The following is a 115,343-nucleotide window of genomic DNA, read 5'->3' as shown; positions in this document are numbered from 1 at the left end:
CTTTTATCCTTTAAGTAATCTTCTGCTAATTGATCATAATTACTCTCACTAATTATGACTGGCACAAAATATTCCCAAACTAATTTGTTTGCGTTTTCATCTTCAAATAGCTTGACCTCGTACTTAATACCTTTATTGTCTTCTATCAAAACAGGATAAGCATAACTTGCAGAGTTTTCCCAAATTGCTAAAATCATCTTATCTTCCATTAAAGCCAATCTTTTAGCAAATTTAAAAGAGGTTAACCATTCTTGCGACCAAGAAAAACTAGTTACAAAAACACATAATAATAAAGCAAATACACTTTTTTTCATAGAATTAAATTTAGACCATTAATGCACAAAAACCAAACCAAATGTTATAGATTAATACGTTTTTTCATAGCTTCAACTATATTATAAGCAGCAGGACAAATGGCTACATTTTTCATTGTTAAATTTGATATTTGCTGAAACTTTTTTCTATCCGTATGCGGAAACTCGGCACAAGCTTTGGGTCTAACATCATAAATAGAACAATAATTATCGGCACCTAAAAATGTACATGGTACGCTTTGCAATACATAATCATTATCTTCATCAATACGCAAATACGTATCGATAAATTGTTGTGGTTTCATTTTAAAATACTTAGCAATACGCTCTACATCCTTATTGGTAAATAATGGACCTGTTGTTTTACAACAATTAGCACATTCTAAACAATCTGTACGTTCAAATTCTTCTTCATGCAACTCTTGCATGATATAATCTAATTGTTTTGGCGGCTTCTTTTTTAACTTTGTAAAAAAGGTTTTGTTTTCCTTATGCTTATCTTTGGCAAGCTTTGGAAGGTTATTTATAAACTCTTGCATGCTGCAAAAATACTATTTTACCACTATGTTTTCGCTTTCGCGGAAATGAAAATTAAAACTAAATGAAAGACCTTTTTGGAAAAGCTTTATTAGATTATTATAACGGTAACTACACCGAAGACATTATAACCTCAACAAACATTTCTGATGAGGATGAGTTACCGCTTCCTTATTTATTCAGAGGTTTTAAAGACATGCCTAAACTAGAGCAAAAAGCACTAAAATTAGCAAAAGGTAAAACGCTTGATGTTGGTTGTGGCGCAGGTAGCCACAGTTTGTATTTACAGCAAAAAGATATTGAAGTTAAAGCAATAGATATCTCTAAAGGTGCTGTGGAAGTTGCAAAACAAAGAGGCGTTTTAAATATTGAACACAAATCTATTTTAGATGAAACCGAAACTTTTGATACTATTCTTTTACTTATGAATGGCACTGGTATTTTTCAAACCTTAAATCAAGTGTCAAAATACCTATTACACTTAAAATCTATTTTAAATAAAAACGGACAAATTTTAATTGATTCTAGTGATATAAAATATATGTACTTAGATGAAGATGGCGGATTTTGGCACGATATGAATGCTAATTATTATGGCGAATTAGATTATTACATTTCTTATAAAGGTGAAAAAGAAACACCAATGAAGTGGCTTTACCTAGACTTTAATTTATTAGATACCGCATGCAAAGCTGTTGGTTTAAAATGCGAAATGCTCGCTGAAGGCGAGCATTATGAGTATTTGGCTAAAATTTTTATTTAGTCTTCCATACTAAAACTCTTAATTTAAAATTATCATCAACTAAAGACTTCACATTACTTCTTAATTTTAAATTAAACCTATTTTTAAAATAACTCATTATTTTTTCATCAAATTTATCGCCTAGTCCTTTTTTTACTGTTATCTTGTTTACACATGAAAGATTATTGTCAAAAACAACTTCATATAGACCATAATCATTATCAAACTCATAATATTTTGATCGACTAAAATCTGACTGAAAAAAAGACAGATTACTTTCATAAAAACTTAAAGACTCTAAATTTTCCTTTCGTAGATTGTTTAAGATTTTCAATTTACTTAAATCATCTTTAGCTCTCCTGTTTTTTAAATTAACTGAAGGATTACATTCACTGATAATTAATTTATTTTCTTCAGATATATTAATATAAAAAAGCCATTCTGAATCTTTTTTTGGGTTTGGTATTGGACAAATCCCACTTGGTTCTGAGAAATAAATTATATTTGAATTGTACTTAAAATTTATTTTTTCTAAAAATTCAACCTCTATCTTTTTTGCTTGTTTAGAATTACTATGATACTCTAACACCTTAACTACTTTAGCTGTAAAAATATTATCAAAACTATTAAGTTTAGTACTTAATGTTCCGTAACTACAACTACAAGCATAGCTAACCACTGAAAAAAGGAATAGCCCTATTGTTAAAGTATAAACTTTCATAAAATCACTTAAAGATTATAACCTTTTTCTGATAATTTAGAAATTACACCTTGGTATAAATCTTTACTCCACATCTCAGATATATTACTCATGGACGCATTCATAGAATCTTGTGAGTTTACAATTTTCTGTCCTGTTTCGCTTGCATAAAATTCTTTTAAAACTACTTTATCTCCTTCAGACAACTCTTCTGGTTTAAACATGTTTTGTCCAGCTTTGGTTGCGTATAATGCATTCATTTTTTTTACGTCTTCATGGGTAAAGTGTGCGCGATAAGCAGACACTATCATTTGAGCTAACTCATCCATTGCATCTGTTTTTTCTGCTTTTACTTCTGTCCAAACTTTTGCTGGAACGTTTTGAGATTCAAATTGTTCTTCTAACATTGTAAACATTTGGTCTACTACATTTTCATAATAAGCTATCGTACCATTACTTTTTATACATTTTTTTACGTCTTCGCTATAGGCATCAACTTGTGCAAAACCTGTATTTGCTACTACTAAAAAGCAAATAAGAGTGATTATATTTTTCATTTTAAAGGTTTATTGTTATTTCAAATTTAACAATTATTATGCCAATACTAATTAAAATCAAACTTATAAGTCGCACCAGCTAAGATCTGAATACCTTGTACTGGCGTGTTTTGCCACTTATTGTAGTTTTGAGAAGCAATATTATTTGCCTTTAAAAATGCAGACCATCTATCGGTAATGTGATAACCCACATGTGCATTAGCATCAAAATAACTATCTAAAGTTACTACTTGATTTGTTGGTGGAGCTAATAGACTTGGCACAAATAATAAATCTTTACGTTCTCCAACATAAAATAAGTTAGCGCCTGCAAACCAATGTTCGTCTATTTGATAATCTAAAAATAAAGACGCTTCAATATCTGGCAGATTCCATGCTTCTTCTTCATTTTTAACATCATAAGTAAAATATTCGGCTTTTAAACCTAAGGTAAAGTTTCTGTTTACGTCTACATTTACTTCACCTGCAACGCTAAACGTATTTACATTATCATAGGTTACACCAAAAGAATTACCATAAGTATATGGTTGTTCTGTTGCCAACACATCATTATTTATAAATAAAGTTTTGTTTTTTTCGGCTTGATATCTTCCGCTAATCGTATAACTTGTATTGCTAGATAATTTTCCTCTTAATCCTCCAAATGCATTGTATTGCTGATCTGTAGGGACGACATATAAATTTGGTGACACAAACGGATTCTCTTGTGCAAAATCATGATAGTTATTTTGTATTAATCCACCTTTTACTCCTGCAAAAACGATTAAAATTTCGTCTACTAATTTATAACTTGCTGCAATATCTGGATAGACAAAAAACTTACTATCACTAGCTTCTGTATTATTAAAATAAACCGCTTTTAAACCTAAATCTACTGTTAAATCGTCTTGTTTAAGTTGTAATTTTGGATTGACACCAACTTGAAAATTACCATAGTTTAATTCGGTTGGCGAGTAGTAATCACGGTCAAAACTTCCGCTTAAATAATCTACAAAAACGCCTGTATTTATATCTAAATCTTGAATGGTCACTGTTCCGTTTACATCGGCTTTAAATCTATTTTCTACAGAACTGTAATCGTCTCCAAATCGTCTAAACAACACACTTCCATCATTAACAATTGCATCTTCAAAATTAATATCACCACCAACATGAGCTGTGTAATAAGAATGACCAACGTCCAATCCATCTGCTGTTGTCTGATCATATAATGGTTGCTGTAAACCATACCAATTGTAAGTTTGATATTGAAATCCGCCTAAAGCAGACCAGGTAAAATCTCTATTTCTATTAGTATAGCTTAAATTTAATTTAGAATCTGAAAAACCACTATCTGTCAACACATCTTCTACATCGCCTTGAGACGATTGATGTGCAACGTGAGCACTTACAGACTGATTACGACCAATTGCGTGATTTAAAAATACTTCTCCAACAATAGTTGTGTAAGTCCCAACACCTAAACTAGCATAGTTATCGTATAATTTCACTTTTTTTGCTTTGTCAACAACTGCTGCTTTACCTTTTGCTGGTGTAAATGTAGATGCTACAGGAAACGAAAAAATATTGTATTGCACTTCTTTTTTTGCACCAGTTTCGGTATCATCTAACGTTGGTGTTTCTTTTACTTTAAATGCATCCGAAACGGTTGGTGTATATGGCTTTATAACATCTATAACATCTGTATTTATAGTGTCTTGATCTCTTTCTTGAGAAAATAACATTACGGTTGTTATCAAAGATAAAAACAGTAATATGATTTGCTTTTTGTTATTAAACATAATTTAGTTTTATTGAATTATGATTGTATCTTAATCTTCGGTAATTACAGAAGAATTTGTTTTAGCTTCTTCTGCTTTTATAGTTGCTAATTCGGTTTCGGCTTCTGTCTTTACATCTTCAAAATTGCTGAAGTTTTTAATCACACTTTCTAAAATGTAAGTCGCTTGAAACGCATCGCCTAAAGCATAAAAATTCTTTGCCATAACGATTAACCCTTTTGCTCCGTAATATTTATAACCCGAATAATCTTTAGCTAATCGCTGTGCTACTGCGTTAGACGCTTCATAGTTGCCTTCTTTGTTTTTAAAATAAGCGCTGTAGTACAAAGCTTCTGCAGCAGTTTCTCCTGTTGCAGTTACTTCAACGTTTTGATATGCTGTTTTAGCTTTAGCTTCATCATTTGTTTTAATTGCAGAACGTGCAATAATGACGTAAGCATCGCTTTTAATTTTGTTATCTAAATTGGTGTTAGCAAGTACTTTTTCCGCGTAAGCGACAGCTTGACTATACTGCTCTAATTGATAATTAGCTTGCATTAAATTAGACTGCGCAAACAGAGAGTTTTGCGGAAAATTAGATTCGGCTTCCAAACGCTTTAACGTTGGTATTGCTGCATTCCAATCTTTTTGATCTAACTGAATTTGAGATAAACGTAGCAATGCTTCTTCTGTAAATTCGCTTTGCGATTGGTTTACAACATATTCAAAATGTGGTTTTGCATTATCTGGCAAGTCCTTTTTAAAATACATTTGTGCCAAATAGAAATGTGCAGAGTTAGCATGTAATCCATTAGGAAATTGGTTTAAATAGTTGTTAAACTGTTTAATCGCTGCATTGGTATTGTTGTCTAAAAACTGTTTTTCGGCAGCTTCGTAAGTGTCATTATCTAAATCGGCATCGGTAACTTCTACATAATCCAAAGTATTAACCCAAGCAGCATAAGCGTCTACTTGACCTAAATCTATGTAGATTAATCTTGCAGTAGAGACCGCTTGATTGGCTTCTGGTGAGTTTGGATAATTCTCTGCCACAGCTTTTAACTTAGTCAATGCGTGTTGGTTATCATTTTTATTGTAAAATACTAATCCTTGACGCAACTGTGCTTTGCTGTTAAACGGACTTGTTTTGTACTCTGAAATTAAGCGATCAAAGGTCTGAATTGCTTTAGCATCGTCACCAGATTTTACATAAGAATCTCCTAACGCGTACATCGCATCATCACGTAGTTTTGAGTTATTATACGTTGAAATAAACTGTTCTAACTCATTTCTTTTTTTAGCATCTTGGCTTATGTAACCATAACTCATCGCCTTTTGAAAGAACGCATAATCGTTTTCTAATTGTCCAACAGCAATTGCTTTTTCGTAAGCCGAAATAGCATCTGTATAACGACTTGACACAAAATAACCATCGGCTAAACGCAAGTAAGCATCATTCAATCTTACTTTATCTTCTTTGTGTTTTGAGATAAAACTGTTGAAATACTGCGTCGCTTCACTATACTTTTTTTGTTTAAAATAGGTGTAAGCAATATTGTAATCTAAGTTAGTATATTCTTTAGTTGAAGGCGCTTCAGTTTGCTGTTCAAACTGTTTAAAACCAATTAAAGCTTCGTTGTAATCACTTAAATTATAATCCGTTTCGGCGTTCCAAAATGTTGCACGCGCTGTAAAGGTTTGGTCTTGTTGCTCGCTTAAAGATTTTTCAAAAAGGTCTTTTGCGTCTTGGTAATTTCCTTCATTATATAATTCTAAACCACGATAAAACGCTACTTTTTGGTATGCTACTTTACTTTCAAAACTCTTTTTATTTTTTAGTAATTCTAACGCTTCTTTATAGTTTTTAGATGTAATGTAAGAGTCTATTAAAAGTGTTTCTACTTCATCTTTATATTGCGTATCAGGATATTTTTCTAAATAACTTGTCAATACTTGTGGTACCGATTGGTAAGCGTTACCAATCTCGTAACTAATTTTAGCATAATTTAACCAAGCATCTTCTTGAATTTTTAAATCGTAATCCATCTGAGATGCATTTCTAAAAGCGTTTAATGCTTCTTGTTTTTTACCGACATGTACGTAACTTTCGCCTAAATGATAGTAAGCATTTTGGGCAACGCTATTATTTGCGCTTACAATTTTATTAAATTCTGAAATAGCACTGTCATAATCTTTCTGTTTGTAATAGGCGTAACCTAATTGGTAATAATCGGTATTGCTCCACTTGCCTTTTCTACCTCGGTATTCTTTTAAATACGGAATGGCATCGCTGTATTTTTCTAAGTTGAAATAGCTTTCGCCTATAATTTTATTAAGTTCAGAAATTTCATTTCTATCACTAGTTGGTAGTTTTTCTTTAGCTAATTCTATCGCTTTTTCAAACTTACCTAGTTTAAAGTTTAAATCGGCTTGGTAATAGCTTAGCTTTTCTTTGTACTTTTCGTCATCACTAACTTGATCAAAATACTTGTTGGCGCTATCATAATCATCACCTTGATAAGACATAAATCCTAAATAATATTTTGCTTGAGAGCCATATTTTTGTGAAGTCTCTACACGCGTTAAATACTTTTTAGCATCGTTATAATTTTTGGTTACAAATGAAGCGTAACCATTATTAAAATTGAATTTTTCTCGGTCTGCTCGACTCATAGACGCTTCGTCTACTTTTTCGTACCATTTTTGTGCGTAGGCGTATTTTCCGTTTTCAAAATAATAATCGGCTACATCTAAAAAGGCTGTATTCTTTTTGGTACTTGTTGGATAATTTTCAACAAAATTTTCCATCATCGTATCTGCGCCTTGCTGGTTTAATCTAATTGCCGAATTGGCAATATAGAAAGCACAATCGCTTTCGATATTTGGATTATCGGTTTGCTTTTTAACCTGACTAAACAAGGTTTGCGCCGCTAAATATTGTTGATTATTAAATAGTTGAAGTGCTTTTTGATAATCGGTTAAAGGACTTGTATAAATGGCGGTTTGTTGCGCCATCATCACTACCGAAAATAGAAAAACCACTAAAAAGGTGAGCTGTTTTTTTACTAACATTGACACGTTTTTTAAATTGTAAATCAAAGATAAATTAATCTAATAGCTTAACGTTAGATTTAACTAATAATTATAAACGGAGTTATTAAATGTAGACTTTAACTAATCCTTTTTATCTACTAAACCAAGTATACTAAAGAAAAAGCTAAACAAAATTAGTTGTACACCAAGCGCTGTAAAAATTGCTGAAGGAATTAAGAGTTTTAACACTTCAAAAGAAGAAATTTCTGCTAAAAAGCAATAGAGTAAACTTGCGCTTCCGCCAAGAATCATTAAAAATCCAACTAACAAACCTTTTTCTAAAGTAAAATATTTAAATAGGTTATTATAGTTTTTTCCTCTTGGAATTAGGTTTTGATTTGTTGCATAAATCTTTGTTAGCGCATAAAATAATATAAACTGAAACCCAATTAATATTAATGAAGACGAAACCGGCAACCATTTTATTAAATTATCTTCTGGCTTAACAACCAAATAAATTGTTGCAAGTAAAGCTATTAACAACAATAACAACCCAGGAAAAAGGAACAACCATTTTGGACTGTACAGCAATAAAAAACGAAGGTGACGCCAACCATCGGGAAATGTTCTTAAATGCGCTTTACGTGTTCTTCCCGCTGGAAAAACTGTAGTTGGTACTTCGGTTATTTTAAGATTTAACATGGAGGCTTTTACTACAATTTCTGAAGCAAACTCCATTCCTGTAGATTTTAAATCTAGTGTTTGGTATGCTTTTTTATTAATACCTCGTAAACCACAATGAAAGTCGTTTATTTTAGTTTTAAAAAATAAATTTCCAATAAAACTCAGTACTGGATTACCTAAATACCGATGTAAAAAAGGCATTGAGTTTTCAATTTTTTCGCCTTTAAAACGATTACCCATTACCAAGTCATAACCTTCGCGTAGTTTTGTTACAAAAGGCATTAGGTTTTCTAAATCATGACTATCGTCTGTATCTGCAGTAATTACATATTTGCCTTTCGCTGCTTCAATCGCGCCTCTTGACGCACTACCATAACCTTTTTCTTTTACATCTACTACTCTAGCACCTAAAGCCAATGCTAAATTTTGAGAACCATCTGTGCTTCCGTTATCACCAATAACAACTTCTCCAGAAATATTGTTTTCTTTTAAAAAATTTAGTGCTTTTGCTATACAGCTTTCTATGGTTTCAGCTTCATTTAAACATGGCATTACTATGGATAACTCTACAGACATCTTATGCTTTTTTAATTTTAGAATCTAATATTAAAATAAATGCTGATAATAAAACCCAATCAAAATAAAAAGTATACCTATAAATTGAATGTACGACCATTGCGATGATAATTCCGTTTAAAACCTTTAAAGTTATTGCTATTCCTAAAAATAACATTGTATTATCTTTAAAAAACATAATGCAATATAAGAGTAATAATCCTAAAGCAAGACACATTTGTATTCCGCCAAATCCTTTAATAAAGCTTTTTACAACCATTCTTACCCATGTTTTAAAGTTTGCCTTTAATAAAGGCAAAAACATACTAGATGTCATTTGGTCTACCTTGTATTGCTGTTCTAAATAATTATACCCTTGCGTGCCATAATAATCCATGTTAGCCTGATGAATTGAAGCGTTACAAATTTTTGAAAAGTTGTTCTCAAAAAAAAGATAATCATCTACATATTTGGTTTGTATAGCTTGGTTTCTTGTTATTTTTTTATCTAACATTAGATTGTATGTTCTATTAAAAAAAGCTTTTTCTTCAGGATTAGAAAACAGCTTTTCATCTTCCGTATTAGCGATATAAAAAGGGTTTGTTATAAAATGTACATAGGTCATAGCGTAACCTTTAAATTCACCAATAACCACTTTGTTATACGTCTTTTCTAAAAGACTACTTAAAAAAGGTGTTGCTAATGTTAAGCATAAAACAATGATTCCTTTTTTATAATTTTTAGATTGATAAATAACATAAAGAAGCGCTAAAATTAATAATGGTAAAAAAGCTAAAAACTGACCTCTTGTAAATAGTAGAACAAAAAAAACAACAATTAGTTTATAAGAGCTCTTAAGTGTTTTATTGGATAATAGTTTAAAAACTTCAGCAATAAAAATTAAAATTAAAGGAAACACTATAGCTTCAGAAAGCACTCTATTTACCGATAAATAAAAGTACAACCCATTTATTAAAATTGAAAACTGGATTAATAAAATTCCTACTGCTGATAAATTGATTTTTGATTTGATTGACTTTAATAAATAATTAATAGCTAATACAAAAAACAAATACTGTAAAACCAAAACTGGCACCTCATAATAATCACCAAAAACAGTCGTTGTCAGTTTTAAGAACAGACTGTAAACCGGTGACCTGTTAATTTGCATATCTAAAAACGCATAACTATCTGGATAAAAAATAGCACCAGTTTTTAAGACCTTTAAAAGTCCTAAAACAAAAATTATAAGATAAATTATACGGTATTTGGTTGGTAGTAATTTTATCATTTTTTGTAAAAATGACTAAGGTAATGCTTTAAGATTAATATAAAAACCTTTTAATAGGCTGTGACATAAAATTTTGTTTACTTTGTTATAAATAATTAAAATCGAATATGAGTCAAACCGTTTTAGAATTAAAAGACGCTAGTATTTTTCAAGGAGAAAGTTTAGTATTATCTAATGTTAATTTACAAGTCAACAAAGGTGATTTTGTTTATTTAATAGGAAAAACTGGATCTGGAAAAAGTAGTTTTATGAAAACGCTTTATGGTGATTTAAAACTAACACAAGGTGAAGGTCATATTGTAGATTTTAATTTACGCACACTTAAAGAAAAAGAAATCCCTTTTTTAAGACGAAAGCTTGGTATTGTTTTTCAAGATTTTAAATTACTAACCGACAGAACCATAAATGACAATTTAACCTTTGTTTTAAAAGCAACAGGCTGGAAAGACAAAGATAAAATGAAAGAACGCATTGAAACCGTTTTGGATAAAGTAGGTATGAAAACTAAAGGCTTTAAATTTCCGCATGAATTATCTGGAGGAGAACAACAGCGTATTGCAATAGCAAGAGCATTATTAAACGAGCCAGAATTAATACTAGCAGATGAACCAACTGGTAATTTAGATCCACAAACAAGTATTGAGGTAATGGAAGTGCTACAAGACATTAACAAAAACGGAAACACCATTTTAATGGCGACCCATGACTATGCTTTACTTTTAAAATACCCAAGCAAAACATTAAAATGTGATGACAACAAAGTGTTTGAAGTTGTACAACGTAAAAGTTAATTATCTTTTTTATAAATATGCGGGTTTTTTCTAATCCCATTTTTGAAAATTTTTCTAATTAACATTCTTAATTTACTATCTGATTTAAGAATTAGATTAGTAATAAACTCATTAGGTCGACCTCTAAAGGTAGTGACATGAAACTTATCGTTATCCTTTAAAGGATAATCACTAAAATAATAATTTGATATGCATTTTCTACTTTTATTAACAACAACTTTACTTACCGAATGCCAAGAATGATCATGTGTAGCCATTACTGCTAATCTATTAAATTTACTTTCAATAGTTATTTGCTTACCACCTGTTCCATTTGGCCAAATCTCTAAATTTCCTCCGTTTTCTAGTTTCCAATCTGGAGAGACGTAATATAGTAAATTTAAAACTCGCCACCTTGCTCTATTAGCATCATGTGAATTATCTAAATGCGGTTTTAAAAAATTATCTTTTCTCATCATCGATAATCCTCCTGCGTATAAACAAGGATCTGCATATAAGTTCTTAATATCTGTAATTTTTGATATCTCAGAAATTATTCTTTCATCCTGAAACGCGTATAAAACTTTCTCTAAAAGACTGTTATGTTTATTCATTTGAGCTGAAATAAATTTATATTCTCTCAAACTTTTTAAACATCTCATATCTTCTTCTTTTGGAAAAATATCATTTAATTTTAACGCCAAATCTTCAGGTAAAAGATCATCAATAAAAAAAAAGCCTATCTCATCTTTTGATCCATCATAAAGTCGTTTTAATTCTTCTTTAGAGGAATGAATTTTATTAAAAATTAAATTGGCTATTTCTGAAGTTTCTATATCAGTCATACATTGATATTTTGTAAAATGCAATATAAATATTTTAAGCTAAAACTAATTTAAAATAATTACTTTTACAGTCTAATCCTTCATTTAATGATTTCAATATTAATTCCTGTTTATAACTACGATATAACAAGTTTAGTTTCTGAAATTTATGAGCAACTAGTATTATGTAAAGTTGATTTTGAAATCATTTGTGTAGATGACTGTAGTACAGTTTACTCTTCTAAAAATGCCTCAATTACCAAGCTAGAGCATACACATTACTACAAATCTAAAAAAAACCATGGAAGAAGTGCCACAAGACAACATCTTGCCAAGAAAGCAAAATACGACTGGCTTCTATTTTTAGATGCTGATGTTATGCCAAAATCTAAAAATTTTATTTCTAGATATATTAACAAAAACAACTTTATTTTTGATGCTATTTATGGCGGTTTTGCTTATCATAAATCTCCGCCAGGACCAAAGCAAACATTACGTTGGAAATATGGGGTAAATAATGAAGAGATACCAGCTTTAAAGAGAAACAAAAAACCTTTTAAGGTTATAATTTCTGCTAATTTTATGATAAAAAAAAGAGTTTTCTTAATGATTAACTCAATGATAAAAGATTCTTCTTATGGTCAGGATAACTACTTTGGTGCTTTACTGAAAAAACATAAAATTAATGTACATCATATAGACAATGAAGTTTATCACTTAGGAATAGAAAAAAATGCAGACTACTTACAAAAAAAAGAAATTGCCGCAAAAAGCTTATTATGCATTTACCAGTCAAATAAAATTAAAGCTCATGAAAATACTTTACTTGCATTTTTTGAAACTTTAAAAAAAACACATTTGCTATTTTTGTTTTCGTTAATCTACAAGCATTTTGGTGTTATAATCAAATCTAATTTATTAGGTAAAAATCCTAATATTAAAATCTTACAACTATACAGAATAAGTTTTATGAGTTATCAATATTTCAATACTTCTAAATAAAGTTTTTAAAAGACAAAAAATCATTGTAATCTCTAATATAATCTTCTTCATCAAACACATCTGAAGCTAGTACCAAACACACAGATCCAGATGAAAAATCTTGCAACTCTCTCCAAACTCCTTTAGGTATTAATAAGCCTTTATTTGGTTTATTTAATATTATTGAGCGTTTACTTTTACCATCATCAAGAGTTACCTCAAAGCTTCCGCTTAATGCTATAAGTAACTCTAACTGTTCTTTATGTGCATGCCCACCACGATAGGCGTCACTTGGCACATCATATAAGTAATATACGCGTTTTATATCAAAAGGAATGGTATCTTTTTCTACGACTCCTAAATTACCTCTTAAATCCTTTACTACGGGTATGTTTATTATTTTTAACTCTTTAAACATATTATGTAATGTTTTTTACTATTTGTTCCCATTGTTTTGCAATAGCACTCATTCTTAGGTGCTTTACACTACTTTTTGCATTTTTTTTACAAGCTAAATATTTGTTTTGCTCTAGAATAAACATGTTTAATGCTTGTTTATATAACTCTGTATCATTATTTACAATTAACCCATTATAGGCGTGTTTTATAATCTCTCTTGAGCCAGAACAATTTACAGACACTACTGGAGTACCTAAAGCCAAAGACTCTATTACAACTCTTGGAAAACCCTCATACCTACTTGTTAAACAGGTAAAAAGTGCATTTTTCACATAAGGGAATGGGTTTTTTGTAAAGGGTTTAAACACTATTAAATTTGTATTGGCTTTTTGCTTTAATTTTTGCAAATCATCACCATCTCCTAAAATCAAAAGACGTATTTTTTTAGACGGTAAAACAGACTTTTTATAGGCATCTATAAGCATTGATATATTCTTAGTTTTGTCTTTTAAACTACCATAAAATAGGATATACTTTCCTGAAAATTTAATTGACGTATTAGCAAGACTTTCTAATTCTTTAAAATCTAAAGGATTATATATAGAAAATACATTTTCAAACCCATATATCTGCTTTACTTTGTCTTCAATTTCTTTAGAAACACCTACATAGAAATGATCATTATTATAAACTAGAGAAGTAAATATTGTTTTTTTTGATAAGTACACACTTAATTTCCTACTTCGTATTACGTAAAGTAATTTTTGATTTTTATAAAATAAATTACTTAAAAGTAATTCTTTAAAAAAAATAGGTCTTGTTCGATTATCTATTATCAAATCAAATTTTTCTTTTGCAAGTGTTTCTTTTAATAATCGATACCGTTTAATTAACCCTAAAAAACTAGGGTTACTATCTTTTATCAATCCTAAATTTAATAGTTTACCATGATATTTATAATCTATTCTATTTAACATAGTAATGAGATAAACCTCATAACCTAAATAGTCTAACATTTTAGATAACAAAGCAGACGATCGTTCTGCTCCTCCAGCACCTAGAGAAGACACAATAATGCATATTTTCTTTTTATTACTCTTAGTTACCTGCAATATTTTTTATAATTATCTTTGAATGGTAAAAGTACAAAATATGAAGATATTATTAGTTGGAGAGTATAGCAGACTTCACAACTCTTTAAAAGAAGGATTGACTGAATTAGGGCATGATGTTACAATAATGGCTTCTGGTGATGGTTTTAAAAATTATCCTGTAGATATTAAAATAAACCATTCTTTTAATAATTTCTTTTTAAAAAAGCTTAAAGTTTTAATTTACAAACTCACTAAAATAGATTTGGGGGCTTTTCAAATGTATATTAAAGCTAAATCTAACCTAAAAACCCTAGGCAACTTTGATGTTGTACAACTTATAAATGAATCGCCATTAAAAATAACACCTAAATACGAAATTAAGTTTATTAACTCTCTTTCTAAACAAACTAAAAAAATTTATTTATTATCCTGTGGTATTGATTACACATGTATGAAGTATATGATTAATGGTGGTTTCAAGTACAGTATTATGACACCATATCTAAACGATAAATCATTAAAAAATCGTTATCGTTTTCAATTAATGTACTTAAGCAAACCTTACAAGCGCTTACACGATTTTATACTCACAAAATGTAACGGCATTATATCTAGTGACATAGACTATCATATTCCCTTTCTAAAAAAAGAAAAATATCTAAGATTAATTCCTAATGCTGTTAATTCTGATAAAATACATTACATTCCAATTAGTATTGAAAAAAAAATAAAAATTTTTCATGGTGTTAATAAATTTGCTTATCACAAAAAAGGTAACTTATTTTTTGACGATGCTATATCTATTTTAAAAGATAAATATCCAGATAAAGTTGAAGTCTTTAGAACTGAAAATATCCCTTATAAAGATTACATAAAATTATATGACTCTTGTCATATTTTACTGGATCAAGTTTACGGCTACGACCAAGGTTACAATGCTTTAGAAGCTATGGCAAAAGGTAAAGTAGTTTTTACAGGCGCTGAACAAGAATGGCTAGATCATTATAATTTAGAAGAAGATACTGTTGCTATAAACGCTTTACCTGATGTAAATTATTTAGTTAAAAAATTAGAATGGTTAATAGAAAACCCTGATCAAATTAATAAGATTTCTAAAAATGCTAGACAGTTTATTGAAACACATCATGATTATAAAGAAGTTGCAAAACAATACTTAGCAACTTGGCAGAATAATTAATCTTCTTCCTGTTTCTCTGGGATTATACCAAATAAAGAAGAATAAAAAATCATCAAGATAATCCCGTAATACAATACATAAGTTACAAAGTGAGCCATATTTGCACCAACAACTCCAAACTCATCAATCAAATACTGACTTGTAAAGTATAAGGTTGTTACAGAAAAAGCTTCTGTAATTATATAATGCCAAAACATTCGTTTTGCCAAAAATTGATAGGCAATAACTATTGATAGTACTTTGATAAAATCTCCTAAAAGCTGCCAAAAAAATAGGTCTTCTACAGGTTGAAACTCTTCAGTTAAAACAATTAAAACAATAAAATGTCTTAAGAAGTAAATGATAATGAGACCTAATCCAAAAATCGGAATTATAGTCTTATAAAAGCTAAACACTTCTTTTCTAAAGTCTTTAATAGTATCAATTTCAGAAAAACGAGGTAAAATATATAGAGACAAAAGTGTGCTAACAAACATTAAATAGTAGTTAGATATTCTGTTCATTGCTTCCCAATGTCCAGCACTTTCTACTCCTACATTATCTATAATATAATTTCTTATAAATAATGCTACTAAAGGTAAAATAATGGCAGAAAACAAAGCCATTCCGGAATATGAACTTAGCTTTTTAGTTAACTTAAAACTAAACTTACTAGCTTTAATTAATGGTGCCAAGTTTTGTCTATTAATAATCCCTACAAGCGTAATTAAAAAGATTATAGACTCTGCAATAGCAACAGCTGTTAAGGCTCCATCTATTCGGTTTTTCCAAATTAAAAGAATAGTAATAATGGCTCCTAAAATCTGACCAAAAATGTTGAATATGATTAAATATTTATATTTAGAAAAACCATTCATTATAGCAAAAGCCAACGTGTTTAATGCATAAAAAGGTAGTGCTAATGCTAAAATTTTTATTATGTATGTGTAGTTATTATAGGCTTTAAAAATGAAGTCGTTTATGTACTCTGCATTATAATAAATTAAAAAACTTAGTAAAAGAGTAGAGATAAACCCTAAATAAAAAACTGTAGATAGTATCTTAGAAAGTTTTGTCCTGTCATGCTTATGTTGTGCTATATATTTAACAACACCTTTGTATAGACCTAAAATAGATACAGACTGTACAGAACCTACAAAATTACGAAGGTTACCCACTAGTGCCATACCTTCGGCACCAATAAAAATAGCCATAAACTTTGACGTTAAAAATCCAGCTATAATTTTAACAATCACAGATACTGAATTAAGTGAAGCTACTTTTAATAAAACATTATTATTAATATAGTTTAATACTTTTTTCAATTAGTAATCATTAAGGGTTCTAATAACTTGATCTACTTCTTTTTGAGTCATCACAGGACTAATAGGTAGACTAACACAAGTTTCGTGAATTTTTTCTGTTATCGGAAATTTTAAACTATTTAATCGATAAAGCGCTTTTTGTTGGTGAGGAGCTGTAGGATAATGTATAGACGACTCTATTTTGTTAGCTTTTAAATAATTAACAAAATCTTGACGATTATTTACTAAAACAACAAATAAATGAAACACGTGGTTTGAGGAGTAATCATAAAACGGTAATTTGATTTTAGGATTATTGATTTCGGATAAGTAACACTTTGCTATCTCTTGACGTCTTAAATTATCTGCATCTAATTGTTTTAATTTAGTTGAAAGAAACAATGCCTGTATTTCATCCAAACGACTGTTACTTCCTACAAATTCGTTAACATATTTAGCTGAAGATCCGTAATTTCTTAACTTGAAAATCACCTTCGCTAATTCTTCATTATTTGTAGTAACAGCACCAGCATCTCCTAATGCGCCAAGATTTTTTGAAGGGTAAAAACTAAATGCTGCAGCATCTGCTAAATTGCCTGCTTTTTTTGAATCTGCTGTTGCACCATGTGCTTGTGCTGCATCTTCAATAACTAATAAATTTTTATCATTAGCCAGTTTATTTATAGAATTCATATCGCACAACTGCCCATATAAATGAACGACTAAAATTGCTTTTGTTTTAGTTGAAATATGCTTATCTATTTCTAATACATCAATATTAAAAGTTTTTGCGTCTGGCTCTACTAAAACTGGAGTTAAACCGGCGTTTATTATAGATATAATGCTTGCTATATAAGTATTTGCAGGGACAATTACCTCATCTTTTGGTTGTAGAAGCCCTAATTTTAAATAGCCTTTAAAAATCAATTCTAAAGCATCTAAACCGTTTCCTGTTCCTATACAATACTGTGTACCGCAATAGGTAGCAAATTCGGTTTCAAACAGCTTTACTCCTTCACCAAGAATGTACCAACCGCTTTTTAAAAAAGCCTCAAACTTTGTTTTAAATTCGGTTTCAAAACGTGCATTGATTTTATGTAAGTCTAGAAAACTAATCATCAAACTCTAAATTAATTATTGACTGTTCAAATATCGTACAACCTAATTCCTCCTTCTGCTTCTTTAAGCCAGGATTATATCCTAAAGATGTTTTTGCAAACGCTGTTCCCATAGAAAAACTTTGCTTACCTTCTTTTTGATACAAATTGATTAAGTGTATGAAAAGATAATCCAATGCTCGATATTTTTCTCCTAGAGTTGTAGTTGCTCCATATTGTGATTTTACAACATGGTCTTTTTCAAAAATAGTTATACCTGCTAATAAAATATTATCTAAATAAATATTAAATTGTTTTATGTTATCAGGAAATAGATTAGATAAATATTTAATTTCAGAAAGTGAATGAACTGGTTGTGCTTGGTGTTTTTCTCTTAATCTAGGAATTAAAACATCATTCCAAAACCGGTCAAATTGATTTGATTTATCTATTATAAAATGATGCTTATTATTCCTGTACTTTTTTAATTTATTTTTATGTATCGTTAACTTTTTAGTTAAATCTACTGCAAAAACCATTTTAGTCTCTTCTACCTGTTCGTTAAAACAAGTAATAATTTCATTATAGAGATATTTTTGTTTGTAATAAAATTCAGGAATTAATTTAATCTTTAAAGACTTAAAATTTTGGCTTTTTAAAAATACACCGACCTGACTTATAATATCTACTAAACTAGTGAAGTCTTTAATATTTTCACAAAACACAAATCCGCCATAAGTTAATCCCTGATGAGAAAACAGCTTATCTTCTACTCTATTTGCTGGCAAAACTGCGACTAACTTTTCATCTTTAAATACCATTAAAGAATAGTCTTCAAATCGGTCTTTATGATAATCCATAAAGTGACGATTAAAAAGAAATGTGCCATTTTTGGACTGACTTATAAAGTCATTCCAAAGCTTAAGATGTGATGCTGAATATTTAAGTACTGAATAAATAGAATAACTGTTTTTACAGCTTTGAAAGTACTAATTTTTCTTTAAAAACGCATAATAAAAGTTAACACAAAATATTGCTGCGTTTGCTATAATTATAGGCAAACCAACTCTAACGGTTGGCATCATAAAACCATAAATTATAAATAATGTACAACCAATCATGTTAACAATTCTTAGTCTTTTTACATTTTTCATTGTAAATGAAAGTAAGACAAAAAAAGAGGCTAAATAGCCAATATATTCCGTTAGAGTTATACCGAATAGTTCCATTTATTTTTCTTTTAAAGTTTTTACATCTCCATTAAGATGCCAATCAAAATAGGTTAAAATAGCATTGCTTAAATAAAACACATATTTGATAACATTAGCTAAATTACCTTGAATAAAATTCTTTACTATTTGCGCAAAATTATAAAATGTCCAGACTAAAAAGGACTGTTTGTATTTAAATACAATACCAACGTTTCCTATAATAGAAATTCCAAAAATAATTGCAATTGTATGTTTAAAAATTGGATTGGTTATTGTTGTACCAAACCAATAAAACCCTAAATATACAAGACTATACGAAATTATAAATGCAACAATAAATAATATCCAATACCTAAAATCTGCATTTTTAATACGTTCGCCTTCATACCATTTTTTTGTAGACAATAACGCTAATCCAAAGGTTAAAGGATAAGTTATTATAGCTGAATGATTGCCAAATAAATAATCTATAACTCCAGAATTTATAGTTGTAAAAATCCAAATTACGTTACCTATATTACTTTGTCTAACTAAAAAACGTGTAGCTAATAAAGAAAAAACAGCTCCTAAAATAGATAAAATACCTATTGGGAAAGCGCCTTTTTCTATATAGCTCCATAAACTAGAAAAAGGTATCCCAAAACGGATACCTCCTTCATAATATATAGTTTCATGAAAGTTTCTGTAAAGTGTAATTCCAACTACCAAAACTACTCCAAGTACATCTATATATTTAGAGTGTACAATGCGCCTAAGCAAAGGATTTGATATGGTAGTATCGGTCACTTTTTACAAAGCTTTATTACGCTTACGCTCTACTTCTTTTAGTAAAATTTTACGTAATCGTAAGTGGTTTGGTGTTACCTCTACATACTCATCTTTTTGTATGTATTCTAAAGCTTCTTCTAAAGAAAACTTAATTGCAGGTACAATTTTAGCTTTATCGTCTGCTCCAGCACTACGTACGTTACTTAACTTTTTAGTTTTTGTAACGTTTACAGTCATATCATCTTGACGAGAGTTTTCTCCAATTACTTGACCTTCGTAAATATCTTCTCCTGGATCGATAAAAAACTTTCCTCTTTCTTGTAATTTATCAATAGAATAAGGAATAGCTTGACCGTTTTCCATAGATACTAAAGATCCATTTTGTCTTTCTGGAATACCACCTTTTACTGGTTGATATTCTTTAAAACGGTGTGCCATAATTGCTTCTCCTGCAGTTGCTGTTAATAATTGGTTACGTAAACCGATGATACCTCTTGACGGAATGATAAACTCACAAACCATACGGTCTCCTTTAGCTTCCATACTCATCATTTCACCTTTACGCATTGTTACAAGCTCTACTGCTTTACCAGAAACTGTTTCTGGTAAATCGATAGTCATTTCTTCAACTGGCTCACATTTTACACCATCAATTTCTTTAATAATTACTTGTGGCTGACCTATTTGTAACTCATAACCTTCACGACGCATCGTTTCGATTAAAACCGATAAGTGTAATACACCACGACCAAAGACCATAAATTTATCGGCACTATCAGTTTCTTGTACACGTAAGGCTAAGTTTTTTTCTAACTCTTTTGTTAAACGGTCTTTAATATGTCTTGACGTTACAAACTTTCCGTCTTTTCCAAAGAAAGGCGAATCGTTAATGGTAAATAACATACTCATTGTTGGCTCGTCAATTGCAATAGTTTTTAATCCTTCTGGATTTTCAAAATCGGCAACAGTATCACCAATTTCAAAACCATCAAGACCAACAATTGCACAAATATCTCCAGTTTGTACTTGATCTACTTTTATACGACCTAAACCTTCAAAGACGTGTAATTCTTTAATTCTACTTTTCACCTTAGAACCATCACGTTTTACTAACGTAATTTGTTGGTTAACTTTTAAGTCGCCACGCGTTAAACGTCCAATAGCAATACGACCTGTAAAACTAGAGTAGTCTAAAGACGTGATTAACATTTGCGTTGTTCCTTCTTCAATTTTTGGTTCAGGAATATGCTCGATAACCATATCTAATAATGGCTCGATGTTTTCTGTTTGTTGCTTCCAATCTTCACTCATCCAGTTGTTCTTTGCAGAACCATAAACTGTCGGGAAGTCTAATTGCCACTCTTCTGCACCAAGTTCAAACATTAAGTCAAACACTTTTTCGTGTACCTCATCCGGTGTACAGTTTTCTTTGTCAACTTTGTTTACAACTACGCAAGGTTTTAACCCTAAATCAATAGCTTTTTGAAGTACAAAACGCGTTTGAGGCATTGGTCCTTCAAAAGCATCAACTAATAAAAGCACACCATCTGCCATGTTTAAAACACGCTCTACTTCTCCACCAAAATCGGCGTGACCTGGTGTATCAATAATATTAATTTTAGTGTCTTTATAAGTAACAGATACGTTTTTAGAGGTAATCGTAATACCACGTTCACGCTCTAAATCGTTATTATCCAAAATTAAATCACCAGTATTTTCGTTTTCTCTAAATAACTGACAGTGATACATAATTTTATCAACCAGCGTTGTTTTACCGTGGTCTACGTGCGCAATAATTGCAATGTTTTTAATCTTAGCCATAAATAGTGCCTTATTTTAAGCGTGCAAAGGTAGGTATAAATTATATATATTCAACACTTTATTTTTTAATTGGGCATTACCCTTTGTAACAACGCCAATTTTTAGACTAAAACAAAGATTATTAACAAGTTACAAAGGGTCGCGCTTTCAGAAGTCGCAATCAAAGATGTGCTCCAACAATTCTTCAATCGCTAATGCATGTGTTTGCCAAGATTATTTATTTCAACTAAAAATAAAAGCCTATTTATTTCAGTCATTAATAGTATCTTTGTGACATCTAAAACTATAATAATGACACTTCAAGATATACCTAAAATCAAACATACAGATAATAATAACTTCTTTTTACTTTGTGGTCCATGCGCTATTGAAGGCGAAGACATGGCTTACCGTATTGCCGAAAAAGTAGTTAGCATTACCGATAAGCTAAATATACCTTACGTATTTAAAGGTAGTTTTAAAAAAGCAAATCGTAGTCGTATTGATAGTTTTACAGGTATTGGCGATGAAAACGCATTAGAAATTCTTGCTAAAGTGTCTGAAAAATTTGATGTCCCTACCATTACAGATATACATGAAGTTAGCGATGCTGCAAAAGCAGCACAATACGTAGATGTATTACAAATCCCAGCGTTTTTAGTACGTCAAACCGATTTGGTTGTTGCTGCTGCAAAAACAGGAAAAGTAGTCAACCTTAAAAAAGGACAATTTATGAGTCCTGAAGCGATGAAACACGCTGTACAAAAAGTAAAGGATGCAGGAAGTGACAAAGCTTGGATTACCGATCGTGGTACTATGTTTGGTTACCAAGATATGATTGTAGATTTTAGAGGTATTCCTACAATGAAACACTATGCGCCTGTAGTTTTAGACGTTACACATTCTTTACAACAACCTAACCAAAGCGCTGGTGTTACAGGCGGACGACCAGATATGATCGAAACTATTGCGCGTGCTGGCGTTGTAAATAATGTAGATGGTTTATTTATCGAAACACATTTTGATCCAGCTAACGCAAAAAGCGATGGAGCAAACATGCTACACTTAGATAATTTAGAAGGTTTACTAACTAATTTGGTAGCGATTAGAAAGTTGGTGCAGAGTTTTTAATTAGTGACACCAATTACACGAATTATCACTAATTATATTTCTAATATAGTTGTTTATAAAACTACGTCAGTTCGAGTGTTTTTTATGCAATTTTAAATGGAATAAAAAATGTATCGAGAACTTTAAGTTTATACTTCTCGATACAATTTTACTTAGCTACTCTTCGTAAAATCACTCGAAGTGATGATAATGAATATTACCTTTGATGATAGAGCTATTTGTTTTTCAATACAATTCACTAGCTGCTTTCAACACATCTATAAAAATGTTATCATTTATAGCATCTAAAGACGTATATCTAAGTGACATCATTTTTTTACGATTTTCGGTAATTTGATATTCTTGATGTACTTTTATTTCTGGTCCTTTTACAAAACCAACATCTACAAATTGCTTTTTATGACTAGCATTGAAGTAACAAAAAGGCTTTCCTTTTAAGTAGTAAAATGGGATTTTATACTTGTATTTTAATTCTATTTCTGGTAAAGTGTGTTCTACTAAAATTTGTAAATGCAATAAAATAGCCCGAAAAGGTTCGGGCTGATTTAATATATATTGTTCTGCAGGATTCATTTTAGAATATGGCTAAAATACCAATCACTAATAAAACAATTCCGATAATCGCTTTAAAAGGCATTAACTTGTCTGATAATTTTCTTAATGAATTTTCAAACGCAGGCGCTTTACCAAATACGTGTGTAAGTAGCAAAACACCACCAAGAATACTCATAATACCATATAAACTAAAATGACCTCCAAATAGTCTTAACAATGGTATTACGACTAATGCGCCACCAATTATAGTTTGAAAAGGCGCTAAAACACCTGCGATTTTGTTAAAAAAGTTACTTTCTCCATCCCATTTATCTAATGTTGACAGACCAAGCAAAATTCCTCCAGTAATATTTGCTATAATTAATAATAACCCAAGCATAATTTTTTGTTTTTTAGTTAGATTTAAATTTAATAAAAAAGTAAATTAGACACTAATTTTTATTTTCAAATTTAAAAATCTGTAGCATCGTTTGGATCGGTTCCATTTGTTGCTTCATCACCATCATTAACACCATCTCCATCGGTATCTGGATTATCCGGATCTGTGATGTTTCCGTTAGGATTAGCTGTAGATTGACCGTTATCGATACCGGTTAGTTCTTCACAATCAAATAAGCCATCATTATCAGAATCTATAAATGTTGGAGGACCTAATAAATAAAACATTCCGTTTGTTGATACTTGATTTGATACTGTATTTTCAACTCTTACATATAAAACTGTTAGTCCGCTAGAATTTGAAAATGGAGTTGCAATAGGATTAACGTTAGCATCTGCATCTGCTTGAGTTTCATGAAAAGTTATGTTTGAGTTTATGTAATTGTCATTAAACTGTTCTAAATCATAAGTCAATCCATCGCAATCTTCTGAGAACCATTCTGCGCTATAAACAGCTACATCTTGAGGATCTAAATAATCAGGAACATTGTCTCCGTCGCTATCTTGTTCCACTGGGTTTGTATTACTTCCATAAACTTCATCTGCAGTATTTATTCCATCACCATCATCATCTTGGTCTTGATAATCTGGTATACCATCTTGGTCAGTATCATCATCTAATAAATTTCCGTTTCCATTAATATCTTCATCTATATCATAAACACCATCATTGTCAAAATCTCCTAAAGTGATACAGGTTGATGTTGTTCCTAAATCTGTATTTGTTGTGAAATTTCCAGTTAAAACATCAGTTTCTTGTCCTCCAGCCACATCTACTACATTTATTATATATGAGCTATCTGAAGCACAATAACTAATACTTTCGTTTACGGTTCCATCAGTAACAGGTATAATTTGCGCATTGTTACCATTAACTAATTGCATATACCCGTTGGTAATTGGATTTCCATCACAATCATTAAACATTCCTGTTAGTGTTGTAATTTGTTCTGTTGAATTTGTTACTGTAACAGTAACTGTATCATCTGCAGAAAATGGTCCTACTGTTGTTGTAAACATATCACAGCCATAATTAGGAACGGTTAAAGTTAATGCTTCGTTTGCAGCTACTAAACCACAAACTTCCCCGTTACTATTTGTATATCCTCCTGTAGTTGAATTCCATGTAGTTGTTTGTAGCGTTAGTTGTGTATATAAGCTAGACAATGGATTACCGTTATTATCTTGTAATATTATACAAGTTTGAACAACATCAAAAGGCGCATCACAATTCCAGAAACTAAAATGTGATACTTCACCTACATATTCACTACCAATTAAGATAGCTTCACCTTCTTCTACCCAATATCCATTTTGCTCATCAAAATACCATAATGGTATTGTTGTTGGCGGATTTGTAGCATTAGTTGGCATGGGAACAGTTATAGTTGCTGTACTACCAGATGCAATATTTAAATCTTCACCATTTTCTCCAATTAGTTCTACAGCAATCATACCATAAGTTTCTAAAGCTCTTAAATCTCCAGCCGCATCTTGAGCTATTAACATACCTGGCATTTGTAGATTCATATCTTCTTCATCTGGATTTAAATGTCTTAACACGACATCTACATTACCTTGATATGCAAATCCTGTTGAAGTTTCAAAATTACCATCAAAATCAACTTTGGTTCCGTTTGGCAAATCAATTGTTATAGCTTGACCAGAAACTATTGTTGCATTTGGTGTAGCATCTAACAACATTATTTTAACTTGATTAACACCTTGTGTTGGCACTAATGCTCTAGATCCAGAAATGTAACCTTGTTTTGATGCTCTTATGTACGCAAAGCTTTCGTAGACAGAAACATCGTTAACTGCAAAAACACCATTAACGTCTGTTATTGCAAATCCGCTACCTAAAGTAATGTTTGCACCTATAATTGGCTCATTATTTTCATCTACAACTCGACCTATAAAGTCTGCTGAAATTTGTGATCCAAAATTAGAAAAGAATGGATTATCAGATAACCCATCTTCTTGTTGTTGGTTGATAGGTATATTATTATCCTTTTCACAAGAAACTACTAAAAAAAGAAATACTAAGGTGTAAATTAGTTTTGAAAACTTCATACTTAAAACATTGAATACTAAACTAAAGGTAAATTAAAATAATTACAAAAGAGAATTAACCTTATTCTTTTCCTTCTACATAATCTTGTAGATACGCATAACGTTTGGTTAACTTTCCGTTTTCTGTCATTTTTGCTCGTTTTAAAACACCATTTTTATCACCATTAAAAAATGCAGGTATCACCGATTTTAAAAACATCTCACCAAAACCTTCACTTGCGTCTTTTGGTAATTCACAAGGTAAATTATCTACAGCCATAACGGTAATTGCTCCTTTTGCATTGTATGGTACTTCATTTTCTGTCTTAGGATCGTAACCATAAAATGGATCTGCAATTGTTGAAGGTCTTATTGTACTAGCAACTGGTCCGTCAATATCACAAGACACATCTGCTACTAAATTAATTTTAAAATCTGGATGTTTTGCATCTTCTCTTGTAAATATATAAGGTGCGCCATCACCATAAAAATGACCAGCGATAAAAAAATCGGTTACCTTAGCGTAAGGCATAAAATTGCTTTCGTAATCGCTTGGATCTTTATAAAACTCTGGTCTACTTCCTACTTTACCATCTTTGCGTTTGTTATATTCCATAACATCTATCATACAATAAACAGGCTCTGTAAAATCTGACGTTAAGTATAACGCATCACTTACTTCTTTAATTTTTAAATGGTCCAAAATTTCTTTAGCGCCTTTTGCTACTTTACCTGTTCCGGAAAGCACAATCTTTATGTTTGGTAATTTTATTTTATCAAGCTCTGCTTTTACCTCATCTAAATCTTTTAAGTGTTCTACTTTTGGTAGTTCAAACAAACCATCACGTAATCCTAAAGCCCTAAACCCATTGTAAGCACCAACTAATCCTGCGTAGCGACCAAAACCTATTAATCGTGCTCCGCTTTCTTTAACGATGGTTTCGTGATCGTATAGCTCGATATTTTTTTCTAAGATGGCTTTTAGCAGCTTACGATTATAAGGTTGCTTTTTTATAGTATGACTGAAGAAAAAATATTTTTTATTAGGAATTAAAGCGTCTATTGGCACTTCTTTTACACCTAACATGACGTCTGCTTCTGAGACATCTTGAGTTACTGTAAATCCTAAATCTGAATAGTCTTTATCTGGAAAAACCCTAATATCTGAAGCTTCTACTACTACGTTTGCTTCTGGAAAATTATCTTTTAGTGTTTTTAAATCTTTTGGTGAAAATACAACGCGTCTATCTGGTGGATTTTTACGTTCTTTTATTATTGCGAATTTCATGTATTACATTTTAATCCTGCTAAAATACCTTTATTATTAAGCTTTAGCAAATGAAATTTTATTCTACTTTTTCAACTTCATTTTCTAGTTTTAAGACATAATCTCCTTCATCTTGTTTAATGTATAGTGCTTTATTATTTGTAGTTCCATCTCTTGTTACATCTGTTCCTTTAATGGTTTTTGTTATTTGTTTTGTGTAAGTTTCTTGCACTTTTCCTATTGCTGTCCCGCTTCCCCATTTCCATTTTACCTTACTTCCTTGTCGTATCATTTTTTTATTTTAATGTAATTATTTTTATGTCATTTTTTCTTAAGTTTTTTATAAATGTGTGTTGGTATATTTTTTGATACATTATTTTTAGTAAATTCGCAGTCCTTTACTTTAAAAGGTTTTTAAAACTAACTTTTGGTTTAGGACCGCGTTAAGGATTGAGGTATTGTTGGAGCACATCTTTGATTGCGACTACCGAAAGCCTGACGCACTTTTGCCATTAAAAGCAAAAGTGGGTAACGCCATAAAATTGGGGTCGACTGGTTTTGACAGCGAGATTAATTAAATGGTAAGCACGTCGTGTAACGACTATGAGACACGTAAAACGCTAGGTCAACTTTTTAAACGGCGAGAATAACTACGCTTTAGCTGCCTAATCTGAATTATAGTAAGATTACGCCTAGGCTTACAAGGTAAGCAAGCTAAATGTCTCTGGAAAGCCTTGATTGGCGGCGTTCCTTTTTGAGGCATCGTAAATGTCAATATAGATTTGGTAGCGCTTTGATGCTAAATCGAAACTTTAAGAAGATAGGCAGTAACTAGGTTGTCTTTAACCAGGTTGCTGATGAAAACACAAGAAAAGACTAAACGTGTAGAAAGCTATTTGGTTACTTGTTTGGACGAGAGTTCGATTCTCTCCGACTCCACAGAAAAAAACCTTAATCAATTGAAAATAAACTGATTAAGGTTTTATTTTTTATGATTATGTATGATTTATGTACAGTAAAATTAGATATTAAAACTTATTAGTCAAAAAATTATGAAAAATAAGTTTACTAAGAACACTTTGCATTCACTCTAATTTTACTAACTTATACAGTATTCTGTATTAAAATTATGGCCAATTATAATATATTTGTTGTAGTTGTCCAATTAAAAGGCTTTAAATGACAAAAACATTCGCAGGTAAAGGAGGAAAAAAACCTCAATTAGAAATACCCATAGATCTTATACATTTAGATGAAAGTAATCCAAGATTAGTTCAGTATGTTCAAGATGAAGATTTTACAGAATTAGACTTAATATCAGTCATGTATCAACACTTTGATACTGAAGTTATAGCTCTTTCCCTTATAGAAAATGGTTATTTTGATGAGGAGCCTATAATAGTAGTTCCTAAAGATTTACCACATAATTTTTCTTATGATAACTATAGTAATGAAGAGTTAGAAAAACAGCTTCAAGATCTTATTGATAAAAAGGAAATTTCATTTACTGTTGTTGAAGGAAACAGAAGAGTGTCAACTATTAAACTACTCTTAAATAACAACTTAAGAGAAGACTTAGGAATAAACAAACTTTATCCAAAACTTGATGATCCTGATATAAGAAAAGATATATCTGTCATACCTAGTATTCTTTACAAAAACAAGAAAGATGTTTCTCCGTATTTAGGTGTAAGACATATAGCTGGATTATTAAAATGGGAAGCATTTGCTAAGGCTGCTTATGTAGCTGAAATGATTCAGGAAAAAGTTGAAGAAGGTTCTCAGACAAATGAAGCTATTAAAAACGTACAGCAAGTTGTAGCCGACAGATCAGACGTTTTAAGAAAACAATATGTAACATACAAAATATTTAGAGAAGCAGAAAACAGACTAGAAAACTATGATGTAAAACCTATTTTAAATAGATTCTCTCTGCTGCAGGTCCTTTATAATTCAGGTTCTATTAGAGATTATATTGGTGTAGACCCTTATAAAAAAGTTGATTTCAATGAAGATTATTTAGTTCCTGAAAATAAACTCGAAGAGTTTGAAGAGGTTCTAACTTGGGTATTTGGGAATAGAAACAAGGGAATAGAACCTGTATTAACTGATTCTAGAAAAATAACGAGTAAACTAAGCCATATAGTTACTAGTGATGATGCGGTAAGGTATTTAAGGGAGTATAAAAATATCGATGAAGCTTATGAAAGAACTAATGGTGAGCGTGACTACTTGTCTCAAAATTTAAGTAAAGCATCCAGGGCTTTACAAACATCATTACAATTTGCTTACAAATACAGTGGAGATCAAGAATTATTAAATCAAATTGATGAGCTCGAAAAACTATTAAATGCATTAAAGAGTAATTTGAAATAATGGAAGATTTTGTAGGTTTTATTGTAGGCAGGGAAATAGAATGCCTTGAATATAATTTATTGCTATATGCAAATCCCATAACTAAATCTATCATTAGAGATTTAGTTGACAGAACTCTTTCTTATGAGAGAGAGGTTAAAGAAGAAGACATTGATAGCTGGATCGCCACAATTGAAAATAGAAGCTATAAATATCTTAATAGATCTTTATATTCAGTTGAAAATAACATAATTACTCCTTTAAAAAAATGGAATGAAGTACCTGAATATTTTTTATGTATACACTTCTCTTTATATGGAGCTAGCAGTGATATCACAGGGACTAAACTATTTGAAAAAATTTCCGCTTATGCTTTAAAAAATTTTATTAATGGAGATGTATACATATTAGGTTTTCCTGCAAACAAAAACCTAAACGAATACTTAGATGAGTTATCTTATCTATTTCATGAGCATAGAGGAATGCAAGCTAATAATGATTATAAAGATGACGGAGTAGATGTAATAGGCTATAAAAAATTTAACGATAATAGATCCTCTAATCTATATGTTTTACAACAATGTGCCGCAGGAAAACACTGGAGTAAAAAGAAACAGATACCTCTAGAAAGGTGGACAAAATATATTTATTGGTATAGCAAAAATATTATAGAATCTATTTCAACTGTTGATTATGTTGATTTGAAAGAATTTGGAAAACAAGTTTCCACCTACGGTATGTTATTTGATAGGTTAAGAATATATAACTCACTATATAACAAAGACATAGAAACAGGACTCAGATCAGAAGTTCTGGAATGGTGTAACTCTACATTTAATTAAAAATGAAATTTATTGATTTATTTGCTGGGTTAGGAGGTTTTCATTTCGCTTTGACGAAAATGGGTCATGAATGTGTATTTGCAAGTGAGAAAAAGGAAAACCTTGCAAAACTTTATAAAGAAAATTATAATATTGAGGTTAATAGAGATATTAGACTTATTTCACCAGATAAAATACCCTCTCATGAAATCTTATGTGCAGGTTTTCCGTGCCAGCCATTCTCTAAGGCTGGTAAACAAAAGGGATTAAAAGACGAAAATAACGGAAGTTTTTTTGATATTCTAGCTGAAATTTTAAATTATCATAAGCCTAAATATTTTATTTTAGAAAATGTAAGAAACCTAGAATCTCATGATGACTTTAAAACATGGGATTATATTTCTTTAAGACTTGAAGATTTAGGATATTCTATTGATAAAAAAATATTTTCTCCCCATCAGTTTAACATACCTCAACATAGAGAAAGACTTTTTATTGTGGGATGTCTAGATGGACTAAATCACTTCAAATGGCCAGAGACAAGCACTCTTACAAAAAGTACAAAAGACTTTTTAAGACAAGCTCACAAAACTAGACTATTAGAAGAAGAGAAAAAACATGTCTTAAATGTTTGGCAAGAATTCTTAGATATTTTTCCTAAAAAAACTAAAATACCAGGATTTCCAATATGGGCTATGGAATTTGGTGCTGATTATCCTTACGAAACTAGCACACCGTATTCTTCTTCAAATTGGGCTTTAGGAAAAAGCAAAGGAAGTTTCGGTGTTCCTTTAAAAAATATGACAAGAGAGGATAAATTCAAAAATTTACCATCATACGCAAGAACTAAACAAGAAGTCTTCCCTACTTGGAAACAAAATTATATAAGAAAAAATAGGGAGTTTTATCAATTACATAAAACAAATATAGATTCTGTTATTAAGAAAATAAAAAAATTTAATAATTCTAGTTGGCAAAAACTTGAGTGGAATTGTGGTGACTCAAGAAGAAACATAAAAGATTATATTATACAGTTTAGAGCCTCAGGAGTTAGAATAAAAAAACCAGACATATTCCCATCTTTAGTAACTGTCAGTACTCAAGTTCCAATAATAGGCTGGGAAAACAGATATATATCTCCAGAAGAAGGAGCTGCTCTGCAAAGTATGGAAGGAATAAAACTACCAGAAAATCTAAGTACTAGTTTTAGTGCTTTAGGAAATGCGGTTAACGCTAAAATAGTAAAATTAATTGCAGAAAAATTAATTATCAACCAACCCTGCGATCATAGAAACAATTTAACATCTAATATAATACTATCCGAACATCAACACATTGACAATTGATTTAAAAATAAAAAAGAGCCTATTTTTCAATAGGCTCTCTAAACAATTTTAAATCAATATAGGTATATAAGAACTCTTTTTAAAAAGTAATGTAATATATTACAATATACAATTTTATTTACTTTTCACACCTAATAAAATTCAATATTTTATTATATAAATAAAGCAGTCAAACTGATCCGTTTCTCCTGTTCCTGCTGATAATTGCTGCTTTTTAATAACCTGGTAATTTTTAATATTATATTGATTTGCAATGAATTCAATTTCATCTCCAGTAAGTTCTTTGTAAACTGGTAGAATTATAATCTCCTTTTGCTTTTCAATATGAGATCCTATTATGTTCGCTTCTTTAGAATACAAAACGTTAGGATGATTTTTTAAAATACTTTCTGTAGAAATTAAGTCTGATTCTATCATATTACTTGCTTTTTGTTACACTCAAATATAGTACAAAATATTTGTACTACAAATTAATTGTACTTTTTTTATCTTTGTTGAATGATAAAAAACGAAATAGAATTTTATAGTCTTTTAATCAATAGTATTGATTTAGACATGAGAAAGAGAGGATTAAAAAATCCTGATATGCTTCTAAGTAGTGAATACCAAATTAGCAGAACTCAGTATTACAACATTAAAAGCATAGCTGGAGGAAATCAATCTACTCCAAGACTTTCTAACAGTAGGCTATTTAAACTTTGTGATTATCTAGGTATTGAATTTGAAATCATGTATAAAATCACAAATGATGTCAAATAAAATCGATAGAGAAAAAATATTAATGCTAATTGAAAGCATGGAGGCTAACGCACATCGTTTATTAAAAGATGCTGCGATACTTAGAGAGGAGCTGTCTGGTGGTTCGGACAGCTCTAATTTAAAAAAGCCACTTTCTCAAGATCACATTAAACAGCTAATAGATAAACGCAATAGTTCTCGTTTTAAAAAATAAACCTATTTACGCTTAAGTCCTTGCTCTCTCTTTTTTAGCAAAAACTTAATTCTTGCTTCGCGTTCTTCTGGTGTTATATCCGATCCAACCACAATACTCTTTTGAGAGTTGTCTTTTTCATAATATCCTAAAAGCTTGTTTTGCTCCTTTATAGCATCAATTGCTGTGCTATACTTTCTTGTAACTTTAGAGCGCTCCTTTAAATCTTCCAATTCATACAACTGTCTTTTTAGAGTAATCTCAAGCTCTTCAATTAGCTTATTACGCTTATCTTCAATGTATTCCTGAATCCGAGTATTTCCGAGTATTTTTCTAAAATTAGAATCAGCTGTTGAGTTTTTGGCATGTTTATAAAATTGCTGATAAGCTTTGGTTCCGTTAAATCCATTTACAAACCACTCATCAATAACAAGCTTGTATTTCTCTAAAGTCTTATCTGATAACTCTCTATTTTTCATCTTTCTTTTTATAGGACATTAAATGACATATTTTTTGCTTATTTCTTTTTTCTAGCCTCTCTAAGAACTTTAACTCTTTCTGGATCATATCCGTCTTTATTATCATTATGGATAGACTTTCTCATATTATCAGCAGTTCTTTTTGCTGTTTTGATAAATTCTCTTTTTCGCATAGAATCATGCAATTTTTTTCTGTTTTCTTTTGAATATCTAGACATGATATTTGTATTTATTAAGTGTTTAAAAATTTGCTCCTGCTTCGATATTGTCGTTTTCAATCCTTTCGGCAATACCTGAATGAGTTCCTTGTGAACTTCCTTTATAAGATCCCTCTAGTGATCCTTGTCTTGATCCCTCAAGCGCACCTTTTAACGATCCCATTTCTGAGCCTTTTTCTACAGCTGCAGATATAACATTACTAAGCGTGCTATAATCAACTTTATCATTAGAATTCGCTCTTAGTATCTGTCCTCCAGATTGGAGGTAACTTGAAGTTGTTCCTAATGAAACTCCACCATATTGTTGATTTATTTTAGATAAAAGTGGTTGTATAGCTGCTGATGCTCTTCTGTTTAGAATAAACATTTTTTCATCTTTTTCTGCTTCAAAAGCAGTTCCATCTTCTCCCCAGAACTTAGTTCCTCCAGAACTATGACGTTTACCACCAATATCAATAACAGCTCCATGCTCAGCCTTTTTAATTTTTCCGCCAATGGTACCAATTGATTTAATTGCTGCACCTGCTAAAATTCTACTAATTGCTTGAGCTGTTGAAACTCCTATATTTGCTTGAAGAGCTGCACCTTGAGCTGTATTTAACGCTGTAAATGGTAAACCTGCTGTTAATGGAGAAGCTGCAATTGCTGCTGCGTTTGCTGCTGCTACATTAGAAGCCACTCTTGCAGATGCACCTGCTGATTCAATTTTTACTAGTCCTGCTTGTGCTGCTGCTTCAACCGCAATAGATGCTAGTTTAGCCGCCAAGCTATCGCCTAAGAAACCAGTCAGTGTACTTGTCAATGTTTGAGCTAAAGACGCACGAATATTGGCTGTTGTTTCATCAGATTCAATAAGCCTTTTATTTACTTCCAATTCTTTGGCAAGTCTATCCTCCAGAATATTCTGTTGAATTTCTGAAATAATCTGACCTCTTTCAGTCTCTATCAATGATAGTAATTCTGTTTTTTGCTGCTCATTGAGTTCTAGTTGTTCAAGTTCTAAAAGCTGTCTCTGATAGTCCTGTTCTGCTTTTGCTATTGCTCTTTGATTAGCATCTTCTATATTTCTTAAATCAATCTCATTTTGAAGTTCATTTTTTCGATTATTAAACTCAATTATTCTTCCTAATTCTGTCTCATTAGCTTCAATTTGGAACTGTTTTAAGTCATTGTTAATCTTTAATACTTCAGTAGCATATTCAGTCTCAGAGAGTAACTTAGATTCAAGTTTTTTATCTAATATTTTGATTTCTTCATTTGCTAAAAATTTCAATTCCTCTAAATTCTGCTCGTTAAATCTTCTTTGCTCTTTAAGAAACTCAAGCTCTTGTTCTGCTTTCTCTATTCTTTTTTCAGCAGCTTCTCTAACTTGATCGTTTGCCTCTTTTTGAAGCGCAACACGTTCTCTAATTTGCTCACTTTGTTGTCCTGTTATTCGTTCCTGGATATCTGCAATTGTTGTCAGAGCTTCAGCTTGTTGATCTAGTGCATCTTTGGTTTCTCCCTCTGATTGAATACGTAAATTTGCTACTTCTAAAGCTGCTTGAGCAATTTCTAATTCTTTCTGTAATTGAGTTTGTAAAACTTGACCTAGAGCTGCATTTGCACGGATACGTTCTGGAATTGATTTAGTTGTATCATCTCTAATTTGTCTCAGTTTTTCGGCTGCTTTCTGGTATTCAAGCTGAACAAGTTGAGCTTTACGTTGCTCTTTCTCTAATCTTGCCTCTGCATCTGCTAATGCTTTGGTATCTTTTGCTCCTTTCTGAACCTCAGCATTGAAAGTTTTTAATGCTTTAGCCTCATCTTCAAAACCTAACAACTCTAATCCAGAAGCTATAACTTCAATACCCTTGTAGATTGCTTTTTCTGCAAGTTCAAAACCTTTAACAATTCCATCAATTAAAAATTCTCCTAGTGGTTGTAAAATTTTGAATAGCGCGTTGGATATACCTTGAAAAGCAGAAAACGCACGTTTAATTTTATTAGTTGATTCTTCACTACGGTTCATCGCGCTTTTGATTAAAGCAAATGCACCTACCAGAATAGCCAAAGTTGCTCCTAAAGGCGTTGCTATAAAACCAATTGCAGCTTTAGTTAGAGAAACTAATCCTTGACCTGCAGATTTTAAAGAGTTTTTTAAGAATGCACCTGATCCACCTGCTTCTTTTGATCTTTCCGACAGGACCAGAATATTATTTGTTACACCAGTTAAACCATCTTTAAAAATATTGGTTTCGTCTAGAGCTTCTTTTATAGCATCTTTATAACCACCAATTCCGATTTTTTGCTCCTCTAATGCTGAAACATTTCCTTTAATGATATCAGTATTACGGTTAAGTTTTTCGTTAATTTCTGCTATTGCTCTTTGTCCCTCTTCGGTTTCAATATTAACCTGGTTTCTTATCTTTTTAAGTTCCTTGTTATTTTTGTTGGCAGCATCAATAGACAAAACTTCTTTATTAAGAGCAAGAGTTAGTTTTTGCTCTACGCTTAATAATTTTCCGTTAGTTTCTGTAAGGTTTTCAACTTGTCTTTGGTTTAATCTATACTCAGCAGATACTTTTTTAAGACGTGCCTCTGTTTTAATAAATTCCTCACTGGTTTCTCCAACTGTAGATTTTAGCTTTTGTTGCTCAAGCTTTAAGCTATAAATCTCTTTTTTCAAATCAACAGATTTTTTAATGATACCATCTACATCAATATCTGCTTCAAATAATTTAATTCTTTCTGTATTCATGATTTAATTATTTTTCAAGGAAATTTTGTCTAATTGTGGGTTTAAACAATCCAATCCCTTTTTTATTAACAAGTAACTCACAATCACCAATTCCTCTTGAATCTCCTTCAATTACTACTAACCCATTTAAAGCCACACAAACATTTGCTAAATAATCTTTTCTAACCATCCCTATTGTTCTTGCATCTCTAAAGGCCTCAACAATAGTATTGGCTATTCTTAGCATTTCTTTTTTTTGAGTATTATCGGCATAAGCATAATACCTTTCTAAAATCGGTTGATCTTCCTTTAGTACAAACTCTTCATCAATGATGTCGTATTCGTAACCTTTCCAGTAAACCCTGTTATACTTTCTCAAAGGTTCTATACTTATCCCTAGAGCATTTAAATTAAATTCATCAGAAGCGTTAGGAAACTGAAAAAGCTTTTTAACTTCTTTTTCTAAATAATTGAATTTTTCATCTTTTAGCTTAATCATTTGCTCTTCTGAAAGTTTTCCTCCTAGAACACTTCTAGCTTCTTTAACAAACCTGTTAAGGTTAAGACTAGCTGTAACCATATTAGATTTTTCTTGTTTTATGGATTTTTCATCTTTCCATAAAAATTGATCTTCTGTAATTGCTTCTTTTTTCATTGTGTATAAATTGAAAATTTAATTTTTAGCGCGAGTTTATTTACGCTCTCTTTTTATTTAAATCTTATTAATTGCTCTTTGTATAGTATATTTATATAGCTCGTCATATTTTTGAGAATAAGTTGACCAGTAAAAAAACAGTTTTCAAAATCTCTTTTATAGGTCGTGTATTGCTCTTCATATGGTCGTGATGTCATTTTCCCTCTTCAATCATTTTTAAAACCCTTTCTAAAACTATCTTTTGCTCAAGTTTTCTTTGCTTATCTAAAGTTGATTTTCTATTTAATTCTGCTTGATAAATTAAATCTTCTAATTTCATTTGAAAGGAAATGTAAAAACCTCTTGTATATCTAGAATATGTTATTAATCCCCAACTATTTTGAAGCTCTGATTTAATTTTTTTAGTTTGATACTCGTTACTAAACTTTTGAATTTGATCTGACAGTTCTGATTTATCATTTACTGAATGAGTTTTCCCATCCATTCTAGCCAACCAGTAGTTATTAGTTGTTTTGCAATATGGTTTTTTACCTATAATACTTTTTAAAGCTAGAAAAGCTAGCAAACAGGTATAGTCAAATTTTGATTTATTTTCAATTATAAACCTTTTAAAAACCTCTATTTTAAGCCCTGTTTTTGGCGGGTTTTCTCCATGCTCAGCAATTGAATTATTATAGATTCTTTCAGCATCATTCATAGCATCTACATACGCCTGATGACCACCATCACCGTAACTTAAATCAAAATAGAAAGTAGCTGCGATAAACCTGTCTATCTTTTTATTATTATTTAGTTTGAGAGAATGATGATACAAACAATACTTACAAATTATGTTTAAGCTTGTAATTGGATTCTCCAAAAAACCAGTAAGAAACTGAACAGGAAAATTGAAATATTTACTGTTATTTTTATTTTTGGAATTACTCATAACAGTATAATTTTGTATATTGCAGTATCGCAAAAAGCGAAATAATCCGCATTAAAGCCGTGAGTATGGAATGTATTCATGGCTTTATTTTTTTACAGGCTTTAGTGCCTGCATTATTTCTGATTTTTTGTAATATCTACGACTACCAATTGAATAGGCTTGAAGTCTGCCTTGATTGGTATATGTCCAAAGTGTTGTACTGTTAATATCTAACAGTTTACATACTTGATCTCTGGTTAATAGATCTTCGTCGTCTTTTGGCTTTTGCTGTTTAGCTGTTCTTATATCTGATATCATTTTCTCGATACCAGATAATTTTTCTTCTAAAACTTTGAAAGGATTTTCCATAATTGCACTTTGTTATCGTTACTGTGCAAATATGGGTTAGCTATTTTTGCGTAACTGGTTATAACCAGTTACTATTTTTTAAAAAGTCTTTTAGATCAGTCTCTATAACTACCCTTTTTCCATCAGGTAGAACATTTTTTACATTTTCTAATCTATTTTTATGATTTCTATCTTTTATTATCGAATCATAGCTACGTGTTCTATATCCTATTTGTCTATAACGATTAAATTTTTGATATAATTTGTGACCAGAACATTCCCACTTTTTACCAAAATCCATATTGTTTGACTTAGTTACCTCCTCTTCTATATAAAATAAATATAGAGCTAGTTCATCTATACTCTCAAAAAACTCTTTGTACTTTGGTTTTTTTCGTGGGTTCTTGGGTTTTCCTTCAACTGAACTTTCTTGAGGTTTAATCTTAGTTTTAAGATACTTTTGAAAGGTTTCTGATTTTATTTTTAGCTTTTTTGTACTATAAACGACATCTTGTATGTTATCAATTTGATTATACAATCTTCTTGCATCTTTTCCTGTATCAACCATTAAAAACTGATAATTGAAATTATCAGCAATTTCATCAGCTATAAAATTCAATCTATCTGTATCATTCAAGAAGTTATAAGGATCTTTAACTTTTAATTCAAATTCACTATTTAATAATTTGTATGGGTTATTAATTTGTGAATATTCTGCAATAACCATCTTCATCTCATCAGTATTGTTACTTTCAATCGATAGTTTTATTTCTTTCTTAGCATCTTTCTCAGCTAACAATTCTGATTCATAAATTGTTTGAGATATATAATGATTAATCTTATTTGGATTATCTAAACTCATAATTAAAAGTAATTAGTTAATTCAAGCGCAAGATCTTTATTACTCTTGCCTATATAATTTAAAAATGCTGCTTCTGTAGTATGACCAGTAACATAAATTAAGTAACTGGTTGGAATATTATTGTGTCCGTAAAAATTTGAAGCAAAGGATCTTCTACCTACATGAGAAGATACAAGTTTCCATTTTTCGTATTTACCAGGTACACGTCTAATTTTTGATTTATCTGCTTCTGGATCTATGTTTGCTTGTACCTTACCACTAACCTTATCATTTATCTTAGCTAACTGACAAACTGTTTTTATGTAATCGTTGTACTTCTGGTCCGAAATTGCTCTAGGAAACTGTCCATCTCTTTTATTAAGTATCTCTTGCACTTTTGGATGCACAGGTATAGTCATTAACTTGTTTGTTTTTTTCTGCTTGAATTCAATTAATGATTTTCCGTTTTCTACTCTTATCATATCAGATGTAAACCTCATAAAGTCACTAATTCTTTGTCCCGTATAACAACTAATTATTAGCCAATCTCTAGCGTTATCAAGATGCTCTTTAGAGTATTCTTTATTTTGAATTTTTTCAAGCTCCTCAAATGAAAGATATATACTCTTAACTGGTTCTTTTTTTACCTTGAGATCTAATAGTTCTGGATGCGTTGGCAAACCTTTCTTTTTGGCATATTTGCAAAATGACTTAATGAACACTAACTCTCTTTGTATAGTATTTTGAGAATATTTTTCTTTTTTATAGTATTTGATTAACTCCTGCTTAAAAGTTTCTCCTATTTCACTAATTAAAATAGTTTTACCTCTAGCCGCTTGCATCCTAATCATTTTGTTACGGATGACATTGAATTTTTTTATTGAAGCTTCTGAAATATCCTCTTGACGTTCTTCAATGTAGTATTTGATGAACGAGATTAAATCTTCTGGTATTTTTTGAGCTTTAGTTTTAGGACTGTAATAATCATTTAAAGCACTAACAAGCCATTCTTTATCAACGTTACTTGGATCAGATTTTTCAAAAGCATCTAGAACATAGCTTTTGATACTGTTAAGCTCTGCATTAACTTCTGACTGCCTATTAACAACCTCAACATCTTTAACACGTTTTAGATTGTGCTGCTTGTTCCAGTAATGCTCACTAACCTTGAGCTTAGTCTTTGCTCCTAGAACAATATCCTTGTAACCCTTTTTAAATTCAGAATCATGAAACCTAAATAAAAGCCGTATATTTAAATACGCTTCGCTCTTGCTTGAGCGATATAAAAAATTTACGCTTGCCATTTTGCCTATATTGATAAAGCAATATACAAAATATGTACGGCATTTGTACGGTAAAACTAAAATTAAAACAAACTAATCGAAACCTATTAAAAGTATTTTTTAAAGATTTACACTACAAACCTTTGATTTTAATAGCAGCTTTAAAGGAAACTCAATTATTTGAGTAAGGAGCGATTTTTAGTTAAAGTGGTCTCTCCGACTCCACATAAAACCCTGTAAAGTGTTTATTTTACAGGGTTTTATTTATTTTTTAATAATTTATTCTGAAAGAAATTTCTTAAAATAATATTCCTGCTTTATACGTATTGTTATATTTTTGATTTATGAATAATAAATCACTATTAATATTATTTTCTTTTTTTGCTTGCTATTTTATGAGTATTAAAATAGCTTTTAGTAAAACTGAAATAGATAGTCTACAGTTTTTTATTGAAAAAATAACCTCGATAAACTCTAACAAAGATCTTTTTGATGCTTATAACTACTTGTCTAAAGAGAAAGAAAAAAGATCTGATTTAGACAAAACTTATATTTACTACAACCTTTCTAAAATTGACTACACTTTAGGCTTTTACTATGATAGCGAATATAATGCTGTGCAAGCTTTAAAAATTATTGATAAAATTGCCGACTCTGACTTTAAAACAAGCTATAAAAAAAGTCTTTACACATTATTAGGTAAAATTTATAAAGCATTAAACTTTAATGATCAAGCGCTAAATTTTTACAACAAATCGCTTAAAATTGCTAGTACTACTAAAGATAGTGTTGTCATTTACAATAATATTGCTACAACATATAAGGCTAATAAAGATTTTAAAAAGGCTAACAACATCCTACTAAAAGCTAAAGAGTTATTACATAAAATTAATGATCAAACCGAGGTAGCTAGAATACTTGACAATCTTGGAGCCGTAAAGACTATTTTACAAGACCCAGAAGCTTATACTTATCTAAAAAAATCACTAAAAATACGCCAGAAACTTAAAGATTATTCGCAATTATACCCAAGTTATAAAAGCCATTTCAATTATTACTTTAGCAAGAATAATATCGACTCTGCAAAAAAATATAGTGATCTAGCTTACAATATATCCAAACTAATTAATAGTCCTTCTTATCAAATAGATGCTATTAAATTAAAACTTAAAACCAATAATAATTACAACATTAATGAGTTTTTAAAACTTACAGACAGTTTAGAAAAAGTAAGAAACATCAATAAAAATCAATACTCTCTTTTAAAGTATAATGTAAATAAAAGCTTACTAGAAACTGAAAAGCAAAAAAACCAAAAAACCATCTACAAGTTTAGCTTAATCTTTACAATAATACTAGTTGTATTATTCTTGTATTTATTAAACATAAGACACAAAAAACAAAAATTAGAACAAATCTACCAAACTGAAACCAACATCTCTAAAAGAATACATGATGAAGTAGCAAACGACATTTATAAATATATGATTGTTTTAAATGAAAACAAATTAGATAAACAGCTACAATTAGACACCATAGAAGATATATACTACAAGACTAGAGATATCTCTAAAGAAATTAATGTAATAAATGAAAAATCTAATTTTAAAGACGAATTAAAAGATCTCTTTTCTAGCTATTCTAACAACCAATGTAAAGTTGTAAGTAATGGTTTTTCTGATATTGACTGGAACAAAATTAACAAGCATAAAAAAATAACTATTTACCGCGTATTACAAGAGCTTTTAACTAACACAAAAAAACATAGTCAAGCTAATTTAGTAGTAATTAAAATTAATACAAATCGTAAAAAACTAGAACTTCAATATACAGATAATGGTATTGGTACTAATCTAAATTTTAAAAATGGTTTGAAGAATACGGAAAACCGTATAAATACCTTAAAAGGAACTATTACTTTTGATACTAAACCAAATAATGGTTTTAAAGCAAAAATTATAATTTAAAATGTTCAAAAAAGTTTTAATTTCTGATGACTTAGATAGTATTAGCCAAGGTGTTTTAAGCACACTTGAAAGTTTAAATATTAGCAATATAGATAAAACACTTTATTGTGATGATGCGTATTTAAAATTAAAAAAAGGTTATCTAGACAAAAACCCTTATCAATTATTTATTACAGACTTATCTTTTATTGCAGATCATCGTGAACAAAAATTTAATTCTGGTAAAGATTTAATTAATACATTAACCCAAGAACATCCTGATTTAAAAATTATAGTTTATAGTATTGAAGATAGACTAGAAAATGTAAAACAACTTTATTCTAATAATAAAGTAAGTGCTTACGTATGTAAAGGAAGAAATGGTTTAAAAGAATTAAAAAATGCCATAATTGATGTTTATGATAAAAAAACATATCTTTCACCATCAATTTCTGATCGTTTAAAATCTAAAAATCATTTAGAAATAACAGACTATGACATCGAGTTATTAAAACTATTATCTATAGGATTATCTCAAGATGAAATTAGCAGTAATTTTAAACAGAAAAATATATCGCCTAACAGTTTAAGTTCAATAGAAAAAAAAATAAATAAACTTAAATTATACTTTAATGCTCAAAACGCAATACACTTAGTATCAATAACAAAAGATACTGGTCTAATTTAATTTATTCAACTTACGGTTTACCGTAAAACTATTTTAAACTATTAAGTTAGCTTTACACCATAGATAATGTTTTGGGAGAAGCCATTATCTTAAGTTAGCTAATTGTTGAGTTAAATTTATTTTTTGGCTATTAATCATTTTATTAAATTTATTAAATCTCAACAAAAAAGCCTTACAGAAATGTAAGGCTTTTTATTTTTATTTCTCTTCTTGGCTTAACCATTTACTGTATCCGCCTTTAAAGTCATAAATTTTAACAAATCCTAGGGACTTCATTTTTTCTGCACATTTAGCACTTCTACCTCCCATGTGACAATACACCAATACTGGTTTGTTTTTATCTAACTGTTGTATATCATTTTCAAAAGTTGGTGATAAAAAATTTATGTTTTGTGCTGTTGCAATATGTCCTGCATCATACTCTTCTGGAGTCCTTACATCTATTAGTTGCACATCTTCCATATTAAGATATGTTTGCATCTCTTCTTGTGACACAACTTCTATTTCTCCTTCGGTTACTGTTTTACAGCTTACAATAACTGCTAATAACAAGAATAAAATTAAAGGTTTTTTCATACTAAAAAGTTTATTTATTCTACGTCTCCTGTCCATTCTAATATACCACCTAATAAATTATAAGCATTATCAAAACCTAATTGATTCATAATATTACAAGCTTTTTCACTACGTGCTCCTGATCTACAATACACATAGTAGTTTTTTGATTTATCAAGTTCTTCAAGTTGATAAACAAATCCTTGCCCTTTATAAATATCTATATTAATTGAATTTGGTATTTTCTTTTCTGCAACTTCAGCTTCTGTTCTTACATCTAATATTACTGCATTATCATCTGCATTAAGCTGCTCTGTCCAATCTTTTTGAGATAAATTTGCCATCTTTTAAATATTTTTTTTCAAAATTAAGATTTCTAAGTTATATAGACGTAAAAAAACCCGGAATGTTACATTTCGGGTCTTAACTTTAAATAAAATTATAAACTTTTATACTTTTATAGTACAACCAATAGCTTTTGTTTCCTTAACTTTAATTTCATTTCCTGATAGCAATGCGTTAACAGCATCTTCTACATATCTAGTTTTTACTGCATTTGCATCTTGAAAATTATCATCTATTGCGCCAATATATTTAACAATATTTCCTTTTTTAGTTTTTTGCAAAACATACACATGTGGTGTTTTAGTGGCTCCATATTGTGGATAAATCTTTTGACCTTTATCAATTAGATACGGAAATGTAAAACCTTTTTCTTTGGCTCTTTTTTGCATTGCTTCCATGTTATCTCCTGGTTTTACATCTGTATTATTTGGCATAATTGCAATAACAGGGTAACCTTTACTTGAATATTTTTTATTTAAGGCTTCAATTCTGTCTTCATAAGCTACTGCATATGGACATGTATTACATGTAAAAGTTACTATAAATCCTTTTGCTTCATTAAAATCTGAAAGTGACACCATAGATCCGTCTATGTTTTCTAATTTAAAATCGGTAGCAATATCACCTATTTTATAACCTTCTTTAGGTTTAATTGTAAAAGCACTAATTGTTAGCACTAGTACAAATAATGTTAATAATTTCTGTGTTGTTTTCATGAGAGTTATTTTAAAAATTTATTTAGTGTTCTTTCTAATTCTTCATACTCAAAAGCTTGCTCAAAAAATTCTCGTTTTTTAGAATTATAAATTAAAGTTGCTGGTATAGCACCAGACCAGTCTTTATTTACTTTTGGAATCCAATAATTAGAATCCATATCATTTAAAGCATAAAGCTCTGACTGTAACTGTTTTTCGTTTATAAAATTTTTAAGTTTTGTATCAAAATGCTTAGGAAAGTCTAAACTGACCAAAACAACCTCTACATTTTTATCTTTATATTGTTTATTAATCCTTTCAAAATAAGGTAATTCTTTAACGCATGGCGCACACCAAGTTGCCCAAAAATTAACTACATAAGTCTTATTGTCCTGTTTGTTTAGCACTTTTTCTAAACCGTTATAATCTACTTCTGTAAATGTTATTTCTTTACTTTCTTCTTTACAAGAAACCATTAATAAAACCACTAAAATTGGCAATATGTATCTCATTAAATCTAAATTTTAGAATAAAAATAATAATCACCTATGTGTTATTTTAAGTTTTAACAAATAATTAATTGCTGATTATATTTGAAAACTAAAATTTCATTTTTATATTTACACCGTAAATAAAACACATGAACACAATTTTAAATCATACTTGGTGGTGGAACTTCAAGATTTCAATCTTCGTGAAGTAAACCCTTAGTATATTTAATTTAAAAATATTTTATAAAGGCTTGTCATTCACGACAAGCCTTTTTTTTTTTACCATTATGAAAACATTTAGCTTATACACTCATTACAAAAAAATCTTAGCAGATACGATAACACCCGTTAGTATCTATTTAAAAATTCGTGATAAATATCCAAATAGTATCCTATTAGAAAGTAGCGATTATCACGCTAACGATAACAGTTTTTCTTACATCTGTTTCAATCCAATAGCCTCTATTAAAGTAGATGACAAAGCTATTACACAAACTTTTCCTGACGGAAGTGTTATGAGTAACAGAGTAAGAAATGTAACTCAAATGATACATAAGTTTACTAAACGATTTAAAGTCAATTCTGAAACAGATTTTAAGTTTATCAACAATGGTATTTTTGGTTACACTGCCTATGATGCTGTAAAACATTTTGAAGATGTTTCTATTAGTAAAAAACCAAATTCTTTAGATATACCTGATATTTACTATGCAGTTTACCAAAACATCATAGCCATAAATCATTTTAAAAATGAAGCATATATTTTTGCCCATTGTTTTGAGACAGATAATAATATAGACGAAGTTTTACAATTAATAAGCTCTAAAAATTATGCTACATATAAATTTAACACAGAATCTGAAATAAAGTCTAACCTAACAGATGAGGACTATAAAAATCACGTAGAGTTAGCTAAAAAACATTGTGCAAGAGGTGATGTGTTTCAGTTAGTGTTATCTAAAAAATTCTCTCAAAGCTTTAAAGGTGATGAGTTTAACGTATATCGTGCATTAAGAAGTATTAATCCTTCTCCGTATTTGTTTTATTTTGACTACGGAAATTTTAAAATCTTCGGAAGCTCTCCAGAAGCACAACTAGTAGTTAATAACGGTCAAGCCGAAATACATCCAATTGCTGGCACATTTAAAAGAACAGGTAATGATGAAGAAGACCAAAAGCTAGCTAAAAAATTAGCAGAAGACGCTAAAGAAAATGCAGAACATGTCATGCTAGTTGATTTAGCAAGAAACGATTTAAGCAGACACGGAAGCGAAGTAAAAGTAGAAACTTACAGAGAAGCGCAATTCTTTTCGCACGTTATACATTTAGTAAGTAAAGTTACAGGTAAAGTTCATAAAAACACAGCGACAATGCAAGTTGTTGCTGATACTTTTCCTGCGGGCACGTTAAGCGGCGCTCCAAAACATAAAGCTTTACAACTTATAGAAAAATACGAAAAAACAAGTCGTGCATTTTATGGAGGTGCAATTGGTTTTATGGATTTTAAAGGTAACTACAATCACGCCATCATGATACGTACATTTATAAGCAAAGACCATAACCTACATTGGCAAGCTGGCGCAGGAATTGTATCTAAATCCATTCCAGAAAACGAATTACAAGAAGTTTACAACAAACTAGGAGCCTTAACAAAAGCAATTGATTTAGCAGAACAAATTAATTAATCCTAAATCTAAATAAACATGAAAAAAGTATTAGTTATAGATAATTACGACAGTTTTACGTACAACTTAGTACATTATTTAGAAGACCTTAACTGCAATGTTACCGTAAAAAGAAACGACAAACTTACTATAGATTTTGTAGAGCAATTTGATAAAGTAGTATTGTCGCCTGGTCCAGGTATTCCTGAAGAGGCTGGTTTATTAAAAGAAATCATAAAAACTTATGCACCTACAAAAAGTATTTTTGGTGTTTGCTTAGGGCAACAAGCAATTGCTGAAGTTTTCGGGGGACAATTAATTAATCTAAACGATGTGTATCATGGTGTATCAACAAAAGTAACAATTACTGTAGATGACGAATCATTGTTTAACGGATTAGAAAAAACCATTGAAGTAGGACGATATCACTCTTGGGTTGTAGACCCTAATTTACCTGAAAGTTTAGAAGCTACTTCGGTAGACGAAAACGGACAAATCATGTCTTTACGCCATAAAATATATGATGTAAAAGGTGTACAATATCATCCAGAAAGTGTATTAACACCTTACGGAAAAAAAATTTTAGAAAACTGGCTAAAAGAATAAATCCGTCTTTCCTTCAAGAGATAAGGAATCAAAAAAGATTTAAAAAAAATTGTCACGTTAAAATAATTATGAAACACATATTAAACCGATTAATAAATCACGAAAGCATCTCTAGCGAAGAAGCAAAACAAGTATTAGTAAATATTTCAGAAGGTCTTTACAACAAAAGTCAAATAGCTTCTTTTTTAACTGTTTACATGATGAGAAGCATTACTTTAGAAGAGCTGCAAGGTTTTCGTGATGCGCTTTTAGAATTGTGTATACCTGTAGATCTTTCAGATTTTAACGCTATAGATTTATGCGGTACTGGTGGTGATGGTAAAAACACATTTAACATATCAACATTATCCTCTTTTATTACAGCAGGAGCAGGAGTTAAAGTTGCAAAGCACGGTAATTATGGCGTATCTTCAGCTTCAGGATCTTCCAATGTTTTAGAAAAACTAGGAGTGCATTTTACCAACAATGAAGATGTTTTAAAACGCTGTATTGACCAAGCTGGTATTTGCGTTATGCACGCACCTTTATTTCATCCAGTAATGAAAAACGTAGGCCCAATAAGAAAAGAGTTAGGCGTAAAAACGTTCTTTAACATGCTTGGCCCAATGGTAAATCCAGCGTTTCCTAAAAATCAAATGGTTGGTGTATTTAATCTAGAATTACAACGCCTATATGGTTACCTATACCAACAAACCGATAAAAACTACAGCATTGTTCATGCAATAGATGGTTATGATGAAATCTCACTGACAGGAAAAACAAAAATCATCACTAACCAATCTGAAGTTATTTTAGACCCAAGCGACTTAAATATAGAACAAATTGAAGCTTCAGAAATTTTTGGTGGTAATACTGTTGAAGATGCTGCTAGAATTTTCAAAAAAGTAATTTCAGGAAAAGGCACTAAAGCGCAAAACGATGTTGTTTGTGCTAATGCAGGTCTTGCTATTGCTACAGTTAAGCAAATTTCTCATCAGGAAGGATTTAAACTTGCTAAAGAAAGTCTTGGTACAGGTGAAGCAAAACGCAGCTTACAAAAATTAATAGAATTAAGTTATTAATAGATATCATATCAAGAAGTTTTAAAAGACCAATAAAATTGTAATGAAAATGAACATCTTAGATAAAATTACAGCAGATAAACGTAAAGAAGTCGATTTAAAAAAATCACTTATTTCAGCCAAACAATTAGAACAATCGTTTCTATTCCAAAGACAAACCATTTCATTAACAGAAAGATTAAAAAATAGCGCTTCAGGTATCATTGCAGAACATAAACGCCGTTCACCTTCTAAAGCAACTATAAATCAAGATTTAAACGTTCAAGATGTTGCAAAAGGTTACGAAAACGCTGGTGTTTGTGGTATGTCTGTACTAACCGACGGTAAATATTTTGGCGGTAGTTTAGACGATCTAATTCTTGCTAGAGCAAGTAGTAATTTACCACTACTTAGAAAAGAATTTATAATTGACCAATATCAAATTATAGAAGCAAAAGCTTATGGTGCAGATGTTATTTTACTAATTGCTGCAATACTTTCTAAAGAAGAAATTAAGCAGTTTTCAACACTTGCTAAACAATTAAATTTAGATGTTTTATTAGAAGTTCATAATGAAGAAGAATTACACAAATCCATCATGCCAAGTATTGATATGTTAGGCGTAAACAACAGAAATTTAAAAACTTTTGAAGTCTCTCTTGAAACTAGTAAACTGTTAAGCGAAATTATCCCTAATGATTTTGTAAAAGTATCTGAAAGCGGAATAAGCACTGTTGAAGCCATTAAAGATTTAAAGCAATTTGGCTACAAAGGTTTTTTAATAGGTGAAAACTTTATGAAAACAGACAATCCGGGAGAAAATGCAAAAGTGTTTATTGAAGAATTAAATAGATAATTGTCATGTTGAATGCATGTGAGACATCTCATCATGATGTAATTTCTCAATCGCTTTGCTCACGTCGAAATGACCATAAATAGTAATTAAATAATAGATTCCTGCCTACGCAGGAATGACAAGAATATGAAACTAAAAGTTTGCGGAATGAAATACCAAGACAACATTAATCAAGTTGCTGCGTTGCAACCTGATTATTTGGGTTTCATTTTTTACGAAAAATCAAGTCGTTTTTTTGAAGGTGTTATTCCTAAGTTACCAAAAACAGTAAAAAAAGTTGGTGTATTTGTAGATGCTAGTTTAGAGTTTATTTTGAGTAAAATTGAAACACATCAATTAAACGTTATCCAATTACATGGACAAGAAACACCTGAATTTTGTAAAGAATTAAAAACACATTGTCATTCAGACCACAGCGAAAAATCTATAAAAATCATCAAAGTCTTTTCAATAAAAGACCATTTTGATTTTTCAGTATTACAACCTTTTGAAAACATTTGTGACTATTTTTTATTCGATACAAAAGGAAAATTACCTGGCGGAAATGGATACACATTTAATTGGGACGTATTAAAAAACTATCCTTCAACAACACCTTATTTTTTAAGTGGCGGAATAGGTTTAAATGAAGTTGAATCTATTTTGTCATTCCAGCAAAAAAAGGAATCCAAAAACTGTTACGCTATTGACGTGAATAGCAAATTTGAAATTACACCTGGTTTAAAAGATATTGAAGCATTAGAAAAATTTAAGAGCAGCATGTCATTCCGCACTTGATGCGGAATCTATTTCAAACTGAATAAAAGAAATGTAAAATTAAAAAGATTCCTAACTACGTAGGAATGACACAAAAAAACAAATTGGTCACTTCGAGTTATTTTTGAGAAACGAAAAAATTGTAACTAGAAGCAAAAGGTCTTGATACAATTCTGATAAATCGGAATTAATTGACCTGACGATAAAATAAAATACTATGAATTACAACATTAACGAAAAAGGGTATTACGGAGATTTTGGCGGTGCATTTATCCCAGAAATGCTCTATCCAAACGTAGAAGAATTACGTCAAAATTACTTAAACATCATGGCAGAACCTTCTTTTAAAGCAGAGTTTGACCAATTATTAAAAGATTATGTTGGTCGTCCTTCTCCACTCTATTTTGCCAAACGTCTTTCAGAAAAATATAACACTAAAATCTATTTAAAGCGCGAAGATTTAAATCATACTGGTGCACATAAAATTAACAATACCATTGGTCAAATTTTAATGGCAAAACGACTAGGCAAAAACCGTATTATTGCCGAAACTGGTGCTGGACAACATGGTGTAGCAACAGCAACAGTTTGTGCACTTATGGGTATAGAATGTATTGTTTACATGGGTGAAATTGATATCGCACGTCAAGCACCAAATGTAGCACGTATGAAAATGCTTGGCGCAACAGTAATACCTGCAACCTCTGGAAGCAAAACCTTAAAAGACGCTACAAACGAAGCTATTAGAGATTGGATTAATAATCCTGTAGACACACATTATATTATTGGAAGTGTTGTTGGTCCGCATCCTTATCCTGATATGGTAGCAAAGTTTCAAGCAGTAGTTTCAGAAGAAATTAAATTTCAACTAAAAGACAAAGAAGGTACCGAAAATCCAGACTACGTTATTGCTTGTGTTGGTGGCGGTAGTAATGCTGCTGGCGCATATTACCATTATTTAAATAATGAAAACGTAAAACTTATCGCTGTAGAAGCTGCTGGTTTAGGCGTAGATTCTGGTGAAAGTGCTGCAACATCTGTATTAGGAAAAGAAGGCATCATTCACGGAAGTAAAACTTTATTAATGCAAACTAACGATGGTCAAATTACCGAGCCTTATTCTATTTCAGCAGGATTAGATTATCCTGGCGTTGGACCAATGCATGCGCATTTATACAAAACTGGTCGTGCCGAGTTTATTTCGATTACAGATGATCAAGCCATGCAAGCTGGTTTAGAATTGTGCAAATTAGAAGGTATTATTCCTGCTATAGAAACATCTCATGCATTAGGTGTTTTCGAACAAAAAACGTTTAAACCTAACGATATTGTTGTAGTAAGTTTATCTGGTCGTGGTGATAAGGATTTACAAAACTATATAGACTATTTTAAAATTTAAAACTTGTCATTCCGCACTTAATGCGGAATCCAAATAAAAACCTAAAAATAGATTCCTACTTAAATAGGAATAACATATAAAATGAACAGAATAAACCAAAAACTAAACGAAGACAAAAAACTTTTGTCTATATACTTTACAGCAGGTTATCCAAACTTAAATGATACCCTTACAATAATAGAAAATCTAGAAAAAAGCGGTGTAGATATGATAGAGATTGGGTTACCTTTTAGTGATCCTTTAGCAGATGGGCCAACCATACAGGCAAGCTCTACAGAAGCTCTAAAAAATGGAATGACTACAGAAGTGCTTTTTAAGCAATTAAAAGATGTAAGAAAAACCGTTTCTATTCCATTAATTATCATGGGGTATTTTAATCCGATGTTGCAATATGGTGTTGAGGCTTTTTGTAAAAAATGTCAAGAAATTGGTATAGATGGATTAATAATTCCTGATTTGCCAGTAGATGTGTATAACGAACAATACAAAAGTACTTTTGAAAAGTACGGATTAATAAATGTATTTTTAATTACACCTCAAACCTCAAAAGAGCGTATTAAATTTATAGATTCTATTTCAAACGGATTTATTTATATGGTTAGTAGCGCGAGTGTTACAGGAAGCAGTAAAGGTTTTGGTGATACGCAAACCAATTATTTTAAGCGCATTGCAGATATGCAACTTAACAATCCGCAAATCGTAGGATTTGGAATAAATAACAACGATACTTTTACTCAAGCCACAACTTATGCTAAAGGAGCTATTATTGGAAGCGCGTTTATTAAACATTTATCAAATAACGGTGTTAACAAAATAGAAGACTTCATCAGCTCTGTAAGAAAATAAAACATATATTTGGTTATTAATCACTAACCAATTAAAATATTTCATTATGGAATGGTATTTAAAAGTCGTAAGAGATAATTACGCAAATTTTGAAGGAAGAGCAAGACGTCAAGAGTATTGGATGTTTGTCTTATTTAATTTTTTATTTATAGTAGCTATTGCTTTAGTTTCTGGTGTACTATCAGGTCTATTAGAAGCTCCTGGTTTTATGTTTTTATACCTTATCTATGTTTTAGCAGTGTTTATCCCTAGTTTAGCTGTAGCTGTAAGACGATTACATGATGTTGGAAAAAGCGGATGGTTTTATCTAATTAGTTTAATACCATTAATTGGTGGGATTTGGTTATTAATTCTTTTTGTTACAGAAGGAGATAAAGGTCCTAATCAATATGGTCCAGATCCTAAAGCACCAAACTCTGAAGAAATTAATGAGATTGGTCAAGTAAATGACTAAAATATTTCTAAACCATAAAAAAGCCTGCATAAGTTATGCAGGCTTTTTTATTAACATCTTAAAAGAATTGTTTAACAACGATTTATGAAAATTTCTCATTGTTTTTCTTAAATTATAATTGAACAAAAAAAGAAAAATTATGGGAATTATAGCCGACAGAAAATTAAAACGAACAAAAGAACAAACCAATCCAACTAATCCGACAGGAAACACAAAGTTGGAAACAAACGATTTTGATATTGATGAAAAAACAATCAAAAATCAGCAAAATAAAACAAACAGTTAATCTGTAAATATTTATATTTAAAGCCTATTCTTAAAAGGTAGAATAGGCTTTTTTTTATGAAATTACTTAATGATTTTCGTTTAATAATACTACTCTGCTTAACGCTTGGTTTAGCTCCTTTTTTTCCCGAACCTCATCTTTGGGGAAAACTAAAATGGATTGCTGGTGGTGCAAATGGCATGCTGCTGATGGATTGGTTTGACGTTGTATTACATGGATTTCCTTGGGTACTTTTAATTAGAATTTTCATCTTAAAAATCAATAAAAAGAATGTCGCTTAATATTGTTTTAATAGAACCTGAAATACCAAATAACACAGGAAACATTGGTAGATTAGCGTTAGGATCTGGTAGTAAATTACACTTGGTCAAACCCTTTGGTTTTGAACTTACAGACAAACGTTTAAAAAGAGCTGGTTTAGATTATTGGCAGCACCTAGAGGTTATTTATTATGATAATATAGATGATTTTTTCTCTAAAAACAAAAACAAAAAAATGGCTTTTTTATCTGCACACGGAAAAAAAACCCATTGGGATATTCCGTTTGAAGAAGATTTGTTTTTGGTCTTCGGAAAAGAATCGGTTGGCTTACCTAAATCTTTAATAGAAAAAGAAGCTAATAATTTATATAAAATACCACTTCATAGCCAACATATTAGAAGTCTAAATATTGCTAATGCAGTTAGTATTGTAATTTATGAAGGATTAAGACAGTTAAACCATTAAAATATGACACCTAAAACCTCTAATGTTTTTAATTTTTTTTCAGAATATTTTCAAATCCTATTGGGTATTGTTCTTGCTAGTATTGGCTTAAAAGCATTTTTATTACCAAACGGGTTTATGGATGGAGGTGTAACTGGTATAGCTTTATTAATTAATAAACTAATAAATATTAATATCTCTATATTATTGATTGTTTTTAGTATTCCGTTTTTAATTATGGGGTATTTTACTGTATCTAAAAGAATTATTTTAAAATCTATTATTAGTATTATTGGGTTAGCTCTTTTTATTCACTTTGAAAACTTTGAAATTATCACAGAAGATAAATTTTTAATTTCCATATTTGGCGGTTTGTTTCTTGGCGCAGGTATTGGTATTGCGATTAGAAATGGTGCTGTACTTGATGGATCAGAGATTTTAGGCATATTTATTAATGATAGGTTTGGCATTAGTATAGGAAAAGTTATTCTTGTTTTTAATATCATCTTATTTTCTATTACTGCTTTTGTAATTTCTAAAGAAATTGCGATGTACTCTATTCTAACCTACATTGTCACTGCAAAAGTTACAGATTTGGTTATTGAAGGTTTTGAAGATTTTATTGGTATTACCATTGTATCAACCCATTATGAGAAAATAAAAGTTGCAATCATTAATGAACTAGGAGCAGGAATGACTATTTATAAAGGTCAAAAAGGATTTGGCAGTAAAGGCAAAACTGAAGATTTTGATATTATACATACCATTATAAACCGTATAGATATAAAAAAAATGTATCGAATAGTTACTAGTATTGATAAAGAAGCGTTTATTGTAGAGTTTGATGTAAACAATGTAAAAGGTGGTGTCTTACGTCGTTATTTAGCTAAAAAAAGCAAAAAGCTAGACAAAAACTTAACTAAAAATAATCTTTTCTAAGCGTTTTAGTAAATAACGTTTTTACAACAGCTATTTTATAATTACCAATTTCTTGCTTGTATTTATTTAGGATTATTATGCTTTAAATAATTTAAATACATCGCTTCTACTTTTGCTCTTGCCCAAGGTGTACGACGCAAAAACTTTAAACTAGATTTAATTGAAGGATTGCTAATAAAGCAATTGATCTTAATAACATGTCCCATGTATTCCCAACCATAATGTGCTTGTAAGTCGGTTACAATTTTTTCTAGTTTTATACCGTGTAGTGGATTATTAGGTTGATTTTCCATTAGATATTTTCTACTAATTCCTTTATTTTAATAGCCTTTTCAAAATGATCTAATTTATGAGTTTTAATCCACCAAGTAGCTGCTTCCATCAACAATTCTGGATTATCATTTTTATTTTTAAAAAACGCATAAAATGAAACACCAACATTTTCACCTTTTGTTTTAATTTTCTGGTCACAAACTTTAATAATCTTTTCTTTTAAAACAGGTGTCATTTAATTGTTACTTTTTCTATTAGAATTTCTGTTTTTATTACGATTTCTTTGTCTTCTTCCTGAGTTTGAAGTTGTGCTTTTTCTTTCGCCTTTAGGCTTATTAGAATTATTGCTTTTTGATCTTCTATTTTGTCCTGGTCTAATCGGAGCAGTAGACGCATTTGGATCTGGCTCAAAACCTTCTAAAATTTCGACGGGTAACTTTTCGCCTATTAATTTTTCTATATCTTTTAAAAATGTAGTTTCGTCTGCACTTACTAGGCTAATAGCTTGCCCATCTGCTCCTGCTCTACCTGTACGTCCAATACGGTGTACGTAATCTTCTGAAATATTAGGGATTTCAAAATTTATTACATGTGGTAATAACGGTATATCTAAACCACGCGCAGCAATATCTGTTGCAACAAGCACATTAATACTTCCGCTTTTAAAGCCTTCTAAAGCTTTGGTACGCGCGCCTTGACTTTTATTTCCGTGGATTGCTGCTGCTTTTATACCAACTTGGTCCATTTTTTTACACAATTTATTGGCGCCATGTTTGGTTCTTGTAAATACTAAAACTTGCTTCCAGTTTCCATCTTTAATTAGTTTGATAACCAAGCCTGTTTTTTTACCTTTTGCAACACGATATACTTTTTGCGAAATAGCCTCTACAGTTGTATTTTCTGGAGTTGCTTCAACTTGAATAGGATTGTTTAAAATTCCGTTAGCCAGTTTTTTAATGTCTTTAGAAAATGTTGCCGAAAACATCAGGTTTTGACGTTTGTCTGGCATAAATTTCATGACACGTTCAATATCTCTTAAAAAACCCATATCTAACATTCGATCCGCTTCATCTAGAACAAAAATTTCTACACGTTTTATAGACAATTCATTTTGATTAATTAAATCTAATAACCGTCCTGGTGTTGCTACCAAAACGTCTACACCTTTTCTAATAGTCGCTATTTGTGGTTTTTGGTTGACTCCACCAAAAATTACTGCGCTACGCAAATTTAAAAACTCGCTATATTCCTTTACATTTGTATAGACTTGAGCTGCAAGCTCTCTAGTTGGCGTTAAAATTAACGCACGAATAGGTCTAAACTTCTTTTTAGGGTTTTCTGATAAAATGTGCAGTAATGGTAAGGTAAAACCTGCAGTTTTACCTGTTCCTGTTTGTGCAGAAGCCAATACATCATTACCATCTAAAACTGGTGGTATCGCTTTTAATTGTATTGGACTTGGTGTTGTGTATCCTTTTTTACTAATTGCTTTTAGTAAAGGTTGAGATAAACCTAAAGATTGAAATGACATAAATAATGTTTGTGAGATAAACACTATTTTTTTAGGTTACCTCTTTAATTAGCTGCGAATGTACGGCTAATTAATGGTTTTTTAGTTTTATCGCTGCTGTTTATATTATAAATCATTTTTGACTTAATTATTTTTTGCTCCAATAGAATATAAGATACAAGCATAAACACATTTAGATTTATTTTCTAAAAAAACTCTTGATACTGCAACACTCTAAAATCAAAGGTGTTGAATTTTGGATTCTTAGCTTTAAGCTGTTTATATAACGGATTACTTCCTATGGCTCGATTAGCGCTACCTGAAGATGAGGTTAGAGATACTGTTTTAATAACTCTATTTTCTGAATTAGTATTTGGTAATTCAAATTGATGAATTCTTGGTATTTCATTAGAGACCAATTCTAATTTTATATTGTAATCTTTTATATGTTTTCTAAAGAAATACTCTGGTCCATTTTTACTATTTCCGCCAGTAAAAAGTATGGTTTCAATATTAGAAAATCGTTTAATGTAATCTATAACATCTCTTAATTTAACATTAAACATTCCTAAATCTGAAGCGTCTATTTTTTCTCTTTCGCAACTATTTACAATATCACAAACGCCTATTTTGTGTTTGATTAAAAAATCTTTTCGCTGGTCTATAGCTTCTTGAGAATTATCAAATCTTAAGTTTAGATTATGTATTTTATCAATATACAACCAAAGTGAATTGTAATAACTACCATAACAAAAATCTACATCTTTTTCCAACAAATCGCCTGTACTGAATCTTGGTGGTGGTAATGTCCCAACAATCAGTTTTTTAGTATCTTTTTTAATGAATGGCGGATATGGATGATGATGTTTAAACACAATATAGTCTTGGATTTGGTTTATATTTTTTGTATGTTAAGTGTAGAAAAATACAATTAAAATATGGGAAAAGGAGATAAAAAATCTAAACGTGGTAAAATACACAGAGGTACTTTTGGTGTTAGACGACCAAAAATAAAAAAACGTGTAAGACCAGAAACTAAAATTAATGTAGATAAAAAGGCAAAAGCTTAAATTTTAAACTTTTGCCCTATTTTTTTTCCTACTACATATGCACCAAATACTGCTAGCAGTAATATTGTAATATTAAAAAAGACATATAAACCATATAAAAATATATTGTCTTGAGAGTTAAAACAGTATGTTTCTGTAAAGCAAACTTCTACTCTATCTTCATATAAAAATGGTAATAAATAACTTATTGCAAGTACTATAATTACTGCCCAAAACAAATAAGTTATATTTTTACTTTTTGCTGGTTTGCCCGTTGGTTTAAAAACGTTACGTTCTTGTTCTGTTCGCTTGTTATCTTGTAAAGACCAAGTGATTTTCTTCTGAGAGTTTTCCATCAAATTGATAGTTGTCGTAATTAAACTTTTTTAAATCATCTAAAGTTTTTGCGTTAGTGTCAATAATATATCTTGCCATTAAACCACGTGCTTCTTTGGCATAAAATGAAATAATTTTAAGCTTACCGTTTTTAAATTCTTTAAACGTAATGTCTATTACAGGTACTTTTAATGCTTTTTTATCAATTGCTTTGAAATACTCGTTAGACGCAAGGTTAACAAACAACTCGTCGTCTTCTAACTCTTCATTTAACGTATTTACAATATCTTTTTTCCAGAATTGATATAAATTATCTTTTGTACCCACTTTAAGCTTGGTTCCCATTTCTAAACGGTATGGTTGTATTAAATCTAATGGTTTTAAAACACCGTAAAGTCCGGATAAAATTCTAACCGTATTTTGTGTAAGTTCAAGCTTATCTTTTGGTATAGTGTAAGCATCTAATCCTTTATATACATCACCATTAAAAGCATACATTGCTGGTCTGGCGTTATCGTCTGTAAATGGTACTGTAAACTCTTGATTACGTTGGTAATTTAAATCTGCTAACTTATCACTTATACTCATTAGCTTTGATAAAGACTTTGGGCTTTTTGATTTTAGTGCTTTATTTAACTTTAAAGATTGCTCTAAAAATTGTGGCTGAGTGGTTTTATTTGTTGGCAATTGGGTTTCAAAATCTAATGACTTTGCTGGTGATAATACTAGTTTCATAAATCTATCTTTTTACAGATACTAAATTACAAATTGTTACTGCGTTATAAAAGCTGAATATATAGTAATTTACAATAGAACTATTCGGTTTTATTATTGGGTTTGATTAAGCGCGTTAGCGATAGTAACGACATCCTTTTTTTGCTGCTTTTACTTTGTGGTTAAGCTTTAAACATTTGCAAAAAAAGATATAGTGAATAGCGCGACCCTTGTGGTAACGCCCTAATTATTATCTATATGTTTGGAGTAACCTTTCCATTTTTCTATACAATCTTGCATGTCTTGTGGTATTGGCGTGTCAAAACTCATAAATTCGTTTTTTGTTGGATGCATAAATCCTAAGGTTTTGGCATGTAAGGCTTGACGTGGTAATACTTTAAAACAGTTCTCTACAAATTGCTTGTATTTGGTGAAGGTTGTACCTTTTAAGATTAGGTTTCCGCCGTAACGCTCGTCATTAAATAAGGTATGTCCTATATGCTTCATGTGTACGCGTATTTGGTGCGTACGTCCGGTTTCTAATTTGCAGCTTACTAGTGTAACATAACCTAAACGCTCTATAACTTTGTAGTGCGTTACTGCTGGTTTTCCTTTATCGGCTTCATCGTCCAAGAATACGGTATTTTGTAATCGGTTTTTTGGATGTCTTCCTATGTTACCTTCTATTGTACCTTGGTCTTCTTCTATGTTTCCCCAAACTATTGCAACATACTCACGCTCGCTAGTTTTGGCTTTAAATTGAGCAGTAAGATGCGCCATAGCGTGTTCGGTTTTTGCAACCACTAACAATCCTGATGTATCTTTATCTATACGATGAACTAATCCTGGTCTCTCACTTGAATTGTTTGGTAAATTATCAAAATGAAAAATTAGTGCGTTAATTAATGTTCCGGAATAATTACCATGTCCTGGATGTACAACCATGCCTGCTGGTTTGTTAACAACTAATAATTGATCGTCTTCATAAACGATGTCTAATGGAATATCTTCTGCAACTAATAAATTTTCATGTGGCGGATGTTGAAATAATACGCGTACCTGATCATTTGGTTTTACCTTGTAGTTGGGTTTTACTGGTGTACCATTTACAAAGATGCTTCCGTTTTTTGCGGCGTCTTGTATTTTGTTTCGGGTAGCGTTTTCTACCTTATTCATTAACCATTTATCGATACGTAAAGGTGATTGTCCTTTATCTGCGGTAAACGAATAATGCTCGTAAAGATCGTCGTTATCTTCTTCTGGTAATTCTGGTGTGTAATCGTCCATTATATAAATTATTTTATCGATTACCGTTACCTAAAACTAAATCTATTGAAGCTGTTTTTGGCAATTTTGTTCCTGGATCTAAAACTTTTCCTTTGTAACGCATACCTAAAACCATATCTTTAGCAATATTGTCAATGTAGGTTTTCTTCCCTACTTTAAAGCCTAAAGCTTCTAAGGTTGGTTTTGCTTGTCTAAATGTACGTTGTCTTAAATCTGGAACTGCAACTTTACGATATCCTGAAGGATTTAAGGTAATGTAAATTTTACGATTTTCTTTAACTTGAGCATTTGGTTTTGGGTCTTGTTCTATAACTGCAAATTTTGGGTAGTTTGGATTAAAATTAGCAGAGTCTTGAATTTGCATTACCAAATTATTTTGTTCTAACTCCATCTTAGCTACCTCAATAGATTTTCCTGTTAAGTCAGGTACAGTCTCAAATGTACCGTGATTTGTGGTTACGTTTAACCATTTAAGCAACAAAAAAACAATTACTACAACTGCTATAATAGCAATTATAATTTGCTTTAAAAATTCTTTACTTTTTATAAAACCAATAAAACTCATTTAGTAAAATTTATGTAGACAAATATATAAAAACAAAAAGGTTTTCCTTCGGATTAAAATAAATGATATTTTTACACAACGAATATTTTTTAGGATTATTGAAAACCTTAGAGTATTTCGATATAATTTAGACTAAATGAAAAAAAATATAGCCATTATTATGGGCGGATATTCTAGCGAATATCAAATCTCATTAAAAAGCGGAAACGTAGTTTACAACACGCTTGATAAAGAAAAGTTTAATGCGTATCGCATTCATATTTTTAAAGATAAATGGGTTTATGTAGACGAAGACGATAGTGAATACCCAATTGATAAAAACGACTTTTCTTTCACTAAAGACAATACAAAAATCACGTTTGATTGTGTTTTTAACGCTATACATGGTAGTCCCGGAGAAGATGGCTTTATGCAAGGTTATTTTAACTTACTAGACATTAAGCACACTAGTTGCAGTATGTACCAAGCTGCGATAACTTTTAATAAACGTGATTGTTTAAGTATTTTAAAACCTTACGGAATTTTAACTGCAGAAAGCTATTTTTTAAATACTGGCGACACTATTAATGAAGACGAAATTATTAGTAAAGTTGGCTTACCTTGTTTTGTAAAGGCTAACAAAGCAGGTAGTAGCTTTGGAATTACCAAAGTGCATAAAAAAGAAGATTTACAGCACGCAATTGAAGTTGCTTTTAAAGAAGATGACGAAATTATTATCGAATCTTTTTTAGATGGAACCGAAGTATCGGTTGGTGTTATTACCTATAAAGGAGACACCAAAGTCTTACCAATAACAGAAATTGTTAGCGAAAATGACTTTTTTGATTACGAAGCTAAATACTTAGGTAAATCTCAAGAGATTACACCTGCTAGAATTACAAAAGAACAAGAAGAAATTGTTACGAAAACCGCTAAGAAGGTTTATGAGGTTTTAAAAATGAAAGGTTTTTCTAGAAGTGAATTTATATTTAAAAACAATCAACCGCATCTATTAGAAGTAAATACAGTACCTGGATTAACTAACGAAAGTATTTTACCTCAACAAGCTGCTGCTGCAGGTATTAGTTTACAAGAATTATTCACAAATGCTATTGAAGAAGCTTTAAAATAACTAACTTTAAAATATGAGACGCGCACTTTTTCCTGGATCTTTTGATCCAATTACCAATGGACATTACGATATTATCAAACGTGGTATTAAGTTATTTGATGAAGTAGTTGTTGCTATTGGTGTAAACTCTTCAAAAAAATATATGTTTTCTTTAGAAGAAAGAAAGCAATTTATTGAAGAGGCTTTTAAAGACGAACCCAAAATAAAAGTAGTTACTTATAAAGGACTTACAGTTGATTTTTGCAAAGAAATTGAAGCTGATTTTATTTTAAGAGGCTTACGCAATCCTGCAGATTTTGAATTTGAAAAAGCTATCGCACATACAAATCGTAAATTATCTACCATAGAAACTGTATTCTTACTAACTGCAGCTAGAACAAGTTTTATATCGTCTTCTATTGTTAGAGACGTCATTAAAAATAACGGAGATTACACCAAACTAGTACCTAAAAGTGTACGAGTAAAATAGTTGACGTTAGAAGTTGGATGACGGATGACGGATGACCTAAGTTGAAAAAGTGGCACTAAAAGAACTTTAAATACTTTAGACACTTAAAACTTTAAGTATTTATATCCTAAAACTTATATTCTGATAAAGGTTTAGGAAATTTCTCTGGATCTTCTGCTAAATGATATCTTGGATCATCAATAGCTTCGATTACAACTTCTCTAAATTTTGGACTTGCCTTATACATCAATATTTTACAATCTTCACTAAGGTGTTTTAATCTAATTTGTTTGCCTTCTGCTTCATACTTTTCAACTAAATTAAAAATAGCTTCTAAAGCAGAATGGTCACTAATTCTTGACTCTACAAAGTCAATTTCAACTTTTTCTGGATCGTTTTTGACGTCAAATTTTTCATTAAATGCAGAGATACTTCCAAAAAATAATGGCCCCCAAATTTCGTAAACTTTAGTTCCGTCGGCTTTCATTCTTTTTCTAGCTCTAATTCGCTTTGCATTTTCCCAAGCAAAAGCTAATGCCGAAATGATTACACCAATAAATACTGCTACTGCTAGATCTACAAAAACAGTTACTAAAGACACAGTGATTAAAACAAACGCATCAGATTTAGGTATTTTCTTTAATATTCTAAAACTTGACCATGCAAATGTTTCTATAACCATCATAAACATGACACCAACTAATGCTGCAATTGGCACCATTTCTATTAACTTATCTGCAAATAGAACAAATGACAATAATGTGAGCGCCATCATTATGCCTGACAATCTTCCTCTACCTCCTGAATTAATATTAATTACAGTTTGACCAATCATACCGCAACCACCAGTTGCACCAAATAAACCAGAAACAATATTTCCTGCACCTTGTGCAATACATTCTCTATTACCATTACCTCTAGTTTCAGTTAATTCGTCTACAAGATTCATAGTCATTAAAGTTTCTATTAATCCAACAGAAGCTGCTAAAAATGCAGGTAATGCTATAAATTTTAATGTATCTAGATTGAATGGTAATTTTTCCCACAACTCCATATTTGGAGTCGGAAATTCTCCTTTTAATCCAGTTCCGCCACCTTCAATTATATAAGAACCAACAGTTGGTACATCAATATTAAAACCAATTACTATTAAGCTAGTTACAATTATTGCTGTTAATGCAGCTGGTAATTTTTTAGTAAGCTTTGGAAGTGACCAAATAATTCCCATAGTTAATAACACTAAAGCTATCATAGTATACAATTCTGTTCCATCCATAAAAGTGCTAACATATCGTTTAACACCTTCATCAGAAACTTGTAAACTCTTATGGCTAAACATTTTTACTTGTGCTATAAAAATGACGATAGAAAGTCCGTTTACAAATCCCATCATTACAGGATGTGGTATTAGTCTAACAAATTTTCCTAATTTAAAAACACCTGCAAATATTTGTATTAAACCCATTAAGACGACACAAGCCATAAGGTAGAAAAAACCCATATTTTCTATAGGTGTATCCATTAACATTCCTTTAGTGTGTCCTTCTGCAATCATAGATACAAATATTACAGCTACAGCTCCTGCCGCACCAGAAATTAATCCTGGTCTACCACCAAAAATTGCAGTAATTAAACCTATAATAAATGCACCAGAAAGTGCCATTAACGGATCTATTTGTGCAACAAAAGCAAACGCAACTACTTCTGGAATCATTGCTAAAGAAACTGTAATACCTGCTAATACATCATCTTTAGCATTAGGAACTATTTTTCTAATAAACTCTGTCATTGTCTTGGCTTTTAAGCTTGCAAAAGTACATCTAATTACAAAAAACACAAGCCTATATACTATATTTGTAGTAATTAGATTTAAATAATCGCTTTTATGAAAAAAATCGCTCTGCTTTTTTTAGTTGGTTTTATTTATTTTTCTTGTGAAGAAGATAAAACACCAAGTTTTACTACTGTTTTTGAAACCTCTAATGGAACTAAAACTCCGACTTACAACGAAGTTATTGAGTTTTATAAACAATTAGCCGATAGTTACTCAAAAGTCCATATTCAAGCAATTGGTGAAACTGATAGCGGAGAACCATTACACCTTGTTACATTAAATCCTGATAGTAATTTCAATTTTGAAAGTATAAAAAAAGACAAGCGTATCATTTTAATCAATAATGGCATACATCCAGGAGAATCTGATGGTATTGATGCTACCATGCTTTTATTTAGAGATCTTGTACAAGGTAAAATAAAGATGCCTAAAAATGTTGTTTTAGCAACAATACCTATTTACAATATTGGAGGTAGCTTAAACAGAAACAGCACTACAAGAACCAACCAAAACGGACCAGAAGAATATGGTTTTAGAGGTAATGCTCGTAATTTTGATTTAAATAGAGATTTTATAAAAGCAGATAGTAAAAATGCAAAAGCTTTTGCTAAAATTTTTCATTTAGTAAAACCTGATGTTTTTATTGACAATCATGTTAGTAATGGTGCAGACTACCAATATACACTTACTCATTTATTTACACAGCACAACAAATTAGATGGAGAGTTAGGCAAGTATCTACACAATACTATTCAACCAGAATTAGAGCAGAGACTTGATAAAAAAAATTGGGATATTACTCCATACGTTAATGTATTTAATAGCGTACCAGAAAAAGGCTTTTCTCAATTTATGGATTACCCAAGATACTCAACAGGATACACTACACTTTTTAACACCTTAGGTATGATGGTAGAAACCCATATGTTAAAGCCCTACAAACCACGTGTTGAAGGTACTTACGAGTTAATGAAAACCATGATTGAAATTGTAAACACAGAAGCAAAAAACATAAAAAAACTAAGAAAAGAAGCTTTTAATAAAACTTACACTAATAATCTATATCCTTTAGATTGGAAAATAGACACAACAAAACAAACTACGCTAAAGTTTAAAGGTTATGAAGGCAAAATGATTACTAGTAAAGTTACTGGTCTACAACGTTTAAAATATAATCGCAATCTACCTTTTACAAAGGATGTTACTTACATGAATTATTTTAAACCAACTACAAAAGTAAAAATACCTAAAGCATACATCATCCCTAAAGGTTGGTGGCCAATTTTAGAGCGCTTAAAAATGAATAATATTGAAATGAAGCCTTTACAAAATGATAGTACTATTTCTGTTGAAAGTTATAAAATTGAAAAATTTAATACACGACAAACACCATACGAAGGACATTACCAACATTACAACACTACCGTTACTTCTACTATAGAAAATATCACTTTTAAAAAAGGAGATCTTTTAGTTGAAACTGATCAATATGGAATGAGGTATTTAATTGAAACCTTAGAACCTTCTGCTCCAGATTCATTTTTTAATTGGAACTTTTTTGATACCATTCTTCAGCAAAAAGAAGGTTTTTCTCCTTATGTTTGGGAAGATAAAGCGTTAGAATTTTTAAACCAAAACCCAGAGATTAAGCGTCAATTTGATTCTATTAAATCTAAAAACGAGAGCTTTGCTAATAATTGGTATACGCAATTAGACTGGATACACAAACACAGTCCTAATTACGAAAATGCACATTTACAGTATCCTATTTACAGGATTTTAAAATAAAAAAAGCCGCTACAAAATGTAGCGGCTTTTTAATTAGTAATCTAAATTGAATCTTATTTTCTTACTACTATTTTCTTAGATATTGTTCTAAACCCAGATTTTAGTTTGATAATATACAATCCATTAACCAATTGGTTTAAGTTTACAGTATTTGCTTTATTAGCAACATTACCTTTCATAACTTGTTTTCCATTTAAATCTGTAATTGTAAATTCAAAAATTTCACCTTCGTTAAATACTAAATCTACTGTTAAATAATCAACAACAGGATTTGGATAAAGTTTAACAGCATTGGTCAATGCCTCTTCCTCTTCTACTTTTGCTACCACTAATTGCTGCAGTGCACTTTTAGTTGAGTTATTAACTTGGTCTTTTTTAGATTTATCTTCTGTTTCTGTTTGTGCTGCTCTTTGATCTACTCCTCCAGGAATAATTACAATTTGTGATCCAGTATTAGCTATATCTGCACAAATATTATTGTTATTAATTACATTTTGAACATCAGCTATGGTATCTGTTCCTAAATTAATACTTGATATATCAAATGTTAAAGGATCGTATACAAACATGTGTACATTGTATGGTCCATTTAAATAAGGAAGCGTTAACGTTAAATTTTCACTAACTGAATATATGATTTCATTATCTATTGATGCTAAAACTGTACCTAAGTTATAACCAGAAGGAACTATATTATCATCGTTAGGTGTTATATTAATATTAAAAGTATTTCCTAAAGGTATTACAATAACATCCAAACTAGGAATTCCTGTACCTGCTAAAACTTCACAAGCTTGCTCTAATAATGTAAATTGTATAGTTTGTTCTTCACATAAAATTAAAGAGTTATCATTATTATCGCCACAATTGTTATTGTTATTAGAATAACTGCTTGCTGATTGAGAGTAAAGCTTTGCGGTTAATTGAAAATTACCTAAACCTAAATTCCACGAAGCTGCACCAGCTGGATAAGTATATGGAGTAACACTTTCAGTTATTGAAAATATTTGATTTGTATCAAGATTAGTAACCTCTAATTGCACATTTTCTACTTCTCCGTTAGTTAAAGTATTTATGTAAAAATCTGTTGGTATATCTTCAATATAATAAGATTGACCATCTACTATATTATTAGAGTTTACACCATCTGTAAATGCAAAACCATCTATGCTTCCACAAACAGCTGAGTCTGTAAGTGTAAAAGTATAAGTGTATTTGTCACAAAATACCGTTGTTTGACTATTACTACCACAATTATTACCATAATAACTAATTGTTGTAGTATATAGTTTTGCGGTTATTTTAAAGTTTCCTGTGCCTAAATTCCAAGAGCTTCCCGTACTTGGATAAGTGTAAGGCGCTACACTTTCTGTAATACCAGTTGTTGTATTGGTGTCTAAATTAGTTACATAATATTTTACTTTACTTACATCTCCTTCTATAGCAGAATCTATATAAAAGTTAGCAGGTAAATCTTGTATGTTATAAGATTGACCATCATTTAACGCTACAGAGTCGTCTCCATTTGTAAAATTTAAAGCAGTAAGTTCTCCACAAGATACTGTATTGTTTAAGGTAAAATAAATAGTCTCTTGATCACATACAGTAGATTGACAATAGTCATAAATATAAACCTTAGATGTTAACTTAAAATTACCGTAACCGTAATTCCAAACAGATCCGCCACCTGGTATTGTATATGGTTCATAGTTTTCTCCAACATAAAAAGTTTGATTTGTATCTAAATTTTTAAGTATTAGTTTAACACTTTCAGAATTACCTGTAACAACAGACTCTACAAAAAAGTTTGTTGGTAAATCACTAACTTCATATGAGTTTCCATTTACAATATCTGTAGATGTTACTCCGTTAGTAAACGTAAATCCATCTACTTGTCCGCAAGAAGAAGCATTTGTTATTGTAAATTGTACAGTTTCTGTATCACAAGTCCATCCGCCACAATAATTATATTTGTAAAGTTTTGCCTTAAGTTTAAATACACCTGTACCATAATTCCAAGCACTTCCGCCTCCAGGAAAGGTATAAGGCTCATAATTTTCTGTAATATTGTAAGTAGCTCCTGTACTTAAGTTTTGCAAATAAAACTTTGCACTTTGTGAGTAACCACCAACAATTAACTGTATATAAAAGTTATTTGGTAGTTCGTTAATACTGTAAGTCCCGTAATTATTAATCATCACAGAACTATTTCCGCTTTTAAATTTAAAGCCATCAATATGACCACACCATGTATCGTCATTTGCAAAAGCTGTTATTGAAATAAAAAGGGAGAAAAGGGAAACTAAAAATAACTTTTTAGTTAATGGATTAAGTAATTTTTTACTCATAATTTGTTGGTTTATAGCATTTACATAATTATGAGTAAATTTAGATTACCGAAATCTCTTACAGAAAATTAATAGGTTAAAAGCAACAAAAATCTATTAACGGATTAAAGCATTTTTTACAAGTTTAAATGCTCAAAAACATCTTTTAAATACACATAAACCAGGTGTAAACCATAAAAAATCAGTCAAAACAAGCTTAACCAACAAAGACCAACTAAATAATCGGTATTTAAAACAGCAATTTTATATTGGCATAAGAATTTTCTAAAGCCTCTTTCGCTTGCTTTTCATTTAACCATTCTACTTTTGTGATACCTTCATTTAGTTGAGGATGTAATTTTCCTTTAAAATCAGATTTCATCTTATACCAATGTGTTATTTTTAACTTGTGTTTTCCGTTGCGTTTGTATATGTGATATGTAGTAGGAAGTTTATCTATAATTTCTAAATTTTTAATACCAGTTTCTTCTTCAACTTCTCTAATAGCAGTGTCTTCTATAGATTCTTTTTTTTCAGCTTTACCTTTAGGTAAATCCCATTTATCGTTTCTGTAAATAAATAAAATTTCGCCATTCTCATTATATACTTTTCCACCACCAGCAACTACGTTTGGTAATTTCTTTTTAAAATTTTTAAGCAATTTATCTTCAGAATGACCAATTAATCTAACCGAATTTATTTTTTTCTTACTTAATGTTTTTAACACCACATTTAAATCTACATCTTTTAATAAAAAATTTTTAAAATCAGTTTCTTTATCTACTGTTGTTGTTAGGTAAATTGGCTTATTGTTTACAAAAATGCAATGCATGCTTAATTTAGATTTAGTGATGTAAAAATATAAAACTAATAGAATTCTAAATTTTATTTTAAAGTTATTTTCAATTCAAAAAATTTAATATGTAATTTTGCCTTATGATTATTGACAAACACATCGCTAGACAGACCGCAAAAGCATTATTACAAGTTAATGCTATTAAACTTCAACCTAAAGAACCATTTACTTGGGCATCTGGTTGGAAATCTCCTATTTATTGTGACAATAGAGTTGTTCTTTCTTTTCCTCCTATTAGAAATTATATTAGAGAAGAAATGGCTAAATTCTTAGAAGACCATTACGGAAAACCAGACGTAATTGCTGGTGTAGCTACTGGCGCAATTGGTATTGGTATGCTAGTTGCCGAGTATTTAGGAGTTCCTTTTATTTATGTTAGACCAGAAGCTAAATCACACGGAAGACAAAACCAAATTGAAGGCTATGTAGAAAGTGGTCAAAACGTAGTCGTTATTGAAGACTTAATTAGTACAGGAAAAAGTAGCTTAAATGCTGTAAAAGCTTTAAAAGAAGCTAAATTAAACGTAAAAGGTATGATTGCTATTTTTTCTTACGGATTCAATATCTCTAAAGAAAATTTTGAAAAAGAACACCTTACTTTACACACCTTAAGTAATTACGAACATTTACTGCAAGAAGCAGCTGCAACCAATTATATTTCTGAAAGTGAAATTGAAACTTTAAGTAAATGGAATGCCAATCCAAGCGATTGGAACGTTAATTGATTAAGTTAAATATAGATTAACATACAAAACAAACTATGAAATTAGAATCTCCAAAAGTTACAGTAAATAAATCTGCTCAAGACACATTTAACTTTTTAAGCGATGTAAAAAATTTTGAAAATCTTATGCCAGAAAACATAAGCAAATTTGAAGTTTTAGATAACGATAAGTTTTTGTTTGCCTTAAAAGGAATGCCAGAAATTGTACTTAAAAAGAAAGAAACAACACCGCCTAACCAAATTGTTTTAGGTGCTGCTGGTGGTAAAATAGACTTTTCTTTAACAGGAAATATCTCTGAAATTGATGCAACAACTAGCGAAGTGCAATTAATTTTTGAAGGTCAGTTTAATGCTATGATGGCTATGATGATTAAAGGACCTATCAATAAATTTATAGAAACATTGGCTAGCAACATGCCTAATGCTATTAATACAGTAGCTTAATTGTTTTTAAATCGAACGTTTTTAATATATTATCTTCTAATAAAACTTCTAGAAGACCTTCATTAGAAACTCCTTTAATAAAACCAGAAAATAAACCTTCTTCATTTTTAAATGTAGAAGGTTTATCTTTTCTAAACAAATAAGACTCGTAAGTTGTTTTAATAGTTTTAAATTGATTACTTTCAACTAAATCAAAAAGGATTTCTAACTCTTTTAAAATAGATTGAAGTAATTCATCCAAATCATAAGATATACCTGTAACATTTAATAAAGAAGACGCTTGAGGTAAATTAGAAAAATTAACTTGATTTACGTTTAAACCAATACCAACAACTGTAGCTGCTACATTATTTTGTTTAATAACGTTTTCAATCAAAATACCACATATCTTTTTATTTGCTGACAAAATGTCGTTAGGCCATTTGACACTTAATTTTGGTAAGTTTAGTTTTTTTAGTGTATTAATTACAGCCAAACTAGCAACCATACTAATCACAAAATGTTGATCAAGCTTTAAATTTACAAACCTTTTAAACACACTAAAAGTGAGGTTTTTAGTGTCTTGAGACGACCAAACAGTACCCATTTGACCACGACCTTTAGTTTGATGTTTAGCTACAACTACGGTAAAATCTTCTACATTGGTATCGATAGATAAACTTCGAAGAAACAAATTTGTAGAATCGATGGCATTAAGTTTGATTATACGCATATTAAATAGTTATCTTCGTATTATAAAATCTTATGATTTTTTTAAAGTATAAAGAACTTAAAAATAATAACTTTGCACAAATTAAATCTTATTAATGGCGAAAAAAGAATCTAACGCAGATCTACTTATAACCTCAATTATAGGCGGAATTGAAGATGTAAAAGGAAAAGAAATTAACATTCTCGATCTTAGAGAAATAGAAAACACTGTTTGTGATTACTTTGTTATCTGTGAAGGTACATCAAATACACAAGTTAACGCCATAGTTAATTCTATACAAAAAAAAGTAAGCAAAACATTACAAGACAAACCTTGGCATATAGAAGGCGAAGACAATGCAGAATGGGTTTTAATGGACTATGTTAACGTAGTTGTACATGTGTTTCAAAAACACATTAGAGAATATTATGATATAGAAAGTCTTTGGGGAGATGCCAAAGTAACAGCTATAAAAACAAATTATTAATAACAATACATGGCAAACAATAAAAATAAAAAAACAATACCTCCAAAAAAACCTAAGTTTAATCCTTATTGGATATACGCAGGTTTATTTTTATTCTTCATTGGTTTAAACTTTTTTGGAAGCGATGCTTTAAGCGGAGAAAATAAAACATCTCCAGCACAATTTTTTCAATACTTAAAAGATGGAGACGTAGAAAAAGTAGATATTGTTAACAGAAGAGAAGCAAAAGTTTACTTAACTAAAGAAGCAGAAGAAAAAGAAGTACACAAAAAGTCTATACCAACTGCATTATTTGGAGATTCTAATAACATACCAAATTACACTTTCGAATTTGGTGATCTTCAAAATTTTGAAAATCAGTTAAAAGAAATAAAAGCAAACAACAGCATTTCTACATCTGTTGAATATAAAACCGAAACTAACCCTTGGGGCGAGTTATTATTTAGCCTACTTCCTTTTATTTTACTAATTGGAGTTTGGATTTTCATCATGAGACGTATGTCTTCTGGTGGCGGTGGCGGAGCTGGCGGACAGATCTTTAACATAGGAAAATCTAAAGCAAAACTATTTGACGAAAAAACAGATGTAAAAACATCCTTTAAAGACGTTGCTGGTTTAGAAGGTGCTAAAGAAGAAGTTCAAGAAATTGTAGATTTCCTTAAAAACCCAGAAAAATATACATCCTTAGGTGGTAAAATCCCTAAAGGAGCATTACTAGTTGGTCCTCCAGGAACAGGTAAAACTTTACTTGCAAAAGCAGTAGCAGGAGAAGCACAAGTCCCTTTTTTCTCGCTTTCTGGTTCTGACTTTGTAGAAATGTTTGTTGGTGTTGGTGCATCACGTGTACGTGACCTATTTAAGCAAGCTAAAGAAAAATCGCCTTCAATTATTTTTATTGATGAGATTGATGCTATTGGTCGTGCAAGAGGCAAAAACGCAATGTCTGGAAGTAATGACGAGCGTGAAAATACGCTTAACCAATTACTAACCGAGATGGATGGTTTTGGAACAAATACTAACGTAATTGTACTTGCAGCAACTAACCGTGCAGATATATTAGATAAAGCTTTAATGCGTGCAGGACGTTTTGACAGACAAATTTTTGTAGATCTTCCAGACGTTAGAGAGCGTAAAGAAATATTTGAAGTCCACTTAAGACCTCTAAAAAAAGCTGAAGGTTTAGACCTTGACTTTTTATCTAAACAAACACCAGGTTTTTCAGGTGCAGACATTGCTAACCTATGTAATGAGGCAGCCTTAATTGCTGCTAGAAACAATAAAAAGGCAGTAGAAAAACAAGACTTTTTAGATGCTGTAGACAGAATTATTGGTGGTTTAGAAAAGAAAAATAAAATTGTTACACCAGAAGAAAAACGTGCAATTGCTTTTCATGAAGCAGGTCACGCAACTGTTAGTTGGATGCTAGAACATGCTGCACCATTGGTAAAAGTAACTATTGTACCACGTGGTAGATCTTTAGGTGCTGCATGGTATTTACCAGAAGAACGTTTAATTGTTAGACCAGAGCAAATGCTAGACGAAATGTGTGCCGCTCTTGGTGGTCGTGCTGCAGAGAAAGTTATTTTTGATAAAATATCTACTGGAGCTTTAAGTGACTTAGAAAAAGTTACAAAACAAGCTAGAGCAATGGTTACTGTTTATGGATTAAGCGACAAAGTAGGAAACTTAACCTACTACGATTCATCTGGTCAAAACGAATATGGATTCTCTAAACCATATAGTGAACAAACAGCAGAACTAATTGATAAAGAAATTTCAGATATTATAGAGACTCAATACCAAAGAGCTGTCAACCTTCTTGAAGAAAACAAAGATAAATTAACCGAGTTAGCTGAAGTCTTACTAGAAAAAGAAGTGATTTTTAAAGACAATTTAGAAAAGATTTTTGGAGAAAGAAACTTTAAAAAAGAAGTTCAGCTTACAGATCAAAAATCTGAAGAAGAAGAGTAAACAGAACATATTTATAGTATTTAAACACAAAAAACTTAGATTATCTCTTTAGATAGTCTAAGTTTTTTTATATTTGATATAGTTCAAAAAAGAAAATTGATTATAGCAAAGTAAATGAGTCTTTTTAGAAAGTTATTTAGTTCTAAATCTGAAAAGAAAAAGGAAGACATAAAGTCTAATGAACGAGGCAAATACATGCCAAAAGTTGAGCTACCAATTGACGAAAGTTTTACTATAAACTTCAAAAAAAATGGTGGCAAATTTTTGTATTGCGACTCGTTAGACGAAGTGTACGATAACCTCAACAATATTATAATAGAAAACAGTTGGGAAGATCATAAAGCTTTTTTCTACGATAAAAACCTTGAAGATAAATTTAAAAGTGCTCAATTAAACGTTGGACAAAACTTATCACAATGTACTTACTTTATCACCACTTGCGAAAACCTAATTGCAAATGATGGGTCTTTATTAGTAAGCTCTAATCAATTAGCAGAGAATAAACTAAATGAATTTCCTAATAATGTAATCGTTTTTGCTACTACAAGTCAAATAGTACCAACAATTAGTGAAGGGTTAAGAGAAATTAAAAGCAAAAACCCAAGTAAACTTCCAACAAACATCACTACGATTAAACATTTTAAGCTAGAAGAGGAAAAAGACTTTTTATCTTACGGAAGCAGCACAAAAAACTTATATTTGCTGTTGTTAGAAGATTTATAGTTTTATGAGCGAAACATTAACCAGAGGTCTATCTGGAATTTTATATATAACCCTGCTTATCCTTTCGTTATTTAACGAGCACGCATTTGTTATACTTTTTTACGTGTTTGGAATGATTTGTATGGCAGAGTTTTGTAAACTTATACAACTAAAAAGCTTATACCCATATATTATCTTTACAATAATGTATTTTATTTTCGGGTATTGGCAGTTTGTAATGAACTCTCATATAGGATTAGTAGAAGCTACTCAAATCCTTCAAGTCATTACTATTTTTGTTCAATTACTACTGATTAAAGATTTATTCTCTGAGAAAAAAATACCTTTATTTAGCTCAAAAAGATATATAATTACCACCTTTTATTTAGCAAGTGGTTTTGTGTTTTTAGTTTTAATAGGTAAACACGGAAAACTATTTAACCCAGTTCTTATATTAGGCTCTTTTATTTTAGTTTGGGTTAATGACACTTTTGCTTATCTAGTTGGTAAAAATTTTGGTAAACAAAAACTGTTTCCTAGCATTTCACCAAAAAAAACTGTCGAAGGATTTTTAGGAGGATTGTTTTTTGCAACCATTGCTAGTTATTTTATATTTAAATTTACAGACAGCCATTTAACTTTTACTAATTGGCTAATATTAAGTATTATTATAAGTGTTATAGGAACGCTTGGAGATTTAATAGAATCTAAAATAAAACGCCAAGCTAACGTTAAAGATAGCGGAGTTATAATGCCTGGGCATGGCGGTTTATTAGATCGTTTTGATAGTATTATATTTGCAGCTCCTTTTATTTATTTGTTTTTAAGAATTGTAAACTATGTTTCATAAAGAAGGTTTTAAAATTATAGCAATTACGTTTTTGTTTATTGCTATTTCTGCAGTTGTGGTAGACACATTTGTAATAGCGCTATGGCTTAAGTACGTATTATTTTTTACGCTATTTGTTTTCTTGTTTTTAATACTTCAATTTTTTAGAAATCCCAAAAGAAACACCATATTAAACGACAATACTGTTGTATCGCCCGTAGACGGTAAAGTGGTAGTAATAGAAGAGGTTTTTGAGCCAGAATACTTTAAAGAAAAAAGACTTCAAGTAAGTGTTTTTATGTCTCCTATTAACGTACATGTTACAAGATACCCTATTAGCGGAAAGGTAAACTTTAGCAAATATCATCCTGGTAAATACCTTGTAGCTTGGCATCCTAAAGCTAGTACAGAAAACGAACGTACTACAGTTGTCGTAGAAAATCCTATTTATGGAGAAGTTTTATACAGACAAATAGCCGGTGCTTTAGCAAAGCGTATCGTTAATTATGCTGTAGAAGGTGACGCTGCTGTGCAAGGTACAGACTCTGGTTTTATAAAATTTGGGTCAAGAGTAGATTTATTTTTACCTTTGGACACTAATATAAAGGTAGAATTAAACCAAAAAGTAAAAGGAGGCGAAAGTATTATTGCCGAAATTTAAGATGACTTCCGAAGAACTTGAAAAAGCCTTTCAAGAGGCTGTAGCACAAATCAATAAACATAAGGAACCTTTTCCTGCAGATTTCTTGTTACGTCTCTACGCTTATTACAAAAGAGCTACTAATGACTATGGAAGTCCGAGCAGCAAAAAGCAAATAATTAATGCTTTTAAAACTAATGCATTATTTCAAACAAAAAATATTTCTGCAAACGAAGCTAAGCAGAAATACATTGACTTAGTTAACAACTATTTCTTATACAGAAAATAAATAACTATGAATTTTCTTGTAGAAAACTTACTTTTTACAAGTTTTTTAAGCGGAATCATTTTTATGATTACAGGTTTTGTAATGTTCAAATTTCCGCCTAAAAACATCAATATGCTTTATGGATACAGAACAACTCGTTCTATGAAAAATCAAGAACAATGGGATTTTTCACAAAAATATTCAGCTAAAATTTTAATGTTTTGCGGTGTATTTTTAATCTTGACAAGCAACATTTCATTATTAATTACAATAAACAATAAAGCCAAACTTTTTATTAGCTTGGCTTTAATATTTGGCTCTGTAATCTTTTTACTTTTTAAGACTGAAAACGAGCTTAAAAAACGTTTTCCTTAATTTTCTAAAACAAATTCTAGTGGTTTACCGGTCGCTCCGTTTGGAAACGTTATACCCAATAAAGCAGAAATTGTTGGTGCTATATCTGGTATAGTTGTATATGCAGTTGTGTGTCCTTTTGTAATACCATTACCATAAAAAATTAAAGGTACGTGTGTATCATAATTTAAAGGAGAACCATGTGTTGATCCTGTTTTACTATACTGTATTACTGCTGGATCTAAAACAAATAAAATATCTCCAGATCGTTTTTGATTATATCCATTTTGCAATAAATTTTCAATTCCTTTTGTGTATTGAGTATTACTCATTGAAGTCGCTGTATATGCTTTATATACTTGATCATAAGTAATTATCTGGTTTACTATTGCCTCTTGTACTACAACTAAATCTAAGCCTAATTGTTGTATTTTTTCTCTATCTAAAAATATTTGCTGATTACTAATATTTTTTAAGAAAGATGACACTTTGTGAGTTTCAATTGTAATATTGCCTACCTTTTCTTCAAAAGCTGCACCATCAAAATAACCTGCTGGTATTTTTACACTTTCTAAATACGCTGGTACATTAACTGCTCCGTGATCTGCCGTTAAAAAGACGGTGTAATTTTCTTTGCCCACTTTCGCGTCAAGCGTATTTAATAATTGTTCAATTTCTTTATCTAACCTTATATATGTGTCTTCTATTTCTTTACTATTTACACCAAAGTTATGCCCAATATAATCTGTGCTAGAATAACTTACTGTTAACACATCTGTATAATTATCTTTACCCAATTGCTCTCCTATTAAAGCTGCTATTGCAAAATCTGTTACAATACTATTTCCGTAAGGTGTTGCTTTAATAATATTATAGTTTCCGTTTGTTTTACTTAATGCTTTTAAATCATAAGGAAATGTTGCTGTGTCTTTTCCTCTAAATCCGCCTTCAAAATCGTTTAAATCACTTCCACTTTCCGTATATGTCTCTATATCATAAAAAGTATTCCATTCTGTTAAATATTTTTCGGCTGGATTTGTTGCGTTAAAATCTTTGACCCATTGTGGTAAAGTTTCAAAATAGTAACTACTTGAAATAAAATGACCTTGGTCTTTCCCATGAAACCAATATGCTGCATTTGCACTATGTCCTGCTGGCAAAATTGCGCCACGATCTTTTATAGATATGCCTATTGTTTTTCCATTCATTTGTGTAAACAACCTATTTTCATCTGCAAAAGTTGTAGTTTTCATTCTGTGTGGAGACATTTGTCCTGCTTTATCCATGGTCCCAACAGATTGCACAGTTGTATCTCCTGCACAATACACAAAACTATCACTAAACTTGTCGTACCAGTTATTAGCTATAATTCCATGATTTTTTGGTGTTGTACCTGTAAAAACAGATGCGTGTCCTGGACCTGTATAGGTTGGCACATAATTAAAGTGATTATTTTTACAATTAAAACCTTCGTTTATTAATCTTAAAAATCCACCATTTCCATATTTATTTTCAAATCTTGTTAAGTACTCATATCTCATTTGATCAACTACAATTCCTACCACTAGTTTTGTTTTTTCAGTAGGTTGAACATTAGTTTCTGTTGAAGTTGAAATAGCTTCTTTTTGAGATTGGCAAGCAAATAATAAAAATACAATGCAGATTGAAAGTAATGGTCTCATATAATTTAATAAATTTAGATTGCAAAAATACAGTTTTTAAGACATCTAATTTGAAATTAAGGTTAATAAGCTGTTAGAATTTTATATTTTAGCAGTAATAAAAATTGATATGTTATACCTTCATTATTTAGGCACTTACTTTTTGATGATTGCTGAAATGTTTAAAAAACCAACCAAATGGTCGGTTATGAAGCAATTAATCTTAAAAGAAATAGACGATTTAATTATTGGTTCTTTAGGTATTGTTGCTTTTATTTCGTTTTTTGTTGGAGGTGTTGTTACGATACAAACAGCTTTAAACATAGACAATCCATTAATCCCAAAAAACCTAGTTGGATTTGCCACAAGACAATCTATTATTTTAGAGTTTGCACCAACATTTATGTCGATTATTATGGCTGGTAAAGTTGGATCCTTTATTACTTCAAGCATAGGTACAATGCGTGTTACAGAACAAATAGACGCATTAGAAGTTATGGGTATAAACAGTTTAAATTATTTAGTATTTCCTAAGTTTATTTCGTTAATGCTTTACCCTTTTGTTATTTCTATTTCAATGTTTTTAGGTATTCTTGGCGGTCTTGCTGCTTGTGTATATGGCGGTTACGCAAGTATGGGCGATTATATAGAAGGTGTACAATTAGACTTTACTCCTTTTCATATGGCGTATGCGTTTATAAAAACATTAATCTTTGCTTTTATTTTAGCCACAGTACCGTCTTATCATGGTTATTATATGAAAGGAGGAGCTTTAGAAGTTGGTAAAGCTAGTACAACATCATTTGTATGGACTAGTGTTGTAATTATCGTACTAAACTATTTATTAACTCAGTTACTTTTAAGCTAATGATAGAGGTTAAAAATTTACATAAATCATTTGGCGATGCTCACATTCTAAAAGGAATTAACACCGCTTTTGAAAAAGGAAAAACAAACCTTATTATTGGTCAAAGTGGATCTGGTAAAACTGTATTTTTAAAATGTTTACTTGGGCTTTTCAACTATGAACAAGGAAGTATTGCTTATGATGGTAAAATATTTTCGAAATTAAGTGAAGACGAAAAGCGAGATATTAGAGCACAGATAGGAATGGTATTTCAAGGAAGTGCACTTTTTGATTCTATGACAATTGAAGAAAACGTAATGTTTCCTTTAAAAATGTTTACGAAACAAAGTAAAAGCGAAATGCAAGATCGTGTAGACTTTGTTTTAAAGCGAGTTAATCTAGCAGATGCACATAAAAAAATGCCTAGCGAAGCTTCTGGAGGAATGCAAAAACGTGTTGCTATTGCACGCGCAATTGTAAATAAACCAAAGTATCTTTTTTGTGACGAACCTAACTCTGGATTAGACCCAAAAACATCTATAGTTATTGATGATTTAATTAAAGAAATTACCGAAGAGTATCAAATAACTACTGTTATTAACTCGCATGACATGAACTCGGTTATGCAAATTGGTGAAAAAATTGTCTTTTTAAAAAATGGTTATAAAGAATGGGAAGGTTCTCGTTATGATATTTTTAAAACAGACAATAAAGCTGTTACCGACTTTGTTTACTCTTCAGAGTTATTTAAAAAAGTGCGTCAAATGTATTTAGAAGAGCGTGGTTAATTTACTCTTCTAATTACTAGCGTATCTACATCTAGCTTAAATTTCAACCACTTATACAGTTTAGCTTTTTCCTTTTCTACTTGATTGTTATTGACTAAAGAATCATTCCATTTAACTTCAAAAACAGACAAGGTATCTATTGTTTTAAAGTTACTTTTTACAACTTTAGAGTAAGCTATTTCTTCAACATTTTCATAATTAATATTAATTTCTTCAGTAAGAGATTTAAACGGGATTTGATCTTTCTCTAACACTGATAATTGCCTTACTTTATTTTCTAAAATAGTTATTTTTTGTTGTTGTGTTAAAAGGTCTAAAGAATCACGCGTGCGTAACTCTTCCATATATTCTAAGTTATTAACCTGTCTATTTTTGGTTTGATTGATTAATAGTTTAGTATTATTTAAATAAGGATAATCTTTTAAGCGTTGTTCTAAAACTCTTATGGTCTCGTCAGAAATAACATCTGCACCAAAAGTAGTTAACTCTATATTAGAAACCCCAGAAGGCTTAAAGTTTGGTGTCGCATATTTTTTTATGTAATTGGCATTTGGTAATGCATCTAGCTCTTTATCTATAAATTGTTTAGCGTTAACTTCAAATTGACTTTCTTCTAAAACACTTAAAAATGTAAACATTGCAGGAATCATTACAATTATAGCTACTAAAGATGCTATTCTTGCAATACGTTTTCTTTTTGCAGAATTTGCATATTTAAGCATTGGAAAACGTAAAATTTTTAGCACTAAAAATGTAGCCAATGCAATAAATATGGTATTAATTGTAAATAAGTACATGGCTTGACCAAAGTATTTCCAATTAGCTTTTGCTAATCCATACCCTGCAGTACATAATGGAGGCATTAATGCGGTTGCAATAGCTACTCCAAAAATAACAGAAGCTATAGTTCCTCTTTTGGTACGTGCTATAATTAAAGCTAAACCACCAAAAAAGGCAATTAATACATCTCGAATATCAGGTTGCACACGACCTAAAAGCTCTGAAGTATCTTCACTTAAAGGGAAAAATCTAAAGAATAAAAAAGCTGTTAATAAACTTAGTACAATCATAATTGCTAAATTTATCAATGAGCGTTTTAAAGTATCTATATCATTAATTGCAATAGATAAACCAACACCTAAAATTGGTCCCATAAGTGGAGAGATTAACATGGCGCCAATAACTACAGCTGTACTATTTGCATTTAACCCTATAGAAGCCACAAATATTGAACACACTAAAATCCAGGCTGTTGCTCCTTTAAAAGGAATATCGTTTTTTATAGCCTCTATAGTAGCGTCTCGATCGGTATCTTCTCTAAAATCTAAAAGTTCTTGCAAAAAGGTTTTTATACTTTTAAACAAACCTTCTGCATCTTTTTTTACAGCTTCTTTTTTTTGGTCAACAGTTTCTTTTTGTTTGTCTTCTTCAGAGAAGTTAAACTTGTTTTCTTTAGGATTATTGGTTGTATTCATTCAGAAATTAATAATTATCCGTAGTGCTCACCAAAAGTGTTTTTTACATTTTGAAGCACTTTTTTAATGTCTTGTTCTTTTGCTTTAGGAAAGATAAGCAAAACTTCGTCTTTATCAACAATTATATAATCGTTTAATCCATCTACAACTACAACTTTTTCTTTAGCTGTTCTAATCATATTTCCAGAAGCATCTTCTACTAAAGTTTTTGCATTAACAACAGCGTTTTGGTTTTGATCTTTATCTAGTTTATCATATAAACTTCCCCAAGTCCCAAGGTCATTCCAATCAAAAGTTGCTGGTATTACATATACATTTTTAGAAGATTCCATTATGGCATAATCAACCGAGATGTTTTCTGCTTTAGCATAATTTTCTTCTATAAATTCTGCTTCTGCATCTGTATTGTATAGCTCCATTCCTTTACTAAAATGCTGAAATAATTCAGGTTGATTATTCTTAAAAGCGTTAATTACAGATGAAACACTCCACATAAATATACCTGCATTCCAAAGAAAATTTCCTTGTGCTAAAAACTGTTTTGCAGTATCGTAATCTGGTTTTTCTCTAAATTGAATAACTTCGCTTATATTTTCTTCAGAATCATTACCACATTCTATATAACCGTATCCTGTATTAGGAAAGGTTGGTTTTATACCCAAAGTCATTAACGCATCGTTTTGCTCACAAAACTGAAAGGCTTGCTGTACATTTTGCGTAAATGCAGTTTCATCTTCAATCCAATGATCACTTGGTGCCACAATCATGACTGCATCTGGATTTAGTTTTTGTATTTTTAACGAAGCATACAAAATACAAGGTGCTGTATTACGCATTGCTGGTTCTAAAACCACTTGTTTTTGCTTAACTTCTGGTAACTGTTGTAGGACTAAATCATTATATTTTTCATTAGTCAGAATAAAAATATTTTCAGTTGGAATTAACTTGTTTAATCGCTGAAATGTTTTTTGCAGTAATGTATCTCCTGTTCCCAACATGTCATGAAACTGTTTTGGAAAACTCTCTGTACTTACTGGCCAAAACCTTGACCCTACACCACCAGCCATTAAAATGGCGTAATAATTTTTGTTTTGCATTTTGTTAATTATTTATTACAGTTACCTCTGCATTTGCATTAAACAGATATATTTTACCTGTTGAAACTTCTACACATTCAAAACGTGTACGGCGCTTTTTTAATTTTCTAAAAACTTTTCCGTTATATATTTTAAATGTACTTTGTAAAGGTATCTCAAATATAAAGGTTTTATTAGTATTTGCGTCAAACTGCTTTAATGCGTAGGCCAATTGCACATCTGTGTCGCTAGATGCTTTTGGATTTTTAAAATGATTAGCTAGAATTGGTAAAATCTCAGACGGAAAGACATCTGGGTTTAAAAAAGGTAACATCAAGTATTGAAAGGTCTTCTTCCACTCTATCCCATGTGGCTTAATCGTTTTACCATAAGTTTTATAAGCTTCTAGATGAGCAACTTCATGTACCAAAGTAATTAAAAATCGATATTTATTTAAACTACCGTTTACTGTAATTTGATGCTTACCATTTGGTAATTTACGATAATCGCCATGACGTGTTTTTCGTTCTTTTTTTATTAATACTGTTAAATTTTCGTGCTCTAAAAGCTTTAAAACATTTGGTAATGCTGTATCTGGAATATAATTAGAAATGATGTGTTTCATCACAGCAAAATTAAATAAACTTTACCACTTCAATTCAGGGTTATCTTATATAATTATTAACATTATTTGAAGTTTAATGCTAATCATTTCATAAAATACCATTTGTATTTTGCTTACACACTTAGCTATTTTTAAATTTAAGTGAATCAATAAAAATAAACTATGAGTTTTTTAGAAGCAATGCAGCAGCGTTACAGTACTAAAAAATATAACGCATCAAAAAAAATAAAGGAAGAAGACATTCAGTCATTAAAAGAAATTCTAAGATTAAGTCCTTCTTCTATAAATAGTCAACCTTGGAAGTTTACATTTGTAAGAGATCAAAAAACCAAAGAAAAATTATCTAAAGTATCGTGGATCAATACAGAAAAAGTGTTGGATTGCGACACTTTAATAGTTTTAAGCAGAATAGACAATTTAGAGGTTTTTGAAAATCAAATTAAAGAAGAATTGCCAGAAGCTGCTGTTAATTATTACAATGAAACCATAAAACCAAAACCAGAGTCTTATATTAAATCCTGGTTTGACAAACAAGTCTATTTATCTTTGGGGATACTTTTAAGTGCTTGTGCAGAAATGGGTATTGACTCTACACCAATGGAAGGTCTTAACCCTGAAGATTATAATAAAATTTTAGAACTTGACAATTATGCTACTTTAGTAGCTGTTGCAATAGGATATAGAGATGAAGATGATCATAATCAACCTAGTAAAAAACCTAAATCTAGAATGTCTATTGATAAAATAATAGATACTGTCTAATAAAAAAACGCTTTCAATTTTTGAAAGCGTTTTTCTTATAATTCTTGAGTTACTTTTTACATCCTTTCAGGTACATTAATACCTAACAAGCTAAACGCATTTTTTATAGTCTTTGCTACTGTATTTGATAACTGAACTCTAAAAATAATTTCGTTTTTAGTATCTGCACCTAAAATTGATACATTTTGATAAAAGCTATTAAATGCTTTTACTAAATCGTAAGTATAATTAGCAATTAAAGCAGGACTGTGTTGTGCTGCTGCTTGTTGTACAGTATCAGGAAATAATTGTAGTTGTTTAATTAATTCGCGTTCTTTTTCGTGTAATTCTACTTCATTTGCATCTAGTTTCACTGAAGTATCTATATCCGATTTACGTAAAATTGACTGTATTCTTGCATACGTATATTGAATAAACGGACCAGTATTTCCTTGGAAATCTATAGACTCTTTAGGATCAAAAAGAATTCGTTTTTTAGGATCTACTTTTAAGATATAATACTTTAATGCACCAAGACCAATAGTTTTATAAAGTTCTTCTTTTTCCTCTTTAGAGTAACCGTCTAACTTACCTAATTCTTCAGAAATTGTTTTTGCAGTAGTTGCCATATCTGCAATTAAATCGTCTGCATCTACAACGGTACCTTCACGACTTTTCATTTTTCCAGAAGGTAAATCTACCATTCCGTAACTTAAATGATATAGGTTTTTAGCCCAATCAAACCCTAATTTTTTAAGGATTAAAAACAGGACTTGAAAATGATAATCTTGCTCGTTACCAACGGTGTAAACCATACCGCCAACATCAGGAAAATCTTTTATACGTTGTATAGCAGTACCAATATCTTGAGTCATGTAAACTGCTGTACCATCTGCACGAAGTACAATTTTCTCGTCTAAACCATCATCGGTTAAATCGCACCAAACAGAACCATCTTCACGTTTATAAAATACACCAGACTTTAGTCCTTCGCTAACAAATTCTTTTCCTAATAAATAAGTTTCGCTTTCGTAATATAATTTATCAAAGTCTACACCAAGGTTATTGTAGGTTACTTCAAAACCATCATAAACCCAACCATTCATTTTACTCCAAAGTGCGACTACATCTTCATCTCCTGCTTCCCATTTTTTAAGCATCTCTTGAGCTTCAACTAAAATTGGAGCTTCTTTTTTTGCTTCGTCTTCTGTTTTACCTGAAGCTTTTAAATTTTCAATTTCTTTTTTATACTCTTGATCAAACTTGACGTAATAATTCCCGACTAACTTATCGCCTTTTAAGCCTGTAGTTTCTGGTGTTTCGTTGTTTCCAAACTTTTGCCAAGCTAACATACTTTTACAAATATGAATACCTCTATCGTTTATAATTTGTGTTTTATAAACTTTTTTACCAGAAGCTTTTAAAATCTCAGCAACACTGTAACCTAAAAGGTTATTACGTATATGACCTAAGTGAAGTGGTTTATTTGTATTAGGCGAAGAATACTCGACCATTACGGCATCATTTTCTGCAATAGCATCTTCAAAACCGTAAGTTGTTTTATCTTTTATTGCATTAAAAAAGTCTACAAAATATGATGCGCTAATTTCTAAATTTAAAAAGCCTTTTACAACGTTAAAACCTTCGACTTCGTTTACATTTTCTACTAAATAATTACCTATAGATTCTCCTATTTGCACTGGATTACCTTTTACAACGCGCAACATAGAAAATACAACAACAGTAATATCTCCAGGAAATTCTTTACGTGTTGCTTGAAATTCTACAGATTCTAAATCGGCATTAAAGTTACTTTTTACTGCGCTTTTTATTTGCGTTGTTAGGATGTCTTGAAGATTCATATTTCTTATAAAAATTAAAGCGCAAAGATAGTATTTTTAAGGTTTTAATTGAATGTAACAAAATTTAATTTTACTTAAAACACTTCTTTAAAACACATATTTTTCAGGTAAAAAAAATGAACTTAACCGTTAGTCTAATTTTTTGGTATTACCTCTTAAAAATTATGTATAACGACTATAATTATTCATTTTTATATCCATGAAGGAAAAATCCCTCTATTTTCTTCATTTTAATTAAACTAAGTTATGTGTATAATTTAAAGTAATGGTTTATCGCTACCATTATTTAATTATCACTGTGTGAATGAAATGAAGGGACTACTCGTCTTATTTTTAATGTTTTTTGTAGGGTCCATATGTTTTTCGCAAAACGAAGAACTGGATAGTCTTACAATACAATTAGCTTACCAAAACCCTGATACATCAAAGGTAAATACTTCTATTAGTATTATTAAACTTTTGTTTGAAAATAAGGATTTTAGTAAAGCCAGCAAGTTTATACAACAAAGTGAAAGATTAGCTAATGACCTTGATTACAAACAAGGCTTAGCTAAAATTATATATTACAAAGCTAAAATCTATCAAGCAGAAGGTAAAAAGACTAGAGCTATAAACACCTTAAAAAATGCTCGTTTATTATTTTCTAAAACAAAAGACACACTTGCTGTAGCAAAAGTAAACAGTAATTTAGGTGTTTTAGAAATAGAAAACGGCAACTACAAAGAAGGATTATCCTACGCACTTTCTTCTATCAATGAGCTTGAAAAAAGGAACCGTTTTGACGACTTATCTTCTATCTATAAAAGCTTAGCTAATGCCTATAAAACTTCTGGAGATTTAGATAAAGCTATAACTTATAATCTAAAACGTCTTAATGCAGATAACCAAAGTAATAACACAAAAAGGTTAGTAGAGACAAATAAAGATTTAGGTAATATTTATTCTACTAAAAAGAATTACACACAAGCTATAAGTTATTACGAAAGTGCATTAGGTTATGCCAATTCTACAGATACAGCTTTAAGAGCGAGTATTTTACCGTATTTAGGTAATGCTTATCTAAAAAAAGAAGATTACAAAACATCTGCCAAATATTTAGTAGAAGCTATTAAGTTAAATCGCGAAGTAGATAATAAGAAAGAAATGGCTATTGCCCTAAATGCTTTAGGGGAATTAAATCTTGTTCAAAATAGATTAAAAACTGCTGAAGAACAATTATTAGAAGCTGCCAATATAAGCAGAATTGCTAATAATGACGAAGTACTAATGGAAAACTACAGGTTAATGAAAACCTTAGATTCTATTAAAGGAAATTTTGAAAGTGCTTTTGTATGGCAAAGTCATTACCATAAATTAAAAGAAAAAATAGATAGCCAACAAGTAAAAGTTACGCCTTTAATTATTGAAGAGCCAGAACAAACTTTAAATAAAGAGCTTACATTAATCCCAGATACTAAAGAAGATACTGTTAATTCTGTAAGCAAAGATAAGTTTGATAAATTCAAACTTATCTTTTATGCTTTATTAGCTGCATTTGCTGTACTACTTACATTTTTTGTGTTGTTTTTAATGAAACGTAACAACAAATTAAAGTATACTAGAGAGCTTGAAGCTAAAAACAAAAAGATAGAGCTTCAAAATGAAGCTATTTTAGAACAAAGCAAGCATCTAGAAAATATCAATAAAGTTAAAGACAAACTATTTTCTATTGTATCCCATGACTTAAAAGACTCTTTAACCTCTACAAAAGGCTTTATAGACTTATTAAAAGATGGACAACTAAGTCAAGATGAATTTCATAGTCTTTTACCAGAATTAAGTGAAAATGCAAATAATGCGTCTTTACTATTGTTTAATTTACTTAACTGGTCTAAGTCACAAATGCAATCTTTAGAACCAAAACCTAGTTTGTTTGATATTCAAGAAGTTTTTGCAGACAAAGTAAAACTTATTGAAAGAAAGCTTGATGCCAAAGGAATACATCTAATAGATAATACTCTTAGAGATTTTATTTATGCAGATAGAAGCATGGTAGAAATAGTTATACAAAACCTTTTAGCTAACGCAGTAAAATTCTGTAATAGAGGAGATAGTATTTCTATTTCTAATCAAATTAGTAATGGTAAGTGTATTATTAGTGTTGCAGACACAGGTGTTGGTATTAAAAAAGAAGACGTAAGCAAAATTTTTGGCAATAATACCTTTACCACACGTGGTACTAATAAAGAAAAAGGAACAGGTTTAGGACTAACAATATGTAAAGAGTTAGTTGAGTTAAATAAAGGATCTATTTGGGTAGAAAGTACAGTAAATGTTGGAAGCACTTTTTATGTAGAACTACCAAAAAATAAAGTTGAAAATCCTGGTGAGACATGAACTACACCTTCGGTAGAAATACCTCAGCCATCATACACCTCGCGCTTCCGCCACCACAAGTCTCTATAGTTTCTAAACTACTTGATAGTATTGGGCAATGTGCTTCAATCATTTTAATTTGTTCTGGTGTTAAACTGTCGTGAGCAGATTGACTCATTACTAAATATAACTTGTCATCGTTACCTCTAACTTGAAGCATGTTTCCTGCAAATTCATGCATTTGGCTTTCAGTAATTTTTATAATTTGTTTACCGTCTGCTTCTAAGTGTTTAACTACATTTTTACGTTCTTTTTTATCATCTATTGTATCTAAACAGATAACAGCAAATGTTTCTGCTAAACACATCATTACGTTAGTATGATATATTGGCAAACGTTTACCATCTACGGTTTGATTAGCCGTAAAAACTATTGGTGTAAATTCAAAATCTTCACAGAATTCTATAAACAAACTTTCGTCTGCTCTTGGCGACAACGCACAGTAAGCTTTTCTGTTTGTTCGATCTAATAACAAACTTCCTGTACCTTCTAAAAATACATCTTCGTCTTCAGCTTCTGTATAGTCAATAAAATTATTGATTTTAAAACCTTCTTTTTCTAAACGTAAAAATATTTCTTCCCTTCTTTCTCTTCTTCTATTTTCGGCAAACATTGGATATAAAGCGACATCTCCATTTTCATGAAAACTCACCCAGTTATTAGGGAATATAGAATCTGGTGTATCTTGTTTAATATCATCATCTTCTACAATTACATTTACACCAACATTTCTTAATTTTTCTACAAACGCATCAAATTCTTCTTGTGCTTTAGCATTTACCTCTGCATTTTTCAAATCTATTTCTTCTTGAAAATAGTTATTTACTGCTGTTTGCTCATTCATCCTAAAATTTACTGGACGAATCATTAAAATGGTGTTAGTTGTTTGCTTCATGTTGTTTAGAAAATGATTTTAAATTGAGCGCAAAATTATGATTTTTAAAAGATATTAATTGCCGTTTTAACTAATTATTTCCACTTAATATTACAACCCATTGATGGTAACTGATTTTTTAATGGTGTATCATTATTTAAGGTTGCGTTGATAGCTGCTATTAAATCTTTACCTGTCAAAGGTTTATCGTTTCCTGGTCTGCTATCATCTAATCGTCCATGATAAGTAGATTTTAAATCTTTGTCAAAAACATAAAAATCTGGTGTACATGCTGCATCATAAGCTTTTGCTACATCTTGTGTTGGGTCATATAAATAAGGAAATGGATATTTATTTTCTGCAGCAACTTCTTTCATTTTATCAGGAGCGTCTTGTGGATAATTTTCAATATCATTACTACTAATAGCAATAAAATTAACGCCTTGACTTTTAAATTGATTAGCTAACTCTACAAGCTTACTATTTACATGAATTACAAAAGGACAATGATTACAAATAAACATAATTACTGTTGCTTGTTTTCCTTTTAATTGCTGTAAGTTAAAAGTTTTACCCGTAACTGAATCTTCTAAAGAAAACTCTGGTGCAATTGTATGTAAAGGAAAAGGGTTTGAAGGTGTTAACGCCATGATTTTGTTAATTTTTTATATATTTTTCAATAATTTATTTTGAACTTTAAATTATATTACTTTTCTTAGATAAAGATTAATGTTTTCCCTAACATTCTAATTGATTAATAGCACATATGAAGTTTTCCCTCTTTCTATTGCTTTTTATGACACTTTCTGTTGTAAAAGCGCAAGACATGTCTGATACGTCTAAGTTTTTAAAAGTGACTAGATACAGACTTAAACCAACCGAATTAGCATTACATAAAGATATTAATTCTGATAATGTTTACCTAAAGATTTATAAAAATCACAAAGGAAGTATTATAGAAGATTATAAGTTTTTTAAACCTAAAAAAAATGAAATCCTTTTCTTTTATGGTGTTAATAAAGAAACTAATAAAACAGAAATGTTTTTTAAAATTCATAACAACTTAAAAGAAGCTTACAAAAACAAAGAGTTTGAAAAGCTAATAAAAATTGTAAAAATCTTACAGTATAATATCTTTTATAAGGATAATTTTTCTAGTGCAGATGCATATGCAGCTTTAGAGCGCACCTAATTTTTAAGGTGTCGAGTTTGATACTTGCAACATTTTACCGTTATAATATTTTTGTCCGTTTAAAGAAAAGTCAGCTATATAATCTGCCATTTCTTTAGCTGTTGTTGGTGCAATGTATCCTGGGAAAGCCTCTTCTAGCATCTCAGTTTGTACAGCGCCTAAAGCCAATACATTAAAACTTGGTCCAGTTTCTTTAAACTCTTCAGCTAATAATTCGGTTAAAGTAATAACAGCACCTTTACTAGAACTATACGCTGCTAAACCAGGAAACTTCATACTACCTTGTACTCCACCCATAGAACTTACTGTAACCACATGACTTTCTTTTGCCATAAAAGGAATTACGACTCTTGTCATTTCGGCTACACCAAAAACGTTAGTTTTATACACGTATTCAAAATCAGATATAGATGTTTCTACAAAAGGTTTGTTTAACAAAGCTCCAGCATTATTAATAAGTACATCAACTTGTTGCCAATTGGCTTTTATAAAATCTTCAACTTTATGATAATCGTCTTCTTTACCTAAATCAAAAGAAAACGAAGTAACATTTTGCAAATTAAGATCAATAACGGGTTGCTCGTTTCTTGATAATGCTAATATATTACAACCTTTTTGCGCAAAGATTTGAACTAATTCAAAACCAATTCCGCGACTTGTCCCTGTTATTATTATGTTTTTCATCTCAATTATTTTGGATTATAAAGTTAAAAAAACCTGCTTCAAATAAGATGAAACAGGTTTTTATTTTATTTAGTTTTCGCTTACGCGGAAATTTAAACTAGCATTGTTACAGGGTTTTCTATATATCCTTTTAATGTTTGAAGGAATTGCGCTCCTGTAGCTCCATCTACTGTTCTGTGATCACACGCTAAAGTTAATTTCATTGTGTTACCAGGTACAATCTGACCGTTTTTAACAACAGGTTTTTGTACGATTGCTCCAACAGATAGAATAGCTGAGTTAGGTTGATTGATGATAGATGTAAAGCTTTCTATTCCAAACATACCTAAGTTAGAAATAGTGAATGTGCTTCCTTCCATCTCATCTAAACTTAATTTTTTATTTCTAGCTCTACCTGCAAAATCTTTTACCGCAGCACCAATTTGAGGCAAAGATTGCTCATTAGCAAACTTTACAACTGGTACTAGTAAACCATCTTCTACAGCTACTGCCACACCAATGTGAACGTGATTGTTTAATTTCATCTTATCGTCAAACCACTGAGAGTTTACTTGTGGATGTTGCTTTAATGCCAATGCACAAGCTTTTACAACCATATCATTAAATGAAATTTTTGTATCTGGTAAAGAGTTGTATTGCGTACGGAATGCTATTGCATTATCCATATCAAACTCTACATTTAAGTAGTAATGCGGTGCAGTAAACTTAGATTTAGCCAAGTTTTTAGCAATTGCTTTACGCATTTGGCTGTTTGGCACTTCATCAAAATCTTCTTGACCTGAAGGTACAAACTTACCAACTTGAGCAGATTGTGCTGCTGGAGTAAAGTTTTCTATATCACGCTTTACAATACGACCGTTTTCTCCAGAACCTTTAACTTGAGATAAGTTAATTCCTTTTTCGTCTGCCATTTTCTTAGCTAATGGCGACACAAAAATGCGTCCTCCAGAAGCTGTTTGAGTTGGCTGAGCAACAGGTTTAGATTCTGTTTTAGTGTCTTGTTTTGGCGTTTCTTTTTTAGGCTCTGGTTTAGACTCTTTTTTAGGAGCTTCTTCTTTTTTAGCTGAAGCATCTCCGCCAGCTTTGAAGTTTTTAGCAACACCTGAAACATCTGTTCCTTCAGGTCCTAAAATAGCTAATAAAGCATCTACTTTTGCAGATTGTCCTTCTTCTAAACCAATGTGTAATAACGTACCTGATTGAAACGACTCAAACTCCATCGTCGCTTTATCAGTTTCGATTTCTGCTAAGATATCTCCTTCTTCTACTGCATCACCAACTTTTTTAAGCCAAGTTGCAACAGTACCTTCTTCCATTGTATCGCTTAATCGAGGCATTGTTACTATTGTAACGCCTTCTGGTAATTCTTCTGAACTACTTTCAGATGAATTATCTTCAGAAGTGTCTTCTTTATCATCTGTATTTTCTTCTGACTTCTCTTCTTCTTTTGTTGAAGATTTACCATCTAAAAGGCTTGAAATATCTTCACCTTCTTCTCCTATAATCGCTAAAAGCTCGTCTACTTTAGTAGTTTCTCCTTCTTGAACACCAATATGTAATAATGTCCCTTCGTAAAAAGACTCAAACTCCATTGTTGCTTTATCGGTTTCAATTTCTGCTAAAATATCACCTTCTTCAACTTTATCACCTACTTTTTTTAACCAAGTTGCGACAGTTCCTTCTTCCATGGTGTCACTCAAACGAGGCATATTTATTACTTCTGCCATAGCTTATAATTTGTGTTGTATAAATGGATAATCTTCTTGTTCGTATACAGAATCGTACATTACATTCTTTTCTGGGAATGGAGACTCTTCTGCAAATTTCTCACATTCTGAAACTAATTTTTTTACGCGCTTATCAATCTGCTTAATCTCTTCTTCTGTAGCGTATTTTTCTTCTAAAATAATATCTTTTACTTGCGTAATAGGATCTATTTTCTTGTATTCTTCTACTTCTTCTTTTGTACGATAGTGTTGTGCATCTGACATAGAGTGACCTCTATATCTGTAAGTTTTAACCTCTAAAAATGTTGGTCCGCCACCTTTTCTTGCACGTTGGATAGCTTCGTCAAAAGCTTCTGCAACTTTAATTGGATTCATACCGTCTACTGGTCCACAAGGCATTTCGTAACCTAAACCTAACTTCCATATGTCTGTATGGTTGGCGGTACGCTCTACAGATGTACCCATAGCGTAACCATTGTTTTCACAAACAAAGACTACTGGTAATTTCCATAACATAGCTAAGTTAAAAGACTCGTGTAATGATCCTTGTCTTGCAGCACCATCACCAAAACAGCAAATTGTTACCGCATCGCTATCGTGATATTTATCACCAAAAGCAATACCTGCTCCTAAAGGTATTTGTCCTCCAACAATACCGTGACCACCGTAAAAACGGTGTTCTTTAGAAAAAATATGCATTGAACCACCTAAACCTTGAGATGTACCAGTTGCTTTACCATAAAGCTCTGCCATTACTCTTTTAGGGTCTACACCCATTCCTATAGGTTGCACGTGATTACGATAAGCAGTAATCATCTTGTCTTTAGTTAAGTCCATAGCATGTAATGCTCCTGCTAATACTGCTTCTTGACCGTTGTAAAGGTGTAGAAAACCTCTAACTTTTTGTTGAATGTAAACTGCTGCTAGTTTGTCTTCAAACTTTCTCCAAAACAGCATGTCTTCATACCATTTTAAATACGTTTCTTTAGTTATTTTTTGCATTGGTGACGTTTATAGTTTTACCGATTAACAAAAGTAACACTTTAGTTAGTAATGAAAAAACTGAAAATAATAAAAAATTAACGAAATCGTTATAGGTAGCTTTTATCAAAACCTAATGGTAAAAGATTAGCTAAAGAGTTAGACCTTACTACTTTCCCTGATTCTCCCATAAAATAAATTTCTATTGGATGGTTTTGTTTGTTTTCATACTCTGATATAGCTTGTCTACAAGCTCCACAAGGAGGTATTGGTGTTATTGTTGTATGTATTTTTGAACTTGCAGAAATAGCCATTCTTATTATTTTTTCTTCAGGATATTTAGCTCCTGCAAAATAAATTGCCGTACGTTCTGCACATAATCCTGAAGGATATGAAGCGTTTTCTTGATTGCTACCTGTTATTATTTCTTTGTTTTCTAATAGCAAAGCAGCGCCTACATTAAATTTAGAATATGGTGCATAAGCTTTTTCTCTGGCACTTATTGCTTGTTCCATTAAATCTTGAACTTCTTTTGGTGTATCATTTAAATGATCATAAACCTGCAAAGTTGTTTCTATTTTCACTTCTTTCATATTAATAAAGATACTAAACAATTATAGACAAAAAAACTATTGCTTTCGCAATAGTTTCTTTTTAACGTCTTTTTAATATTTTCAATATTCATCGTATTCTCCAGCTCCAAGGTTAAAGGTTAGAGAAAACCTTAATGTTCCTTCTAAAGGACTTGGCACTTTTGATGATGAAAATAAGTACGACATATCTAAGTTTAACACGTTGTATTTAAATCCTGCTCCTAAAGCAAAAAACTTACGTGCACCTTTAGTTTCGTGCTCATTAAAATATCCTGCTCTTAGTGAGAATGCATCTTGATAAACATATTCTGCTCCTAAAGCGTAGGTAAATTCTTGTAACTCTTCTTTAAAACCTCCTGGTGCATCACCAAAAGATTGAAAAATCCCTGATAAAAATGGTACATCATTATCTTGTCCTGCTATTATGTAATTGGCATCATCACTAACTAGCTCATCTGCATCTGCTTGATAACCTGGTTCTCCGTTGTTATCTATATATTCTAATCTTCTACCTCTTTGCGGTGGTGTTGGCACTAATAATTTTGATACTTCTGCTGTAACAGCTAATTTGTTATATTCATCAAATATGAAATCAAATCCTCCTCCTAATCTTAAGTTGGTTGGCTGAAAGTTTTCTACACCTGCTTCGTCATACTTAAATTTAGGTCCGATATTTTGGATAGCAAATCCACCACGCCAGCGACCATTAAAATCACTGTAAGCTTCTTCTTCACTTTGATAAAAACCTGAAATATCTACGCCAAATGTACTTGCTGCCGAGTTATCATTATTACCAGTATTTAGTTTTAAATCTGATCTTAAATAACGCATTGTAACTGCCATACCAAATTGGTCGCTTAATCTAAGTCCGTATGATAAATCGACAGTAAACTCATTAGGTCTTTGTATTAATGCTTCAGAAAATTCATCTTCAACAAATTCTATATCTCCTAAAGAAAAATATTTAAAACTTGCAGCAAAAGCACTATTTTCATTTATTCTATTAAAGTATGTTACATTTCCTAAGAAAATATCATTAACCAACTTACTTAGATATGGTGTGTAACTTATTGCTACTCCAGATTTATCTTCTGAAAAAACATATTTTGAAGCATTCCATTGCTGAGAAAAAGCGTCTACAGATGTAGCTACACCCATATCTCCTAGTGATGCAGCACGTGCATCTGGTGCTATTAATAAAAAAGGTACTCCTGTAGTAATTACTCTACTATCTTGATAAGGAGATATCTCTACTACATTTTCTTGTGCTAGTCCATAAAAAGATGTTAATAACACCAGCACCATTAAAAATCTATTTTTCATATATATAATTTGTTAGCAAATATAATTTATTATTATAGTATTACAAGTTTCTCTATTTTCTCTGTGGTTTTATTTGTTGAAGGCGAATGTACTTTTAGTTTATAAATATAAGTTCCTTTTCCTATTTTTTGACCAAAATCGTCACGTCCGTCCCAAATAATATCTCTCGAAGTTCCTGCTGCAGAGCCACCACAACAAGAACCTCCGTTTGCTCCTGTTGTCCCGTTAAGTGTTCTCACCAATTTACCTGATATTGTAAATATCTGAACTGAAATATTTAATGCTTCTGAGCTATTGTGACTAAACCAAAACTCAGTATAATTTACGAAAGGGTTTGGATAGTTTAAGACGTTTGTTAATACTAAATTTTCATTTTCTTCATGCACTACAAATTGTATCTCGGTAGTAGAAGAATTATTGTATACATCCCATGCCTTTAGTGATAAGGTGTGTAAGCCTGGCTCTAAATTTCTTAATGGATAAGTTAATGACCCTTTAGTATAATTGTCTACATCTGCAGTGTAGTAATCATTTAACACAAATGGGTTAACCTCATCACCATCTAAAATCGCAACTATATCATGCCCGATACCACTTGCTGTATTAATACCGTTTTCATCTTCTAATTTTGCTAAGATCATTGGTGACTCGTTAGTAATTCCTCCAGAAACAAAAGTTTCATCATTCATATATAATTGGATTGTTGGTGGTAAATTATCTTCTGCTGCATCTGGATTTATACCTCCAATTTGTAGTGTATTAACACTAGCTCCTGATTTATCTTCTAAAGAATCTTCTTTTACAGCATAAAAACTAACTTTTCCATACCCTACAGGTATACCTATATCTTTGGGAACGATAAAATCAAACTCAAATTGCCCATTGGTTACAGAAGCTTGACCTCTAAACACTAATGCTCCTAAAGTTGTAAAATCTAAATAAATAGTCCCGTTATTATTTGTTGTATTATCGTTAGCTAAGGTTTGTCTTTCAATTTCTTTATCATAGATTGTTGCTGTTAAAGTACCATTGTAGTCTGTTAACACATTTCCATTAACATCTGTTACCTCTCCAGAAAGCTTAGCGTAACTTAACGCTTGTAGAACATCTGTGTTTTGGCCTACAGGAACATCATTTATTTTTGTTAGTCTTATATTAGGCTGAGGAAATGCTAACTTTAATGCAGGATCACCGATAAAAAACGCTAGACTCTTTTGAGATGATGTAAATGATGGATCATTTTTTGCTAATCTTAAAGCTTCTGCAGCACTAGGATATTCATGATCGGCATAAGTATCTTGATCACTAAAAGAAAATAAATATTCTTTCAATATTTCATTAAAATCTCTTCCTACTGTTACAAATATTTGTCTAGTAGTGGTTATTAAACCTATTGCTCCTGCATCTTTATTCCAATAAATTAATTCTCCAGCAGTTTCTCTTAAAGGGTTATCAAATCTTGTAAATTCACAAGTTACGGTAATAAACAGATTTAATTTACACTCGTTATTTAATGCTTGTACGTCTGGTTTTTGCATGATACGCTCTTTTGCTAAACCATCTTCTCCTCCATGTCCAAAATAATCTACAACTAAAGCTCCTTTTTCTATTGCATTTGCAATCGCAACATTTACTTCTGGATATCTATCTCCTCCAGCAGAAGCCACTTGTTGATAAGCATCTGAATGAATTTTTGTTACATTTATATAAGGTTTATTTAAAGACACTTCATTAGCTATTTGATCTGTTGTCTCTTGCAGAGTTGCTTCCCATTGTTCATCCACATCATCTGATATAACTACAAAGTTGTTTCTCCAACCACCTAAAGCATCTTTAGAGTGATAAGTAACAATTTTATCTACCATATCTTTTGCTAATTGTGGAGAATCTGCTACGATACGACCTATTGCAACATCTAATTTATTTGCACTGTTATAAGCATCTAAGTTTCCTTCTCCTAAATCTAAATACCCATAAAAGTCATCTGAAATAAAAGAGTTAGAAAGATTAAAACTACTGTAAGCATTCCATGTTGGAAAATTATATGTGTTTGATGAAATTCTTCCTTTGTAATCAAATGACGAGTCTCCAAAAAGGCACAGGTATTTAAGTTTATTTTCTGGTGAACTTGCATTATCATAAACGTATTTTACAAAATTTCTTATAGCTGCAATATCTGGGTTACCAGTAGCAAATTCTTTATAAATAGAGCCAAGCGTTACAACCTTTACATTTAACCCATATTTTTCACGATTAATTTGAGCCAAACGATTAGCTTGTCCTAAATGAGAAGTTGTTGTTAGTATTAAATAATCAATATCCTGAAAGTTTCCGTTGTTATCTAAAAAAATTGAGCCTTTTAAATTTTGATTACCAACTATAGCATTTTGTGGTATGGTAGGTATGTAATAGTCTTGAGAGGTTACTGCTACAAATTTATTCTCTACACCTAAATTTGTATTAAAATTTAATGTAGCGTTTCCTTCATTTACAATTGAAGATACGTTATATAAATCTGTAATATTCCAAACTTCTTGAACTTGACTTGCATTTGATAAAGTGTAAGATGCTACACCAGTTCCTTGAAAAGCTAATCGGTTAAAGAATTTAAATTGATCACCAATAAAATCTAAATCTCTTACTGCTTCTATACCTATATAATCTAAATATCCATTTGCACTTGGATTACCTTGGTTATTGTAATTTAAACCAACATTGATCGTATTTGAACTTACATTAATATTTTGAGTAAGACTACCGCCTGTAGCATAAACGCCATCTGAAGAATTTGCGCTAGAATGATTAATACTACCTATTTGAGTACCATTAACACTAACTCCAAAAGTTGTACTATTAGATGCGGTAGATGCGGTATGCACTCTAACATTTACTGGTTCTGTAACAACTAAATTAGGAAAATCAAAGCTAAAGCTTTGAGAGTTTTCTACATTAAATTCTTCTCCAAACCATCTTCGCCCTACAAAAACAAGATTTCTTTCGTCTACTTCATGAAATTTATAGTCATGAAAAGTAGTAAATGATGCACTAACACTTCCTGTTGGTTGTATGTAATTCTGTATACGTTTACCATTGCCAGAGCTTATATTTATATAGTAAACCGTTTTATCGGTATAAGGATTTATATTAGTATTAATACTTGTATTATAAACATCTGCAGATGGTCCTTGAGCATAAAATAATATATAATCAGAATCATTAAAAACACCATCCGTTTCTCCTACTACTTTAATTGCGTTTTCAATTGGATCAAAAGGAAAATTTGCTACGTTATTGTAAGGCATCATCATTCCGCCATAACCATATATCTTGATATTTCTTGGATCTACGTTATCTACATTAACTCCTAGTTGACTTAAAAAAGATTTATTTAAAATATAGACTCCAGATTTTTGGACTTCAAACTTATACCAGCTTCCGTTTGCTAATACTGAGTTAGTCACAGAAAAAGAACTTGAACTTCTAAAAGAATTTGAATTACTAGTAGTGTAATTAATAGTAAAAGACTTCATCCTTTTTATACGGTTTCCTTCTTTAACAAAGGTTTTAAGCCTAAATACAGCATAGCTATCTTTTCTCCCTCTCGCATTTTTTAAAGAATATTCTAAAGTAGAAGGAATTGAAGAGAGTTTTAATCCCTTTAGCTCTTCTATAGTTACTGTTTGATAGGTTACATTGGATAGGTTTACAGAATTTTCATTAACTGGTATTGATGTTTTCCATTCGTTAGAATAAATAACACCATTATCTAAATCAAAATTAAAATTTTCTTCAGGTAAAAAAGCTGGAACAACAACCGAAAAGCCATCTGCTTTAAGTGTTTTGTACGAATCCCAATTTAAGGTTACACTTTTCTGTTGAGAAAAAAGTGGCAAAACAAATAGTACAGCAAGTACAATTAAAATCTTTTTCATTGCAATAATAACGTCTAATTTTATATGATATTATTTAATTCTTAATAATTTCATAAAACAGTTTCAAAATTACAATAATAAAATTGAAATAAACACGTTATAGTGACTGAAAACAACGATAAAATTGACACAAAACATCGTTGTAAAGTAAATAAATAGGATTAAGTGCAATATTTTTTTTATTCAAAAAAGCTAAAATCTCTTGTAGTGTTGGGTATAATTCTTATATTGCGTCCTCTTAAAAACATTTTTATTCTAAACGCATGAATATGAAAAAAGTATTTTTATCAAGGTTATGTCTAGTTTTAGCAGTATCTCTAACCTTGGTAGGTTGTAAAAGATCTGGTGGTGGCTCAAACACTTCAAGAGCTACAGGATGGGACATTAACTCTAAAGATGGTGGTTTTCAATATAACACCAAATTTAAAGAGCAAGAAACAGCTCCAGGATTAGTTTTTGTTGAAGGAGGAACTTTTACAATGGGTAGAGTCCAAGACGATGTTATGCATGACTGGAACAATACTCCTACACAACAACACGTTCAATCTTTTTACATGGATGAAACTGAGGTAACTAACAAAATGTACCTAGAGTATTTAGATTGGATTAAAAGAACATATCCACCAGAAGAAGAAAACTTTAGAGCAATATATAACGGTGTTTTACCAGATACATTAGTATGGAGAAACCGTTTAGGATACAATGAAGTTATGACAGAAAACTATTTACGTCACCCAGGTTATGGAGAATATCCTGTAGTTGGTGTAAGTTGGATACAAGCTGTCGAATTTGCTAACTGGAGAACAGATCGTGTTAACGAATTACAACTTCAAGAAAACGGATACCTAAAACAAGGTAGCGAATTAGAAGCAACTGCAGACGCTAACTTTAGCACTGATACATATATTAATAGTCCAACTCAAACTTACGGAGGAAACGAAGATGTTTTAAGAGGTGGAAAATTAAAAGCTCAAACAAATGCAGCAGGAGAAGAAATTAATGTTTATGCGTCTAGAGAAACAGGATTAATTTCTCCTAAATACAGACTTCCTACTGAAGCAGAATGGGAATATGCAGCATTAGGCTTATCTGAAGTAAGAAGTTATAATGTATATAGAGGTCGTAAAAAATATCCTTGGGATGGACAATATACAAGATCAGGAAAACGTAAGATTAGAGGTGATCAATTAGCTAACTTTAAACAAGGTAAAGGTGACTACGGTGGTATCGCTGGATGGTCTGATGATGGCGCAGACATTACTGCTCAAGTAAAATCTTACGATCCAAATGATTTTGGTTTATACGACATGGCAGGAAACGTTGCAGAATGGGTTGCTGATGTTTACAGACCTATAGTAGATGACGAATTTAATGACTTTAACTATTACAGAGGTAACGTTTATACTAAAAACGTTATTACAGAAGAAGGTACTGTTAAAGTAGTAACTACTGATGAAATTGTTTTTGACACACTTCCAAATGGAGATGTAATTGCAAGAGATCTACCTGGAGAAATTGCTACACAACCAGTTGATGAAAAAGAAACATACTTACGTACAAACTTTGATAGAAGCGACAACAGAAACTTTAGAGATGGAGATGTTCAATCTTCAAGATACTACACAGACTTTGATGAAGAAGAAGGTGAAGCTTCTACAGATGAGTTTACAAGAAAAATGTACAACTCACCTAAACACAACATCGAGGTAGATTCTGCAGGAAACTTTATTAGAGAATACGACAAATCAGATAGACGTACTTCTTTAATAAACGACGAGGTAAGAGTTTATAAAGGTGGATCTTGGAAAGACAGAGAGTACTGGTTAGACCCAGCACAAAGACGTTACTATCCTCAAAACATGGCAACAGACTATATTGGTTTTAGATGTGCTATGTCAAGAGTTGGATCTAAATCAAAAGGTAACCGCAAAACAAAAAACTAATTCAATAAATGTTTGAATAAATTAAAAGTCCTAACAAATTTGTTAGGACTTTTTTTATACTTTTATTTTATGACAATAGAACAAATACATAATAAATTTTTGAACTGTACAGGTGTATGTACAGACACAAGAAAAATATTTAAAGACTGTTTATTTATTGCTCTAAGCGGCGATAATTTTAACGGCAATACTTTTGCTAAACAAGCACTAGAAAAAGGCGCTAAATATGCTATAATTGATCAAGAAGAGTATATTATAGATAATAAAACTATTTGCGTAAAAAACGCACTAGAAACTTTACAAAAATTAGCAAACTATCATAGAAAACATTTAGACTTACCCATTATAGCCTTAACCGGAAGTAACGGAAAAACAACAACTAAAGAATTAATTAATACCGTACTTTCTAAAAAATATAGAACTGTAGCTACTATAGGTAACCTAAATAATCATATTGGTGTACCACTTACACTACTTTCTATGAATAAAAATACCGAAATAGGTATAGTAGAAATGGGTGCGAATCATCAAAAAGAAATTCAGTTTTTATGCAAAATAGCTGAGCCTGATTACGGATACATAACAAACTTCGGAAAAGCACACCTAGAAGGATTTGGAGGTGTTGAAGGAATCATAAAAGGTAAAAGCGAATTATATGATCACTTAATTGAAAATAATAAAGACATCTTCATGAATGGTGATGATAAAATTCAGCAACAAAAATTAAAAGACTATAAAAAAACAATAAGTTTCTCTTCTTCTAAGGAAGAATGTGATTACCAAATAGAATTTAAAGAAGTAAACCCATTTGTAGCTTTCTTTTTTGACAATACAATAATTGAATCAAAATTAATAGGCACATATAACTTTACAAACCTTTGTGCCGCAACAACAATTGGTAAACACTTTAAAGTATCAACAGATGATATTAAATCTGCTATTGAAAGTTACGTACCTACCAATAATAGATCACAAATAATACAAAAAGGGAACAACCAAATAATAATGGATGCTTACAATGCAAATCCTTCTAGTATGGAAGTTGCATTAGACAACTTAAATAAGCTTTCTGATAAGCGTAAAATAGCTATTTTAGGTGATATGTTTGAATTAGGAAATGATGCATCAATAGAACATCAAAATATAGCTGACTTGGTTACAAAACTAAATCTTGATAAAATTTATCTTATCGGAGAAAACTTTAATAAAGTATCTAGTAAAAACGATAAAATTGAAAAATTTTCTTCTTTTGAAAATTTCAAATTAAACTTTAGAGAAATTAAGAACTCAACTATCCTAATAAAAGGATCTAGAGGTATGGCTCTAGAAAGAGTTTTAGAATTATTATAAAATAAAAAAGGTCTTCAAAAGAAGACCTTTTTTTTGTGGGCGCGAAGGGATTCGAACCCCTGACCCCTTGGGTGTAAACCAAGTGCTCTGAACCAACTGAGCTACGCGCCCTTCGTAATTGGATTGCAAATATAGACTAGTTTTTGAATATGCAAAAACTTTTTTGAAAAAATTTTTAAAAAATTTCTGCCACAACAAAAGTACTTCCTCCAATATAAATCACATCATTATCACTTGCTTTGCTTATTGCTTTATCAACAGCTTCTTTTACAGATAGATATGATTCTCCAACAAAACCTTCACCCAAAAATTGATCTCTTAAAATATTTTGATCCAAACCTCTTGGAACATCAGGTTTACAAAAATAAAATGTGGTTTTTTTAGGTAAAAGACTAAAAATTTGACTTAGATCTTTATCATTAACTACTCCAAAAACAATATGAAGATTATTAAATTGTTCTTTTTGCAATTGTGTCATAGTTATACTCAACCCTTCTTTATTATGTGCTGTATCACAAATAATCTTGGGTTTTGTTTGTAATATTTGCCAACGTCCTTTTAATCCAGTATTCTTTACTACATTTAGAAGTCCGTTTTTTATATTTAAATCTGAAATTTTATAATTTTTTTGTTGAAGAATTTTAAGTGTCTTCAGAACACCTTTAATATTTTTCTTCTGATAATCTCCAAGCAAATCAGTTGAATACTTCACTTTAATTATTTTATCTGCAAAATATATTTTTGAGTTATTTTTATTAGCTACTTCTTGAAAAACAGGTTTAGTTTCATTATGGGTTTCACTAATTACTACAGGAACATTAGATTTAATGATACCTGCTTTTTCTGAGGCTATTAATGGTAACGTTTCTCCAAGAAACTGTGTGTGATCATAACCAATATTAGTAATTAATGAAACTTCTGGAATGATAATGTTTGTTGAATCTAATCTTCCTCCTAAACCAACTTCTATTATAGCAATGTCTACTTTTTGATTTGCAAAGTAGTCAAACGACATACCAACAGTCATTTCAAAAAAAGATAATGGATTTGATTTAAAAAAAGCTTTATTTCTTTTAATAAAACCGATTACAAATTGCTTGCTTACTTCTACTCCATTTATTTTAATTCGCTCTCTAAAATCTTTTAAATGAGGTGACGTATACAAACCTACTTTATAGCCTGCTTCTTGTAAAACAGATGCTAACATATGACTGCTAGATCCTTTACCATTAGTACCAGCTACATGGATAGATTTAAATTTATGTTGTGGATTATTTAAGTGATTAGCTAACAACAATGTGTTAGTCAAATCTTTTTTGAATGCTGTTTTACCTTGCTTTTGGTACATTGGAAGTTGAGTAAACATCCAATTAACAGTCTCTTGATAAGTCATGGCTTTTATTGCCCTAATTTAAAATTAATACTCACAAAACCTACTTGACGGATTGGTGCATTAGAATCTGCTTTCCATTTATGAGATAATGCAATTTTACGAGCTGGTTCTAATAAACACTGAGCTGTATTTTTTGTGCCTTTTGCTCCTGGTTCTGCTTTAACAACATTTCCGTTTCTGTCTACTTCTATTCTAACAACAACTAATCCTGCTTCATTACAATCTTGTTGGTAGATTTGCTTTGTTGGCTTACCTCGCCCATTTAGTCCGTAACCAACTCCGCCACTTCCAGTACCTGGATCACCAAAATAACTTGGCGCATAAGGATCTCCGTTTAACTGACCTTTATCGCCTGCTTGGTTGTCATCACCTTCACTACCGCTAGATTCACCATTAGAGTTATTAAGTCCACCCATCATAGCATCTAGTTTTGCTTTCTTTTTTGCTTCTTCTTGACGCTTTTTCTCTTCTGCTGCAGCTTTTTCTTTGGCTTTTCTTTCGGCTTCTGCTTTTGCTTTAGCTTCTGCTTCTTTCTGTTTTTTTATTGCTATTGCCTCTTCAGATTCTTGAGTAATCACTTCTTCTGAAGTTTCGTTTGTAGATGCTGCAGCTTCTTCCTGAGTTTCTTCTTGTGCTTGTTCCTCTTGTGGTTGCTTATTAATGTTTAAATCTTCAGATTTAACCGGTTTATCTGGTTGCACATTACCACTACCTACCGCAGAGTTACCGAAATTTACTGAAACACCATACTCTATTGGCGGATCCATATATTGAGGTCCGACTACAAATAGTAATAGCAATAAAATCAGTACAATTAGTGCTGTTATTTTTGCTGAATTTCGTTCGTGTTTGGTGTTTAAATATTTCATTTAAAAATTACTTCGACTTAACTGCTAAAGTAGATTTTATCTTATTACGATTGGCTATATCCATAATATAAACCACATGTTTCATCTCTACATCTTGATCCGATCGTATAGTGATACTAGGCGAATCTGACTGACCAACTTTTGCTAAAACTTCTGCTTCTAAATTATCTTTAGACACTTTTTTCATGTCTACATAATAATTTACATCCTTATCTACGCTTACAGAAACATTTTTTGTTTGCGTCGTTTTACTAGAAGACTTTGGCAATAGTAAATCTATAGCTTCTGCTGAAACTAATGTGGATGCAATCATGAAAAAGATAAGCAATAAGAAAACAATGTCGGTCATTGACGACATGTTAAATTCTGGTGTTACTTTATTTCTTCCTCTTAATCGCATATTAACTAGGTTCGTTTAATAAGTCTAAAAACTCTAGCGAATTAGCTTCCATTTGATACACCACTTTGTCTGTTTTAACAACTAAATGGTTATAGGCAATGTAAGCAACAATACCTACTATTAAACCTGCTACAGTAGTTGTCATTGCGGTGTATAAACCGTCTGCTAATGTTTTAATATCTATAGATCCGCCAGAATTAGCTATTTCAAATATTGATAAAATCATTCCTATTACCGTACCAAGAAAACCAATCATTGGTGCTGCACCAGATATAGTTGCTAAAACGCTTACGTTTTTTTCTAGATTATAAATTTCTAATCTTCCTGCGTTTTCTATTGCTGTATTGATATCTTCTAAAGGCTTACCAATTCTTGAAACTCCTTTACTAATTAATCTTGATACTGGCGAATTAACTGTTGAACACAGGTTTTGGGCTGAATCAATTTTTCCATTACTAACATAATCTTTAATTTGATTCATAAAATTAGCATCTATTTTAGAAGCCTCTTTTATGGTTAAAATACGTTCAAAGTATATGTATAAAGTAAAGATTAGCATCAAAATTAAAACCACTATAATAACCATACCTGCTGTACCACCAGAGGTAATTAGTTCTATTATAGATAAAGTTTTTTCAACTGATTCTCCATCTTGTAAAACTTCAGAAGCTTCTTGAGCAGTGTCTTGAATTAAATTGCTTATCATATTTAAATTTTAGGTACCTATATGTAACGTTTCAATTTAGAATTTCGTCTATTAAAATAAAGTTCTTGTCCAGAAAAAGGTTAAAGCACCAGCTAAGAAACCGATTAAAGCTAACCAAGCTATCTTTTTTAAGTACCAGAAAAAGTCAATTTTTTCCATACCCATTGCTACAACTCCTGCTGCAGAACCAATAATTAACATACTTCCTCCAGTTCCGGCAGAGTATGCTATAAAGTGCCAAAGCTCATTATCCATAGGTTCTGAAAACATTCCTAAACTTGCCGCAACTAATGGTACGTTATCTATAACCGCAGATCCAATACCTAGTAATAAAATTACTAAATCAGAAACACCTTCTCCGTGTAATTCTGTTCCAATCATTGGCACTCCTTCTTTTAAAGTAGTTGCAAACCCAAATAATATTCCTAAAGATTCTAACGCAGCTACTGCCATTAATATTCCTAAAAAGAATAAAATACTTGGCAACTCAATCTTTGATAAAGAGCTGTGTACAGGACTATGATGTGCATGAGAGTCACTTTCTGTATGATCCACTTCTGCTAAACTAAATTTAGAAGAACTATAGATTTCTGCAAAAACCGCTACTACACCAAGAGCAAACATCATACCTACATATGGAGGTAAATGTGTTACTGTTTTAAAAATTGGAACAAAAACAATAGCTCCTAAACCAAGGTATAACATTGTTGAGCTAAATCTACTTTTTGGTTTATCATCTGCACTATCATCTTGTTCTAATTTACCTTGAAATGATGGTAAAAATGAAGCTATAAAAGTTGGCACAACCATACAAACTAAAGATGGTAATAATAAATAGCCTACTAAGTGACCAACAGACACTTTATTTGCAATCCAAAGCATTGTTGTAGTTACGTCTCCAATTGGTGACCAAGCACCACCAGCGTTTGCTGCTATGATTATAATACCAGCATACCAAATACGTACATCTCTATCTCTTACTATTTTTTGTAAAATAGAAATTAATACAATTGTAGCTGTTAGGTTATCTATAATTGCAGATAATATGAAAGCTAAAATTGAAAATATCCAAAGTATACTTTTCTTATTTTTAGTTTTAATGAAGGTTTTTATTGTAGAAAATCCATCAAAATAATCGATAATTTCTACAATAGTCATTGCGCCTAATAAGAACACTAAAATCTCGGCTGTTTTACCAAGATGATGTAATAATGTTTCCTCCATTAAATGCATTCTGCTTTCATGTCCCATAGAAGTATAACCTTCTACTAAACCGTGGTTAGCTGAGTCAAACCATTGTGGAAACGCATCTATACCTAAAGAAATTAATGCCCAACTTATAGCCATCATAACTAAAGCTGGTATAAGTTTATCTATTTTTAAATTATGCTCTAAAGTAATTGCTAAATAACCAATTACAAATACAATAATAATTACTGATTCCATGTTTTATTTAAATAAGTTGTTTAAGTGCTATTTCAAACGCTGTTTTACTAATTTCAGTCTTTAAAGGACTTTTATCGTAAACGTTTTGAATTGCTTTTTTGATTATGTCTGAAGTATCATTAAAAATAGCTTCATCTGTCATTTGTACTTTACGCTCCATAAAATAAGCAAATACACGTGCCATACCACAGTTAGAGATAAAATCTGGTATTAAACTTACACGCTCATCGGTTTGCTCCATTATTGGTCCAAAGAAAATTTCTTTATCTGCAAATGGTACATTTGCGCCACAAGAAATGACTTCTAAACCTGTACTTATCATTTTGTCAATTTGATCTTGAGTAATTAAACGTGATGCTGCACATGGTGCAAAAATTTCTGTTTCTAGAGACCAAACGCGCTGATTCATTTCTTCAAAAGGAATCATGTTTTCTGCTAGTAAAGTATTTCCGTTTTTATTTAAGAAGAATTCTTTAATTTCTTCAAAAGTAAATCCGTTTTCATTAATCACTCCTCCAGAAATGTCAATAATTCCTACCACTTTTGCTCCCATTTGTGCTAGGTAGTAAGCTGCTGCAGAACCTACGTTACCAAAACCTTGGATAACGGCACGTTTTCCTTTTACATTTCCACCGTAGATGTCATAATAATGCTTCACTGCTTCGGCAACGCCATAACCAGTAATCATATCTGCTACAGTATATTTTTTTGAAACGTCTGGTGAATAGTTTACGTTTTCTAAAACCTTGATTACACCTTGACGTAATTGACCGATACGGTTAATTTTGTCTGCTTCTGTAGGTTGAAAGTGACCATTAAATACACCTTCTTGCGGATGCCAAACACCAGAATCTTCAGTGATTGGAATTACTTCGTGAATTTCATCTACATTTAAATCTCCACCAGTACCATAATAACTTTTTAATAATGGTGAAACTGCTTTATACCAACGCTCTAAAACACCGCGTTTTCTTGGGTCTTTTGGATCAAAATTTATTCCTGATTTTGCACCACCAATTGCTGGTCCAGATACCGTAAATTTTACTTCCATTGTTTTGGCAAGAGATAAAACCTCGTTCATATCTAATCCCTTGCGCATACGTGTACCGCCACCAGCAGCGCCACCACGTAAAGAGTTTATAACTGTCCATCCTTCTGCATCTGTTTCTGAATCTTTCCAGTTAAATACAATTTCTGGCGCCTTATTTTCGTAAATTTTTAGTAAGTCTTTCATTTAGTTATTTAAGAATAAAATCAACTAGTTAGTTTAGGTTTAAACAAGTTTTTAGTTGATTCATTTTATTGAAGAATTGTTAATTAGTAACAACAAATATAAAAAACAAAAAATGGCTTTAAAAGTAAAGCCATTTTTATTATTATAAATTATTGTTAAGTTTTTAGTTTAAAATCATTTTTCCAAATGCATGATATAGATTACCATAACCATAAATGGCAAAATTATTAGTATCTATTTGCTTTGTAAAGGTAGGCGCAAAGTCTATTATTAAATCTTCGCCGCCAACTTTACTGTCCCAAAATGGTACAATTGTTTGTTCTCCTGCTTCGTCAATTGTGTTTAATATAACTGCTCTTGCTTCGATTTTCCTATTACCTAAAACAATTTTTTTCTCTTTTAAAACGTATTCTTTTTCTGTTGTTAGCAGATTTAATTTTCCGTTATTTAAAAAAGGATAAAATGAGGCTATACGCTTAGCTTCATTTTTATAAGTGTCTGAATATTTTAAGTAAGACTCGTACTTTACTTGTCCTGCTGTATCTAACTTTACAACTATTCCTGGACCTATATTATGCGTGTAATCATACTCAAAACTTGCGCCTTCTTTTAAAGCACTTTCGGATTTAAAACATTCGCCAATTAAATAGATATTGTTATCTTCTGTTATTACATTTTGAACTGTTAAATCTAAAAAGCCTTTACCTAAAACTTTTTTAAGTATAGCGTCTGACCAACCTTGATTTCTTACTAAATTTCCGTTAGTTATATCGTAAAGAAAATAGCTTTTATCTTTTTTTCCGCCAACCGAAATTCCTGGTTTTACATTATCTGTTGCAAAACCTATTAGATAATTTGTATTAGCTACAGTTATTACTTTACTGTCTGAAATATAAAACTCTGAAGCTGAAACTTGTTGTGTCTTTATATCTGTTCCGTTTATTGTAATAACAGCTGTTTTTGGTTCTTTTTTAAAAATATCTGTATGTTTTACAATATGTACTGTTTTATCATTAGTGATGTAAAACTGTTCTTTGTAAGCTCTTTCGCTTTCAAAATTTAAAGTGAAATTTGAATTAGCTATTTCATTTAAATCTTTATCAAATAAAACTGTTGTAATTTTTTCGTTTTGCTTTTTCTCAAAAACATTATTTACTAAAACAGCTAGTGTGTTTTTGTCTGGAGAAATTTCTACATTAAAAAAACCTGAGTTATTTGCTTTTTCTATAGGTAAGGTAAACAGCTCTTTTTCTTCTGAAATAGTAAAGCTATTATTATCAAATACCTGGACGTATAGCACGTTTTTACCATCTTTTTTTAAAGCTATATTTGAGAAAAAGTAAAGTTTGTTATCACCTTCTATAACATTTATTAAAGTAGCATCCATGCGTTGACGCTGTGGTAATTTAAAACTCACATCCTTTAAAACTTGACGATTGTAATCGTGCTTTGTAATGTAAATTAGCTTTGGTGCGTAAACATGAGATCCTGATTTTTCTATACTATAGATTGTAAAATCTTCTGTTGTTGGAAAAATAATATTCGGATTTTGATATCCATTATGACCATTTTTTGCCCAATCTGTCCAAGTAAAATTGGCGGTTTGAGAAAACACTGTTGTAGATAGTAATATTAACAACAGTGTTATTTTGTTAAATTGTATCTTATTCAAAATGTGCGTTGTATTCGTTTACAATTTTTAAAATACCTAAAACACGATATCCTTTTTCTTTGCTTTTTATTTTTTTAGCTAATTCTGGGTAATCACTAACGTATTTACTCATTACATTTTTAAAGCTAAACAATACTTTTGGCGAAGCAAATTTTAGGTAATCATCACCATCTTTTACTGCTAACACTTCTGTTTGAATTTTGGTACCATCAAAGTCTAAAATAATCTCTTTGTTACCATCTTTTTTAAGTGTCATTTCTGCGCCTTTATCATCTTCTACTCTTATGTAATAATCAAAAAGACTAATTTTTCCTTCTACTGTTCTTAATAAAAAGACTTTTGTTTTTCCGCTTAAACCTTCGTAAGGATGTGTTTCGTAATAATCTTCTCCAATTTTATAGGCTTTTAAATCTTTTGGGTCATAAACTACTGGTTTATCATCTAAAGTTTTGAAGAATTTCACTTTACGTTGACTTTTAATTTTTAAGAATCTTTTTAAGTAACCTTCTATTTTTTCTCCTTTATTAGTGATTACGTATCCTGGTAACTTTTCTGATCTGTCTTCCCAATTATCATCAAAATCTTGAGCATAAGTTAATCCAGAAATTAGTAATGCAAATGCTAGTAATAGTTGTTTCATTTTTTAATTATTTATTAATTGTTATTATTTTTTGATATACTTTTCAAAAGCTGTACCAAAGCTTCAAAAGTAAGTAAACTACTGATATTGTAGTGTTAAATTTTATAAATCTTCCCAGAAGAGTGATCTTTACTTGCTCCTGTAACAGATGCTAAACAGTTATTTTCTTTTCTTAATTTTAATACACCTAAAAAGCCAAATATTAATGCTTCTTTAAATTCTATTAATTCAGCAGATGGGATAATGATTTTAGCATTGGTTAAAGCTTTAATTCTTTCAACTAAAAAGTCATTATAAGTTCCGCCACCGGTTAACAAAACAGATGCATTATCTTTTTGGTTAATCACCTTTGCAATTTGTTGCGCCACATGATGGATCATAGTATGCAAAATATCTTTTATTTCTAATTTGTAGTTATCAATTAAAGGGAAAATTTGCTGATCTACCCATTCCAATCCTAAAGATTTTGGATATGATTTTTTATAAAAATTTAAAGCGTTTAATTGATCTAATAGTTGTTGGTTTATTTTTCCTTTTGAAGCTAAATGTCCCTTATCGTCAAAGTCAAATCCTAATTGTTGTACATACTTATTAAGTACAATATTAACAGGACAAATATCGAAAGCTATACGTTGCTTATTAATTAAGGTAGACACGTTTGCAAATCCGCCAAGATTGATACAATAATCATACTCCGAAAATAAAAGCTGATCACCAATTGGTACTAATGGCGCGCCTTGACCACCAAATTTCACATCTTGTATTCTAAAATCACATACAACAGTTTGCTTTAGTTGTTCTGCCAATACAGGTAAATTCCCGATTTGATACGTTAATTTTTGTTCTGGTTGGTGTAGTGCGGTATGACCATGAGAGCAAACAGCATCAAGGTGATTTATGTTATTTTTTTTAATGAAAGTCGAAATAACTTCAGCTAAATAATTAGTGTAATCAACATCTATTTGTTGTAAATCTTTTGTAGATTGTTGGGTTAAGTTTTTAAGTTTTCTAAGCCAATCTTCAGAATAGGAAACTGTAGTCGAATTTAAAATTTGAAATTGCCAAGTATCTTTTTTAATAAAATTAATTTCAGCTAAATCAATTCCGTCTAAAGATGTTCCAGACATAACACCTACTATGTGATAATTTTCTTTTAACATATCGAGTAAAAATAACTATAACGATTGAAAAAATGCTAATAAAAAGTTATCTTTGAAGACATTTTTTATTGAATTAACAATTTTATATACCACTATGGATTTTAATCTTACAGAAGAACATTTAATGATTCGCGACGCAGCTCGTGATTTTGCAAGAACAGAATTATTACCTGGCGTTATAGAACGTGACGAAAAACAAGAATTCCCTCAAGATTTAGTTAGAAAAATGGGAGAACTTGGATTTATGGGAATTATGGTAGACCCAAAATACGGTGGAAGTGGTATGGATGCGATTTCTTACGTTTTAATTATGGAAGAGTTATCTAAGATAGACGCGTCTGCTTCTGTAATGGTTTCTGTAAATAACTCATTAGTATGTTACGGTCTTGAAGCTTTTGGAACAGAAGAGCAAAAACAAAAATATTTAACAAAATTAGCTACCGGTGAGCAAATTGGTGCATTTTGTTTAAGTGAACCAGAAGCTGGTAGTGATGCAACATCACAAACAACGACTGCAATAGACAAAGGTGACCATTATGTAATTAACGGAACAAAAAACTGGATTACCAATGGTGGTAGATCTGATGTTTATTTAGTAATTGCACAAACAGACAGAGAAAAAGGACACAGAGGAATCAATGCTTTTATAGTTGAAAAAGGCATGGAAGGTTTTGATATTGGTCCTAAAGAAGATAAATTAGGAATTAGAGGAAGTGATACACATACGCTACAATTTAACGATGTTAAAGTACCAAAAGAAAACAGAATTGGTGAAGACGGATTTGGATTTAAATTCGCAATGAAAACACTTTCTGGTGGACGTATTGGTATTGCTGCACAAGCTTTAGGTATTGCTTCTGGAGCTTACGAGTTAGCTTTAAAATATAGTAAAGAGCGTAAAGCTTTTGGTACCGAAATTTGTAACCATCAAGCTATTGCTTTTAAACTTGCAGATATGTATACTGAAATTGAAGCTGCACGTATGTTAGTTATGAAAGCTGCTTGGGATAAAGACCAAGGTAACAATTACGATATGTCTAGCGCTATGGCAAAATTATACGCTAGTAAAGTTGCAATGGAACAAACGGTTGAAGCTGTACAAATACACGGTGGAAATGGTTTTGTAAAAGAATACCATGTAGAGCGTTTAATGCGTGATGCAAAAATCACTCAGATTTATGAAGGTACTTCTGAAATCCAAAAAATTGTAATTTCTAGAGGTGTTATTAAAGGATAACGTTTCAATTATATAAAATTAAAAAGGCTTCACATGTAATGTTGAAGCCTTTTTTTATGAGTTTAATTCGTCTAAAACCAACCTGATTTCACCATAACTATATTTATCATCTAGTTGATGTTTTAAATCTGAAAGCGTATCGAATGTATGTTTTGGTATTAATTCTTTTAATTCTTGATAATGGTTTTTTGGCATTAAATCGGAAATTTTAATTTCACCTGTTTTAATAAATTTAGACAAATGACCGAATATTGTATTTTCATTTAACTCTCTAATGTGGGCAATTTCTTCTATGGTTTTTCCCTCTTTAAAAAGTGATAGAGATTCTTTTTGTGTATCGCCTTTTTTACGTTTTGGCTTTTCTTCTTCTACAAATTCAAATTGAGTTTCATCTGAAGTATCAATATCATTCTCTTCACAATACTCTCTAATTACAGCTAAAATATCGTTTCCATATTTATCAACTCGTACTTTACCAAAACCATTGACTTGTAATAATTCTTTTTTGGTTGTTGGTAAGGTTTCGCACATCTCGTAAAGTGCTTTTTGGGTAAAAATTTGATAGTGAATTAAATCGTTTTCTTGAGCCAGTGTGTTTCTTAATTCTCTTAACAGCTCAAATAATTCAATATTTGTAGTACCATCAATGACAGTTTTTCTGAGTTTTTTTGGTTTGTCTTTAGTTAAAAAGACCGATTTTGCTCTTAGACCTAAAAAATTATTGACTTCAAAACCTTGATTTAATTCAGAGAAGTAAAGTTTTTTAGTGGCTATAAGTTCTTCAATTGTATCTAATTGTTTGCTAATATCTTTATCTAAAGCTTTGTTATCTGTGCTAAAACTAAAGTTTTGATAAGCATCTATAATTTTGCTTTTAGTTTCTTCAGAAAAATAATTAATAGCTTTTTTAAAACGTTCTTGTATAACCTGATCGTTTTCTGGCAACTTATCTTGAGCTAATTCTTTTAGTTGAATTTTAAATGAATTAGCTACTTTCAGTAAGTTTGTAGCACAATCCTTAATAATGGTTAAAGGTTGCTCTACATTACCTTCAATACTTCCTCTATTTTTATAATAGATATCTAGAATTCTATTTACAGGATATATAAATTGAAAAAAAACAAAAACTTCTGAAATTAATTGAAGCTGAAAAATTGATTTTGATTGTTCTAGTTCTTTTTCATCTGATTGGTTTTCTTCAGCTTGTTTGGTAAAATTAAGAACATTGGTGTCACTTATAATATGTCTTGAATCAATCTTACTTTTTAAGACTAAACCTTCTAAAGATTTACATCTACTTAGGGCAACATAGGTTTGACCATGCGCAAAAGCACCTTCTGCATCAATAACAGCTTTTTCGAAAGTTAATCCTTGACTTTTATGGATTGTAATTGACCAAGCTAAGCGTAAAGGCATCTGCGTGTAGCTTCCAATTTTGTCCTCTGTTATGGCATCTGTTTCTTTGTCTACTTTATAGGTAATATTTTCCCAAGTTTCAGGTTTTGTGATTATAGTAAAATCATCGTCAGGACATTTTACAACGACTTCGTCTTTATCTAAATGAATTACTTTTCCTATTTTCCCATTGAAATAGCGCTTTTCTGGTGAGCTATCGTTTTTGATAAACATGACTTGTGCTCCTACTTTTAATACTAGTTTATCCTCGTTCGGATAAGAAAACTCTGGGAATTTACCTTGTACTTTAGCTGAATAACTAAATAATTTTGTTGAAAGTTTATCTAATTCTGACTTATTAACTTGATCGGCTTTAAGGTTGTGAGTAGTTAAAAATATGTAACCTTCCTTTTCTGAAGGTGAAAAATTGGGATTAAAACGTTTATTAAGTTCTTCTATTGAATTTTTAGATAAGTTATTAGACCTTATTTCATTTAAAATCTTAATAAACTTAGGATTATCTTGTCTATATATGTGTTTTAACTCAACAGTTATTGGATTACAATGTTGATACGCATGGCTACTAAAAAAATAAGCATTGTTGTAGAATGGTTTTAGCAATTCCCATTCATTATCTCTTACAACAGGTGACAACTGTTGTAAATCACCAATCATAAGAACTTGCACACCACCAAACACTTGATTTCTGTTTTTATATCGTTTTAAAATTTTGTCAATAGCATCTAATAAATCAGCTCTGACCATACTAATTTCATCAATTACTAATAAGTCTAATGATTTAATAATATTAATTTTAGTCTTACTAAATTTATTTTTAAAACCACTAGCATTAGAAAGAATATCATCAGGAAGTATAGGTCCAAATGGTAATTGAAAGAAAGAATGAATAGTTACACCTTTAGCATTAATTGCTGCTACACCCGTAGGTGCAACAATAACCATTCTTTTAAGTGAATTTAATTTTAATCTATGAAGAAACGTTGTTTTCCCAGTTCCAGCTTTACCTGTTAAGAAAATATTTCGTTGGCTTTTGTTTACAAAATTCCAAGCTAATTCTAACTCTTTATTTATTTCCATCTTCTCCAAAAATAAAAGAAATAAACATATTAAAAAGCATAAATAGAAAACTAAAAAACAAAAAAAAGTCCTCAACAAAAAAATGTTGAGGACTTTAAAAAAGGCGACGACCTACTCTCCCACAATGTAGTACCATCGGCGCTAATGGGCTTAACTTCTCTGTTCGGAATGGTAAGAGGTGAGCCCCATCGCTATAATCACCTTAAATCTTTCGGTGTATGTAGAATATTCTACTTTACCGTATATAATGACATATTGAAAAATAATTCATGAAAATTTTGTTGTACTCTTAAAAAAACAGGCGTACAATAAGCCTATGGGTTATTAGTACTACTCGGCTATGACATTACTGCCTTTACACCTATAGCCTATCAACGTGGTCATCTTCCACGACCCTTTAAAGAAATCTCATCTTGTGGTGGGTTTCGCGCTTATATGCTTTCAGCGCTTATCCCTTCCGAACGTAGCTACTCTGCAATGCTCCTGGCGGAACAACAGATACACCAGAGGTTCGTCCAACTCGGTCCTCTCGTACTAAAGTCAGATCCACTCAAATTTCTAACGCCCACTGTAGATAGAGA

The 115,343-nt window shown here is 30.9% G+C and carries 115 protein-coding genes, 1 tRNA gene, 2 rRNA genes and 1 other RNA gene (2 of these 119 cut by a window edge); 46 read left to right on the top strand and 73 right to left on the bottom strand.

The features are described from left to right. Both H574_RS0109930 and H574_RS0109925 read right to left on the bottom strand, forming a co-directional pair. On the bottom strand, nucleotides 1-314 hold the 5' portion of the coding sequence (locus H574_RS0109930) for a hypothetical protein (protein WP_027880435.1). The gene continues 577 nt to the left of window position 1, outside the view; the window shows 314 of its 891 coding nt (coding positions 1-314); the start codon lies at nucleotides 312-314; its stop codon lies beyond the left edge, outside the window. A 44-nt stretch (nucleotides 315-358) separates the two neighbouring features. Continuing rightward, nucleotides 359-853 (bottom strand): YkgJ family cysteine cluster protein, encoded by a 495-nt coding sequence (locus H574_RS0109925; RefSeq protein ID WP_027880434.1) that lies wholly within the window; start codon nucleotides 851-853, stop codon nucleotides 359-361. A 62-nt stretch (nucleotides 854-915) separates the two neighbouring features. On the opposite strand from H574_RS0109925, the gene H574_RS0109920 reads away from it, so the two are divergent. Then, nucleotides 916-1,614 (top strand): class I SAM-dependent methyltransferase, encoded by a 699-nt coding sequence (locus H574_RS0109920; RefSeq protein ID WP_027880433.1) that lies wholly within the window; start codon nucleotides 916-918, stop codon nucleotides 1,612-1,614. Here the strand turns inward: H574_RS0109920 and H574_RS0109915 are convergent. The 6 genes from H574_RS0109915 to H574_RS0109890 all read right to left on the bottom strand — a co-directional run bounded on the left by H574_RS0109915 (nucleotide 1,607) and on the right by H574_RS0109890 (nucleotide 10,173). Further along, nucleotides 1,607-2,314 (bottom strand): hypothetical protein, encoded by a 708-nt coding sequence (locus H574_RS0109915; RefSeq protein WP_027880432.1) that lies wholly within the window; start codon nucleotides 2,312-2,314, stop codon nucleotides 1,607-1,609. The genes H574_RS0109920 and H574_RS0109915 overlap by 8 nt on opposite strands. An 8-nt stretch (nucleotides 2,315-2,322) precedes the next feature. Then, a complete protein-coding gene (locus tag H574_RS0109910) occupies nucleotides 2,323-2,850 on the bottom strand; it encodes a DUF2059 domain-containing protein (RefSeq protein ID WP_027880431.1) in 528 nt (175 codons plus the stop codon). Nucleotides 2,851-2,897: 47 nt separating this feature from the next. Continuing rightward, nucleotides 2,898-4,631 carry a TonB-dependent receptor gene (locus tag H574_RS0109905; RefSeq protein WP_036227527.1) on the bottom strand — a complete coding sequence of 578 codons (1,734 nt, stop codon included), beginning with the start codon at nucleotides 4,629-4,631 and terminating at the stop codon, nucleotides 2,898-2,900. 30 nt (nucleotides 4,632-4,661) lie between these two features. After that, nucleotides 4,662-7,682, bottom strand: coding sequence for a tetratricopeptide repeat protein (locus H574_RS0109900; RefSeq protein ID WP_027880429.1), 3,021 nt, complete (start codon nucleotides 7,680-7,682; stop codon nucleotides 4,662-4,664). Nucleotides 7,683-7,784: 102 nt separating this feature from the next. After that, a complete protein-coding gene (locus tag H574_RS0109895; RefSeq protein ID WP_051169873.1) occupies nucleotides 7,785-8,903 on the bottom strand; it encodes a glycosyltransferase in 1,119 nt (372 codons plus the stop codon). Between the two features lies 1 nt (nucleotide 8,904). Next, a complete protein-coding gene (locus tag H574_RS0109890; RefSeq protein WP_027880427.1) occupies nucleotides 8,905-10,173 on the bottom strand; it encodes a hypothetical protein in 1,269 nt (422 codons plus the stop codon). A 107-nt stretch (nucleotides 10,174-10,280) separates the two neighbouring features. Between H574_RS0109890 and H574_RS0109885 the strand changes: the two genes are divergently transcribed. Further along, nucleotides 10,281-10,964: a cell division ATP-binding protein FtsE gene (locus tag H574_RS0109885; RefSeq protein ID WP_027880426.1), complete on the top strand. Its 684-nt coding sequence runs from the start codon at nucleotides 10,281-10,283 to the stop codon at nucleotides 10,962-10,964. On the opposite strand, the gene H574_RS0109880 is transcribed toward H574_RS0109885, so the two are convergent. Continuing rightward, nucleotides 10,961-11,788, bottom strand: coding sequence for a 2OG-Fe(II) oxygenase (locus H574_RS0109880; protein WP_036227524.1), 828 nt, complete (start codon nucleotides 11,786-11,788; stop codon nucleotides 10,961-10,963). The two genes, H574_RS0109885 and H574_RS0109880, sit on opposite strands and share 4 nt — an antisense overlap. 87 nt (nucleotides 11,789-11,875) lie before the next feature. Here H574_RS0109880 and H574_RS0109875 point away from each other — a divergent pair, with 87 nt between their 5' ends. Further along, a complete protein-coding gene (locus tag H574_RS0109875; protein ID WP_027880424.1) occupies nucleotides 11,876-12,769 on the top strand; it encodes a glycosyltransferase family 2 protein in 894 nt (297 codons plus the stop codon). On the opposite strand, the gene H574_RS0109870 is transcribed toward H574_RS0109875, so the two are convergent. Continuing rightward, nucleotides 12,762-13,166 carry a sugar 3,4-ketoisomerase gene (locus tag H574_RS0109870; protein WP_027880423.1) on the bottom strand — a complete coding sequence of 135 codons (405 nt, stop codon included), beginning with the start codon at nucleotides 13,164-13,166 and terminating at the stop codon, nucleotides 12,762-12,764. The two genes, H574_RS0109875 and H574_RS0109870, sit on opposite strands and share 8 nt — an antisense overlap. A gap of 1 nt (nucleotide 13,167) precedes the next feature. Next, nucleotides 13,168-14,217 carry a glycosyltransferase gene (locus H574_RS0109865; protein WP_155912639.1) on the bottom strand — a complete coding sequence of 350 codons (1,050 nt, stop codon included), beginning with the start codon at nucleotides 14,215-14,217 and terminating at the stop codon, nucleotides 13,168-13,170. Between the two features lie 82 nt (nucleotides 14,218-14,299). Between H574_RS0109865 and H574_RS0109860 the strand changes: the two genes are divergently transcribed. Next, nucleotides 14,300-15,439, top strand: a complete 1,140-nt coding sequence (locus tag H574_RS0109860; protein WP_027880421.1) for a glycosyltransferase — start codon at nucleotides 14,300-14,302, stop codon at nucleotides 15,437-15,439. Here H574_RS0109860 and H574_RS0109855 read toward each other — a convergent pair. The 6 genes from H574_RS0109855 to typA all read right to left on the bottom strand — a co-directional run bounded on the left by H574_RS0109855 (nucleotide 15,436) and on the right by typA (nucleotide 21,619). Further along, on the bottom strand, nucleotides 15,436-16,743 hold the full coding sequence (locus H574_RS0109855; protein ID WP_027880420.1) for an O-antigen translocase: 1,308 nt from the start codon (nucleotides 16,741-16,743) through the stop codon (nucleotides 15,436-15,438). The genes H574_RS0109860 and H574_RS0109855 overlap by 4 nt on opposite strands. Then, entirely contained in the window at nucleotides 16,744-17,841 is a 1,098-nt protein-coding gene (locus H574_RS0109850; protein WP_027880419.1) for a DegT/DnrJ/EryC1/StrS family aminotransferase, read from the bottom strand. Next, nucleotides 17,834-18,679 (bottom strand): FemAB family protein, encoded by an 846-nt coding sequence (locus tag H574_RS14145; RefSeq protein WP_240471265.1) that lies wholly within the window; start codon nucleotides 18,677-18,679, stop codon nucleotides 17,834-17,836. Before H574_RS14145 ends, H574_RS0109850 begins: the two co-directional genes overlap by 8 nt. Before the next feature lie 129 nt (nucleotides 18,680-18,808). Further along, a complete protein-coding gene (locus H574_RS0109840; protein ID WP_027880418.1) occupies nucleotides 18,809-19,048 on the bottom strand; it encodes a hypothetical protein in 240 nt (79 codons plus the stop codon). After that, nucleotides 19,049-19,816, bottom strand: coding sequence for a nicotinamide mononucleotide transporter (locus H574_RS0109835; protein ID WP_027880417.1), 768 nt, complete (start codon nucleotides 19,814-19,816; stop codon nucleotides 19,049-19,051). Between the two features lie 3 nt (nucleotides 19,817-19,819). Continuing rightward, nucleotides 19,820-21,619 (bottom strand): translational GTPase TypA, encoded by a 1,800-nt coding sequence (gene typA / locus H574_RS0109830; RefSeq protein ID WP_027880416.1) that lies wholly within the window; start codon nucleotides 21,617-21,619, stop codon nucleotides 19,820-19,822. A 291-nt stretch (nucleotides 21,620-21,910) separates the two neighbouring features. Here typA and kdsA point away from each other — a divergent pair, with 291 nt between their 5' ends. Beyond that, on the top strand, nucleotides 21,911-22,729 hold the full coding sequence (gene kdsA, locus H574_RS0109825; RefSeq protein WP_027880415.1) for a 3-deoxy-8-phosphooctulonate synthase: 819 nt from the start codon (nucleotides 21,911-21,913) through the stop codon (nucleotides 22,727-22,729). A 225-nt stretch (nucleotides 22,730-22,954) separates the two neighbouring features. On the opposite strand, the gene H574_RS0109820 is transcribed toward kdsA, so the two are convergent. From H574_RS0109820 to H574_RS0109800, 5 genes are all read right to left on the bottom strand, one after another. After that, the gene (locus H574_RS0109820; RefSeq protein ID WP_027880414.1) at nucleotides 22,955-23,302 is read right to left on the bottom strand and encodes a DUF1801 domain-containing protein; all 348 of its coding nucleotides are present in this window, start codon (nucleotides 23,300-23,302) and stop codon (nucleotides 22,955-22,957) included. Between the two features lies 1 nt (nucleotide 23,303). Next, nucleotides 23,304-23,663 (bottom strand): hypothetical protein, encoded by a 360-nt coding sequence (locus H574_RS0109815; protein WP_027880413.1) that lies wholly within the window; start codon nucleotides 23,661-23,663, stop codon nucleotides 23,304-23,306. A 71-nt stretch (nucleotides 23,664-23,734) separates the two neighbouring features. Beyond that, on the bottom strand, nucleotides 23,735-25,795 hold the full coding sequence (locus tag H574_RS0109810) for a hypothetical protein (protein ID WP_027880412.1): 2,061 nt from the start codon (nucleotides 25,793-25,795) through the stop codon (nucleotides 23,735-23,737). 61 nt (nucleotides 25,796-25,856) lie between these two features. Further along, nucleotides 25,857-27,062 (bottom strand): NAD(P)-dependent oxidoreductase, encoded by a 1,206-nt coding sequence (locus H574_RS0109805; protein WP_027880411.1) that lies wholly within the window; start codon nucleotides 27,060-27,062, stop codon nucleotides 25,857-25,859. Nucleotides 27,063-27,120: 58 nt separating this feature from the next. Next, on the bottom strand, nucleotides 27,121-27,333 hold the full coding sequence (locus H574_RS0109800; protein WP_027880410.1) for a hypervirulence associated TUDOR domain-containing protein: 213 nt from the start codon (nucleotides 27,331-27,333) through the stop codon (nucleotides 27,121-27,123). Nucleotides 27,334-27,585: 252 nt separating this feature from the next. Here H574_RS0109800 and ssrA point away from each other — a divergent pair. The 4 genes from ssrA (at nucleotide 27,586) to H574_RS0109785 (ending at nucleotide 31,563) form a co-directional block, all read left to right on the top strand. Then, nucleotides 27,586-27,983: a transfer-messenger RNA gene (gene ssrA, locus H574_RS14585) on the top strand. Between the two features lie 237 nt (nucleotides 27,984-28,220). Further along, nucleotides 28,221-29,417, top strand: a complete 1,197-nt coding sequence (locus H574_RS0109795) for a hypothetical protein (protein ID WP_027880409.1) — start codon at nucleotides 28,221-28,223, stop codon at nucleotides 29,415-29,417. Further along, complete coding sequence (locus H574_RS0109790) at nucleotides 29,417-30,238, top strand: hypothetical protein (protein ID WP_027880408.1); 822 nt, start codon at nucleotides 29,417-29,419, stop codon at nucleotides 30,236-30,238. The genes H574_RS0109795 and H574_RS0109790 overlap by 1 nt, the downstream gene beginning before the upstream one ends. A 2-nt stretch (nucleotides 30,239-30,240) precedes the next feature. Next, nucleotides 30,241-31,563, top strand: coding sequence for a DNA cytosine methyltransferase (locus H574_RS0109785; RefSeq protein WP_027880407.1), 1,323 nt, complete (start codon nucleotides 30,241-30,243; stop codon nucleotides 31,561-31,563). A gap of 141 nt (nucleotides 31,564-31,704) precedes the next feature. On the opposite strand, the gene H574_RS0109780 is transcribed toward H574_RS0109785, so the two are convergent. Beyond that, a complete protein-coding gene (locus H574_RS0109780) occupies nucleotides 31,705-31,980 on the bottom strand; it encodes a hypothetical protein (RefSeq protein ID WP_027880406.1) in 276 nt (91 codons plus the stop codon). A 138-nt stretch (nucleotides 31,981-32,118) separates the two neighbouring features. Between H574_RS0109780 and H574_RS0109775 the strand changes: the two genes are divergently transcribed. Continuing rightward, nucleotides 32,119-32,322 (top strand): hypothetical protein, encoded by a 204-nt coding sequence (locus tag H574_RS0109775; protein WP_155912637.1) that lies wholly within the window; start codon nucleotides 32,119-32,121, stop codon nucleotides 32,320-32,322. Beyond that, the gene (locus H574_RS0109770; protein ID WP_027880404.1) at nucleotides 32,312-32,515 is read left to right on the top strand and encodes a hypothetical protein; all 204 of its coding nucleotides are present in this window, start codon (nucleotides 32,312-32,314) and stop codon (nucleotides 32,513-32,515) included. The genes H574_RS0109775 and H574_RS0109770 overlap by 11 nt, the downstream gene beginning before the upstream one ends. A gap of 2 nt (nucleotides 32,516-32,517) precedes the next feature. On the opposite strand, the gene H574_RS0109765 is transcribed toward H574_RS0109770, so the two are convergent. The 8 genes from H574_RS0109765 to H574_RS0109730 all read right to left on the bottom strand — a co-directional run bounded on the left by H574_RS0109765 (nucleotide 32,518) and on the right by H574_RS0109730 (nucleotide 39,965). After that, a complete protein-coding gene (locus H574_RS0109765; protein ID WP_027880403.1) occupies nucleotides 32,518-32,973 on the bottom strand; it encodes a terminase small subunit in 456 nt (151 codons plus the stop codon). Nucleotides 32,974-33,011: 38 nt separating this feature from the next. Then, nucleotides 33,012-33,191 (bottom strand): hypothetical protein, encoded by a 180-nt coding sequence (locus tag H574_RS0109760; RefSeq protein WP_027880402.1) that lies wholly within the window; start codon nucleotides 33,189-33,191, stop codon nucleotides 33,012-33,014. Nucleotides 33,192-33,213: 22 nt separating this feature from the next. Continuing rightward, nucleotides 33,214-35,931 carry a coiled-coil domain-containing protein gene (locus H574_RS0109755; RefSeq protein WP_027880401.1) on the bottom strand — a complete coding sequence of 906 codons (2,718 nt, stop codon included), beginning with the start codon at nucleotides 35,929-35,931 and terminating at the stop codon, nucleotides 33,214-33,216. Between the two features lie 7 nt (nucleotides 35,932-35,938). Further along, nucleotides 35,939-36,565, bottom strand: coding sequence for a hypothetical protein (locus H574_RS0109750; protein ID WP_027880400.1), 627 nt, complete (start codon nucleotides 36,563-36,565; stop codon nucleotides 35,939-35,941). A gap of 193 nt (nucleotides 36,566-36,758) precedes the next feature. Next, complete coding sequence (locus H574_RS0109745; RefSeq protein ID WP_027880399.1) at nucleotides 36,759-37,493, bottom strand: hypothetical protein; 735 nt, start codon at nucleotides 37,491-37,493, stop codon at nucleotides 36,759-36,761. 84 nt (nucleotides 37,494-37,577) lie between these two features. Further along, nucleotides 37,578-37,841, bottom strand: a complete 264-nt coding sequence (locus H574_RS0109740; RefSeq protein ID WP_027880398.1) for a helix-turn-helix domain-containing protein — start codon at nucleotides 37,839-37,841, stop codon at nucleotides 37,578-37,580. A gap of 58 nt (nucleotides 37,842-37,899) precedes the next feature. After that, on the bottom strand, nucleotides 37,900-38,682 hold the full coding sequence (locus H574_RS0109735; RefSeq protein ID WP_027880397.1) for a hypothetical protein: 783 nt from the start codon (nucleotides 38,680-38,682) through the stop codon (nucleotides 37,900-37,902). A gap of 2 nt (nucleotides 38,683-38,684) precedes the next feature. Beyond that, nucleotides 38,685-39,965 carry a phage integrase SAM-like domain-containing protein gene (locus H574_RS0109730; RefSeq protein WP_027880396.1) on the bottom strand — a complete coding sequence of 427 codons (1,281 nt, stop codon included), beginning with the start codon at nucleotides 39,963-39,965 and terminating at the stop codon, nucleotides 38,685-38,687. A gap of 374 nt (nucleotides 39,966-40,339) precedes the next feature. On the opposite strand from H574_RS0109730, the gene H574_RS0109720 reads away from it, so the two are divergent. Together H574_RS0109720 and H574_RS0109715 are read left to right on the top strand one after the other, a co-directional pair. Then, the gene (locus H574_RS0109720) at nucleotides 40,340-41,911 is read left to right on the top strand and encodes a tetratricopeptide repeat-containing sensor histidine kinase (RefSeq protein WP_027880395.1); all 1,572 of its coding nucleotides are present in this window, start codon (nucleotides 40,340-40,342) and stop codon (nucleotides 41,909-41,911) included. 1 nt (nucleotide 41,912) lies between these two features. Continuing rightward, nucleotides 41,913-42,578: a response regulator transcription factor gene (locus tag H574_RS0109715; RefSeq protein WP_027880394.1), complete on the top strand. Its 666-nt coding sequence runs from the start codon at nucleotides 41,913-41,915 to the stop codon at nucleotides 42,576-42,578. 198 nt (nucleotides 42,579-42,776) lie between these two features. Here the strand turns inward: H574_RS0109715 and H574_RS0109710 are convergent, their stop codons facing one another. The 4 genes from H574_RS0109710 to H574_RS0109695 all read right to left on the bottom strand — a co-directional run bounded on the left by H574_RS0109710 (nucleotide 42,777) and on the right by H574_RS0109695 (nucleotide 44,685). Then, nucleotides 42,777-43,154 (bottom strand): rhodanese-like domain-containing protein, encoded by a 378-nt coding sequence (locus H574_RS0109710; RefSeq protein WP_027880393.1) that lies wholly within the window; start codon nucleotides 43,152-43,154, stop codon nucleotides 42,777-42,779. A gap of 14 nt (nucleotides 43,155-43,168) precedes the next feature. Next, nucleotides 43,169-43,477 (bottom strand): rhodanese-like domain-containing protein, encoded by a 309-nt coding sequence (locus H574_RS0109705; RefSeq protein WP_027880392.1) that lies wholly within the window; start codon nucleotides 43,475-43,477, stop codon nucleotides 43,169-43,171. Nucleotides 43,478-43,582: 105 nt separating this feature from the next. Then, the gene (locus tag H574_RS0109700) at nucleotides 43,583-44,194 is read right to left on the bottom strand and encodes a thioredoxin family protein (protein ID WP_027880391.1); all 612 of its coding nucleotides are present in this window, start codon (nucleotides 44,192-44,194) and stop codon (nucleotides 43,583-43,585) included. 5 nt (nucleotides 44,195-44,199) lie between these two features. Next, nucleotides 44,200-44,685: a TlpA disulfide reductase family protein gene (locus H574_RS0109695; RefSeq protein WP_027880390.1), complete on the bottom strand. Its 486-nt coding sequence runs from the start codon at nucleotides 44,683-44,685 to the stop codon at nucleotides 44,200-44,202. Nucleotides 44,686-44,951: 266 nt separating this feature from the next. Here H574_RS0109695 and H574_RS0109690 point away from each other — a divergent pair, with 266 nt between their 5' ends. The 12 genes from H574_RS0109690 (at nucleotide 44,952) to H574_RS0109635 (ending at nucleotide 54,215) form a co-directional block, all read left to right on the top strand. Next, on the top strand, nucleotides 44,952-46,349 hold the full coding sequence (locus H574_RS0109690) for an anthranilate synthase component I family protein (protein WP_027880389.1): 1,398 nt from the start codon (nucleotides 44,952-44,954) through the stop codon (nucleotides 46,347-46,349). Between the two features lie 18 nt (nucleotides 46,350-46,367). Further along, nucleotides 46,368-46,934 carry an anthranilate synthase component II gene (locus H574_RS0109685; protein WP_027880388.1) on the top strand — a complete coding sequence of 189 codons (567 nt, stop codon included), beginning with the start codon at nucleotides 46,368-46,370 and terminating at the stop codon, nucleotides 46,932-46,934. A gap of 68 nt (nucleotides 46,935-47,002) precedes the next feature. Then, on the top strand, nucleotides 47,003-47,995 hold the full coding sequence (gene trpD, locus H574_RS0109680; protein WP_027880387.1) for an anthranilate phosphoribosyltransferase: 993 nt from the start codon (nucleotides 47,003-47,005) through the stop codon (nucleotides 47,993-47,995). Between the two features lie 49 nt (nucleotides 47,996-48,044). Then, nucleotides 48,045-48,830 (top strand): indole-3-glycerol phosphate synthase TrpC, encoded by a 786-nt coding sequence (gene trpC / locus H574_RS0109675; RefSeq protein WP_027880386.1) that lies wholly within the window; start codon nucleotides 48,045-48,047, stop codon nucleotides 48,828-48,830. 126 nt (nucleotides 48,831-48,956) lie between these two features. After that, nucleotides 48,957-49,607 carry a phosphoribosylanthranilate isomerase gene (locus tag H574_RS0109670; RefSeq protein ID WP_027880385.1) on the top strand — a complete coding sequence of 217 codons (651 nt, stop codon included), beginning with the start codon at nucleotides 48,957-48,959 and terminating at the stop codon, nucleotides 49,605-49,607. A 196-nt stretch (nucleotides 49,608-49,803) separates the two neighbouring features. Next, nucleotides 49,804-50,985, top strand: a complete 1,182-nt coding sequence (trpB, locus tag H574_RS0109665) for a tryptophan synthase subunit beta (protein WP_027880384.1) — start codon at nucleotides 49,804-49,806, stop codon at nucleotides 50,983-50,985. Between the two features lie 81 nt (nucleotides 50,986-51,066). Next, the gene (trpA, locus tag H574_RS0109660) at nucleotides 51,067-51,831 is read left to right on the top strand and encodes a tryptophan synthase subunit alpha (RefSeq protein ID WP_027880383.1); all 765 of its coding nucleotides are present in this window, start codon (nucleotides 51,067-51,069) and stop codon (nucleotides 51,829-51,831) included. Nucleotides 51,832-51,877: 46 nt separating this feature from the next. Continuing rightward, complete coding sequence (locus H574_RS0109655) at nucleotides 51,878-52,285, top strand: DUF805 domain-containing protein (protein WP_027880382.1); 408 nt, start codon at nucleotides 51,878-51,880, stop codon at nucleotides 52,283-52,285. 139 nt (nucleotides 52,286-52,424) lie between these two features. After that, nucleotides 52,425-52,571 (top strand): hypothetical protein, encoded by a 147-nt coding sequence (locus H574_RS14760; RefSeq protein WP_169558272.1) that lies wholly within the window; start codon nucleotides 52,425-52,427, stop codon nucleotides 52,569-52,571. Nucleotides 52,572-52,627: 56 nt separating this feature from the next. Continuing rightward, nucleotides 52,628-52,852, top strand: a complete 225-nt coding sequence (locus H574_RS0109645; RefSeq protein WP_027880381.1) for a hypothetical protein — start codon at nucleotides 52,628-52,630, stop codon at nucleotides 52,850-52,852. Then, nucleotides 52,842-53,297 carry a tRNA (cytidine(34)-2'-O)-methyltransferase gene (locus tag H574_RS0109640; RefSeq protein WP_027880380.1) on the top strand — a complete coding sequence of 152 codons (456 nt, stop codon included), beginning with the start codon at nucleotides 52,842-52,844 and terminating at the stop codon, nucleotides 53,295-53,297. The genes H574_RS0109645 and H574_RS0109640 overlap by 11 nt, the downstream gene beginning before the upstream one ends. 3 nt (nucleotides 53,298-53,300) lie before the next feature. Continuing rightward, nucleotides 53,301-54,215 (top strand): YitT family protein, encoded by a 915-nt coding sequence (locus tag H574_RS0109635; RefSeq protein ID WP_051169872.1) that lies wholly within the window; start codon nucleotides 53,301-53,303, stop codon nucleotides 54,213-54,215. Nucleotides 54,216-54,277: 62 nt separating this feature from the next. On the opposite strand, the gene H574_RS0109630 is transcribed toward H574_RS0109635, so the two are convergent. From H574_RS0109630 to H574_RS0109615, 4 genes are all read right to left on the bottom strand, one after another. Next, nucleotides 54,278-54,508, bottom strand: coding sequence for a VF530 family protein (locus tag H574_RS0109630; RefSeq protein WP_027880378.1), 231 nt, complete (start codon nucleotides 54,506-54,508; stop codon nucleotides 54,278-54,280). Then, nucleotides 54,508-54,723 (bottom strand): DUF6500 family protein, encoded by a 216-nt coding sequence (locus H574_RS0109625; protein WP_027880377.1) that lies wholly within the window; start codon nucleotides 54,721-54,723, stop codon nucleotides 54,508-54,510. Before H574_RS0109625 ends, H574_RS0109630 begins: the two co-directional genes overlap by 1 nt. Further along, on the bottom strand, nucleotides 54,724-56,019 hold the full coding sequence (locus H574_RS0109620; RefSeq protein WP_027880376.1) for a DEAD/DEAH box helicase: 1,296 nt from the start codon (nucleotides 56,017-56,019) through the stop codon (nucleotides 54,724-54,726). It abuts the gene before it with no gap. Nucleotides 56,020-56,204: 185 nt separating this feature from the next. Next, a complete protein-coding gene (locus H574_RS0109615; protein ID WP_027880375.1) occupies nucleotides 56,205-56,873 on the bottom strand; it encodes a uracil-DNA glycosylase family protein in 669 nt (222 codons plus the stop codon). 63 nt (nucleotides 56,874-56,936) lie between these two features. On the opposite strand from H574_RS0109615, the gene H574_RS14580 reads away from it, so the two are divergent. Beyond that, the gene (locus H574_RS14580) at nucleotides 56,937-57,068 is read left to right on the top strand and encodes a 30S ribosomal protein THX (protein ID WP_081653201.1); all 132 of its coding nucleotides are present in this window, start codon (nucleotides 56,937-56,939) and stop codon (nucleotides 57,066-57,068) included. Here H574_RS14580 and H574_RS0109605 read toward each other — a convergent pair. The 4 genes from H574_RS0109605 to H574_RS0109590 all read right to left on the bottom strand — a co-directional run bounded on the left by H574_RS0109605 (nucleotide 57,065) and on the right by H574_RS0109590 (nucleotide 59,949). Continuing rightward, a complete protein-coding gene (locus H574_RS0109605; protein WP_027880374.1) occupies nucleotides 57,065-57,403 on the bottom strand; it encodes a hypothetical protein in 339 nt (112 codons plus the stop codon). The genes H574_RS14580 and H574_RS0109605 overlap by 4 nt on opposite strands. Next, nucleotides 57,360-58,118 (bottom strand): peroxide stress protein YaaA, encoded by a 759-nt coding sequence (gene yaaA, locus H574_RS0109600; protein ID WP_027880373.1) that lies wholly within the window; start codon nucleotides 58,116-58,118, stop codon nucleotides 57,360-57,362. The genes H574_RS0109605 and yaaA overlap by 44 nt, the downstream gene beginning before the upstream one ends. Nucleotides 58,119-58,340: 222 nt before the next feature. Further along, nucleotides 58,341-59,384 carry an RluA family pseudouridine synthase gene (locus H574_RS0109595; protein ID WP_027880372.1) on the bottom strand — a complete coding sequence of 348 codons (1,044 nt, stop codon included), beginning with the start codon at nucleotides 59,382-59,384 and terminating at the stop codon, nucleotides 58,341-58,343. Nucleotides 59,385-59,397: 13 nt separating this feature from the next. After that, the gene (locus tag H574_RS0109590; RefSeq protein WP_027880371.1) at nucleotides 59,398-59,949 is read right to left on the bottom strand and encodes a PASTA domain-containing protein; all 552 of its coding nucleotides are present in this window, start codon (nucleotides 59,947-59,949) and stop codon (nucleotides 59,398-59,400) included. Between the two features lie 136 nt (nucleotides 59,950-60,085). Here H574_RS0109590 and H574_RS0109585 point away from each other — a divergent pair, with 136 nt between their 5' ends. Together H574_RS0109585 and coaD are read left to right on the top strand one after the other, a co-directional pair. After that, on the top strand, nucleotides 60,086-61,060 hold the full coding sequence (locus tag H574_RS0109585; protein ID WP_027880370.1) for a D-alanine--D-alanine ligase: 975 nt from the start codon (nucleotides 60,086-60,088) through the stop codon (nucleotides 61,058-61,060). Nucleotides 61,061-61,073: 13 nt separating this feature from the next. Next, nucleotides 61,074-61,529 carry a pantetheine-phosphate adenylyltransferase gene (coaD, locus tag H574_RS0109580; RefSeq protein ID WP_027880369.1) on the top strand — a complete coding sequence of 152 codons (456 nt, stop codon included), beginning with the start codon at nucleotides 61,074-61,076 and terminating at the stop codon, nucleotides 61,527-61,529. A gap of 106 nt (nucleotides 61,530-61,635) precedes the next feature. Here coaD and H574_RS0109575 read toward each other — a convergent pair whose 3' ends face one another. Further along, complete coding sequence (locus tag H574_RS0109575; protein WP_027880368.1) at nucleotides 61,636-63,297, bottom strand: SulP family inorganic anion transporter; 1,662 nt, start codon at nucleotides 63,295-63,297, stop codon at nucleotides 61,636-61,638. Between the two features lie 96 nt (nucleotides 63,298-63,393). Between H574_RS0109575 and H574_RS0109570 the strand changes: the two genes are divergently transcribed. Next, nucleotides 63,394-65,130, top strand: coding sequence for a M14 family metallopeptidase (locus tag H574_RS0109570; RefSeq protein WP_027880367.1), 1,737 nt, complete (start codon nucleotides 63,394-63,396; stop codon nucleotides 65,128-65,130). A 53-nt stretch (nucleotides 65,131-65,183) separates the two neighbouring features. Here the strand turns inward: H574_RS0109570 and H574_RS0109565 are convergent, their stop codons facing one another. After that, the gene (locus H574_RS0109565; RefSeq protein ID WP_027880366.1) at nucleotides 65,184-67,478 is read right to left on the bottom strand and encodes a T9SS type A sorting domain-containing protein; all 2,295 of its coding nucleotides are present in this window, start codon (nucleotides 67,476-67,478) and stop codon (nucleotides 65,184-65,186) included. A 229-nt stretch (nucleotides 67,479-67,707) separates the two neighbouring features. Beyond that, nucleotides 67,708-68,289 (bottom strand): NUDIX hydrolase, encoded by a 582-nt coding sequence (locus H574_RS0109560; RefSeq protein WP_027880365.1) that lies wholly within the window; start codon nucleotides 68,287-68,289, stop codon nucleotides 67,708-67,710. Between the two features lie 104 nt (nucleotides 68,290-68,393). On the opposite strand from H574_RS0109560, the gene pyrE reads away from it, so the two are divergent. Further along, nucleotides 68,394-69,038, top strand: coding sequence for an orotate phosphoribosyltransferase (gene pyrE, locus H574_RS0109555; RefSeq protein WP_027880364.1), 645 nt, complete (start codon nucleotides 68,394-68,396; stop codon nucleotides 69,036-69,038). Nucleotides 69,039-69,073: 35 nt separating this feature from the next. After that, nucleotides 69,074-69,481 (top strand): SRPBCC family protein, encoded by a 408-nt coding sequence (locus H574_RS0109550; RefSeq protein WP_027880363.1) that lies wholly within the window; start codon nucleotides 69,074-69,076, stop codon nucleotides 69,479-69,481. Here H574_RS0109550 and H574_RS0109545 read toward each other — a convergent pair. Then, complete coding sequence (locus tag H574_RS0109545) at nucleotides 69,465-70,193, bottom strand: biotin--[acetyl-CoA-carboxylase] ligase (RefSeq protein WP_027880362.1); 729 nt, start codon at nucleotides 70,191-70,193, stop codon at nucleotides 69,465-69,467. The two genes, H574_RS0109550 and H574_RS0109545, sit on opposite strands and share 17 nt — an antisense overlap. Before the next feature lie 94 nt (nucleotides 70,194-70,287). Between H574_RS0109545 and rsfS the strand changes: the two genes are divergently transcribed. The 7 genes from rsfS to H574_RS0109510 all read left to right on the top strand — a co-directional run bounded on the left by rsfS (nucleotide 70,288) and on the right by H574_RS0109510 (nucleotide 75,444). Further along, nucleotides 70,288-70,659, top strand: coding sequence for a ribosome silencing factor (rsfS, locus tag H574_RS0109540; protein WP_027880361.1), 372 nt, complete (start codon nucleotides 70,288-70,290; stop codon nucleotides 70,657-70,659). 9 nt (nucleotides 70,660-70,668) lie between these two features. Further along, complete coding sequence (gene ftsH / locus H574_RS0109535; RefSeq protein ID WP_027880360.1) at nucleotides 70,669-72,630, top strand: ATP-dependent zinc metalloprotease FtsH; 1,962 nt, start codon at nucleotides 70,669-70,671, stop codon at nucleotides 72,628-72,630. 114 nt (nucleotides 72,631-72,744) lie between these two features. After that, nucleotides 72,745-73,353 (top strand): LUD domain-containing protein, encoded by a 609-nt coding sequence (locus H574_RS0109530; protein WP_027880359.1) that lies wholly within the window; start codon nucleotides 72,745-72,747, stop codon nucleotides 73,351-73,353. 4 nt (nucleotides 73,354-73,357) lie between these two features. Further along, nucleotides 73,358-74,182 carry a phosphatidate cytidylyltransferase gene (locus tag H574_RS0109525; protein ID WP_027880358.1) on the top strand — a complete coding sequence of 275 codons (825 nt, stop codon included), beginning with the start codon at nucleotides 73,358-73,360 and terminating at the stop codon, nucleotides 74,180-74,182. Further along, nucleotides 74,172-74,822 (top strand): phosphatidylserine decarboxylase family protein, encoded by a 651-nt coding sequence (locus H574_RS0109520; RefSeq protein ID WP_027880357.1) that lies wholly within the window; start codon nucleotides 74,172-74,174, stop codon nucleotides 74,820-74,822. Before H574_RS0109525 ends, H574_RS0109520 begins: the two co-directional genes overlap by 11 nt. Before the next feature lies 1 nt (nucleotide 74,823). Continuing rightward, nucleotides 74,824-75,090 carry an acyl-CoA-binding protein gene (locus H574_RS0109515; protein WP_027880356.1) on the top strand — a complete coding sequence of 89 codons (267 nt, stop codon included), beginning with the start codon at nucleotides 74,824-74,826 and terminating at the stop codon, nucleotides 75,088-75,090. Nucleotides 75,091-75,096: 6 nt separating this feature from the next. Continuing rightward, on the top strand, nucleotides 75,097-75,444 hold the full coding sequence (locus H574_RS0109510; RefSeq protein WP_027880355.1) for an SdpI family protein: 348 nt from the start codon (nucleotides 75,097-75,099) through the stop codon (nucleotides 75,442-75,444). On the opposite strand, the gene pafA is transcribed toward H574_RS0109510, so the two are convergent. Further along, nucleotides 75,441-77,105: an alkaline phosphatase PafA gene (gene pafA / locus H574_RS0109505; RefSeq protein WP_027880354.1), complete on the bottom strand. Its 1,665-nt coding sequence runs from the start codon at nucleotides 77,103-77,105 to the stop codon at nucleotides 75,441-75,443. The two genes, H574_RS0109510 and pafA, sit on opposite strands and share 4 nt — an antisense overlap. Before the next feature lie 109 nt (nucleotides 77,106-77,214). On the opposite strand from pafA, the gene H574_RS0109500 reads away from it, so the two are divergent. Beyond that, entirely contained in the window at nucleotides 77,215-77,952 is a 738-nt protein-coding gene (locus H574_RS0109500; protein ID WP_027880353.1) for an MlaE family ABC transporter permease, read from the top strand. Next, nucleotides 77,952-78,719 carry an ABC transporter ATP-binding protein gene (locus H574_RS0109495; RefSeq protein ID WP_027880352.1) on the top strand — a complete coding sequence of 256 codons (768 nt, stop codon included), beginning with the start codon at nucleotides 77,952-77,954 and terminating at the stop codon, nucleotides 78,717-78,719. Before H574_RS0109500 ends, H574_RS0109495 begins: the two co-directional genes overlap by 1 nt. Here the strand turns inward: H574_RS0109495 and H574_RS0109490 are convergent. From H574_RS0109490 to H574_RS0109480, 3 genes are read right to left on the bottom strand one after another with little or no spacing between them, the layout of a single operon-like run. Continuing rightward, a complete protein-coding gene (locus tag H574_RS0109490; RefSeq protein ID WP_027880351.1) occupies nucleotides 78,716-80,194 on the bottom strand; it encodes a DUF389 domain-containing protein in 1,479 nt (492 codons plus the stop codon). The two genes, H574_RS0109495 and H574_RS0109490, sit on opposite strands and share 4 nt — an antisense overlap. 14 nt (nucleotides 80,195-80,208) lie before the next feature. Then, complete coding sequence (locus H574_RS0109485; protein ID WP_027880350.1) at nucleotides 80,209-81,291, bottom strand: mannose-1-phosphate guanylyltransferase; 1,083 nt, start codon at nucleotides 81,289-81,291, stop codon at nucleotides 80,209-80,211. Between the two features lie 4 nt (nucleotides 81,292-81,295). Further along, on the bottom strand, nucleotides 81,296-81,895 hold the full coding sequence (locus H574_RS0109480; RefSeq protein WP_027880349.1) for a SprT-like domain-containing protein: 600 nt from the start codon (nucleotides 81,893-81,895) through the stop codon (nucleotides 81,296-81,298). A gap of 162 nt (nucleotides 81,896-82,057) precedes the next feature. On the opposite strand from H574_RS0109480, the gene H574_RS0109475 reads away from it, so the two are divergent. Then, nucleotides 82,058-82,657: an NAD(P)H-dependent oxidoreductase gene (locus tag H574_RS0109475; RefSeq protein WP_027880348.1), complete on the top strand. Its 600-nt coding sequence runs from the start codon at nucleotides 82,058-82,060 to the stop codon at nucleotides 82,655-82,657. 56 nt (nucleotides 82,658-82,713) lie between these two features. Here the strand turns inward: H574_RS0109475 and argS are convergent, their stop codons facing one another. Next, nucleotides 82,714-84,498 carry an arginine--tRNA ligase gene (argS, locus tag H574_RS0109470; protein WP_027880347.1) on the bottom strand — a complete coding sequence of 595 codons (1,785 nt, stop codon included), beginning with the start codon at nucleotides 84,496-84,498 and terminating at the stop codon, nucleotides 82,714-82,716. Between the two features lie 309 nt (nucleotides 84,499-84,807). Between argS and H574_RS0109465 the strand changes: the two genes are divergently transcribed. Further along, nucleotides 84,808-86,874, top strand: a complete 2,067-nt coding sequence (locus tag H574_RS0109465) for a tetratricopeptide repeat-containing sensor histidine kinase (protein ID WP_027880346.1) — start codon at nucleotides 84,808-84,810, stop codon at nucleotides 86,872-86,874. Nucleotide 86,875: 1 nt separating this feature from the next. Here the strand turns inward: H574_RS0109465 and ctlX are convergent, their stop codons facing one another. Together ctlX and H574_RS0109455 are read right to left on the bottom strand one after the other, a co-directional pair. Further along, nucleotides 86,876-87,808, bottom strand: coding sequence for a citrulline utilization hydrolase CtlX (ctlX, locus tag H574_RS0109460; protein ID WP_027880345.1), 933 nt, complete (start codon nucleotides 87,806-87,808; stop codon nucleotides 86,876-86,878). Nucleotides 87,809-87,882: 74 nt separating this feature from the next. Further along, nucleotides 87,883-88,437, bottom strand: coding sequence for a thioredoxin family protein (locus H574_RS0109455; protein WP_027880344.1), 555 nt, complete (start codon nucleotides 88,435-88,437; stop codon nucleotides 87,883-87,885). Nucleotides 88,438-88,553: 116 nt separating this feature from the next. Here H574_RS0109455 and H574_RS0109450 point away from each other — a divergent pair, with 116 nt between their 5' ends. Beyond that, nucleotides 88,554-88,979, top strand: a complete 426-nt coding sequence (locus H574_RS0109450) for a hypothetical protein (protein WP_155912635.1) — start codon at nucleotides 88,554-88,556, stop codon at nucleotides 88,977-88,979. A 3-nt stretch (nucleotides 88,980-88,982) separates the two neighbouring features. Here H574_RS0109450 and H574_RS0109445 read toward each other — a convergent pair whose 3' ends face one another. The 6 genes from H574_RS0109445 to porU form a co-directional block, all read right to left on the bottom strand. Continuing rightward, nucleotides 88,983-89,663 carry an SDR family NAD(P)-dependent oxidoreductase gene (locus H574_RS0109445; protein ID WP_027880342.1) on the bottom strand — a complete coding sequence of 227 codons (681 nt, stop codon included), beginning with the start codon at nucleotides 89,661-89,663 and terminating at the stop codon, nucleotides 88,983-88,985. Nucleotides 89,664-89,755: 92 nt separating this feature from the next. After that, nucleotides 89,756-91,390: a pyruvate dehydrogenase complex dihydrolipoamide acetyltransferase gene (locus tag H574_RS0109440; protein WP_027880341.1), complete on the bottom strand. Its 1,635-nt coding sequence runs from the start codon at nucleotides 91,388-91,390 to the stop codon at nucleotides 89,756-89,758. A 3-nt stretch (nucleotides 91,391-91,393) separates the two neighbouring features. After that, nucleotides 91,394-92,392: a pyruvate dehydrogenase (acetyl-transferring) E1 component subunit alpha gene (gene pdhA / locus H574_RS0109435; protein ID WP_027880340.1), complete on the bottom strand. Its 999-nt coding sequence runs from the start codon at nucleotides 92,390-92,392 to the stop codon at nucleotides 91,394-91,396. Nucleotides 92,393-92,481: 89 nt separating this feature from the next. Further along, nucleotides 92,482-92,964, bottom strand: a complete 483-nt coding sequence (gene cdd / locus H574_RS0109430) for a cytidine deaminase (RefSeq protein WP_027880339.1) — start codon at nucleotides 92,962-92,964, stop codon at nucleotides 92,482-92,484. 81 nt (nucleotides 92,965-93,045) lie between these two features. Further along, nucleotides 93,046-94,287 (bottom strand): type IX secretion system outer membrane channel protein PorV, encoded by a 1,242-nt coding sequence (gene porV, locus H574_RS0109425; protein ID WP_027880338.1) that lies wholly within the window; start codon nucleotides 94,285-94,287, stop codon nucleotides 93,046-93,048. 32 nt (nucleotides 94,288-94,319) lie between these two features. After that, nucleotides 94,320-98,219 (bottom strand): type IX secretion system sortase PorU, encoded by a 3,900-nt coding sequence (gene porU / locus H574_RS0109420; RefSeq protein WP_027880337.1) that lies wholly within the window; start codon nucleotides 98,217-98,219, stop codon nucleotides 94,320-94,322. Nucleotides 98,220-98,482: 263 nt separating this feature from the next. Between porU and gldJ the strand changes: the two genes are divergently transcribed. Together gldJ and H574_RS0109410 are read left to right on the top strand one after the other, a co-directional pair. Then, entirely contained in the window at nucleotides 98,483-100,162 is a 1,680-nt protein-coding gene (gldJ, locus tag H574_RS0109415) for a gliding motility lipoprotein GldJ (protein WP_027880336.1), read from the top strand. 69 nt (nucleotides 100,163-100,231) lie between these two features. Beyond that, the gene (locus H574_RS0109410; protein ID WP_027880335.1) at nucleotides 100,232-101,512 is read left to right on the top strand and encodes a UDP-N-acetylmuramoyl-tripeptide--D-alanyl-D-alanine ligase; all 1,281 of its coding nucleotides are present in this window, start codon (nucleotides 100,232-100,234) and stop codon (nucleotides 101,510-101,512) included. Nucleotides 101,513-101,548: 36 nt separating this feature from the next. Here H574_RS0109410 and H574_RS0109405 read toward each other — a convergent pair. The 10 genes from H574_RS0109405 to H574_RS0109360 form a co-directional block, all read right to left on the bottom strand. Beyond that, nucleotides 101,549-101,623: transfer RNA gene (locus H574_RS0109405), tRNA-Val, on the bottom strand. Nucleotides 101,624-101,687: 64 nt separating this feature from the next. Continuing rightward, complete coding sequence (locus H574_RS0109400) at nucleotides 101,688-102,905, bottom strand: bifunctional folylpolyglutamate synthase/dihydrofolate synthase (protein ID WP_027880334.1); 1,218 nt, start codon at nucleotides 102,903-102,905, stop codon at nucleotides 101,688-101,690. Nucleotides 102,906-102,910: 5 nt separating this feature from the next. Next, the gene (locus H574_RS0109395; protein WP_027880333.1) at nucleotides 102,911-103,774 is read right to left on the bottom strand and encodes a hypothetical protein; all 864 of its coding nucleotides are present in this window, start codon (nucleotides 103,772-103,774) and stop codon (nucleotides 102,911-102,913) included. Between the two features lie 7 nt (nucleotides 103,775-103,781). Next, complete coding sequence (locus H574_RS0109390) at nucleotides 103,782-104,174, bottom strand: ExbD/TolR family protein (RefSeq protein WP_027880332.1); 393 nt, start codon at nucleotides 104,172-104,174, stop codon at nucleotides 103,782-103,784. A 1-nt stretch (nucleotide 104,175) separates the two neighbouring features. Further along, nucleotides 104,176-104,880, bottom strand: coding sequence for a MotA/TolQ/ExbB proton channel family protein (locus H574_RS0109385; RefSeq protein ID WP_027880331.1), 705 nt, complete (start codon nucleotides 104,878-104,880; stop codon nucleotides 104,176-104,178). Between the two features lie 51 nt (nucleotides 104,881-104,931). Further along, a complete protein-coding gene (nhaD, locus tag H574_RS0109380; RefSeq protein ID WP_027880330.1) occupies nucleotides 104,932-106,326 on the bottom strand; it encodes a sodium:proton antiporter NhaD in 1,395 nt (464 codons plus the stop codon). A gap of 7 nt (nucleotides 106,327-106,333) precedes the next feature. Further along, nucleotides 106,334-107,560: a Glu/Leu/Phe/Val dehydrogenase dimerization domain-containing protein gene (locus tag H574_RS0109375; RefSeq protein ID WP_027880329.1), complete on the bottom strand. Its 1,227-nt coding sequence runs from the start codon at nucleotides 107,558-107,560 to the stop codon at nucleotides 106,334-106,336. Nucleotides 107,561-107,723: 163 nt separating this feature from the next. After that, nucleotides 107,724-109,199 carry a hypothetical protein gene (locus H574_RS0109370; protein ID WP_155912633.1) on the bottom strand — a complete coding sequence of 492 codons (1,476 nt, stop codon included), beginning with the start codon at nucleotides 109,197-109,199 and terminating at the stop codon, nucleotides 107,724-107,726. A 25-nt stretch (nucleotides 109,200-109,224) separates the two neighbouring features. After that, nucleotides 109,225-109,872: a hypothetical protein gene (locus tag H574_RS0109365; RefSeq protein WP_027880327.1), complete on the bottom strand. Its 648-nt coding sequence runs from the start codon at nucleotides 109,870-109,872 to the stop codon at nucleotides 109,225-109,227. Between the two features lie 95 nt (nucleotides 109,873-109,967). Further along, a complete protein-coding gene (locus H574_RS0109360; protein WP_027880326.1) occupies nucleotides 109,968-111,032 on the bottom strand; it encodes an anhydro-N-acetylmuramic acid kinase in 1,065 nt (354 codons plus the stop codon). A 94-nt stretch (nucleotides 111,033-111,126) separates the two neighbouring features. Here H574_RS0109360 and H574_RS0109355 point away from each other — a divergent pair, with 94 nt between their 5' ends. Beyond that, nucleotides 111,127-112,269 (top strand): acyl-CoA dehydrogenase, encoded by a 1,143-nt coding sequence (locus H574_RS0109355; protein ID WP_027880325.1) that lies wholly within the window; start codon nucleotides 111,127-111,129, stop codon nucleotides 112,267-112,269. Nucleotides 112,270-112,323: 54 nt separating this feature from the next. Here the strand turns inward: H574_RS0109355 and H574_RS0109350 are convergent, their stop codons facing one another. From H574_RS0109350 to H574_RS0109340, 3 genes are all read right to left on the bottom strand, one after another. Further along, a complete protein-coding gene (locus H574_RS0109350; RefSeq protein WP_027880324.1) occupies nucleotides 112,324-114,762 on the bottom strand; it encodes a helix-turn-helix domain-containing protein in 2,439 nt (812 codons plus the stop codon). Between the two features lie 98 nt (nucleotides 114,763-114,860). Then, nucleotides 114,861-114,967 (bottom strand): 5S ribosomal RNA (rrf, locus tag H574_RS0109345). 99 nt (nucleotides 114,968-115,066) lie between these two features. Continuing rightward, nucleotides 115,067-115,343, bottom strand: a 23S ribosomal RNA gene (locus H574_RS0109340) (it continues 2,543 nt past the right edge of the window).

It is taken from the genome of Mesoflavibacter zeaxanthinifaciens DSM 18436 (genome assembly GCF_000422365.1).
Lineage (GTDB): Bacteria > Bacteroidota > Bacteroidia > Flavobacteriales > Flavobacteriaceae > Mesoflavibacter > Mesoflavibacter zeaxanthinifaciens.
The sequence above is the reverse complement of the archived record's forward strand: the minus strand, read 5'-3'. Positions and strand labels throughout refer to the sequence as shown.

What these genes read in the sequence shown, in the direction of transcription:
- H574_RS0109925 (WP_027880434.1), bottom strand. Translation starts at nt 853, where the DNA reads ATGCAAGAGTTTATAAATAACCTTCCAAAGCTTGCCAAAGATAAGCAT.
- H574_RS0109920 (WP_027880433.1), top strand. Translation starts at nt 916, where the DNA reads ATGAAAGACCTTTTTGGAAAAGCTTTATTAGATTATTATAACGGTAAC.
- H574_RS0109915 (WP_027880432.1), bottom strand. Translation starts at nt 2,314, where the DNA reads ATGAAAGTTTATACTTTAACAATAGGGCTATTCCTTTTTTCAGTGGTT.
- H574_RS0109910 (WP_027880431.1), bottom strand. Translation starts at nt 2,850, where the DNA reads ATGAAAAATATAATCACTCTTATTTGCTTTTTAGTAGTAGCAAATACA.
- H574_RS0109905 (WP_036227527.1), bottom strand. Translation starts at nt 4,631, where the DNA reads ATGTTTAATAACAAAAAGCAAATCATATTACTGTTTTTATCTTTGATA.
- H574_RS0109900 (WP_027880429.1), bottom strand. Translation starts at nt 7,682, where the DNA reads ATGTTAGTAAAAAAACAGCTCACCTTTTTAGTGGTTTTTCTATTTTCG.
- H574_RS0109895 (WP_051169873.1), bottom strand. Translation starts at nt 8,903, where the DNA reads ATGTCTGTAGAGTTATCCATAGTAATGCCATGTTTAAATGAAGCTGAA.
- H574_RS0109890 (WP_027880427.1), bottom strand. Translation starts at nt 10,173, where the DNA reads ATGATAAAATTACTACCAACCAAATACCGTATAATTTATCTTATAATT.
- H574_RS0109885 (WP_027880426.1), top strand. Translation starts at nt 10,281, where the DNA reads ATGAGTCAAACCGTTTTAGAATTAAAAGACGCTAGTATTTTTCAAGGA.
- H574_RS0109880 (WP_036227524.1), bottom strand. Translation starts at nt 11,788, where the DNA reads ATGACTGATATAGAAACTTCAGAAATAGCCAATTTAATTTTTAATAAA.
- H574_RS0109875 (WP_027880424.1), top strand. Translation starts at nt 11,876, where the DNA reads ATGATTTCAATATTAATTCCTGTTTATAACTACGATATAACAAGTTTA.
- H574_RS0109870 (WP_027880423.1), bottom strand. Translation starts at nt 13,166, where the DNA reads ATGTTTAAAGAGTTAAAAATAATAAACATACCCGTAGTAAAGGATTTA.
- H574_RS0109860 (WP_027880421.1), top strand. Translation starts at nt 14,300, where the DNA reads ATGAAGATATTATTAGTTGGAGAGTATAGCAGACTTCACAACTCTTTA.
- H574_RS0109850 (WP_027880419.1), bottom strand. Translation starts at nt 17,841, where the DNA reads ATGATTAGTTTTCTAGACTTACATAAAATCAATGCACGTTTTGAAACC.
- H574_RS14145 (WP_240471265.1), bottom strand. Translation starts at nt 18,679, where the DNA reads ATGGATTATCATAAAGACCGATTTGAAGACTATTCTTTAATGGTATTT.
- H574_RS0109840 (WP_027880418.1), bottom strand. Translation starts at nt 19,048, where the DNA reads ATGGAACTATTCGGTATAACTCTAACGGAATATATTGGCTATTTAGCC.
- typA (WP_027880416.1), bottom strand. Translation starts at nt 21,619, where the DNA reads ATGGCTAAGATTAAAAACATTGCAATTATTGCGCACGTAGACCACGGT.
- kdsA (WP_027880415.1), top strand. Translation starts at nt 21,911, where the DNA reads ATGACACTTCAAGATATACCTAAAATCAAACATACAGATAATAATAAC.
- H574_RS0109820 (WP_027880414.1), bottom strand. Translation starts at nt 23,302, where the DNA reads ATGAATCCTGCAGAACAATATATATTAAATCAGCCCGAACCTTTTCGG.
- H574_RS0109815 (WP_027880413.1), bottom strand. Translation starts at nt 23,663, where the DNA reads ATGCTTGGGTTATTATTAATTATAGCAAATATTACTGGAGGAATTTTG.
- H574_RS0109810 (WP_027880412.1), bottom strand. Translation starts at nt 25,795, where the DNA reads ATGAAGTTTTCAAAACTAATTTACACCTTAGTATTTCTTTTTTTAGTA.
- H574_RS0109805 (WP_027880411.1), bottom strand. Translation starts at nt 27,062, where the DNA reads ATGAAATTCGCAATAATAAAAGAACGTAAAAATCCACCAGATAGACGC.
- H574_RS0109800 (WP_027880410.1), bottom strand. Translation starts at nt 27,333, where the DNA reads ATGATACGACAAGGAAGTAAGGTAAAATGGAAATGGGGAAGCGGGACA.
- H574_RS0109795 (WP_027880409.1), top strand. Translation starts at nt 28,221, where the DNA reads ATGACAAAAACATTCGCAGGTAAAGGAGGAAAAAAACCTCAATTAGAA.
- H574_RS0109790 (WP_027880408.1), top strand. Translation starts at nt 29,417, where the DNA reads ATGGAAGATTTTGTAGGTTTTATTGTAGGCAGGGAAATAGAATGCCTT.
- H574_RS0109785 (WP_027880407.1), top strand. Translation starts at nt 30,241, where the DNA reads ATGAAATTTATTGATTTATTTGCTGGGTTAGGAGGTTTTCATTTCGCT.
- H574_RS0109780 (WP_027880406.1), bottom strand. Translation starts at nt 31,980, where the DNA reads ATGATAGAATCAGACTTAATTTCTACAGAAAGTATTTTAAAAAATCAT.
- H574_RS0109775 (WP_155912637.1), top strand. Translation starts at nt 32,119, where the DNA reads ATGAGAAAGAGAGGATTAAAAAATCCTGATATGCTTCTAAGTAGTGAA.
- H574_RS0109770 (WP_027880404.1), top strand. Translation starts at nt 32,312, where the DNA reads ATGTCAAATAAAATCGATAGAGAAAAAATATTAATGCTAATTGAAAGC.
- H574_RS0109765 (WP_027880403.1), bottom strand. Translation starts at nt 32,973, where the DNA reads ATGAAAAATAGAGAGTTATCAGATAAGACTTTAGAGAAATACAAGCTT.
- H574_RS0109760 (WP_027880402.1), bottom strand. Translation starts at nt 33,191, where the DNA reads ATGTCTAGATATTCAAAAGAAAACAGAAAAAAATTGCATGATTCTATG.
- H574_RS0109755 (WP_027880401.1), bottom strand. Translation starts at nt 35,931, where the DNA reads ATGAATACAGAAAGAATTAAATTATTTGAAGCAGATATTGATGTAGAT.
- H574_RS0109750 (WP_027880400.1), bottom strand. Translation starts at nt 36,565, where the DNA reads ATGAAAAAAGAAGCAATTACAGAAGATCAATTTTTATGGAAAGATGAA.
- H574_RS0109745 (WP_027880399.1), bottom strand. Translation starts at nt 37,493, where the DNA reads ATGAGTAATTCCAAAAATAAAAATAACAGTAAATATTTCAATTTTCCT.
- H574_RS0109740 (WP_027880398.1), bottom strand. Translation starts at nt 37,841, where the DNA reads ATGGAAAATCCTTTCAAAGTTTTAGAAGAAAAATTATCTGGTATCGAG.
- H574_RS0109735 (WP_027880397.1), bottom strand. Translation starts at nt 38,682, where the DNA reads ATGAGTTTAGATAATCCAAATAAGATTAATCATTATATATCTCAAACA.
- H574_RS0109730 (WP_027880396.1), bottom strand. Translation starts at nt 39,965, where the DNA reads ATGGCAAGCGTAAATTTTTTATATCGCTCAAGCAAGAGCGAAGCGTAT.
- H574_RS0109720 (WP_027880395.1), top strand. Translation starts at nt 40,340, where the DNA reads ATGAGTATTAAAATAGCTTTTAGTAAAACTGAAATAGATAGTCTACAG.
- H574_RS0109715 (WP_027880394.1), top strand. Translation starts at nt 41,913, where the DNA reads ATGTTCAAAAAAGTTTTAATTTCTGATGACTTAGATAGTATTAGCCAA.
- H574_RS0109710 (WP_027880393.1), bottom strand. Translation starts at nt 43,154, where the DNA reads ATGAAAAAACCTTTAATTTTATTCTTGTTATTAGCAGTTATTGTAAGC.
- H574_RS0109705 (WP_027880392.1), bottom strand. Translation starts at nt 43,477, where the DNA reads ATGGCAAATTTATCTCAAAAAGATTGGACAGAGCAGCTTAATGCAGAT.
- H574_RS0109700 (WP_027880391.1), bottom strand. Translation starts at nt 44,194, where the DNA reads ATGAAAACAACACAGAAATTATTAACATTATTTGTACTAGTGCTAACA.
- H574_RS0109695 (WP_027880390.1), bottom strand. Translation starts at nt 44,685, where the DNA reads ATGAGATACATATTGCCAATTTTAGTGGTTTTATTAATGGTTTCTTGT.
- H574_RS0109690 (WP_027880389.1), top strand. Translation starts at nt 44,952, where the DNA reads ATGAAAACATTTAGCTTATACACTCATTACAAAAAAATCTTAGCAGAT.
- H574_RS0109685 (WP_027880388.1), top strand. Translation starts at nt 46,368, where the DNA reads ATGAAAAAAGTATTAGTTATAGATAATTACGACAGTTTTACGTACAAC.
- trpD (WP_027880387.1), top strand. Translation starts at nt 47,003, where the DNA reads ATGAAACACATATTAAACCGATTAATAAATCACGAAAGCATCTCTAGC.
- trpC (WP_027880386.1), top strand. Translation starts at nt 48,045, where the DNA reads ATGAACATCTTAGATAAAATTACAGCAGATAAACGTAAAGAAGTCGAT.
- H574_RS0109670 (WP_027880385.1), top strand. Translation starts at nt 48,957, where the DNA reads ATGAAACTAAAAGTTTGCGGAATGAAATACCAAGACAACATTAATCAA.
- trpB (WP_027880384.1), top strand. Translation starts at nt 49,804, where the DNA reads ATGAATTACAACATTAACGAAAAAGGGTATTACGGAGATTTTGGCGGT.
- trpA (WP_027880383.1), top strand. Translation starts at nt 51,067, where the DNA reads ATGAACAGAATAAACCAAAAACTAAACGAAGACAAAAAACTTTTGTCT.
- H574_RS0109655 (WP_027880382.1), top strand. Translation starts at nt 51,878, where the DNA reads ATGGAATGGTATTTAAAAGTCGTAAGAGATAATTACGCAAATTTTGAA.
- H574_RS14760 (WP_169558272.1), top strand. Translation starts at nt 52,425, where the DNA reads ATGGGAATTATAGCCGACAGAAAATTAAAACGAACAAAAGAACAAACC.
- H574_RS0109645 (WP_027880381.1), top strand. Translation starts at nt 52,628, where the DNA reads ATGAAATTACTTAATGATTTTCGTTTAATAATACTACTCTGCTTAACG.
- H574_RS0109640 (WP_027880380.1), top strand. Translation starts at nt 52,842, where the DNA reads ATGTCGCTTAATATTGTTTTAATAGAACCTGAAATACCAAATAACACA.
- H574_RS0109635 (WP_051169872.1), top strand. Translation starts at nt 53,301, where the DNA reads ATGACACCTAAAACCTCTAATGTTTTTAATTTTTTTTCAGAATATTTT.
- H574_RS0109630 (WP_027880378.1), bottom strand. Translation starts at nt 54,508, where the DNA reads ATGGAAAATCAACCTAATAATCCACTACACGGTATAAAACTAGAAAAA.
- H574_RS0109625 (WP_027880377.1), bottom strand. Translation starts at nt 54,723, where the DNA reads ATGACACCTGTTTTAAAAGAAAAGATTATTAAAGTTTGTGACCAGAAA.
- H574_RS0109620 (WP_027880376.1), bottom strand. Translation starts at nt 56,019, where the DNA reads ATGTCATTTCAATCTTTAGGTTTATCTCAACCTTTACTAAAAGCAATT.
- H574_RS14580 (WP_081653201.1), top strand. Translation starts at nt 56,937, where the DNA reads ATGGGAAAAGGAGATAAAAAATCTAAACGTGGTAAAATACACAGAGGT.
- H574_RS0109605 (WP_027880374.1), bottom strand. Translation starts at nt 57,403, where the DNA reads ATGGAAAACTCTCAGAAGAAAATCACTTGGTCTTTACAAGATAACAAG.
- yaaA (WP_027880373.1), bottom strand. Translation starts at nt 58,118, where the DNA reads ATGAAACTAGTATTATCACCAGCAAAGTCATTAGATTTTGAAACCCAA.
- H574_RS0109595 (WP_027880372.1), bottom strand. Translation starts at nt 59,384, where the DNA reads ATGGACGATTACACACCAGAATTACCAGAAGAAGATAACGACGATCTT.
- H574_RS0109590 (WP_027880371.1), bottom strand. Translation starts at nt 59,949, where the DNA reads ATGAGTTTTATTGGTTTTATAAAAAGTAAAGAATTTTTAAAGCAAATT.
- H574_RS0109585 (WP_027880370.1), top strand. Translation starts at nt 60,086, where the DNA reads ATGAAAAAAAATATAGCCATTATTATGGGCGGATATTCTAGCGAATAT.
- coaD (WP_027880369.1), top strand. Translation starts at nt 61,074, where the DNA reads ATGAGACGCGCACTTTTTCCTGGATCTTTTGATCCAATTACCAATGGA.
- H574_RS0109575 (WP_027880368.1), bottom strand. Translation starts at nt 63,297, where the DNA reads ATGACAGAGTTTATTAGAAAAATAGTTCCTAATGCTAAAGATGATGTA.
- H574_RS0109570 (WP_027880367.1), top strand. Translation starts at nt 63,394, where the DNA reads ATGAAAAAAATCGCTCTGCTTTTTTTAGTTGGTTTTATTTATTTTTCT.
- H574_RS0109565 (WP_027880366.1), bottom strand. Translation starts at nt 67,478, where the DNA reads ATGAGTAAAAAATTACTTAATCCATTAACTAAAAAGTTATTTTTAGTT.
- H574_RS0109560 (WP_027880365.1), bottom strand. Translation starts at nt 68,289, where the DNA reads ATGCATTGCATTTTTGTAAACAATAAGCCAATTTACCTAACAACAACA.
- pyrE (WP_027880364.1), top strand. Translation starts at nt 68,394, where the DNA reads ATGATTATTGACAAACACATCGCTAGACAGACCGCAAAAGCATTATTA.
- H574_RS0109550 (WP_027880363.1), top strand. Translation starts at nt 69,074, where the DNA reads ATGAAATTAGAATCTCCAAAAGTTACAGTAAATAAATCTGCTCAAGAC.
- H574_RS0109545 (WP_027880362.1), bottom strand. Translation starts at nt 70,193, where the DNA reads ATGCGTATAATCAAACTTAATGCCATCGATTCTACAAATTTGTTTCTT.
- rsfS (WP_027880361.1), top strand. Translation starts at nt 70,288, where the DNA reads ATGGCGAAAAAAGAATCTAACGCAGATCTACTTATAACCTCAATTATA.
- ftsH (WP_027880360.1), top strand. Translation starts at nt 70,669, where the DNA reads ATGGCAAACAATAAAAATAAAAAAACAATACCTCCAAAAAAACCTAAG.
- H574_RS0109530 (WP_027880359.1), top strand. Translation starts at nt 72,745, where the DNA reads ATGAGTCTTTTTAGAAAGTTATTTAGTTCTAAATCTGAAAAGAAAAAG.
- H574_RS0109525 (WP_027880358.1), top strand. Translation starts at nt 73,358, where the DNA reads ATGAGCGAAACATTAACCAGAGGTCTATCTGGAATTTTATATATAACC.
- H574_RS0109520 (WP_027880357.1), top strand. Translation starts at nt 74,172, where the DNA reads ATGTTTCATAAAGAAGGTTTTAAAATTATAGCAATTACGTTTTTGTTT.
- H574_RS0109515 (WP_027880356.1), top strand. Translation starts at nt 74,824, where the DNA reads ATGACTTCCGAAGAACTTGAAAAAGCCTTTCAAGAGGCTGTAGCACAA.
- H574_RS0109510 (WP_027880355.1), top strand. Translation starts at nt 75,097, where the DNA reads ATGAATTTTCTTGTAGAAAACTTACTTTTTACAAGTTTTTTAAGCGGA.
- pafA (WP_027880354.1), bottom strand. Translation starts at nt 77,105, where the DNA reads ATGAGACCATTACTTTCAATCTGCATTGTATTTTTATTATTTGCTTGC.
- H574_RS0109500 (WP_027880353.1), top strand. Translation starts at nt 77,215, where the DNA reads ATGTTATACCTTCATTATTTAGGCACTTACTTTTTGATGATTGCTGAA.
- H574_RS0109495 (WP_027880352.1), top strand. Translation starts at nt 77,952, where the DNA reads ATGATAGAGGTTAAAAATTTACATAAATCATTTGGCGATGCTCACATT.
- H574_RS0109490 (WP_027880351.1), bottom strand. Translation starts at nt 80,194, where the DNA reads ATGAATACAACCAATAATCCTAAAGAAAACAAGTTTAACTTCTCTGAA.
- H574_RS0109485 (WP_027880350.1), bottom strand. Translation starts at nt 81,291, where the DNA reads ATGCAAAACAAAAATTATTACGCCATTTTAATGGCTGGTGGTGTAGGG.
- H574_RS0109480 (WP_027880349.1), bottom strand. Translation starts at nt 81,895, where the DNA reads ATGAAACACATCATTTCTAATTATATTCCAGATACAGCATTACCAAAT.
- H574_RS0109475 (WP_027880348.1), top strand. Translation starts at nt 82,058, where the DNA reads ATGAGTTTTTTAGAAGCAATGCAGCAGCGTTACAGTACTAAAAAATAT.
- argS (WP_027880347.1), bottom strand. Translation starts at nt 84,498, where the DNA reads ATGAATCTTCAAGACATCCTAACAACGCAAATAAAAAGCGCAGTAAAA.
- H574_RS0109465 (WP_027880346.1), top strand. Translation starts at nt 84,808, where the DNA reads ATGAAGGGACTACTCGTCTTATTTTTAATGTTTTTTGTAGGGTCCATA.
- ctlX (WP_027880345.1), bottom strand. Translation starts at nt 87,808, where the DNA reads ATGAAGCAAACAACTAACACCATTTTAATGATTCGTCCAGTAAATTTT.
- H574_RS0109455 (WP_027880344.1), bottom strand. Translation starts at nt 88,437, where the DNA reads ATGGCGTTAACACCTTCAAACCCTTTTCCTTTACATACAATTGCACCA.
- H574_RS0109450 (WP_155912635.1), top strand. Translation starts at nt 88,554, where the DNA reads ATGAAGTTTTCCCTCTTTCTATTGCTTTTTATGACACTTTCTGTTGTA.
- H574_RS0109445 (WP_027880342.1), bottom strand. Translation starts at nt 89,663, where the DNA reads ATGAAAAACATAATAATAACAGGGACAAGTCGCGGAATTGGTTTTGAA.
- H574_RS0109440 (WP_027880341.1), bottom strand. Translation starts at nt 91,390, where the DNA reads ATGGCAGAAGTAATAAATATGCCTCGTTTGAGTGACACCATGGAAGAA.
- pdhA (WP_027880340.1), bottom strand. Translation starts at nt 92,392, where the DNA reads ATGCAAAAAATAACTAAAGAAACGTATTTAAAATGGTATGAAGACATG.
- cdd (WP_027880339.1), bottom strand. Translation starts at nt 92,964, where the DNA reads ATGAAAGAAGTGAAAATAGAAACAACTTTGCAGGTTTATGATCATTTA.
- porV (WP_027880338.1), bottom strand. Translation starts at nt 94,287, where the DNA reads ATGAAAAATAGATTTTTAATGGTGCTGGTGTTATTAACATCTTTTTAT.
- porU (WP_027880337.1), bottom strand. Translation starts at nt 98,219, where the DNA reads ATGAAAAAGATTTTAATTGTACTTGCTGTACTATTTGTTTTGCCACTT.
- gldJ (WP_027880336.1), top strand. Translation starts at nt 98,483, where the DNA reads ATGAATATGAAAAAAGTATTTTTATCAAGGTTATGTCTAGTTTTAGCA.
- H574_RS0109410 (WP_027880335.1), top strand. Translation starts at nt 100,232, where the DNA reads ATGACAATAGAACAAATACATAATAAATTTTTGAACTGTACAGGTGTA.
- H574_RS0109400 (WP_027880334.1), bottom strand. Translation starts at nt 102,905, where the DNA reads ATGACTTATCAAGAGACTGTTAATTGGATGTTTACTCAACTTCCAATG.
- H574_RS0109395 (WP_027880333.1), bottom strand. Translation starts at nt 103,774, where the DNA reads ATGAAATATTTAAACACCAAACACGAACGAAATTCAGCAAAAATAACA.
- H574_RS0109390 (WP_027880332.1), bottom strand. Translation starts at nt 104,174, where the DNA reads ATGCGATTAAGAGGAAGAAATAAAGTAACACCAGAATTTAACATGTCG.
- H574_RS0109385 (WP_027880331.1), bottom strand. Translation starts at nt 104,880, where the DNA reads ATGATAAGCAATTTAATTCAAGACACTGCTCAAGAAGCTTCTGAAGTT.
- nhaD (WP_027880330.1), bottom strand. Translation starts at nt 106,326, where the DNA reads ATGGAATCAGTAATTATTATTGTATTTGTAATTGGTTATTTAGCAATT.
- H574_RS0109375 (WP_027880329.1), bottom strand. Translation starts at nt 107,560, where the DNA reads ATGAAAGACTTACTAAAAATTTACGAAAATAAGGCGCCAGAAATTGTA.
- H574_RS0109365 (WP_027880327.1), bottom strand. Translation starts at nt 109,872, where the DNA reads ATGAAACAACTATTACTAGCATTTGCATTACTAATTTCTGGATTAACT.
- H574_RS0109360 (WP_027880326.1), bottom strand. Translation starts at nt 111,032, where the DNA reads ATGTTAAAAGAAAATTATCACATAGTAGGTGTTATGTCTGGAACATCT.
- H574_RS0109355 (WP_027880325.1), top strand. Translation starts at nt 111,127, where the DNA reads ATGGATTTTAATCTTACAGAAGAACATTTAATGATTCGCGACGCAGCT.
- H574_RS0109350 (WP_027880324.1), bottom strand. Translation starts at nt 114,762, where the DNA reads ATGGAAATAAATAAAGAGTTAGAATTAGCTTGGAATTTTGTAAACAAA.